Here is a 114,164-nt window from a genome sequence, read left to right as displayed (position 1 = left end):
GCGTTCGATTGGGATCGCTATCTGGCATCTCTGGAACAACGCGGCGCGCCCGCCGACGCTATGCTTGAGACAAGAAATAGGGAGAGGAATCGCTAATGACGCTGTTTACGCTGTTGCTGGTTTTGGCCTGGGAGCGCCTGTTTAAGCTGGGAGAACACTGGCAGCTGGATCACCGTCTCGAAGTGGTGTTTCAGCGGCTGCATCGGGTTTCGCTGGCGCAGACGCTGGCGATGACCGCCGCCTGGATGGTGGTCGTCTGGGGCGTTCTGTGGCTGTCGCACGGGTTGTTCTTCGGCGTGGTGACGCTGCTGCTGTGGATCGTCATCGATCTGCTGTGCGTCGGCGCCGGCATCAAGCGCAAACACTACCGCGCCTACCTGAAAGCGGCGCGGCAGGGCGATACCCACGCCAGCGATCAGATGGCGGAAGAGCTGGCGTTGATCCACGGTTTGCCGGTGGACTGCAGCGAAGAGCTGCGCCTGCGCGAGCTGCAAAACGCGCTGCTGTGGATCAACTTCCGTTATTATCTAGCGCCGCTGTTCTGGTTCGTGGTCTTTGGGCCTTACGGGCCGATCGCGTTGGCGGGGTATGCCTTCCTGCGCGCCTATCAAACCTGGCTGGCGCGCCACAATACGCCGCTGGAGCGTTCGCAATCGGGCATCGATCACCTGCTGAACTGGCTGGACTGGATCCCGGTGCGTTTGGCCGGGGTGGCCTACGCGCTGTTTGGCCACGGCGAGCGGGCGCTGCCGGCCTGGTTCGCCTCGCTGGGGGATCGGCATTCATCGTCGTATCAGGTGCTGACGCGGCTGGCGCAGTTCTCGCTGGCGCGCGATCCGCATATGGATCCGGTGCAAACGCCGCGGGCGGCGGTGACGCTGGCGCGCAAGGTGACGATGATCATCGTGGTGGTGGTGGCGCTGTTGACCATTTACGGCACGCTGTTTTAAGCGGCAGCGAAAAGCAAAACGGGCGCCGAGGCACCCGTTTTTTTGGCCATTCGGCCGGGATTACAGCTTGGCGAAGCAGCGACGCGCGGCGTCGATGGTGCGCTGAATGTCTTCCTTGCTGTGCGCCACGGACATGAAGCCCGCTTCGAAGGCGGACGGAGCCAGATACACCCCTTCTTCCAGCATCAGATGGAAGAAGCGCTTGAAGCGTTCCACGTCGCACTGCATCACGTCCTGGTAGCAGGTGACCGCCGGCGCGTCGGTGAAGAACAGGCCGAACATGCCGCCGACGTTGTTGACCACCAGCGGGATATTCTCTTCCTGCGCCGCGTGCAGCAGGCCAGCGGCCAGCATCTCGGTCAGTTCGGTCAGCGTCTGGTGCACGCCCACCTGCGACACTTCGGTCAGGCAGGCATAGCCCGCCGCCATGGCGATCGGGTTGCCGGACAGGGTGCCCGCCTGGTAGACCGGGCCGGTCGGCGCCAGCGAGTCCATCACGTCGCGGCGGCCGCCGAAGGCGCCCACCGGCATGCCGCCGCCGATGATTTTGCCGAGGCAGGTCAGATCCGGCTCGACGCCGTAATAGGACTGTGCGCCGGCCAGCGCCACGCGGAAGCCGGTCATCACTTCATCGATGATCAAGAGCGCGCCGTACTTGTCGCACAGCGCGCGCAGGCCCGGCAGGAATTCCGGCAGCGGCGGCACGCAGTTCATGTTGCCGGCGACCGGCTCGACGATGATACAGGCGATCTCGGACGGGTACTGCTCGAAGGCGGCCCGCACCGAATCCAGGTCGTTATAGGTGCAGGTCAGGGTGTGCTTGGCGAAATCGGCCGGCACGCCCGGTGAGTTCGGCTGGCCGAGGGTCAGCGCGCCGGAACCGGCTTTCACCAGCAGGCAGTCGGCGTGGCCGTGGTAGCAGCCTTCGAACTTGATGATTTTATCGCGGTTGGTGTAGCCGCGCGCCAGGCGGATGGCGCTCATGGTGGCTTCGGTGCCCGAGTTCACCATGCGCACCATATCCATCGTCGGCACCAGCTCAGTGACCAGCTGCGCCATTTTGACTTCCATCTCGGTTGGCGCGCCGAAGCTCAGGCCGCGCTGCGCCGCTTCGATCACCGCGTCGCGGATCGCCGGGTGGTTATGCCCCAGCACCATCGGCCCCCAGGAACCGACATAGTCGATATAGGCCTTGCCGTCGGCATCGAACAGGTAAGCCCCGTCTGCCCGCTCGATAAACAGCGGCACACCGCCTACGCCGGTGAATGCACGCACCGGAGAGTTCACCCCGCCGGGGATCAACTGTTGCGCCTGGGCGTACAGACTTTCGGACTTGCTGTGTAGGCTCATAAATCGGCTCCTGGATTCTCTTTTGAATGATTTGACCGCGCTATTCTAGAGGAGAGCGCCGCGTTATGAAACGATCACAGTCAGATACCATTAACGGCAGCGCCCGCCGCCGGGTTGGGGTAGAATAACCGCCTTGCCTATTTGTATTACAAATTACCTAACGAATTACTCGCGATGACGGAATCACAATCACAGCCAGTCGGGACGTTGAGCCCGCGTCTTAGCCGCAGCGATGCGGTGCGTCAGTTTATTCGCCGCGATAAAACGCCGGTGGCGATCCTGGTGATGGCCGCGCTGGTGGGGACGCTGGCCGGTTTGCTCGGCGTGGCCTTCGATAAGGCGGTGGAGTGGGTGCAGCAGCAGCGGCTGGCTTCGCTGGCGCAGGTCGCCGACTCCTGGAGCCTGGTGTGGCCACTGGCGTTTATCCTGTCCGCCGCGCTGGCGGCGCTGGGCTATTACCTGGTGCGGCGCTTTGCCCCTGAGGCGGGCGGCTCGGGCATTCCGGAGATCGAAGGCGCGCTGGAGGAGCTGCGGCCGGTGCGCTGGTGGCGCGTGATCCCGGTGAAATTCATCGGCGGCATGGGCACGCTGGGGGCGGGCATGGTGCTGGGGCGCGAAGGGCCCACGGTGCAAATGGGTGGCAACGTCGGGCGCATGGTATTGGACGTGCTGCGCATTCGCGGCGCCGAGGCGCGTCATACGCTGCTGGCGACCGGAGCCGCCGCGGGGCTGTCTGCCGCCTTCAATGCGCCGCTGGCCGGCATCTTGTTCATCATCGAAGAGATGCGGCCGCAGTTTCGCTACAACTTGATCTCGATTAAAGCAGTGTTTATCGGCGTTATCATGTCGAGCGTGGTGTTCCAGCTGTTTAACGGCCAGGGCTCGGTGATCGCGGTCGATAAACTTTCTTCGGCGCCCATTAATACCCTGTGGCTCTATCTGGTGCTGGGGGCGATATTCGGCGCGGTGGGCGTGGGATTCAACGCGCTGATCTTCCGCACTCAGGATATGTTTGCGCGCCTGCACGGCGGCAGAATGCGCAATGTCTTGCTGATGGGCGGGCTGCTCGGCGGCGTGTGCGGCATTCTGGGGCTGATCCAGCCGGAGGCGGCGGGTGGCGGCTTTGGGCTGATCCCGATCGCCGCGGCGGGCAATTACAGCGTCGGCATGTTGATGTTCATCTTTATTACCCGCATCTTCACTACGCTGCTGTGCTTCGGCTCCGGCGCGCCGGGCGGCATCTTCGCGCCTATGCTGGCGCTGGGCACGCTGTTCGGCACCGCCTTCGGGCTGGCGGGGGCGCATCTGTTCCCGCAGTACGGCATCGAGGCGGGCACCTTCGCCATCGCCGGCATGGGGGCGCTGTTCGCCGCTACGGTGCGCGCCCCGCTGACCGGCATCGTGCTGGTGCTGGAAATGACCGACAACTACCAACTCATTTTACCGATGATCATCACCTGCCTCGGCGCCACGGTGGTGGCGCAGCTGCTCGGCGGCAAGCCGCTGTATTCGTCGATCCTGGCCCGCATGCTGCAAAGGCAGGAGGCGCAGCTGGCGCGGGAAGCGGCGGAGAAAACAGGTAAGGAAAATACAACAAATGCGGTGAATACTTGAACGCAACACTCAGGTATCGGATAATCGTTAATATTAATCAGGCAGCCATAGTAGCGATCTGATGCTGAACAATGTTGGGAGTAAAGAGTATGAGTGATCAAACGGCACTGCCCCTGCAATTTACCGAGGCAGCAGCAAACAAGGTTAAGTTCCTGATTGCTGACGAAGAAAACCCGAACCTTAAGCTGCGGGTTTACATTACCGGCGGCGGCTGCAGCGGATTCCAGTACGGCTTCACTTTTGACGACAAGGTCAACGATGGCGACATGACCATCGAGAAGCAGGGCGTGGCGCTGGTGGTCGATCCGATGAGCCTGCAGTATCTGGTCGGCGGTTCGGTGGACTACACCGAAGGGCTGGAAGGGTCGCGCTTCGTGGTGACCAACCCGAATGCCAAAACCACCTGCGGTTGCGGTTCGTCGTTCAGCATCTGAGTTTGCCTGTCAGAATATCAACCCGCTCGCCTTACGGCCGGCGGGTTTTTTTATGCCTACCATTCCACGAGGATCACTTCCGCCCCGTTCTCCAGCGCCGGTTGGCGGGTAATGTTCGGCTGCGCCGCCGCATGGCTGCATTCGGCCCGTGGGGCGGCGGCCTCGAGGCGCACGGCGCATTGCGGTTCAATGGTCAGAGTAACGCCGATCCGGCCGCTGACGGCATCGGCATGCGCGGCGCCACTCAGCAGGGCGCCACAGCAGGCAAGCAGGATTTTTTTCATCATTGCGGGAATAGCCATCCGTAAGCAATCTTGTGATGACTTATCGGCAAAAAGTTAAAAAGGTTTAACAGCGCGGGGAGGGGATTAACCTGCGGATAACAGAATTTTACATCGTCACTACGCTATTTATTGGGTGAAAATAATACCATCAAGCCCGTTTTTAGTCTAATAAATTACCCAATGCGGCGTTGCCAAGCGCCGCCCCACAAGGCGACGGCTCAGCGTTCGAGAATAAAGGCGGGCAATTTGAGGTGCCAGCGGATGGCCGCCAGCCGAATGGCCAGGGTGATGATCATGCCCAGCATCATGGCCTGTTGCAGCGGCATGCTGAAGGTGTAAAACGCCGTGGCGTGCACGATGCCGCCGATGATGCAGGCGGTGGCGTAAATCTCGGTGCGCAGGATCATCGGGATCTCGCGCGCCAGCACGTCGCGGATAATGCCGCCGCCGACGCCGGTGATCACCCCCATGCAGATTGCCACCAGCGGGCCGGTGCCGGCTGCGAAGGCCTTGTTGACGCCGATGCCGACGAACACCGCCAGTCCGACGGCGTCCAGCACCGGTAGCACCCACTGCGGCAGACGGCGCGGCTGGCGCACCAGCAGCAGCGTCAAGACGCAGGTGATCATCGCCACCACCAGATCGGTGGGATCCTTGACCCAGAACACCGGGCCGTTGGCCAGCGCCATGTCGCGGATGGTGCCGCCGCCGACCGCGGTGACCACGCCCAATACCAGCACGCCGAACGGATCCATGCGCAACTTGCCGGCCAGCAGTACGCCGGAGATGGCGAACACCGCCGTACCGAGAATATCCAACCAGAACACCAGCATCAGCGGATCTCCGCCAGCTGGCGGCACAGCTGCTGCGCCGCCAACAGGATGCGCGGCCCGCTGCGGTTGAACCAGTCTTCGTTCAGCGCGATCACCGGCACCTGCAGCTGCGGCGCCCAGAAGGCTTTCACATTGGCGGCTTCTTTCGCGCCGCCGGTGATGACGATGGCCTGCGGCTGACGCGCCAGCACCTGCTCGCGGCTGATTTGCGGCCAAGGGGTGCGGCTGTCGGCGAAGACGTTCTGCCCGCCGCACAGCGCCAGCACCTGGCTTTGCAATGTGGCGCCGGCGCTGGTGAACAGCGGCTGGGTGCCGAACTGCAGCAGCACGCGCCGCGCTGGGTTAGCGGCATACTGTTGTTTGAGAGCGGCGAACTGGCGGCGAAGGCCTTCCGCCGCCTGATGCGCCTGCTCCGGGTGCGGGCTGTATTGCGCCAGCTTATCCAGCAAGCCGGCGATCCCTTCGAGATTGTCGGCGTCCGCATAAAAGATCGGGATGCCGAACGCGGCGAGCTGATCCAGCACGCGCTGCGGATTGCCGCCGCGCCAGGCGAGGATCAGGTCCGGCTTGAGCGCCAGCACCCGCTCCAGATTGATGCCCTGCCAGGAGGCCACCTGCTCCAGCCTGGCGGCCTGCGGCGGATAATCGGAATAGGCGCTCGCCGCCACCAGCACATCGCCCATGCCGGCGGCATAGGCGAGTTCGGTGGCGTTGGGCGCCAGGCTGATCACCCGCTGGGCGCCGCCGGCCGGCATGGCCAGCCAGAGCGCCAACAAACAGAGCATCGAGGTGAAGCGCAGCCTCACATTAACCGCGCTTGGCCAGGGTTTGCAGCATGGCGTTGACCATCAGCGTGGACTGTTTGGCCGCTACCACCAGGAACTCGTCAAAGCTCATGTGCGACTCGCTGTCGGCGACGTCGGAAATGGCGCGCACCACCACGAACGGCGTGCCGAACAGATGGCAGACGTGGGCGATCGCCGCGGCTTCCATTTCCACGGCGGCGACGCGCGGGAAGGTGGCGCGAATGCGCGCCAGCGGCTCGGCGCCGTTGATGAAGGCGTCACCGCTGCAGATCAGGCCGCGCACCGCGTGCAGATCCAGCTGTTTGATGCAGCCTTCCGCCAGCGCGATCAGCGCGTCGTCGGCGACGAACGCCGCCGGGCAGCCGGCCATCTGGCCCGGCTCGTAGCCGAAAGCGGTGACGTCGGCGTCGTGGTAGCGCACTTCTTCCGACACCACGATATCGCCCACGCGCAGGGTGCTGGCCAGGCCGCCGGCGGAACCGGTGTTGATCACCAGATCCGGGCTGCAGTGTTCCAGCAGCAGGGTGGTGCCCATGGCCGCAGAAACTTTGCCGATGCCGGATTTCAGCAGGGCCACCTCAACGCCGCCGATCTGGCCGGTGTAGATTTCGCAGCCCGCGCGCTGGATGGTTTGACGGTTTTCGATTTGATCGCGCAGCAGGGTGACTTCCTGCTCCATTGCGCCGATGATGCCTACTTTCATAAATAACACTCGCTGATTGGCCGTGAGAATTGCGGCATAGTCTATCATGGCTGTGTGAGAGAGATAATGCGTTGCATCCGCCGCCGGGAATTGTTATCACGGGGGCAGGGCGCAACGGCGGAGAAACAGATGTCCGGGATCGACTTCAAGCAAAAAATCAGCTTCCAACGGCCTTTCAGCAAACCGATCGAGGCCGAGGAAGAGTACGACATCGTGCGGCAGTTTGAGAGCGATCGCGGGCGCATCGTCAACTCGGCCGCCATTCGCCGTCTGCAGCAAAAAACCCAGGTGTTTCCGCTGGAGCGCAACGCGGCGGTGCGCAGCCGCCTGACGCACTCGATGGAGGTGCAGCAGGTCGGGCGCCACATCGCCAAAGAGATCCTCAACCGCTTCAAACAGGCGGGGAGAATTGATGAGCTCGGCCTGACCCGGCTGCTCGATCCGTTTGAAAGCATCGTGGAAATGGCCTGCCTGATGCACGACATCGGCAACCCGCCGTTCGGTCACTTCGGCGAGTCGGCGATCAACGACTGGTTCGCCCAACGGCTCGATCCCGCCAGCTGCGGCAGCGAGCCGGGCAGCCACGATCGCTGCCAGGTGGCGACGCTGCGCCTGCATGAAGGGGAGAGCGATCTGAACCGGCTGCGCAGCCGGATCCGTCAGGATCTCAGCCACTTCGAGGGCAACGCCCAGGCGATCCGCATGGTGTACAGCCTGCTGAAGCTCAACCTGACCTACGCGCAGGTCGGCTGCATTTTGAAATACACCCGCCCGGCCTACTGGGCGAGCGACATCCCCGCCAGCCACAGCTATCTGATGAAAAAGCCCGGCTACTATCTGGCGGAAGAGGCCTTCGTCGATCGGCTGCGGCGCGAGCTGCACATGGGCGAGTTCGATCGTTTCCCGCTGACCTATATCATGGAGGCCGCCGACGATATCTCGTACTGCGTGGCCGATCTGGAAGACGCGGTGGAGAAGAGCATTTTCACCGTCGAGCAGCTGTATCAGCACCTGATTCAGGAGTGGGGCGAAGTGGCGCCGGGCGATCTGTTCGACAAGACCGTCGCCAGCGCGTTTCGCAAGATCGATCGCGGCGGCGCGCGGCGCAGCGCGGAAGATCAGTTCTTCATGTATCTGCGGGTGTTTACCGTGGCGCGGCTGGTGCCGCACGCGGCGCAGCGCTTTATCGACAATCTGGACGCGGTCTATCAGGGCAGTTTCAATCAGGCGCTGCTGGAGGATTCCAGCCCGGCGTACCGGCTGCTGAAAATATTTAAAAATGTGGCGTTCAAGCACGTGTTCAACCACCCGGAGGTCGAGCAGCTCGAGCTGCAAGGCTACCGGGTGATCAGCGGCCTGCTGGACATTTACAGCCCGCTGCTGGCGATGTCGCTGGCGGACTTCAGCCAGCTGGTGCGCGAGGACAGTCACCGCGCTTACCCGATCGAAACGCGCCTGTTCCACAAGCTGTCCACCAAGCATCGGCTGGCGTATGCGGAGGCGGTAGAGGGGCTGCAGCATTTATCGCCGGAGCAGCAAGCCATTCGGGAATATTATTTCCGCGCCCGTTTATTGCAGGACTATATCAGCGGAATGACCGACCTTTACGCCTATGATGAATATCGTCGATTAATGGCGGCGGAATAATTCAACTGAAGAATAATTGTCAGCAATTCCAACCGGTTGGCTGTCTCGACTTTTGTAAAGACGGACAATATTTGTTTACTATTGCCAATCATCTGTGCCGGAACTTCGGGCTATTAATTAACTCTGAATAAGCACGCAAGACGGCCATTCTTTTTGAACGACTTTATAAGAGACACACAGATGAAAAAAACCGCATTAGTTCTGAGCGCACTGGCATTCAGTATCGGTATGGCGATGGGCCCGGTCACGGCCAGCGCCGCTGAAACCGCCTCTTCCAACACCCAACAGCTGCCGAGCCTGGCGCCGATGCTGGAAAAGGTGATGCCTTCCGTGGTGAGCATTAACGTTGAGGGCAGCACCACGGTCAATACGCCGCGCATGCCGCAGCAGTTCCAACAGTTCTTCGGCGAAGATTCGCCGTTCTGCCAGGATGGTTCGCCATTCCAGGGCTCGCCGATGTGTCAGGGCGGCGAACAGCCAGGGCCGGATGGCCAGCCGCAGGGCACGCAGCAGAAATTCCAGGCGCTGGGCGCCGGGGTGGTCATCGATGCCGCCAAGGGCTATGTGGTGACCAATAACCACGTGGTGGACAACGCCAACAAGATCCAGGTGCAGCTGAGTGACGGCCGCCGTTTCGACGCCAAGGTGATCGGCAAGGATCCGCGTTCCGATATCGCGTTGATCCAGCTGAAAGACTTCAAGAATCTGACGGCGATCAAGATGGCGGATTCCGATCAGCTGCGCGTCGGCGATTACACCGTGGCGATCGGCAACCCGTATGGGCTGGGTGAAACCGCCACTTCGGGCATCGTATCCGCCCTGGGGCGCAGCGGCCTGAACATCGAAAACTACGAAAACTTCATCCAGACCGATGCGGCGATCAACCGCGGTAACTCCGGCGGCGCGCTGGTTAACCTGAACGGCGAGCTGATCGGCATCAACACCGCGATCCTGGCGCCGGACGGCGGCAACATCGGTATCGGCTTCGCCATTCCGAGCAACATGGTGAAAAACCTGACGGCGCAAATGGTCGAATATGGCCAGGTGAAACGCGGCGAGCTGGGCATCATGGGCACCGAGCTGAACTCTGAGCTGGCCAAGGCGATGAAGGTCGACGCGCAGCGCGGGGCCTTCGTCAGCCAGGTGATGCCGAAGTCTTCCGCCGCGAAGGCGGGCATCAAGGCCGGCGACGTGATCGTCACCATGAACGGCAAGGCCATCTCCAGCTTCGCCTCGTTCCGGGCGGAGATCGGCACGCTGCCGGTCGGCAGCAAGATGTCGCTGGGCATTATTCGCGACGGCAAACCGGTGACGATTGACGTCACGCTGGAGCAAAGCGCGCAGACTCAGGTGGCCTCGGGCAATATCTACACCGGCATCGAAGGCGCCGAGCTGAGCAACACCCAGGTCGGCAATGTGAAGGGCGTCAAGGTCGATAGCGTGAAAGCCGGCAGCGCCGCGGCGCGCATCGGCCTGAAAAAGGGCGATGTGATCCTGGGCGTGAACCAGCAGCCAATCCAGAACCTGGGCGAGCTGCGTAAAATCCTCGACAGCAAGCCGTCGGTGCTGGCGTTGAATATCCAGCGCGGCGAAAGCCAGCTGTACCTGCTGGCGCAGTGATAGGCGTCTGGCGTTAAAAAGAAAGGCACGCTGCGGCGTGCCTTTTTGCGTTACGGCCTGAGGATTCAGGCCGGTTGCGTCAGATGCGCACGCGCCGCGTGGATCACCAGTTCAATCTCATCCAACAGCTCCAGCCACTCCGGCTCCAGCTCGTCGTTGGTGACGCCCTGGCGCAGCTGCCGCTCGAGGTAGAAACACAGTTGCTTGAGGCGCGGCACGCCGCTGTAGCTGCAGCTGCCGTGCAGCTTATGGACCAGATCGAGGATCTCGTCGTCATGCTGGCCGTCGAGCAGCGCTTGCACCCGCTCGCGCACCTGTGGCAGGAAATCGAGCAGCATTTGCAGCAGATCGCGCGCCAGATCCGGTTTGTTGGCCGCCTGACGCAGCGCCAGCGGCCAGTCGAGCGACAGCGGCGCGTCGTCGGCGACGGCGTTTTCCACGTCCCAGCTGTGGTAGCGCGACAGCACGCGGGTCAGCATTTTCTCGTCGATCGGTTTGGCCAGATAGTCGTCCATCCCGGCCTGCAGCAGATGCTCGCGCTCGCCGCTGGCGGCATGGGCGGTAACGGCGACGATCGGCGTGGAGTTGTGATGCGGCAGTTGGCGGATCAGCTCGCTGGCGTGAATGCCGTCCATCTTCGGCATCTGAATGTCCATCAGGATCAGATCCAGCACGTTGTCGCGCGCCAGCGCCAGCGCTTCCTCGCCGCTCTCGCACAGCAGGGTTTTTTCTACCTGTTCCCCCAGCAGCGTGCCGATCAGCTTCAGGTTGGCCGGGTTGTCGTCAACCGCCATCACCGTCAGCGGCAGGCGTTTACGCTCAGGCGGCGCGGTGAGGCGTGTCGGTGTCTCCATCCTGAGCAGCGGGAACAACCGGGTGCTGGTGATCGGCTTGATCAGGCAGCCGAGCGCGCCTTGTTGCTTGAGCAGCTCGGCGTCGATCTGCGCCTGGCACGGCAGCGCCAGAATCACCCGATCGGCCAGCTTCAGCGAGGCCAGCAATTTGTCCTCGTGCTGCGCCATATTGGCGCGGAACGGGATGGGCACGCCGGCCAGCAGGAAGTCATAGTGGCCTGGCGGCAGCTGGGCCAGCGTCGGCGAGTGGGTGATCACCAGCTGCGTGACGCTGAGCATGTTGAGCGTCGCCTGCGCCGCCGTCGGGTTGGACTCGATATAGGCCAGCGTTTTGCCGTTCAGATCCGGCAGGCTCGGCGCCAGCGACAGCATGCCCTCGTTCAGATCCAGCGTGATGTGGAACCAGAAGGTCGAGCCGCGGTTCAACTGGCTGTGGAAGCAGATATCGCCCCCCATCTCTTTCACCAGTTTTTGCGTGATCACCAGCCCCAGCCCGGTGCCGCCGTGGCGCCGAGAGATGCTGGCGTCTGCCTGACGGAATGCCTGGAACAGCTGCGACTGCTGGCGTTCGGAGATGCCGATGCCGGTATCGTGGATCTGCACTTCCACTTCCACCCGGCGATCCAGCCGTTTGCGCAGCTCGACGCGAATATCGATATTGCCGGTTTCGGTGAACTTGATGGCGTTGCCCAGCAGGTTGGTGATGATTTGCTGCAGGCGCAGCGAGTCGCCGATCACCTGCTCCGGCACGTCGTTGTGCACATCCAGCGTCAGCTCCAGCCCCTTATCGTGGGCGCTGGGCGCCAGCAGCACCACCACTTCGTCCAGCGTTTCACGCAGGGCGAACGGAATATGCTCCAGCACCAGCTTGCCGGCCTCCAGCTTGGAGAAGTCCAGCACGTCGTTGATGATGGTCAGCAGGTTGTTGGCCGAGCGTTCGATGGTCTGCAAATAGTCGGTCTGGGTCGCGCTCAAATCGGTTTTCAGCATCTGGCGGGTGAAGCCGATTACGCCGTTGAGCGGGGTGCGCAGCTCGTGCGACATGTTGGCCAGGAATTCGGACTTGATGCGCGCCGCTTCCTGCGCGCGTTTTTTCGCCAGATCCAGCTCGACGTTCTGAATTTCCATTTGCTCCAGCGTTTCACGCAGGTCGGAGGTGGCCTGATCGATGTTCTGCTGCATCTCTTCGTGATAGGCGGTGAGCGACATCGCCATCGAGTTGATGCCGTTCTTCAGCATGTGCAGCTCGCCGAGCATGTAGCCCTCCACGCGGCTGTCGAGCTGGCCGCGGCGGATGCGGTCGACGGTGTTCACCATGTTGCGGATCGGGCCGGTCACGTCGCGCATCAGCCGGTAAGCGAACAGGATGGCGATGCACATGCACAGCAACAGCAGCAGGGTGGAGACGAACACCTCTTTATATTGCTGCAGCCTCACCGACTGCAGATCCAGCTCGATCGCCACATAGCCCAGGTTGTTGTCGGGATGGCTGCCGCCGTCGGCGGTTTCATCCGGATACTGGCTTTCCGACAGGATCGGCGTGCGCAGGATCAGCGAATCGCCGCGTCGGGTGAGCATCAGCTCGGTGGGCAACGGCACGCCTTTCGGCAACTGCAGCTGAGCGAAGTTGTGGTGATAATTGGAGGTGACGAACAGATTGTTCTGCGCATCGAACACGGTGATCGAACGCACGATGTCCGAATGGCGGCGGTGCAACAGACTGACCAACTGCCTGACCGATTCGCGGCTGCGGAACGTCATGCCGTACTCGCTGGCCACCGCCAGCGGCTCGATGATGCTGGCGCCGGCGTCGACCAGTTGCTCCTGCAGCTCGTTATAGCGGTGCACCACGAAGAAGGTGCTGAGCAGCAAACCAATCAGCAAGGTCGGGGCCAGAATCAGGATCATCATGCGCGCACGCAGGCTGTATTTGGTCATGGGATTCCAATGTGGGAGAATTGACAGCTGACACTAGCTTAATGAACCAGCACACAATCGACAAATATGGCGCAATTCTACTCTCCCAAACGCCGCGTGACGACCCGGCAGAGCTCACAAATCTTCACCGTGACGGTGAGCGATCTCGATCCTTTCGGCCAGGGCGTGGCGCGCCACGACGGCAAAGCGGTGTTCGTGCCGGGCGTATTGCCGGGCGAGCAGGCGGAAATCCAGCTGACCGAAGACAAGCGCCAGTTCGCCAAAGGCAAGCTCAAGCGCCTGCTGAGCCGCAGCCCACAGCGGGTGGCGCCGCGCTGCCCGCATTTCGGCGTGTGCGGCGGCTGCCAGCAGCAGCATGCGGATGAGGCGCTGCAACAGCAGAGCAAGGCGGCGGCGCTGGTGCGTATGATCGCCCGCGAAACCGGGGTGACCCCGCAGCAGGAGCCGGTGATCGCCGGCCCGGAATACGGTTATCGCCGCCGTGCCCGCCTGAGCCTGGCGTGGCAGCCCAAGCCGCAGCGCCTGATGATGGGCTTTCGACAGGCGGCCTCCAGCGAGCTGGTGGCGGTGGAGCACTGCCCGGTGCTGCGGCCGGAGCTGGAACGGCTGCTGGCGCCGGTGCGCGCCTGCCTGAGCGGGCTGCAGGCGGTACGGCGGCTGGGGCATGTAGAGCTGGTGCTGGCGGATAACGGCCCGCTGCTGGTGCTGCGCCATCTCGACGCGCTGAAAGAGGCGGATCGGCAGGCGCTGTTGGCGTTTGGCGAACGGGAAAACCTCGCCGTTTACCTGGCGCCGGACAGCGATCGCGTGGAAAAACTGTGCGGTGACACGCCGTATTATCAGGTTGACGGGCTACGCTTAGACTTCAGTCCGCGCGACTTTATTCAGGTCAATGACGCCGTAAACCAACAAATGGTGGCGCAGGCCCTTGAATGGCTCGACATTCAACCCAATGATCGGGTGCTGGACCTGTTCTGCGGCATGGGCAATTTTACCCTGCCGCTGGCGCGCCGCGCCGCTGCGGTGGTGGGCATCGAAGGTGTTGCCACGCTGGTAGCGAATGGGCAATATAATGCACATAAGAATAAGCTGAATAATGCATCGTTCTTCCACGAGAATCTGGAGGACGACGTTGCGCGGCAACCTTGGGCAGCACAAGGGTTTGATAAGGTGATGCTGGATCCCGCCCGCGCCGGTGCGGCCGGGGTGATGTCACACATTGTAAAACTGGCGCCGGCGCGGGTGGTGTATGTTTCCTGTAACCCCACCACGCTGGCTCGCGACAGCAAAGTGCTGTTGAGCGCCGGTTATCGTCTTGCGCGCGTGCGGATGTTGGATATGTTTCCGCACACGGGGCATCTTGAATCAATGGCGCTGTTTATCAACGAGCGCGCGCCAGAGGTCGCTGCAAAGTAGGGAGAAGTTATGGTTGCGGTAAGAAGTGCACATCTGAATACGGCGGGTGAGTTCGCTCTCGATGAGTGGATAGCCGGCTTGGGGCTACCTAACCCGCAGTCATGTGAGCGATTGGCCGCAACCTGGCGTTATTGTGAGCAGCAGACCCAGAATCACCCCGACGCCTCGCTGCTGCTGTGGCGTGGTCTGGAGATGGTGGAAATCCTCTCGACGCTGAGCATGGACAACGACAGCATGCGCGCCGCGCTGCTGTTCCCGCTGGTGGACGCCGGCATCGTGCAGGAAGAGACCCTGACCGAAGCGTTCGGCAAGGGTATTGTCGCGCTGGTGCACGGCGTGCGCGACATGGACGCCATCCGCCAACTGAAAGCTACCCAAAACGACTCGATGGCCTCCGAACAGGTCGACAACGTGCGCCGCATGCTGTTGGCGATGGTGGAGGATTTCCGCTGCGTGGTCATCAAGCTGGCGGAGCGCATCGCTCACCTGCGCGAGGTGAAAGACGCGCCGGAAGACGAGCGCGTGCTGGCGGCGAAAGAGTGTTCCAACATCTACGCCCCGCTGGCCAACCGGCTCGGCATCGGCCAGCTGAAGTGGGAACTGGAAGATTTCTGCTTCCGCTACCTGCATCCGGAAGAATACAAGCGCATCGCCAAGCTGTTGCATGAGCGCCGCATCGATCGCGAACAGTTCATCGACGATTTCGTCGCCGGGCTGCGCGCCGAAATGGCCAGCGAAGGTATTCGGGTGGAGATCTACGGCCGGCCAAAACACATCTACAGCATCTGGCGCAAGATGCAGAAAAAGCACCTGGCGTTCGACGAACTGTTCGACGTGCGCGCGGTGCGCATCGTGGCGGAGCGTCTGCAGGACTGCTATGCGGCGTTGGGCATCGTGCATACCCACTTCCGCCATCTGCCGGACGAGTTCGACGACTACGTCGCCAACCCGAAACCCAACGGCTACCAGTCTATCCACACCGTGGTGCTGGGGCCGCGCGGCAAAACCGTCGAGATTCAGATCCGCACCCGGCAAATGCATGAAGACGCCGAGCTGGGCGTGGCCGCGCACTGGAAGTACAAAGAGGGCGCGGGCGTGACCGTGCGCTCCGGCTACGAAGAACGCATCGCCTGGCTGCGCAAGCTCATCGCCTGGCAGGAAGAGATGGCGGACTCCGGCGAGATGCTCGACGAAGTGCGCAGCCAGGTGTTCGACGATCGGGTGTATGTGTTTACGCCGAAAGGCGACGTGGTGGATCTGCCGGCCGGCTCCACGCCGCTCGATTTCGCCTACCACATTCACAGCGACGTCGGCCACCGTTGCATCGGCGCCAAGATCGGCGGCCGCATCGTGCCGTTTACCTATCAGCTGAAGATGGGCGACCAGATTGAGATTATCACCCAGAAGCAGCCGAACCCGAGCCGCGACTGGCTGAACCCGAACCTGGGGTATGTCACCACCAGCCGCGGGCGCTCGAAGATCCACAACTGGTTCCGCAAGCAGGATCGCGACAAGAACATTCTCGCCGGCCGCCAGATGCTGGACAACGAACTGGAACACCTCGGCATCAGCCTGAAAGAGGCCGAGAAGCTGCTGATCCCGCGCTACAACATGAACTCGCTGGACGAGGTGTTGGCGGCGATCGGCGGCGGGGACATTCGCCTTAACCAGATGGTGAATTACCTGCAGGGCAAGTTCAACAAGCCGAGCGCCGAAGAGCAGGATCGCGAGGCGCTGCGCCAGCTGGTGCAGCAGAAAGCGCCGCCGCCGGCCCGCAACAAGGACAACGGCCGAGTGGTGGTGGAGGGCGTGGGCAACCTGATGCACCACATCGCCCGCTGCTGCCAGCCGATCCCGGGTGACGACATCGTCGGCTTTATCACCCAGGGGCGCGGTATTTCGATCCACCGGGCGGACTGCGATCAGCTGGTCGATCTGCAATCGCACGCGCCGGAGCGCATCGTCGACGCGGTATGGGGTGAAAGCTACTCCAGCGGTTATTCGCTGGTGGTGCGCGTGATGGCCAACGATCGCAGCGGGTTGCTGCGTGACATTACCACCATTCTGGCTAACGAAAAGGTCAACGTACTGGGCGTCGCCAGCCGCAGCGACACCAAGAAGCAGTTGGCCACCATCGACATGGATATCGAAATCTACAACCAGCAGGTGCTGAGCCGGGTGCTGGCGAAGCTGAACCAGCTGCCGGACGTGATAGACGCCAAGCGTCTGCACGGCAACTAAGCCCACATCGCCTTTCGGGCCGTATCAATAGTGGATGCGGCCCGAAATCCATGAATTCGGCGGGCGCTCCCCTGCGCCCCCATGCTTTCTCAGAGATTTTTTATGACCCAATCCACTCCGCTGCAGCGTCTGCTGAACATCATGAAAACGCTGCGCGACCCGCAGATCGGCTGCTCGTGGGACCGCAAGCAAACCTTCGCCACCATCGCGCCATACACCCTGGAAGAGACTTACGAAGTGCTGGACGCCATCGAGCGGCAGGACTATGCCGATCTGCGCGACGAGCTGGGCGACTTGCTGTTTCAGGTGGTGTTTTACGCCCAGATGGGGCAGGAGCAGGGGCTGTTCGATTTCGATGAGGTGTGCACCGCCATCAGCGACAAGCTGGAGCGCCGTCACCCGCACATCTTCGGCGACGCCGAGGGCGGAGACAGCGAAGCCGTGGCGGCGCGCTGGGAGCAACTGAAGGCCGGTGAGCGCGCTGAAAAAGCGCTGCACTCGGTGCTGGACGATATTCCGCAGGCGCTGCCGGCGTTGATGAAAGCGCACAAGATCCAGAAACGCTGCGCCTCGGTCGGCTTCGACTGGAATACCCTGGGCCCGGTGCTGGACAAAGTGTACGAAGAGATCGACGAAGTGATGCACGAAGCCCGCCAGGCGGTGGTCGACGAGAGCAAGCTGGAAGAGGAGATCGGCGATCTGCTGTTCGCCACGGTGAACCTGTCGCGCCATTTAGGCCACAAGGCGGAGAACGCATTGCAGGCGGCGAACCGCAAGTTCGAGCGCCGCTTCCGCCAGGTGGAGGCGATCGTCCAGCAGCGCGGGCTGCGGCTTGAAGACGCCACGCTGGAGCAGATGGAAGAGGCCTGGCAGCAGGTGAAACGTCAGGAAAGCTGAATCGCCGCGACAATGTTGATCGCCGACAAGGTTCGCTTAAGCTGAAACGGTTAAGCTTTCGGTCAGGTTAGAGGCGCATGGCTGCCGGCGGCAGCAAAAGGGCAACAAACTGAAATCTAAGGCGTTTTATCGCTCCTGAGGGGCGGTAAAAAGAAATTTTCTCTGCTAACTCTTTGTTTTACCTGGAGGGTTTATGCGGCGCCGGCGGAGTAAACCCTGATGAACACGGGAGGGCGGCCGAGATGATGGACAGCAAAACGATCGTTTGTAGGTCAGGAGAGGTTCGGGTATACTACTTTCCCGTCCTGGTTCTTCCATCGTCTTTAAACCTAAACTCTCAGGTTCAGCATGACAACTAATTATATTTTTGTGACCGGCGGGGTCGTATCCTCTCTGGGTAAAGGCATTGCCGCAGCCTCTCTGGCGGCTATTCTTGAAGCCCGTGGCCTCAACGTTACCATCATGAAACTGGACCCGTACATCAACGTGGATCCGGGCACCATGAGCCCGATTCAGCATGGGGAAGTTTTCGTCACCGAAGACGGCGCAGAAACCGATCTGGATTTGGGTCACTACGAGCGCTTCATCCGCACCAAAATGTCGCGTCGCAACAACTTCACCACCGGCCGCATCTACTCCGACGTGCTGCGTAAAGAACGCCGCGGCGACTATCTGGGTGCGACCGTGCAGGTCATTCCGCACATCACCAACGCGATCAAAGAGCGCATCATCGAAGGTGGCGAAGGCCACGATGTGGTGCTGGTGGAAATCGGCGGCACCGTCGGCGATATCGAATCGCTGCCGTTCCTCGAAGCTATCCGTCAGATGGCGGTGGAAGTGGGCCGCGAGCACACCCTGTACATGCACCTGACGCTGGTGCCGTACATGGCGGCGGCCGGCGAAGTGAAAACCAAGCCGACCCAGCATTCCGTAAAAGAGCTGCTTTCCATCGGTATTCAGCCTGATGTGCTGATTTGCCGTTCCGATCGCGCAGTTCCTGCTAACGAACGCGCTAAAATCGCGCTTTTCTGCAACGTGCCGGAAAAAGCGGTTATCTCTCTGAAAGACGTTGATTCTATTTATAAAATCCCAGGCCTATTGAAATCTCAGGGGCTGGACGATTATATTTGTAAACGATTCAGCTTGAACGCACCGGAAGCCAACCTGGCCGAATGGGAACAGGTGATCTACGAAGAAGCCAATCCGGGCGGCGAAGTGACCATCGGCATGGTCGGCAAATACGTTGAGCTGCCGGACGCCTACAAGTCGGTGATCGAAGCGCTGAAGCACGGCGGGCTGAAAAACCGTCTGACCGTGAACATCAAGCTGATCGACTCGCAGGACGTGGAAACCCGCGGCGTGGAAGTGCTGAAAGGGCTGGACGCGATCCTGATCCCGGGCGGCTTCGGTTACCGCGGCGTGGAAGGCAAAGTGATGACCGCACGCTATGCGCGCGAGAACAACATTCCTTACCTGGGCATTTGCCTGGGCATGCAGGTGGCGTTGATGGAGTTCGCTCGCAACGTGGCGGGCATGGAAAACGCCAACTCCACCGAGTTTATGCCAGACTGTAAGTACCCGGTGGTGGCGTTGATCACCGAATGGCGTGACGAAGACGGCAACGTCGAAGTGCGCAGCGAAGAAAGCGATTTGGGCGGCACGATGCGCGTAGGTGGCCAACAGTGCAACCTGATCGACAACAGCCTGGTGCGTCAGCTGTATGGCGAACCGACCATTGTCGAGCGTCACCGTCACCGTTACGAAGTTAACAACATGCTGTTGAAGCAGATCGAAGCCGCAGGGCTGCGTGTCGCCGGTCGCTCCGCCGACAACAAGCTGGTCGAGATCATTGAACTGCCGAATCACCCGTGGTTTGTAGCCTGTCAGTTCCACCCGGAATTTACGTCTACGCCGCGTGATGGGCATCCGCTGTTCGCCGGCTTCGTGAAAGCCGCAGGCGAGCATCAGAAGCGCCAGGTGAAATAAAATATTTGGTAGGCGGCGCGCGGTGAGAACCGCGCGCTGTTTGTCTGGAGTTTTAGTTTAACTTGTACTGAGGAAAACCTAATGTCCAAAATCGTTAAAGTCATCGGTCGTGAAATCATCGACTCCCGCGGTAACCCGACTGTTGAAGCCGAAGTTCATCTGGAAGGCGGTTTCGTCGGCCTGGCTGCTGCGCCGTCAGGTGCTTCTACCGGTTCCCGCGAAGCGCTGGAACTGCGTGACGGTGACAAGTCTCGTTTCCTGGGTAAAGGCGTACTGAAAGCCGTTGCTGCAGTAAACGGTCCGATTGCTCAGGCAGTACTGGGTAAAGATGCCAAAGACCAGGCGAACATCGACAAGATCATGATCGAGCTGGACGGCACCGAAAACAAATCCAACTTCGGCGCCAACGCCATTCTGGCGGTTTCCCTGGCAGCAGCGAAAGCGGCCGCAGCTTCTAAAGGCATGCCGCTGTACGAGCACATCGCTGAACTGAACGGCACCCCAGGCAAATTCTCCATGCCACTGCCGATGATGAACATCATCAACGGCGGCGAGCACGCTGACAACAACGTCGACATTCAGGAATTCATGATTCAGCCGGTTGGCGCGAAAACCCTGAAAGAAGCGGTGCGCATCGGTTCTGAAGTGTTCCACCACCTGGCGAAAGTTCTGAAAGCCAAAGGCATGAACACCGCCGTGGGCGACGAAGGCGGCTACGCGCCAAACCTGGGTTCCAACGCCGAAGCGCTGGCGGTTATCGCTGAAGCGGTAAAAGCGGCGGGCTACGAGCTGGGCAAAGACGTCACTCTGGCGATGGACTGCGCGGCTTCCGAATTCTACAAAGACGGTAAATACGTGCTGGCCGGCGAAGGCAACAAAGCCTTCACTTCCGAAGAGTTCACTCACTTCCTGGAAGATCTGACCAAACAGTACCCAATCGTGTCTATCGAAGACGGCCTGGATGAATCCGACTGGGCGGGCTTCGCTTACCAGACCAAAGTTCTGGGCGACAAAATCCAGCTGGTGGGCGACGATCTGTTCGTGACCAACACCAAGATCCTGAAAGAAGGCATCGAGAAAGGCATCGCTAACTCCATCCTGATCAAATTCAACCAGATCGGTTCTCTGACCGAAACTCTGGCTGCTATCAAGATGGCGAAAGACGCCGGCTACACCGCGGTGATCTCTCACCGTTCCGGTGAAACCGAAGACGCGACCATCGCCGACCTGGCGGTAGGGACTGCGGCTGGCCAGATCAAAACCGGTTCCATGAGCCGTTCTGACCGCGTTGCCAAGTACAACCAACTGATCCGTATCGAAGAAGCGCTGGGTGACCGTGCGCCGTTCAACGGCCTGAAAGAAGTTAAAGGCCAGTAAGTTCGACCGATTCGGTTGCTAAATAAAAACCCGCCGCGGCGGGTTTTTTTATGTTTTAAATTCGTGATGAATGTCAGTCTAATAATAAGTTTTTTATTGAAAATGTGGTCCTATTTAACCCGATAATTTTATTAAAGATAGTAACTGTGTTTATTTTATATTCCATTTTCATTTGCTTTATAATTATTCGTTACTAGACTGCCAATGAGGCAGTTTATTTCTCGCCGTTCTGCCGTAGATCTTCATCCTCACTATGCCTTAATACTGCCGGCTTGCTGGCCGGTTGAGCGAGGGCTTGATGCGACAGCGAATCGTCATTGTCGGCGGCGGAACCGGCGGCACCATCCTGGCCAATGTATTGGCCGAAAAATTGCACCGAGAAATTATTAATAATAAAGTCGAGTTATTAATGATATCGGATTCACCGCTGCATTATTACAAACCGGCGTTTATGTATGTGGCGTTCAATACTTTTTTCAAGCAGGAACTCACGCGCTCACAGCGGAGTTTATTGCGCCCTGAAATACAATTCATTGTTGATAAAGCGGAATCTTTCGATTTAACACAGCGAAATATAGCCACGCAAAGCGGTAAAATTTATTCCTATGACTTTCTGGTCTTTGCTACCGGCTGCGTCCCCTGGCCGGAGCGTATCGAAGGGCTGGCGCAGGCGGGCGATCATTTTTACCAGTATCAGGCCGCCAGGCGGTTGGCGCAAAAACTGGCGACTATCGAGAAAGGGCGTATCTTCATCACCGTTTCCTTCCCTGAAACCCCCAACGTGCCTCACCAGTGCGGCATCGCGCCGATCGAAACCACCTTGATGCTGGATGACTACCTGCGGCGGCGCGGCGTGCGTAAGGCGGTGGAGATCGTTTATACCTATCCGACCATTTCCCAATTGCTGCGCAACTGCCTGTTTTTGCAGCGCCCGACCGGCGAAGCGCTGCCCGCCATTTTTGCCGCGCGCGATATCCGTCACCAGCGCGGTTTTACCCTCAGCCGGGTGGACGCACAGCGCAACATCGCCTATTCCGCCGAGGGGGAGGAACAGCCGTTTGACATCCTGATGGCCACGCCGCCGATCCGGGCGGTGGAAGCGGTGCGCAACACCGGCCTGAGCGATATTCAAAACGGCGAGGGGTGGTTGCCGACCGATCACCAAACGCTGCAGGTGTACGGCCAGCAGGGCGTATACGTGATAGGCGACACCGTGGATCTGCCGGTCAGCAAGGCAGGCGGTTCTTGCCACAATCAGGCGCCGGTGATCGCCGACAACATCGTGGCGGAAATACGGCTGGGGCAAACGGTCAGCCATTACGACGGCAAGGTGCAGGCGGTCGCGCAAATGGGGCTGAATGCCGGCATGCCGCTGGTGTACGACTACCGTCACGACGTGCTGCCGACCCCGGCCACCAAGGTGGGCGGCATGCTGCGCAACGGTTTTAACCGCGGTCTGTATTGGGCCACGGTAAGGGGGCTGATATGACGGAAAGCACGGTGCATGGTGATGAACTCCAATCGCTGGCGGGCTTGCTGGAAAAACTGCGGCCGCTGCTGGCCGGCGGGCGGCTGGACAACGTGGTCGATCTGCTGTCGTTGCTGTCGGACGTAGTAGATATCGCCGACAACGCGCTGGTGGAAAAACTGGCCGGCGTGTTCGAAGGGCTGGTTACGGTCGGTTGGGAGGGAGGGACTGCGTTGAAGATGGCGCACAGCGAGCTGCAATTGAGCCCGCCGCCCGCCAATTTTCGTGCGGCTTACGCCTTGCTGAAGCAGCCGGACACCCTGCTGGGCGTCATGCTGCTGCTGCGCACTCTGCAAATTATCGGGCGGCGTACACGGGATGGCGCATTGCCGCCGGATGCTTCCGATGAATAATTGAATCGGCTTCGTTCACTCAGATAAGGAGTCGTTATGTCCGGCAAACTTGACCATGCCTTCGCTACCCGCGCTATTCATTATGGCTACGATCCTCAGCAGCATCAGGGGGCGCTGTGCCCGCCGGTGTTTATGAGCTCCACTTTTACCTTTCCCACGGCGGAATATGGCGGCGCTTGCTTTGCCGGCACCGAACCGGGGTATTTCTATTCACGTATCGCCAACCCGACGCTGAATCTGCTGGAGCAGCGCATCGCCAACCTCGAAGAGGGGGAAGCGGCGGTGGCGTTCTCTTCCGGCATGGGGGCGATCACCGCCTGTTGCTGGACGTTGCTCAGCCCGGGTGATGAGCTGATCGTCGATGAAACGGTGTATGGGTGCACCTTCAGCTATTTTCATCACGGTCTGGCGCGCTTTGGCGTCAAGATAACCCATGTTGATCTGACCCGGCCGGAGCGGCTGGCCGCCGCGATCGGTAGGCGCACCCGGCTGGTGTATTGCGAAACCCCGGCCAACCCCAACATGCGACTGATCGATATCGCCGCAGTGGCGGAGATTGCACACCGGCATCAGGCGTTGCTGCTGGTGGACAACACCTACTGTACGCCGTACCTACAGCGGCCGCTGACGCTGGGCGCCGACATCGTGGTGCACTCGGCCACCAAGTACCTCGGCGGCCACGGCGATCTGCTGGCCGGGCTGGCGGTGACGAGCGAGGCGCTGGCGCAGACGATCCGGCTTGAGGGGCTGAAGGACATGAACGGGGCAGTGCTGTCGGCGCAGGATGCTGCGCTGGTACTGCGTGGTTTGAAAACCTTGCCGCTGCGCATGGATCGTCATTGCGATAACGCGCAGCGTCTGGCGGAGATGTTGGCGGAGCATCCTGCGGTCGAGCGGGTGTATTATCCCGGCCTGACGAACTTCCCGCAGCATGCGTTGGCGCAGCGGCAAATGGCGCGCCCCGGCGGCATGCTGGCGTTTGAACTGCGAGGCGGCATGAGTGCAGGCATTCGCTTCCTCAATGCGCTGCAGCTCATCTTGCGCGCGGTCAGCCTGGGCGATTGCGAAAGCCTGGCGCAACACCCGGCCAGCATGACGCACTCGGCCTACAGCCCCGAAGAGCGGCGGCGCCATCATATCAGCGAGGGATTGGTGCGGTTGTCCGCCGGGCTGGAGGCGTTTGACGACTTGCAGGCGGATGTCCTGCAAGCATTGGCGCAGGCGCATTAAAAAACCCGCCGCAGCGGGTTTTATCAGAAGCGAGCGTTACATCTGTTGCGTTGCCGCGGTCACCGGTGAACCCCCGCCTTTCTTGCGCACCCACAGCCAGTAAGCCACGGTGAGTAAAGCGATCCACACCAGCCCGACGTACAGCGCGATGCGGCTCTCTTCGAAGTAGCCGAGCAGGCCGATGACGAATGCCATAAATGCGGTCGCCAATGCCGGCGCCACCGGCCACCACGGCACCGGGAAGCTCAACTGACGAGTTTCTTCCGGCGACAGCGTGCGGCGCATGACGATCTGCGACAGCAGGATCATCAGCCACACCCAGACGGTGGCAAAGGTGGCGATCGAGGCGATGATCATGAAGACCTTCTCCGGGATCAGGTAGTTGAGCACCACCGCCAGCAGCAGGGCGACCGACATCACCAGCACCGTCATCCACGGCACGCCGCTGGCGGTCAGTTTGGTGAAGCTGCGCGGCGCCTGGCCGTCCTGCGCCATGCCGTACATCATGCGGCCGGCGCCGAAGATGTCGCTGTTGATGGCCGAGATGGCGGCGGTGATCACCACCACGTTCAGCACGTTGGCGGCGGAGCTGATGCCGAGGTTGCTGAAGATCTCAACGAACGGGCTGCCGTTCTGGCCGATGCTGTTCCACGGGTAGATCGCCATCAGCACCGTCAGCGTCAGCACGTAAAACAGCAGGATGCGCACCGGCACGGCGTTGATCGCTTTCGGCAGCACTTTGGCGGGGTCTTTCGCCTCGCTGGCGGTAATGCCGATGATCTCGATGCCGCCGAAGGCGAACATCACCACCGCCAATGACGCGACCACGCCGCCGATGCCGTTGGGCATAAAGCCGCCGTGCTGCCACAGGTTACTGATACCGGTAGCGTGCTGGGCTTGGCCGAAGCCGAACAGCATCACCGCCGCGCCGCCGACGATCATCGCCACGATGGCGGCGACCTTGACCAGCGACAGCCAGAATTCCAGCTCGCCGAACACCTTGACGCTGCACAAATTGAGCGCGCCGATAAACAGAATGATGCTGAGCACCCAGACCCACTGGGCGACGTCCGGGAACCACAGCCCCATATAAATGCCGAAGGCGGTGACGTCCGCCAGGGCGACGATCACCATTTCGAAGGTGTAGGTCCAACCGGTGAGGAACCCGGCCAGCGGGCCGAGATAGTGGCTGGCGTAGTGGCCGAACGAGCCGGAAACCGGCTGGTGCACCGCCATTTCACCCAGCGCGCGCATCACCATGAACACCGCTGCGCCCCCCACCAGGTAGGCCAGCAGCACGGCCGGGCCGGCCAGCTGGATGGCGCCGGCGGAGCCGTAGAACAGGCCGGTGCCGATCGCCGAGCCGAGAGCCATGAAACGGATGTGCCGCGCGTTTAGTCCGCGTCTGAGTTGTGTTGTTTCGTTACGCATGTTGCTTCCCGTTAAGTGTTTGCCGAACAGGCACGCGCTGCCCGCGCCGGGTGGAACGCACCCGGCGGGGCAGAACAAACTGCGTGATTCAGTGTGTGATGATTATGCCTGGCTAGGCAGCAGCGCCGCAGGCAGCAGCGATGTCAGGTGACCGGCCGCCAAGAGTTGGCTGGCGGCTTCAATGTCGGGGGCGAAGAAACGATCCTTGTCGTAGAAACTGACATGCTCGCGCAGCAGACGGCGCGCCTGCTCCAGACCTTCCGAGGTCTTCAGGCCGTTGCGAAAATCCAGGCCCTGGCAGGCGGCCAGCCATTCGACCGCCAGAATGCCGCGCACGTTGTCCGCCATGATCCACAGGCGGCGACCGGCGGCCGGCGCCATGGAAACGTGGTCTTCCTGGTTGGCGGAGGTCGGAATGCTGTCGACGCTCGACGGGTGCGCCAGCGCTTTGTTTTCGCTGGCCAGCGCCGCGGCGGTCACCTGGGCGATCATGAAGCCGGAGTTCACGCCGCCGTTTTCCACCAGGAACGGTGGCAGTTGCGACATGTGTTTGTCCATCATCAGCGAGATGCGGCGCTCGGACAGCGAACCGATTTCGGCGAACGCCAGCGCCAGGTTATCGGCGGCCATCGCCACCGGCTCGGCGTGGAAGTTGCCGCCGGACAGCACGTCGCCCTGTTCGGCGAACACCAGCGGGTTATCCGAGACGGCGTTGGCTTCAATTTCCAGCACCTCGGCGGCCTGGCGGATCTGCGTCAGGCAGGCGCCCATCACCTGCGGCTGGCAGCGCAGGGAGTAAGGATCCTGCACTTTTTCGCAGTTGCGATGCGAGTCGGAGACTTCGCTGCGCGCGCCGAGCAGGTGGCGGTAGGCGAGGGCGGCGTCGATCTGGCCGCGCTGGCCGCGCACCTCGTGGATACGCGCATCGAACGGGCTGCGAGAGCCCAGCGCCGCTTCCACCGTCAGGCTGCCCGCCACGGTCGCGGCGGCGAACAGGTCTTCGGCATCGAACAGGCCGCGCAGCGCGAAGGCGGCGGAGACCTGGGTGCCGTTCAGCAGCGCCAGGCCCTCTTTCGCCGCCAGCGTCAGCGGTTTCAGGCCGGCCTTGGCCAGCGCTTCGGTCGCCGGCAGCCATTGGCCCTGATGGCGCGCCTGGCCTTCGCCCAGCAGCACCAGGCTCATGTGCGCCAGCGGCGCCAGGTCACCGGAGGCGCCGACCGAGCCCTTCAGCGGAATATGCGGATAAACTTCGGCGTTGACCAGCGCGATCAGCGCCTGGATGACTTCCAGACGAATGCCGGAGAAGCCGCGCGACAGGCTGTTGATCTTCAGCACCATGATCAGGCGCACCAGATTGTCGTCGGTCGGTTCGCCCACGCCGGCGGCGTGCGACAGCACGATCGAACGCTGCAGGTTTTCCAGATCGTCGCGGGCGATGCGCGTCGAAGCCAGCAGGCCAAACCCGGTATTGATGCCGTAAGTGGTGCGGTTTTCTTCAACGATGCGTTCCACGCAGGCCACGCTCTGCTGGATTGGCGCGTAGGCGTTGTCGTCCAGCGTCAGCGTCACCGGGTGTTGATAGACGTCGCGTAGCTGGGCCAGCGTCAGTTTGCCTGGGCGAATAGTCAGCGCTTTCATGCTTTTTCTCCTTGGGTCGCGGCAACCATCGGCAGGTTCAGGCCTTGCTCACGGGCGCAGTCGATAGCGATATCGTAACCGGCGTCGGCGTGACGCATGACCCCGGTAGCCGGGTCATTGTGCAGGACGCGGGCGATGCGCTCGGCGGCTTCGTCGGTGCCGTCGCAGACGATCACCATGCCGGAGTGTTGGGAGAAGCCCATGCCGACGCCGCCGCCGTGGTGCAGGGAAACCCAGGTGGCGCCGCTGGCGGTGTTCAGCAGGGCGTTGAGCAACGGCCAGTCGGAAACCGCATCGGAACCGTCTTTCATCGCTTCGGTTTCACGGTTCGGGCTGGAAACGGAGCCGGAATCCAGGTGATCGCGGCCGATGACGATCGGGGCGGACAGTTCGCCCCGGCGCACCATTTCGTTGAACGCCAGGCCCAGCTTGGCGCGCTGGCCGAGGCCAACCCAGCAGATGCGCGCCGGCAGGCCCTGGAAGCTGATGCGCTCGCGCGCCATGTCCAGCCAGCGGTGCAGGTGTTCGTCATCCGGGATCAGCTCTTTCACCATGGCGTCGGTTTTGTAGATGTCCTGCGGATCGCCGGACAGCGCCGCCCAGCGGAATGGCCCGATGCCGCGGCAGAACAGCGGACGGATGTAGGCCGGCACGAAGCCCGGGAAGTCGAAGGCGTTGTCGACACCGGTTTCTTTCGCCATCTGGCGAATGTTGTTGCCGTAGTCGAAGGTCGGCACGCCCATCTGCTGGAAGGCCAGCATGGCTTTGACGTGATCGGCCATCGACTGCTTGGCGGCGGCGACCACTTTGGCCGGCTCGGTCTGGGCGCGCTGGCGATATTCTTCCCAGCTCCAGCCCTTCGGCAGGTAGCCGTTCAGCGGATCGTGGGCGCTGGTCTGATCGGTGACCATGTCCGGGCGCACACCGCGGCGAACCAGCTCAGGCAGGATTTCCGCCGCGTTGCCGCACAGGGCGATGGAGATGGCTTTGCCTTCCGAGGTGTATTTTTTGATGCGTGCCAGCGCGTCGTCCAAATCTTTAGCCTGCTCATCGACGTAGCGGGTTTTCAGGCGGAAATCGATGCGGCTCTGCTGACATTCGATGTTCAGCGAGCAGGCGCCCGCCAGCGTCGCGGCCAGCGGCTGCGCGCCGCCCATGCCGCCCAAACCGGCGGTCAGCACCCAGCGGCCCTGCAGGCTGCCGTCGTAATGCTGGCGGCCCGCTTCGACGAAGGTCTCATAGGTGCCCTGAACGATGCCCTGGCTGCCGATGTAGATCCAACTGCCGGCGGTCATCTGGCCGTACATGGCCAGGCCTTTGGCGTCCAGCTCGTTGAAGTGTTCCCAGGTCGCCCAGTGGGGCACCAGGTTGGAGTTGGCGATCAGCACGCGCGGCGCGTTGCTGTGGGTTTTGAAGACGCCGACCGGCTTGCCGGACTGCACCAGCAGGGTTTCGTCTTCCTCCAGCGTTTTCAGCGTTTCGACGATCTTGTCGTAGCAATCCCAGTCGCGCGCGGCGCGGCCGATGCCGCCGTACACCACCAGCTCGTGTGGGTTCTCCGCAACTTCAGGATCGAGGTTGTTCATCAGCATGCGTAACGGCGCTTCGGTCAGCCAGCTTTTTGCGTTTAATTGTGTGCCGCGTGGCGCGCGTACATCGACATTGCGAACTTTGTTATTTGTAGTCACAGCAGTTTCCTCAAACAGTATCGGTGCAGATTCCATGCCGCGGTGGGGGATGAGTACCACGGCATAACAATGCGTAGGGTTTATTAACATATACTTGTATGTACAAGCATATGCAACACTGACCAGTTGCCGCTGAAAAGTGGCATAAGAAAAAGTTATTTTCTTTTTATATCAGTTTGATATGCGATTTTTTATCGCCGGTTTCATGTATGGAAAGCCGGAGAAAAGTGAGCTGTTCGGCAAAAATGAATTAAAAATGACTCATTTTTGGGCGGCTAGTCACAATATTTTTACAGACTGATTACAGTTGCGGCCAGGGGATAAACAAACCCTATCGCCGCAGGGAAAAAGCCCGCCGTCGGTGGCGGGCTTGTCAGGGTCAGGCCGCCGGTTGCAGCGTCGGTTTGCGGCTCATTTTGCATACCGTGGCGATGGCGGCGATCAGCGCCGGCACGCACAGGAACATCAGGATGCTCTGCACCTCCCACTGCATCGCCAGCAGTTGGGCGCCCATCATGGTGCCGGCGACGCCGCCGAAGCGGCCGATGCCCTGCATCCAGGCGATGCCGGTGGCGCGGCTGTGGGTGGGGTAGAAGGTGGCCGCCAGCGTTTGCAGCCCGGACTGCGCGCCGTTCATGGTGACGCCCATCAGGAAGATGAAGGCGCCCAGCAGCACGATGTGTTTGTCCTCGGTCGCCATCGCCACGATCAGCAGGGCAGTGGCGACAAAGCCGCTCGAGACCACCTTATGCGCGTTCCAGCGATCCATCAGCCAGCCGGCCACCAGGATGCCAAGCGTGCCGCCGAAGGTGAACAGCGAGGTGAGCATCGCCGATTGCTCCAGCTGGTAACCCAGCCCCTGCATCAGGATCGGCATCCAGCTCAGCAACACGTAGTAGATTACCAGCCCCATAAAGTAGGTCAGCCACAGCATCAGCGTGCCGAGCAGGTAAGGGCGGCTGAACAGCAGGCCGACGCTGGTCTTGGTGTGCGTAAGCTTTTCTTCGTACAGGTAAAAACGCGTCACGCCGTCCAGGCTCTGGCTGACGAAGCGCTGTGCGATGCGCTTGATCTTCGCCGCATCCTGCCCGCGGTTGACCATGTATTTGACCGATTCCGGCAGCAGCAGGATCAGCAAAACCGTCAACGCCAGCGGCGCAATGGCGCCGAGCAGCAGCACGCTGTGCCAGCCGTAGCTCGGGATCAGCCACGATGAAATGGCGCCGCCGCCGGCCGCGCCCAGCGGGAAACCGCAGTACATGGTGTTGATCGCCAGCGAACGGCAGCGCTGCGGCGCGTATTCGGAGATCAGCGTGATGGCGTTGGGCATCGCCGCTCCCAGCCCGAGGCCGGTGAGAAAGCGCCACAGCGTCAGGCTGTTGAGCGAGCCGGCGTAGGCGGTGGCCAGGCTCGACAGGCCGAAGAACAGGCAGGAAAACACCAGCACGCGCTTGCGGCCGATGCGGTCGGAGATTGGCCCGGCGATCAGCGCGCCGAGCGACAGCCCCAGCAGCGCGGCGCTCAGCACCGGCCCCAGATCCTGTTTGACGATGCCCCAGTCTTTAGCGACCGAGGGGGCGATATAGCCCATGGCGGCGGTATCGAAACCGTCGATGGCGAGGATCAGGAATCCGAGAATGATCAGGGTCCAGTGAAACAGCGAAAACTTGCTGTCGTCGATGGCCTGCTGAATGTTCAACTCGCTGGTGGAATGAGTCATGGCACCCTCTAAACGCAGATGTAGTCGTGATGGATGGAACGTGGCCGAAACTGACGCTCGGCTTGTGTTTGCTTGTATATACATCTGCGCGTCGGCGCTTTATGTCAAATATATTTATCTTATGCGTTAAATAAATGTTGTTTTTGCGAAGCGGGTTACACCGTGAATGAAAGGCCAAAGCCCGACTCACAAATTAAATGAACGCCGTGGGTGGTGAGATATGCTGGCGGCGGCGCGGAGAATAAAATTTAATACAATGTTGGCCGTTTGGTCGCCGGGCCGGAATCTGCGATAATCGCTTTTTACTTTTCCAGATTGAGAAACCGATGCAGTACCCGATCAATGAGATGTTCCAAACCTTGCAGGGCGAAGGCTTCTTCACCGGCGTGCCGGCCATTTTTATCCGCTTGCAGGGCTGCCCGGTAGGGTGCAGTTGGTGCGACACCAAACATACCTGGGAAAAGGAAGCCAATCGGGAAGTCGACCTGCAACGGATCCTGGTCAAAACAGAGGAAAGCGACGCCTGGGGCAACGCCAGCGCCGAGCAGCTGTTGGCGGTGATGCGCCAACAAGGTTACACCGCGCGCCATGTGGTGATCACCGGCGGCGAACCCTGCATCTACGATCTGGCGCCGCTGACCGAGCTGTTCGAACAGCATGGCTACGGCTGCCAGATTGAGACTAGCGGCACCCACGACATTCGCTGTTCCGCCAAAACCTGGGTGACGGTTTCGCCGAAGGTGAATATGCGCGGCGGCATGAAGGTGCTGGTTCAGGCGCTGCGGCGCGCCGACGAGGTGAAGCATCCGGTGGCGCGCGAGCGCGACATCGAGGCGCTGGACGCGCTGCTGGCGACGCTGCAGGACGACAAGGCGCGCATTATCGCGCTGCAGCCGATCAGCCAGAAAGAAGAGGCGACCCGCCTGTGCATCGAAACCTGCATCGCGCGCAACTGGCGGCTGTCGATGCAGACCCACAAGTATCTGAACATCGCCTAAAATCAGGGCGCCCTTGGGCGCCCTTTCTTTTAACCTTTATATACGCATCCCGCAGTACAGGTCTCTTTCACCATCACCGCAGTCAGTTCCGGCAACTGGGGCTTGAGCTGCTGCCAAATCCAGGCGGCGAGCACTTCGCTGGTGGGATTTTCCAATCCTGGAATATCGTTCAGATAATGGTGATCCAGCCGCTCCCAGATCGGGGAAAACACAGCCTTGAGCTCGGCGAAATCCATCACCCAACCGGTGTGGGGATCCACTTCACCGGTCACTTCCAGACGCACCATAAACGAATGCCCATGCAGACGGCCGCATTTATGGCCCTCCGGCACGTGGGGCAAACGGTGTGCGGCTTCAAACTGAAAATCTTTAAACAGCGTGGTTGCCATTATTACGGCCTCATTGACTCAAAAACCGCCGCATAGTACCGGAAAGCGCGTCTGCTTGCCATTTATACCGTTATGGTCTACCGCCACGGCAAACGCATCCGGTTAACACTTTTTTTGTTTGGTGTTTGCGGCACCTATCGGCTGGGGTAATGAGCCGAAATGTTGAACGGTGAAAAAACGATGAAAAAAAGCGCTTTAATTTCATCTGGATAAAAAACTTTGTTTAACGGTTTAAGCGTTATCCATTACCGGAAAAACAGCTTAGTCATTTTGGTTATGATTTATTGCTATCCCTTATTTAATCGTTGCTATTCTGCTCGGTAACCTTACAAACTCTCCTGATCTTTTCCGCACACCCGACGCAGCGAAGAGACAGCGACTGACACTGGCGCGCGCCTGGCAGGAAAGGCGCTAAGTATAGGAAATAAGTACAGCAATGACGACTCAGGCTCCTCCAACATCTTTGCTCCCGCTGACGCCCGAACAGCTGGCGCGCTTGCAGGCGACGATCGGCGACTATTCGCCGACGCAGCTGGCGTGGCTGTCCGGCTATTTTTGGGGCATGGTCAATCAACAGCCCGGAGCCGTGGCCATTGCGCCTGTCGCCCCTGCGGCTGCCGCCGGCATCACCATCATTTCCGCTTCGCAGACCGGCAATGCGCGCCGCCTGGCGGAGCAGCTGCGCGACGATCTGCTGGCCGCCAATCTGAGCGCCACGCTGATCAGCGCCGGCGACTACAAGTTCAAGCAGATAGCTCAAGAGCGCCTGCTGGTGATCGTCGCCTCTACGCAGGGGGAAGGCGAGCCGGCGGAAGAAGCGGTGGCGCTGCATAAATTCCTGTTCTCGAAGAAGGCGCCGAAGCTGAATGACACCGCTTTTGCGGTGTTCGGGCTGGGCGACACCTCTTATGAGAATTTCTGCCAGTCTGGTAAGGATTTCGACGGCAAGCTGGCCGAGCTGGGCGCCGAGCGCCTGGTGGAGCGCGTGGACGCCGACGTGGAGTACCAGGAACTGGCCGCCGCCTGGCGCAAACAGGTGGTGTCGGTGCTGAAGGCGCGCGCGCCGGCGGAAAGCGCCGCACCGGGCGTGTTGGCCAGCGGCGCGGTCGATCTGATCGACAGCAGCCCGTACAGCAAGGAACAACCGCTTACCGCCCAGCTTGCGGTCAATCAGAAAATTACCGGCCGCGCGTCGGATAAAGACGTGCGCCATATCGAAATCGATCTGGGCGACTCCGGCCTGCGCTATCAGCCGGGCGATGCGCTCGGCGTATGGTTCGACAACGATCCGGCGCTGGTGGACGAACTGGTGCAGCTGTTGTGGCTGAAAGGCGACGAGCCGGTCGAGGTGGAAGGGCAAACCCTGCCGCTGGCGCAGGCGCTGCGCAGCCATTTCGAGCTGACGCAGAACACCACGCCGATCGTCGATAAATACGCCGCGCTGTCGCGCGACGAAACGCTGATCGGCCTGTTGGCGGATAAAGCTGCGCTGCAGCAGTACGCGCACAACACGCCGATCGTCGACATGGTGCGTCAGGCGCCGGCGGATCTGAGCGCCGAACAGCTGGTCGGCCTGCTGCGCCCGCTGACGCCGCGTCTGTACTCCATCGCCTCTTCGCAGGCGGAGAACGAAAGCGAAGTCCACATCACCGTGGGCGTGGTGCGTTACGACATCGACGGGCGCGCCCGCAGCGGCGGCGCCTCCGGCTTCCTGGCGGATCGCCTGGAGGAAGACGGCGACGTGCGGGTGTTTATCGAACACAACGACAACTTCCGCCTGCCGGCCAACCCGGAAACGCCGGTGATCATGATTGGCCCGGGCACCGGCATCGCGCCGTTCCGCGCCTTTATGCAGCAGCGCGACGCCGACGGCGCCAGCGGCAAAAACTGGCTGTTCTTCGGCAACCCGCACTTCACCGAAGATTTCCTGTATCAGGTCGAATGGCAGCGCTACGTGAAAGACGGCCTGCTGACCCGCATCGATCTGGCCTGGTCCCGCGACCAGCAACATAAAATATACGTACAAGACAAACTGCGCGAACAGGGCGCGGAAGTGTGGCGCTGGATTCAGGAAGGCGCGCACATTTACGTCTGCGGCGATGCCAATCGCATGGCGAAAGACGTGGAAAACACATTACTGGAACTGGTGGCCGAGCACGGTGGCATGGATACCGAGCAGGCGGATGAATTTTTAAGTGAGCTGCGCCTTGAGCGCCGTTATCAGCGAGATGTTTACTGATGAGTGATAAACACCCCGGGCCTTTGGTAGTCGAAGGCAAACTGGCCGATGCGGAGCGCATGAAGAAGGAGAGCAACTTCCTGCGCGGCACCATCGCCGAAGATTTGAACGACGGCCTGACCGGCGGCTTCAACGGCGACAACTTCCTGCTGATCCGTTTTCACGGCATGTACCAGCAGGATGACCGCGATATTCGCGCCGAACGCGCCGAGCAGAAGCTGGAGCCGCGCCACGCCATGATGCTGCGCTGCCGCCTGCCGGGCGGCATCATCAGCCCGCAGCAGTGGCTGGGCATCGACAAGTTCGCGCAGGAGAGCACGCTGTACGGCAGCATTCGCATCACCAACCGCCAGACGTTCCAGTTTCACGGCATTCTGAAAGGCAACGTCAAACCGGTGCACCAGCTGCTGAACCGTCTGGGGCTGGACGCGTTGGCGACCGCCAACGACGTTAACCGCAACGTGCTGTGCACCTCCAACCCGGTGGAATCCGAGCTGCATCAGGAAGCCTACGAGTGGGCGAAGAAGATCTCCGAACACCTGCTGCCGCGCACCCGCGCCTACGCTGAGGTGTGGCTGGATCAGGAGAAGGTGGCCACCACCGACGAAGAGCCGATTCTGGGGCCGACCTACCTGCCGCGCAAATTCAAAACCACGGTGGTGATCCCGCCGCAGAACGACGTCGATCTGCACGCCAACGACATGAACTTCGTGGCGATCGCCGAAAACGGCAAGCTGGTAGGCTTCAACCTGCTGGTGGGCGGCGGGCTGTCCATCGAACACGGCAACAAGAAGACCTACGCGCGGCAGGCCAGCGAATTCGGCTACATTCCGCTCGAGCATACGCTGGCGGTGGCGGAAGCGGTGGTGACCACGCAGCGCGACTGGGGCAACCGCACCGATCGCAAGAACGCCAAAACCAAATACACGCTGGAGCGCGTCGGGGTGGACGTTTTCCGCGCCGAAGTGGAAAAGCGCGCCGGTATCACCTTCGCGCCGGTCCGGCCGTATGAATTCACCGGCCGCGGCGATCGCATCGGTTGGGTGAAGGGCATCGACGATCAATGGCACCTGACGCTGTTTATCGAGAACGGCCGCCTACTGGACTATCCGGGGCGTCCGCTGAAGACCGGCATGGCGGAGATCGCCAAGATCCATAAAGGCGACTTCCGTCTGACGGCGAACCAAAACGTGATCATCGCCGGCGTGCCGGCAAGCGAGAAGGCGAAGATCGAAGCCCTGGCGCGCGATCATGGCCTGATCGACGACGAGATCAGCGAGCAACGCAAGAACTCGATGGCCTGCGTATCGTTCCCGACCTGCCCGTTGGCGATGGCGGAGGCCGAGCGCTTCCTGCCGCAGTTCGTCACCAAGGTGGAAGGGATCATGCATCGGCACGGGGTGGGCGACGAGCATATCGTGCTGCGCATCACCGGCTGCCCGAACGGCTGCGGCCGCGCGCTGCTGGCGGAGCTGGGGCTGGTGGGCAAGGCGGTCGGCCGCTATAACCTGCATTTGGGCGGCAACCGCGAAGGCACGCGCATTCCGCGCATGTACCGCGAGAACATCAGCGAAGACGAGATCCTGAACGAGATCGACCTGCTGGTGGGGCGCTGGGCGAAGGAGCGCAACGCCGGCGAAGGCTTCGGCGACTTCACCGTTCGCGCGGGCATCGTCAAACCGGTGCTGGATCCGGCGCGAGATTTCTGGGAGTGAGGCCGGGCGGCCCCTGGGCAGAGGGGCCGCACAGGTAATTTCAAGTAGCAGGAGAGACAACATGGCTGAATTCGATCTGGCGGCGCTGAACGCGTTGCCCAAATCCGGGCAGGCGCTGGCATTGGCGGTGGTCAACGGCCAACTGGAGACCCTCAGCGCCGAACAGCGCGTTGCATGGGCGCTGGAGCATCTGCCCGGCGAGTTCGTACTCTCGTCCAGTTTCGGCATTCAGGCGGCGGTATGCCTGCACCTGGTGACGCGCATCCGGCCGGATATCCCGGTGATCCTGACCGACACCGGTTACCTGTTCCCGGAAACCTACCGCTTTATCGATCAACTGACCGACCAGCTGAAGCTGAATCTGCAGGTGTTCCGCGCCGAACAGTCTCCCGCCTGGCAAGAGGCGCGCTACGGCAAACTGTGGGAGCAGGGCGTGGAAGGGATTGAGAAGTACAACCAGATCAACAAGGTCGAGCCGATGAACCGCGCGCTGGAGACGCTGGGGGCGCAGAGCTGGTTCGCCGGCCTGCGGCGCGAGCAGTCCGGCAGCCGCGCCAATCTGCCGGTGCTGGCGGTGCAGCGCGGGGTGTTCAAGATCCTGCCGATCATCGACTGGGACAACCGCAAGATTTACCAGTACCTGACCGAACATGGGCTGAGCTATCACCCGCTGTGGGAGCAGGGCTACCTGTCGGTAGGCGATACCCACACCACCCAGAAGTGGGAGCCGGGCATGAGCGAGGAAGAGACGCGTTTCTTCGGCCTGAAGCGCGAGTGCGGCCTGCACGAAGGCTAAACGGCGCGATCAACATGACGGGGCTCAGCAATGCTGGGCCCTGTTTTTTTGCGGGCTACTTTTTCTTCTGTGCTTTCGGTGGGTGCGCCTGCGCCAGCTCTTTGATCAGCGGTAGCAGGATCTGCACGCTTTCGCGGCTGCGTTTGTCGATCCGCCCCGGCAGATAGCGATCCAGATACTGCAGGTTGTCGTACTGCGGGCGGTGCCAGGTGATGCCCTGCGGGAAGTGCGGGCTGACGGCGCGCTGCTGGTAGCCGTCCTTGTCGCCCAGCGACCAGTTGGTGGCCTCCACCGACAGCACCGGGATGCCTGCGGCGTCGAACACCTCTTGATCGGAGCAGCAGCCGGTGCCCTTCGGATGCTGGGCGCTGCCCGGATTGCTGGCGGCGGCGATGCCGTAGCGGTGGGCGATATCCAGCGCGCGATCGCGGGAGCGTTTCGCCATTTGCGGCGGCGTGTTGCGCCCGGCGTTGAAGTACAGACGATCGCCGGTGATCAGGCTGTCGAGGTTGATCACCAGCACGGTGTTGCTTTTCTCTTCCGCGCTCATGCGTTGCAGGTAGTTCTGTGCGCCCAGCGAGCCGAGCTCTTCGGCACTGGTGGCGACGAAGCGCAGGCCGTAGGCGGTGGGGATGCTTTTCAGGCGCTCCGCCAGTTCCAGCATCACGCCGATGCCGGAGGCGTTGTCGTCGACGCCCTGCAGCGTCAGGCCGCCGAGATTGTTATCCAGGTCTTCGTCGCTCTGCGGCGTGTAGGTGTCGAAGTGGGCGACAATCACTATTTGTTTCGGGCTGTCGCCGTTGCGGGCGGCGATCACCGAGCTGGCGGTGACGTTGTTCCAATTCTTCTTGCCGTCTTTGCTGGTGTAGAGATAGCGCGTGTTGACGCTGCGAATATCGCTTTGATAACCCATCTTGCTGAACTGCTGCTTCAGGTAGTCGGCGGTGAGCAATTCGGCCGGGCTGCCCGCCATGCGGCCGGGGAAGTAAGTGGCGATGTGGCGGGTCTGTTCGGCGGCGAAACGGCCCATTGGCGCGTCTTTTGCGGGCTGTGCGGCACAAACGCTGAAGACGCCGCCGAGTGCGAGGGCCAGCAGGCTGGTCTTCAGGTAAAAACGGGAAAACATACCGAAAAATCCTTCTTTGCTATCGGCGCTGCCGATCATTTTTCTTCGGCACCCAGTATGAGACGCCGGGCGGCATTACACAATTTCCCCGTCTCTTAATTTTCGCGCGAATGCGCAAACCGTCGCCGCAGTTATCACCGTTTGCCTCTGGCGTTGCGGCCTATATTCCATAAAGGAACTAATCATTCCTTTTCGTCATTTCAGAGGCTAAATCTCAGCCCGTATAGTCACACTATCTTTCTGTTATATGAAAAGGCTGTTGTGGACTATCTACCAATATTCGCCGATCTGAAACAACGTCCGGTGCTGGTCGTTGGCGGCGGTGACGTGGCTGCGCGCAAAGTCGATCTGCTTCAGCGCGCCGGGGCTGAAATACGGATAGTTGCGCAGTCGCTCTCACCGGAACTGGAACAACAACGTCAGCAAGGGCAACTGCTCTGGCTGGGGAAAACCTTTGACCCGCAACAGCTGGACGAGGTGTTTCTGGCGATCGCCGCCACGGACGACAACGCGCTGAACGCCGCGGTGTTCGCCGAGGCGGATAAACGCCGGGTGTTGGCCAACGTGGTGGACGATCAGCCGCGCTGTTCGTTCATTTTCCCGTCGATCATCGATCGCTCGCCGCTGGTGGTGGCGGTGTCGTCCAGCGGCCAGGCTCCGGTGCTGGCGCGGTTGCTGCGCGAAAAGCTGGAGGCGTTGCTGCCCGCCAGTTTGGGGCAGATGGCGCAGGTGGCGGGCCGCTGGCGCGGCCAGGCCAAACAGCGGCTGGCCTCGATCGGCGAACGTCGTCGTTTCTGGGAGAAAACCTTCGGCGGCCGTTTCGCCACGCTGGTGGCCAACGGCCAGACGGCGCAGGCGGAGCGGCAGCTGGAGCAGGATTTGCAAAGCTTCGCCGCAGGCGATGAAGGCGTGCAGGGCGAGATAGCCCTGGTGGGCGCCGGGCCGGGCGACGTGGGGCTGTTGACCCTGCGCGGGCTGCAGGTGATGCAGCAGGCGGACGTGGTGCTGTATGACCACCTGGTCAGCGGCGAGATCCTCGATCTGGTGCGCCGCGACGCCGAGCGCATCTGCGTGGGCAAGCGCGCCGGCGCGCACTCGGTGATCCAGGAAGAGACCAACCGGCTGCTGGTGGAGCTGGCGCAGCAGGGCAAACGCGTGGTGCGCCTGAAGGGCGGGGATCCGTTCATCTTTGGCCGCGGCGGCGAAGAGCTGCAGGTGGCCGCCGCCGCCGGCATTCCGTTTCAGGTGGTGCCGGGCGTCACGGCCGCCGCGGGGGCGACCGCCTACGCCGGCATTCCGCTGACGCACCGCGACCACGCGCAGAGCGTGACCTTTATCACCGGCCACTGCCGCCCCGACGGCGATGGCCTGGACTGGGCCGATCTGGCTCGGGCGCGGCAGACGCTGGCTATCTACATGGGCACCATGAAGGCGGCGGACATCAGCCAACGCCTGATCGCCCACGGCCGCGCTGCCGATACGCCGGTGGCGGTGATCAGCCGCGGCACGCGCGCCGATCAGCAGGTGCAGATTGGCACGCTGGATCAACTGGAACATCTGGCCCAACGGGCGCCGCTGCCGGCGCTGCTGGTGATTGGCGAAGTGGTGGAACTGCACCATCAAATCGCCTGGTTCGGGCATCAATCGCAGACGGAAGGGGCCGCGCGCCCGGCCGTCGTGAATTTGGCATAGGCAAGGCTTTTAAGGATCTGTTATGGACGAAAAACGACTCACTCATTTGCGGCAATTGGAGGCGGAGAGTATCCATATCATCCGTGAAGTCGCCGCTGAATTCGCCAACCCGGTGATGCTGTATTCCATCGGTAAAGACTCTTCCGTGATGCTGCATCTGGCGCGCAAGGCGTTCTTCCCCGGCACGCTGCCGTTCCCGCTGCTGCACGTCGATACCGGCTGGAAGTTCCGCGAAATGTACGAATTCCGCGATCGCACCGCGAAGGAGTACGGCTTCGAGCTGCTGGTGCATAAAAACCCGGAAGGGGTGGCGATGGGCATCAACCCGTTCGTGCACGGCAGCGCCAAGCATACCGACATCATGAAGACCGAGGGCCTGAAGCAGGCGTTGAACAAGTATGGTTTCGACGCCGCCTTCGGCGGTGCGCGGCGCGACGAGGAGAAATCGCGCGCCAAAGAGCGTATCTATTCGTTCCGCGATCGCTTCCACCGCTGGGATCCGAAAAACCAGCGGCCGGAGCTGTGGCACAACTACAACGGCCAGATCAACAAAGGGGAGAGCATCCGCGTCTTCCCGCTGTCGAACTGGACCGAGCTGGACATCTGGCAGTACATCTTCTTGGAAAAGATCGACATCGTGCCGCTGTACCTGGCGAAACCTCGCCCGGTGGTGGAGCGCGACGGCATGCTGATGATGGTGGACGACGATCGCATCGATCTGCAGCCGGGTGAAGTGATCAGCCAGCGCATGGTGCGTTTCCGCACCCTGGGGTGCTGGCCGCTGACCGGCGCGGTGGACTCGCAGGCGCAAACCCTGCCGGAGATCATCGAAGAGATGCTGGTCTCCACCACCAGTGAACGCCAGGGGCGGATGATCGATCGCGATCAGTCCGGCTCGATGGAGCTGAAAAAGCGTCAAGGGTATTTCTAAGGAGCCGCCGGATGAACAACGCAATCGCACAACAAATCGCCGAGCAGGGCGGCGTCGAATCCTATCTGCACGCGCAGCAGCACAAGAGCCTGCTGCGCTTTCTGACCTGCGGCAGCGTCGATGACGGCAAAAGCACCCTGATTGGCCGCCTGCTGCACGATACCCGCCAGATCTACGAGGATCAGCTGTCGACGCTGCACAGCGACAGCAAACGCATCGGCACCCAGGGCGAGAAGCTCGATCTGGCGCTGCTGGTGGACGGCCTGCAAGCCGAGCGCGAGCAGGGCATCACCATCGACGTGGCCTATCGCTATTTCTCGACCGAAAAACGCAAATTTATCATCGCCGATACCCCGGGGCATGAGCAGTACACCCGCAACATGGCCACCGGTGCCTCCACCTGCGATCTGGCGATCCTGTTGATCGACGCGCGCAAAGGGGTATTGGACCAGACTCGCCGCCACAGCTTTATCGCGACCCTGCTGGGCATTCGCCACCTAGTGGTGGCGGTGAACAAGATGGATCTGGTGGACTACCAGGAAGCGGTGTTCGAGCAGTTCAAACAGGATTACCTGACCTTCGCCCAGCAGCTGCCAGGCGATCTGGACATCAAATTCGTGCCGCTGTCGGCGCTGGACGGCGACAACGTGGCGAGCGAAAGCGCCCATATGCCGTGGTACAGCGGCCCGACGCTGCTGGAAGTGCTGGAGAGCGTGGACGTGGTCAGCGAGCGAGAAAACCAGCCGCTGCGCTTCCCGGTGCAGTACGTCAACCGCCCGAACCTCGATTTTCGCGGCTATGCCGGCACGCTGTCCGCCGGCGTGGTGCGGGTGGGGCAACGGGTCAAGGTGCTGCCTTCCGGCGTGGAGTCCAGCGTGGCGCGCATCGTGACCTTCGACGGCGATCTGCAAGAGGCGGTGCCGGGCGAGGCGATTACGCTGGTGCTGAAGGATGAGGTGGACATCAGCCGCGGCGATCTGCTGGTCGACGCCGGCGAAAGCCTGCAGGCGGCGCAGAGCGCGCTGGTGGACGTGGTATGGATGGCCGAGCAGCCGCTGGTGCCGGGCCAGAGCTACGACATCAAGATCGCCGGTAAAAAGACCCGCGCCCGCGTGGAGAGTATCCGCCATCAGGTGGAGATCAATACGCTGGCGCAGCACTCGGCAGACACGTTGCCGCTTAACGGCATCGGCCTGGTGGAGCTGACCTTCGACGAGCCGTTGATGCTGGACAGCTATCAGAGCAATCACGACACCGGCGGGCTGATCTTTATCGATCGCATGAGCAACGTCACGGTGGGTGCCGGTCTGGTACGCGAAACGCTGCAGGCCGCATCGGCGGCGCGCGGCGAGTTCAGCACTTTCGAGCTGGAGTTGAATGCGCTGGTGCGCAAGCACTTCCCGCACTGGGGCGCACGCGATCTGCTCGGTGGCCGATAAGGTGGCCGCTGAACTGAGGGCGACCGGGCCGGACAATGAGAACGTGGTTTGGCATCCGCACGCGGTGACGCGCGCGGATCGCGAAGCGCGCAACGGCCACCGCGGCGCGGTGCTGTGGTTTACCGGGCTGTCCGGCTCGGGCAAATCCACCGTCGCCGGCGCGCTGGAGCAGGCGCTGCATGGGCTCGGCGTCAGCACCTATCTGTTGGACGGCGATAACGTGCGCCACGGCCTGTGCCGCGATCTCGGCTTCTCGGACGAAGATCGGCGCGAGAACATCCGCCGGGTGGGGGAAGTGGCCAAACTGATGGTGGATGCCGGGCTGGTGGTGCTGACCGCGTTCATTTCGCCGCACCGCGCCGAGCGGCAGATGGTGCGCGAAATGCTCGGCGACGATCGCTTTATCGAAGTGTTCGTCGACACGCCGCTGGCGATCTGCGAGGCGCGCGATCCGAAGGGATTGTATAAAAAAGCGCGCGCCGGCGAGCTGCGCAACTTCACCGGCATCGACGCGGTTTACGAGGCGCCGCAGCAGCCGGAAATCCACCTCGATGGCCAACAATTGGTAACAAATTTGATTGCGCAATTGTTAGACGTGTTGCGTGGTCAGGCTATTATCAAACCCTGAATTCAAAAAAAGCGTGTGGCGTTTTTCGCCATGCGCTTTTTACTCTAAGCCGCCGCAGAGCGAGCCGAATAACCAGGGATCACTATGCAAAATGTCACGCCTATCTTGATCGACTCCAAGCAGTCAAAACAGGAGAGAGAGGAGCCTTCTTATTCTTTCCTGGGCGGCGTCAGCGGCTTTGTTTTCTACTGGCTGGCGTTCGCGTTGCCGTTTCTGGTTTACGGTTCCAACACGCTGTTTTTCCTGCTTTATACCTGGCCGTTCTTCCTGGCGCTGATGCCGCTGTCGGTGCTGATCGGCATCACCCTCAGCATGCTGTTGCGCGGTCGTCTGATCCTGACGCTGCTGCTGACCGGCGCCATCGTGCTGTGCCTGTTCTGGCTGGTGTTCAGCTTCCTGACCGGGTGGTAAGAGAGCGGGCGCCGATGCCGGCGCCCGAAGGATTGCAAAGCGGTGCCGAAGGTTACAAAACTTTGCTCAGAAACGCCTGAGTGCGCGGATTGGCCGGATGGCTGAAGATCTGCTGCGGCGTACCTTCCTCCTGAATGATCCCCTGATCGATAAACAGCACCCGATCGGCCACCTCGCGGGCAAAGCCCATTTCATGCGTGACCACCACCATGGTCATGCCCTCGTGGGCCAGGGACTTCATCACCGCCAACACTTCGCCCACCAGCTCCGGATCGAGCGCGGAGGTGGGTTCGTCGAACAGCATGATCTTCGGCTCCATCGCCAGCGCGCGGGCGATGGCCACCCGCTGCTGTTGGCCGCCGGACAGGCTGTTGGGGTAGGCGTCGATCTTGTCGAGCAGGCCGACCTTGCGCAGCAGCTGTTCGGCTTGCGCGATGGCTTCGGCGCGCGGCCGTTTCTTCACGCTCACCGGCGCCATGATGATGTTTTCCAACACCGTCATGTGCGGGAACAGGTTGAAGCGCTGGAACACCATGCCCACGCTTTCACGCATCTTGTTCAGGTCGGTTTTCTGATCGTGGACGGCGAAGCCGTTGACCTCGATCTCGCCGCCGGAGAGCGTTTCCAGCGCGTTGATGCAGCGCAGGAAGGTGCTCTTCCCGGAGCCGGAAGGGCCGATGACGCACACCACTTCGTTGGCGGCGATCCGGCAGGAAATGCCGCGCAGCACGTGGCTCTCGCCGAACTGTTTTTGCAGGTTATGTACGCGAATCACTTTTACCGAACCTCTTTTCCATGTGTTGCACCAGCAGCGAGAGCAGGAAGGTGATGACCCAATAGACCAGCGAAATGGTCAGGTAGGGCTCCCAGTAGGTGGCGTAGGCGCCGGAGACGGTGCGGGCGGCATAGGCCAGATCCGCCAGGCCGATGGCGGAGGCCAGCGACGAATCCTTGACGATGGCGATGGCGTTGTTGCCCAGCGGCGGCAGCATGCGGCGGAAGGCCTGCGGCAGGATCACCTGGCGCATGGTCTTGCCGTAGCTCATGCCCAGCGAACGCGAAGCTTCCATTTGGCCGCGGTCGATAGACTGGATCCCGGCGCGGAAGATCTCCGACACATAGGCGCCGGCATTGAGCGTGATCGCCACCACGCAGGAGAGAAAGGCGCCGTAGTCGGCGCGCAGCGCGCGGGCAAAATCGACGCTCATCAGGCCGCTGGTGACCAGCAGGCCGTCGCGCGGGTTGATGAACAGCGGCACCAGCGCGAAGTGCACCACCATGATTTGTACGAACAACGGCGTGCCGCGAAAGGCGCTGATGTAGATGCGCACCGGCCACTGAACGCCGTAATGCAGTATGGGTTTCCAGATGCCGTGCGGCGCCTGCGCCAAACGACCCAGCCCGAGGATCAATCCCCAGGTGGTGCCCAGCAGCACGCAGATAATGGTGCATTTGATGGTCATCCAGGCGCCTTCCATAAACAGCGGCGCGTATTCCTGGATAATCTCCCAGCGGAAGTTCAAGATCAGATCCTTATTTAAGCGTGTTAAGGCTACTGCGCGTTGTCATCTTGGGATTGGGCAGTGCTCGCCATCCTCATGGATTGCGTGTCCACTCCGGTGGCTGTGCGCTGGCCGCACCCAATCTGACTTAGCTCGCTACGCCTGTTTATTTACTGGCCTACTGCGCTGAGGCGCGCCAGTTGATTATTCCGCCGGCAGCGTCGGTACGTTGCTGTCGAACCAGGTTTGGTAGATCTTGGCGTAGGTGCCGTCGGCGACGATCTTCTTCAGGCCGGCGTTAATCTTGTTACGCAGTTCGTCGTTGCCTTTGGCGACGGCGATGCCGAAATACTGGCGCTCGAACTTGGCGTCGGGCACCAGCTTGAAGGCCTTCTCAGGGTGGGTTTTGATATAGAACTTGGCCACGCCGACGTCGCCGACCGCCGCGCCGATGCCGTCTTCATACAGCTCCTGCAGCATCAGCGGCGTATTGTCGAAGCGCTTGATGGCGGTGCTGTTTTTGCCCAGCACATCGGACACCACGATGTCGCCGGTGCTGGAGTTCACCACGCCGACCTTCAGCGCTTTCAACGCGGCGATGGAATCGACCGTCGAGTCTTGCGGCACGACGATGGCCTGTTCGGCCGGGAAATAAGGCGCAGAGAAATCAACCATTTGCTTGCGTTTGTCGGTGATGGTGATGCCGGAAATGATGATATCGCGATCGCCGGAATTCAGCGTGGCGAAGATCCCTTCCCACGGCGTATTGATCAGTTTGATTTGGAAGCCTTCGGCCTTGGCCACCGCTTTGATGATGTCGATGTCGAACCCTTCCAGCTGTTTTTGGCTGTTTTCAAATTCGAACGGCCGATAGGTGCCGCCGGAGCCGACGACGTAGGTAGGTTCAGCCGCCAACGCGGCGGTGGAGAAGGTGGCGACCAGGCAGGCGCCGATCAGAACTAAACGTTTTAACATCGCGATCCCCGATAATGAAAGGTTATACATTGGAATTATTTATGCACTAGTAGTGCATAAAAATAAGCTTCAATGAATGAAAGTGCAACCGCTGCATGAGGATTATTCTTTCTATGGTGGTAAATATTCATTTTTTGCATTGCTGTGGCGTAAGCGATGGGCCGGTAAGCGGCGGTGCAGTGATTCTTGCTGCATAATGGAGGAAGGGCAGTGTGTCTCTCATCGGAAAACGCGCCGCGCGCGTCGGGTAAAAGGGGCTTTTTTTGCCGCTTTCGCCGCGGATTTGGGTTATAAACTCGGGAACCCTTCATCCGTATTCTGAATTTGGCGCTGAAATGCCGCTCTCAGTGTGGAGTCCAACGAGAAGTTGTGGGATGATTGGTCGGTTTTTCAGGGGGCGGAGATGGGAAAACTTACGCTGCTATTGCTGGCATTGCTCGGTTGGTTACAGTATTCACTGTGGCTGGGCAAAAATGGTATTCACGATTACGTGCGGGTCAATGAAGACGTTGCGGTCCAGCAGGGCAACAACGCCAAGTTGAAAGCGCGTAACGATCAGCTGTTTGCCGAAATCGACGATTTGAACGGCGGACAGGAAGCGATCGAAGAGCGTGCGCGTAATGAGCTGGGCATGATCAAGCCCGGTGAGACTTTCTATCGTCTGGTTCCTGACCAATCCAGACGCAACGCGGCGTCTTCCTCGCAAAACAACGCACAAAAATAACGCATGAATCACTCCGCAGGCACCTTTCCCTCGGTGATTGCCGTCCTGCCCGCTGCCGGTATCGGCAGCCGCATGCAGGCGGAATGCCCGAAGCAATATTTAACTATCGGCCGGCATAGCATCGTCGAACACGCCATCCATGCCCTGTTGCGCCACCCGCGCATCGAGCGGGTGATCGTGGCGATCGGCCCCGAAGATCGCCAGTTCGAACAGTTGCCGATCGCCCAGGATTCGCGGGTGATCGTCACCGAGGGCGGCAAGCAGCGCGCGGATTCGGTGATGGCCGGGCTGAATCTGGCGGGCGATGCGGACTGGGTGTTGGTGCACGACGCCGCGCGCCCCTGCCTGCACGCCGACGATCTCGAGCGCCTGCTGGCGATTACCGCACACAGTAAGGTCGGCGGCATTCTCGCCGCGCCGGTGCGCGACACCATGAAACGCGCCGAACCCGGCCGCGAAACCATCGCCCATACCGTCGATCGGCAGGATCTGTGGCACGCGCTGACGCCGCAGCTGTTTCCGCTGCCGTTGCTCAAGCAGTGCCTGCAGCGCGCGCTGGATGAAGGCGCGAACGTCACCGACGAAGCCTCGGCGCTGGAGCATTGCGGTTACCATCCGCTGCTGATCGCCGGCCGGGCGGACAACATTAAAGTAACGCGGCCGGAGGATTTGGCGCTGGCGGCGTTCTATTTGACTCAGTTAGACAATTAAGGAGCGCACCATGCGTATCGGTCACGGTTTTGACGTACATAAATTCGGCGGCGAAGGCCCGTTGGTGATCGGCGGTGTTCGCATCCCTTACGACAAAGGTTTGCTGGCCCACTCCGACGGTGACGTCGCGCTGCACGCCGCGACCGATGCCCTGCTGGGCGCGGCGGCGCTGGGCGATATCGGCAAGCTGTTCCCCGATACCGATCCGGCGTTCAAAGGCGCCGACAGCCGCGAACTGCTGCGCGAAGCCTGGAAACGCATTCGCGCCAAAGGGTATCGCCTCGGCAACCTCGATATCACCATTATCGCCCAGGCGCCGAAAATGGCGCCGCACATCCCGCAGATGCGCGTTTTCCTGGCGGAAGATCTGCAGTGCCATATGGATGACGTCAACGTGAAGGCCACCACCACCGAGCAGCTCGGCTTCACCGGGCGCGGTGAGGGCATCGCCTGCGAAGCGGTTGCCTTGCTGATCAAGGAATAACCGCATGGATATGGCGAATCTGACCTGGCTGCATGGCCGGCCGCAGAGCACCGGGGTGTTGAAAGCCAATCCGGAAGATTTCGTGGTGGTGGAAGATCTGGGTTTTGCACCGGACGGTGAAGGCGAGCACGTGCTGGTGAACATCCGCAAAAACGGCTGCAATACCCAGTTCGTGGCCGACTATCTGGCGCGCTTCGCCGGTATTCACGCCCGTTCCGTCAGCTATGCCGGCTTGAAGGATCGCCACGCGGTGACCGAACAGTGGTTCTGCCTGCATATGCCGGGCAAGGACACGCCGGATTTCTCCCGGTTTGCGCTGGAAGGCTGCGAGGTGCTCTCGTATGCCCGCCACCTGCGTAAAATGCGCATCGGCAACCTGAAGGGCAACCACTTTACGCTGGTGTTGCGCCAGATTTCAGATCGTCAGGACGTTGAGCGCCGTCTGCAGGCCATCGCCGCGCAGGGCGTGCCGAACTACTTCGGCAGCCAGCGTTTCGGCCGTGGCGGCAACAACCTGGTGATGGCGCGCCGCTGGGCGAATGATGAAATTCGCGTCAAAGAGCGTAGCAAGCGCAGTTTTTACCTCTCTGCCAGCCGCAGCGCGCTGTTTAATCTGGTCGCGAGCAGGCGCCTGGCGGACGGCCTGCAGCGCACCGTGCTGGAAGGTGACGCCCTGCAGCTGATCGGCCGCGGCAGCTGGTTTGTCGCCAAAGCCGATGAGCTGGAGACGTTGCAACAGCGCTTGGATGCCGGTGAGCTGGTTGTCACCGCGACGTTGCCGGGCGACGGCGAGCCGGGCACCGCCGGCAGCGCGTTGGCATTTGAACAACAATGCTTGGCGGAGCAGCCGGAATTGCTTACGCTTTTAAAGCGCGAGCGTGTCGACCCCGCTCGTCGGGCCCTGCTGCTGCAGCCGCAAAATATGCGGTGGAGCTGGTGGGATGACGTTACCGTGGAACTGCGCTTCTGGCTGCCGGCAGGCAGCTTCGCCACCAGCGTGGTTCGCGAGATCATGCAGCAGGATGACAGCGATGCGGATATTGCTGAGTAACGATGACGGCGTTAGCGCCCCGGGCATTCAGGTGCTGGCGGCGGCGCTGCGGGAATTTGCCGAGGTGCAGGTCGTGGCGCCGGATCGTAACCGCAGCGGCTCTTCCAATGCCCTGACGCTGGAGTCGCCGCTGCGCACGCAGACGCTGGCCAACGGTGATATTGCGGTGCTGCAGGGGACGCCGACCGACTGCGTTTACCTTGGCGTCAACGCCTTGATGCGCCCGGCGCCCGATATTGTGGTCTCCGGTATCAACGCCGGGCCGAATTTAGGCGACGACGTCATCTATTCCGGCACCGTCGCGGCGGCGATGGAGGGCCGGCATCTGGGGCTGCCCGCGTTGGCGGTGTCGCTGAACGGCCACCGGTACTACGCGACCGCCGCCGCCATTACCTGCCGCATCCTGCGCGCGCTGCAGCGCGAACCGTTGCGAACCGGAAAAATCCTGAATATCAACGTACCGGATCTGCCGCTGGCGGAGATCAAAGGCCTGCGCGTGACCCGCTGCGGCAGCCGCCATCCAGCCGACAAGGTCTTCTGCCAGCAGGATCCGCGCGGACAAAATATCTACTGGATCGGGCCGCCTGGTGATAAATTTGATGCCGGGCCGGATACCGACTTTGCGGCGGTGGAACAAGGCTATGTGGCGATAACGCCGCTGCAGGTGGATTTAACCGCCTACGCGGCGCAAGAAGTCGTGAAAACATGGTTAACCAAAGCAGAGGTTAGCGGGGAATGGTGAACAAGCGCATGCAAACATTGCTGACGCAGCTGCGGCAGCAGGGAATCCGGGACGAAAAGCTGCTGCGGGCGATCGAGGCGGTGCCGCGCGAGCGTTTTGTCGACGAAGCGCTGGATCATAAGGCCTACGAAAACACCGCATTGCCGATCGGCTCCGGCCAGACCATTTCCCAGCCTTATATGGTGGCGCGGATGACCGAACTGCTGAATCTGAAGCCCACCTCGCGGGTGCTGGAGATCGGCACCGGCTCCGGCTATCAGACCGCCATCCTGGCGCATCTGGTGCAACACGTTTGTTCCGTCGAACGTATTAAGGGGTTGCAGTGGCAGGCCAAGCGCCGCCTGAAGCAGCTCGATCTCCACAATGTTTCCACCCGCCACGGCGATGGCTGGCAGGGCTGGGCGTCGCGCGGCCCGTTCGATGCGATCATCGTCACTGCCGCGCCGCCGGAGATCCCGCAGGCGCTGGTGGAGCAGTTGGACGATGGCGGTATTCTGGTGTTGCCGGTGGGGGAGCAGGCTCAAACTCTCAAACGCATTCAGCGTCATGGCAACGAGTTCGTTGTCGATGCGGTAGAAGCGGTGCGCTTTGTGCCGCTGGTGAAAGGCGAATTGGCCTAGCGATCGTCTGATTTTTCGACCGTCGGCAAAATCTGTTGCACTTTCATCATGCCCGGATAAGGTTTTCTCGTTCCAATCAGGTTAATTTTCACTAGAATTGGCCTTTCTACGTAGTTGTCTTATGGTGCGGCAACGCCAATCTGGTTAGCATTGGCGCGCGTTTTGATGCTCCGGCGCGAGATGACCTGGCATTCAGGGATCGGCCGGCGGCGCCTTTACATCGCAGAAACTGGGAAGTGGCAAAAGCTCGGCTACGATGTAAAGGGTATTTTGGATATATCACTGATATTGCTGTCATGGGGGAAGCATGAGCACGGGAAGCCCAATGATTACGTTACGCCGGGTTGCGGTGTGTACGATGGTAAGTTTGTGGTTGGCGGGTTGTACGAACAATGCCTCAACGTCGGCCCCTATCAGCAGCGTGGGGGGCGGCGGCGCCGTTCCATCCGGCAATAATAATGGCGGGGCGCAGCAGGCCAGCCCAGAGGGCCGCATTGTCTATAACCGCAGTTATAACGCCATTCCTAAAGGGAGTTACAGCGGCGGCGAAACTTATACGGTCAAGCGCGGCGACACGCTGTTTTATATTGCCTGGATCACCGGCAACGATTTCCGCGACCTGGCGCAGCGCAACAATATTCCCGAGCCATACAGCCTGAATGTTGGCCAAACCATTCAGCTTGGTAATGGTTCCGCCAACGGCGGCGGCGGTATGTTGGCGACGACTGACGCGACCCAAGGCGGCGTTCCGAAGCCACCTTCCACCTCCCAGATCCAGACGGCAACGGTTGATTCTCAATCAACTAACGCGTATTCTGAAAACTCGGGTAAACAGAATGTAGGTAAGATGTTACCTGCAGCAGGGGTCGCAGCGGTTGGGACCGCGGCTGCGCCTGTTACCGCGCCGGAAGCCGCTCCACCAGTGAGCAGCACCGTCAGCAACAGCGCTCCGGTCAGTACCTGGAGATGGCCGACTGACGGTAAGGTTATTGATAACTTTTCCTCATCAGAAGGTGGGAATAAGGGTGTCGATATCGCCGGCTCCCGTGGGCAGCCGATCTTCGCTACCGCCGATGGCCGCGTAGTGTATGCAGGCAACGCTTTACGGGGTTACGGTAATCTAATCATCATCAAACATAATGATGATTACCTGAGCGCCTACGCTCATAACGACACAATGCTGGTCCGGGAACAACAAGAAGTGAAGGCGGGTCAAAAAATAGCCACCATGGGTAGCACCGGTACCAGTTCAGTACGTTTGCATTTTGAAATTCGTTACAAGGGGAAATCCGTAAACCCGCTGCGTTATCTTCCGCAGCGATAGATTGGGCAGAATACGCTGAGATTCTGCTCGCGGTATCACGGGTAGGAGCAGCATATGAGCCAAAATACGCTGAAAGTTAACGAGTTACATGATGATGCGGATTTCGACGAGAATGGAGCTGAGGCCGAGTCGTTTGATGAAAAAGCGCTGGTAGAAGAAGAGACCAGCGAGAACGATTTAGCGGAAGAAGAGCTGTTGTCTCAAGGCGTTACGCAACGCGTATTGGATGCGACGCAGCTCTATCTGGGTGAGATCGGTTATTCACCTCTGCTGACCGCAGAGGAAGAAGTCTATTTTGCGCGGCGTGCTCTGCGCGGTGACGTGCCGTCCCGCCGCCGCATGATTGAAAGCAACCTGCGGCTGGTGGTAAAAATCGCCCGCCGCTACAGCAACCGCGGTCTGGCGCTGCTGGATCTGATCGAAGAGGGTAACCTCGGTCTGATTCGCGCAGTGGAAAAATTCGACCCGGAACGCGGTTTCCGCTTCTCCACTTACGCAACCTGGTGGATCCGTCAGACGATTGAACGGGCGATCATGAATCAAACCCGTACCATTCGTTTGCCTATCCATATCGTCAAAGAACTGAATGTCTATCTGCGCACCGCGCGCGAGCTTTCCCACAAGCTGGATCATGAACCGAGCGCTGAAGAGATTGCCGAGCAACTCGACAAGCCGGTGGATGACGTCAGCCGCATGCTGCGTCTGAATGAGCGCATCACCTCGGTGGATACGCCGCTGGGCGGGGATTCGGAGAAAGCGCTGCTGGACATTCTGGCCGACGAGAAGGACAACGGGCCTGAAGACACCACGCAAGACGACGATATGAAGCAAAGCATCGTCAAATGGCTGTTCGAACTGAACGCCAAACAGCGTGAAGTGTTGGCGCGTCGTTTCGGCCTGCTGGGCTATGAAGCGGCGACGCTGGAAGACGTAGGCCGGGAGATTGGCCTGACGCGCGAGCGCGTCCGTCAGATTCAGGTTGAAGGTCTGCGCCGTCTGCGTGAGATTCTGCAGATGCAGGGCCTGAGCATTGAGGCGCTGTTCCGCGAATAACGCCGGTTGTTGAACCGCATCAAATAAAAACGGTGAGCGTCAGGCTCACCGTTTTTTTATGCCCGCGTTTGGCGCCAGACTACACCATATTTTTCAGCCGGTAGATCCATTCCAGCGCCTGGCGCGGCGACAGGGAATCCGGATCCAGCGCTTCCAGGGCTTCAACCGCCGGCGAGGTTTCTTCCTGCAGCAGCGTCATCTGGGTGGCATCGACGCTGCCCGAGGCAGTGTGGCTGGAGATAGACTCCAGCTCGCGCAGCTTCTGGCGGGCGCGCTTGATGACGTCGCGCGGCACGCCGGCCAATGCGGCGACCGCCAGGCCATAGCTTTTGCTGGCGGCACCGTCCTGCACGCTGTGCATGAAGGCGATGGTGTCGCCATGTTCGAGCGCGTCCAGATGCACGTTGACCACGCCTTCCATTTTCTCCGGCAGGGTCGTCAGCTCGAAGTAGTGGGTGGCGAACAGCGTCATCGCCTTGATGCGGTTGGCCAGGTTCTCGGCGCAGGCCCAGGCCAGCGACAGGCCGTCGTAGGTGGAGGTGCCGCGGCCGATTTCATCCATCAACACCAGGCTGTGCTCGGTGGCGTTGTGCAGGATGTTGGCGGTTTCGGTCATCTCCACCATGAAGGTGGAGCGGCCGGAAGCCAGATCGTCCGCCGCGCCGACGCGGGTGAAGATGCGATCCACCGGGCCGATGGTGGCCTTGGTGGCCGGCACGTAACTGCCGATGTGCGCCATCAGCACGATCAGCGCCGTTTGCCGCATATAGGTACTTTTACCGCCCATGTTCGGGCCGGTAATGATCAGCATACGGCGCTGTGGCGACAGGGTGAGCGGGTTGGAGATAAACGGCTCGCTCAGCACCTGCTCCACCACCGGGTGACGGCCTTCGGTAATGCGGATCCCCGGCTGCTCGCTCATGGTCGGGCAAGCGTAGTTCAGGGTATCGGCGCGCTCGGCCAGGTTGGCCAGCACGTCCAGCTCGGCCAGTGCGGCGGCGCTTTGCTGCAGCTCCGCCAGGTGCGGCAGCAGCAGATCGAACAACTCGTCGTACAGGCTTTTCTCGATCGCCAGCGCCTTGCCCTTGGAGGTGAGCACTTTGTCTTCGTACTCTTTCAATTCCGGGATGATGTAGCGCTCGGCGTTTTTCAGCGTCTGACGGCGCACATAGTGGATCGGCACCAGGTGGCTTTGGCCGCGGCTGACCTGAATGTAGTAGCCGTGTACGCCGTTGAAGCCGACCTTGAGCGTATCCAGCCCCAGCTTTTCACGCTCGCGGATCTCCAGCCGATCGAGGTAATCGCTGGCGCCGTCGGCCAGTGCGCGCCACTCGTCCAGCTCGCTGTTGTAACCGGGGGCGATCACGCCGCCGTCGCGCACCAGCACCGGCGGGGATTCAATGACCGCGCGTTCCAGCAGCTCGCGCAGCTCGTCGAACTGCCCTACCTGCGACAGCAGCTGCTGCACGTGCGGCGTTTCCACATCTTGCAGCAGCGCGCGGATGTCCGGCAGTTGCTGGAAAGCATGGCGCATGCGCGCCAGATCGCGCGGCCGGGCGGTGCGCAGCGCCAGACGCGCCAAAATTCGCTCCTGATCGCCCACCTGACGCAGCGAAGGCTGCAGATCGGTGAACAGCTCCTGCAATGCGCCGATCGCCTGTTGGCGGGCAGTGAGAACCTTGATATCGCGGGTCGGCATGTGCAGCCAGCGTTTCAGCATGCGGCTGCCCATCGGCGTGACCGTGCGATCGAGGATCGCCGCTAGCGTGTTGTCGCTTCCGCCGGACAGGCTCTGCGTCAGTTCCAGGTTGCGGCGGGTGGCGGCGTCCATGATGATGCCGTCCTGCTGGCGCTCCATGGTGATGCCGCGAATGTGCGGCAGCGAAGTGCGCTGAGTATCTTTGACGTACTGCAGCAGGCAGCCGGCGGCGCGCAGCGCCTGGTGCGCTTGCTCGACGCCGAAACCGGTCAAATCGCGGGTGCCGAACTGCAGGTTGAGCTGCTGACGCGCGGTCTCAAGCTCGAATTCCCACAGCGGGCGGCGGCGCAGGCCGTGGCGCTGTTCGATCAGCGTCATTTGTTCGAAGGTTTCCGGGTAGAGCAGCTCGGCCGGATTGGTGCGCTGCAGCTCGGCGGCCATGGTTTCCAGCTCCTGCGGCTCGGCGACGCGAAAGCGGCCGGAGCTCACGTCCAGCGTGGCGTAGCCGAAGCCGCGCGCGTCCTGCCAGATCGCCGCCAGCAGGTTGTCCTGGCGCTCTTGCAGCAGCGCTTCGTCGGTGATGGTGCCGGGCGTGACGATACGCACCACTTTGCGCTCGACCGGCCCTTTACTGGTGGCCGGATCGCCGATCTGCTCGCAGATGGCGACGGACTCGCCGAGCTGCACCAGCTTGGCCAGGTAGTTCTCTACCGCGTGGTGCGGCACGCCGGCCATCGGGATCGGTTCACCCGCCGAGGCGCCGCGTTTGGTCAGCGAGATATCCAGCAGCTGGGAAGCGCGCTTGGCGTCGTCGTAAAACAGCTCGTAGAAGTCGCCCATGCGGTAGAACAGCAGGATTTCAGGATGCTGGGCCTTGAGGCGCAGGTACTGCTGCATCATCGGCGTATGCGAATCGAGTTTATCGGTGCTATTCATGCGATTATTTTTCCAATCCATTGAATGTAAAGGGAACTGTGATTTTCATTGTCGTCATTCGCTATCACATTGTTTCAGCAGGCGCCGCCCCATTCAGCGCTTGGCGGGCGGCGCAAATCAAATCATCAAAACGCCAAACGGCGCGCTCAAACCCGAGGTTTGCACAGACGCTTATACTAGCCCAGCGGGCAATCGGCTGTCACAGGTAAAAATGGGAAGCGCTGCGCAAGGAGGAGTTGTAACGAAGCGAGATTGTCGTTCGCCTGCGGGCAACAACGCAAGTCGCCGCCCGCTGAGGCGGCGTGGAGTTTATTGCGCGGCGGTGAGGGGCATGAAGTTATGTACAATCCTTGATATAATCTCATCAATGAATTTTCTGATCGGGGGGCGTCATGAGTAATACTAAAAAAGTGCCGGTGGGTTATGTTAAGCCATCTCGTACGGACATTGCCCGCTCAGTGGCGACATCAACGGCGGTTGAAACAGGTCAACCTTCAGCCAGAATTGAAGCTTCTTTAGAAGAAGTGCGTAAAAAATTCGCTCATCTGCGCCTTGCCTAATACTTTCTTAGTGCTTGGTTGACCCAGTGTTTCATCGGCTCGTAGTTCATGTTCATACCCGAGTGAATAGCCGAGATATATTGGGCTCTGTTTTGTTCCCAGCTTTGATAATCCAACGGTTTATGCCCACCCTGAACCGCCATCACATCGGCCAGCAGCCGTGACAAACGGCCATTCCCTTCTCTAAAAGGGTGTATGAGTATCAGTTCAACATGGATTATCGCGATCGCTTCTATCAGCTGTTCTTCGCTCATGTCTGAGCAAGGTGTGTAACTTGCCAGGTATTTCACTTCGAAATCGTCCAGTAGTTTGGGCAATCGCGTCGAAGGGGCAAACATGAAGCCTCCTTTGCTGATATTGACGGTTCTTGCTTGTCCAGCCCACGCATAAATATTGCCTAACCAGCGGTGATGCCATCCCTTAAGCATCTCGACGGTGATTCTTCCTAATGGAAAGTGCTGTTCGAAAACGGAACGGTAGAGCTGCTCCAGCAACACCAACTCGGCGCCGTCGAGTTCGTCGCTATCGGTGATGCCCAGCTTATTGGCTAGAACTTGCTCGCCGGATTCTTTCTCATATTGACCTTCGCTGCTGGAAACATGGTATCGGCTCATGAATACGCTCGATGATAATGAGGTGGGGGATAAGGCAAGTATAATCAGCGATGTGTAGTGGAACAATTTAATTAAAATCAGTTTGTTAAGTTAGAGTTAATCATAGTTCTGATTAATACCATCGAAATAAAGATTTTCAATTCATTGGATGTTAACGGTACAACGCAAGTCGCCGCCCGCAGAGGCGGCGTGGAGTTTATTGCGCGGCGGAGAGGGGCAGTTGATAGAGACGGAAGCTGTCGGGCACTTCGGATTCATGGCCGGGCAGCAGGCGGTGGCGAATGCGCGATTCGCTGACGAAGGCGCAGCCTTGTGGTGTGATAGTCAGATTGACCGGCGATTCCATGCCTTCGCGCAAGACCTCAATCCGGTGCATGCCTGCCGCCTTGGGAGACGGGATCCGCAGGATCCGCCCCTGGCCGCTCTGGATCCCGTTTTCAAGCACGATCAGCGCGCCGTCCGGTGCCAACCCCATCCCGTCCGGGTTTTCAATCAGGCGCGGCAGCTGCATTTCCGTCAGCTGCGGCTTTGGATCGTTATAGCTGAGGGTGTAGAGCTTACCGGTGCCGAAATTGGCGACAGCCAGCAGCCGGTCGTCGAGCAGCACGATCCCGGCGGCGCCCAGCCCGCTGGGCGCCGCTAAGCGTGGATCCTGATACAGCGTACTGAATGCCGCTTCGCCCGGCCGCAGGCGCAGGATGCCGCCGCCGCGGGTTTCCGTCACGTACACCGTGCCGTCTGCGCCGAGCACGATATCGTTGCCCATTTCTCCCGCCGGCAGCGCCAGGCTGCGGTTGAGCGTGCCATCCGCGACGTTCAGCGCGTAGATGCGGTTGGCGCGCGTTTTGCCGCCGGAGAGGAAGTCCGGCGAATTGCCCCACAGCAGCCCGCGCCGTTCGTCCAGCCGCAGCGCGTTTGAGGCGAACACCGTGTCAGCGCCGGGGAAAAAGGTTTCCCACGCTTTACCCGGCCGTTTGCGCAGCACGTTGCCGCTGGTGATCAGGCCGACATACAGCGTGCCGTCCGCCGCGTGGGCGATGCCGTTGGGGTAAAGCGCGCCGGGCGGCAGCGTCATACTGCTTTCCGTACAGTGTGCATCGACGGCGGCCTGCGCCGGCGCGCTAAGGGTGAGTGCAGTAGCGAGGGTGAATAACGCCGCTCGCGCGGTCACAGCGTATGCCATGTTTCTCTCCTGGAATGAAGGAAAAGGGGGCTACCAACGTTCGGGGCGGGCAGCGTGCGCCATTGGCGCCTCCAGCGCGGCCACGTCTTCTTGCGATAGCCTGAGGTCTAGCGCCGCCAGTGCATCCTGCAGATGGTGTGGCTTGGACATGCCCACCAGCGGCGATGCCACGCCGGGTTTGGCCAACAGCCAGGCCAGCGCAATCTGCGCCGGGGGAACGCCGCGCGCGGCCGCCACCTCCGCTACCGCAGCGACGGTGCATTCGACCTCGTTTCTGCCGCCGTACCAACGGGGGGCCTGCTCGTCGGTGGCGGCGCGCAGCGTGCCGCCACTGCCGGAGCCGGCCAGCACGCCGCGAGCCAGCGGCGACCAGGGCGTCAGGCCAAGACCTTCCTCCAGGCACAGCGGGATCAGCTCTTCTTCGTCTTCACGCGTCACCAGGTTGTATTGGCTTTGCAACGAAATAAACGGCGCCAGGCGGTGCTGACGTTGAAAGGCCAGCATTTTCATCAGGCGCCAGGCGTGCAGTGAAGACGCGCCGAGATAGCGGATCTTGCCCGCCCGCACCAGGCCGTCGAGAGTGTCGGCAGTTTCTTCGATCGGCGTTTCGGTGTCGAAGCGGTGCAGCACGAACAGATCGAGGTAATCCGTTCCCAACCGCTGCAAGGAGGCGTCAATGCTGTGCAGCAGGTGCTTGCGCGACAGCCCCCGGCTGTTCGGCTGCGCGTCCATCGGAAAGTAAGCCTTGGTGGCGATCACCACGTCATCTCGACGGGCGAACGCCTTCAGCGCACGGCCGAGAATGCGTTCGCTTTCTCCGCCGGAGTAAATGTTGGCGGTATCGAAAAAGTTGATGCCCGCTTCCAGCGCCTCGCGGATAAAGGGGCGTGCATCCTCCTCCTTCAGCACCCAGGGGCGCCAGGCCGGATCGCCGTAGGTCATGCCGCCCAAGCAGAGGCGGGACACCATCAGGCCGCTGTCGCCAAGCCGAACGTAGTTCATGGCATCGTCTCCTCAGCGCATGCCGGCGATGGTGTAACCGCCGTCCACCAGCAGGCTTTGGCCGGTGATGAAGCGGGCTTCGTCCGTCGCCAGCCACAGCGCCACATCGCCGATGTCTTCCGATTCGCCCAGGCGGCCGGCGGGCGTGTGGGCGATAAAGGGCGCGAACGCCGCGCTGTCGGCCACGCTGCCGCGCGCCATCGGCGTGTCGATGATGCCGGGGTTGATGTTGTTGACGCGGATGCCCTGGCCGCTGTATTCGAGCGCCACCGCGCGGATCATCGCATCGAGCGCGCCTTTGCTGGCGGAGTAGCTGGATGAACCGGCCAGCGCGCCGTGGGTCAGCCAGGAGGAAGTGTTAACGATCACGCCGCCCGAGCGCTGAGCCAGGAAGGTTTCAATCTCGTATTTCATCGCCAGCCAGACGCCTCTGAGGTTAATGGCGATCACCCGGTCAAAATCTTCGCTGGTCTGTTCGGTGATGGGGGCGAAGTTGCCGATGATGCCGGCGTTGTTGAAGGCGATGTCGAGCCGGCCGTAGTGGGCGGTCACCGTGGCGAGCAGCCTGCGGATGTCGTCTTCCTGGGAGACGTCGGCCACGATGGGCAGGGCGTCGCCGCCGGCGAGCGCGATGTCGCGCGCCGTGGCTTCGATTTCCGCCGCGCGTCGGCCGGCCAGCGCCACTTTGGCGCCTTCGCGGGCATAGGCCAGCGCGGCGGCGCGGCCGATGCCTGTGCCGCCGCCGCTCACCAGCACGACTTTGTCCGCCAGACGGCGCGGCGTTTCATGAGTTGGAGCTGTAGCATTAATCATCGCATCGATACCTGGTAATGGGTTCGATCGTAATGCTATGTTGTTAGATAACGGATAACTATCCGCTAAAAATTCATCTCACTATTAGATAATTTATATTAATAGCATGAAGAAACCCGAATTGTCCGGCCTGGCGGCCTTCGTGGCTATCGCCAGTGAACGCAGCTTCCGCCGCGCCGCCGCCCGATTGGGCGTGACGCCGCCGACGCTGACCCACACCCTGCGCGAACTGGAAGCGCAGGTGGGCATTCGCCTGCTGAACCGCACCACCCGCAACGTTTCGCCGACGGAGGCCGGTGAGCATCTGTTGGCACAGCTGGTGCCGGCCTTTACCGACATCGACGCCGCGCTGGAGAGCCTGAATGCGTTTCGCGAAGGGCCGCGCGGCCTGGTGCGCATCAACGCGCCGCGTTCGGCGATCGATCTCGCCATCGTGCCGCATCTGGGGCGGTTGGCCAGCGAATATCCCGGCATTACGCTGGAGGTGGTGGCGGACGAAGGGTTCGCCAACATCGTCGAGCAAGGCTTTGACGCCGGTATTCGGCTCGGCGAGGATCTGCACAACGATATGCGCGCGGTGCGCCTGACGCCGGATCTGCGTTTTGCCATCGTCGCCACGCCGGACTATTTTCAACGGCACGGCGAACCGACGCACCCGCAGGATTTGCTGCAGCACCGCTGCATCGGTTGGCGCAAGGCCTCTTCGGGCGAGCGCTACAAATGGGCATTTCAGCAGGGCGAGCAGCGATTTTCCGTGGCGGTCAACAGCCCGCTGATCGTGGATGACGCCAGGCTGCTGCTGCAGGCGGCGCTGGCGCACGTCGGCATCGCCTTCGCCATCGAGCAGGAGGTGGAAGATCATCTTGCGAGCGGGCGGCTGCGGCGAGTGTTGGCCGACTGGTGCGCGCCGTTTCCCGGTTTTTACCTCTATTACCCCAACCGCAGGAACCATTCCGTGGCGCTGGCCACGGTGATCGAGTTGCTGCGTCTGCCCACTTAATCCTCTTCGCCTGCCATCGCGTTCGGAGAGCAGCAGGCGAATCAAGCTTGAACTATTTTTATTCTCTTTTCGTTTGTTCAGGCGCAAATAAACCCTTAAATTCTCGGCGTGTTTATAACTGTCTGTTTATAATTGTTATTTGAGTATTTATTGCGAATATTCTGAGTTTATATCGGTTATTTGGGAGCCCGGTCACACTATTTTTTTATGCGAAATGTGAAGGGGGTCAAGCCATCAGGTCAAGGAGAGACGGTTATTCTCTCCCCTGGCTTACCGATCCGTTTTTCATGCTCCGTATACTGTCTGCAACCAGGGCAACGTGACGGAAATTTTCATAAGGAATGTGCGTGAAGCAATCGTGATTGCATCTGGCATACAAATAACACGGGGTTTTTTTGATTATCTGAGGTGCTTGGAATGGAAAAGAAAAAAATCTATCTGTTTTGTTCTGCCGGTATGTCCACTTCCCTGTTGGTTTCAAAAATGAAGGCGCAGGCCGAGAAATACGAAGTGCCGGTGATCATCGCCGCCTACCCGGAAGCGCTGGCTGCGGAGAAAGGCGTTGAAGCGGATCTGATCCTGCTGGGGCCGCAGATTGCCTACACCTTGCCGGAAGTGCAAAAACAGCTGCCCAACAAACCCGTTGAAGTCATCGATCCTCTGCTGTACGGCAAGGTCGATGGGCTGGGCGTGCTGAAGGCCGCGGTGGCCGCCATCAAGAAAGCCAACCAATAACAGGAGGCCGCCGTGAATACCCTCATTGCCTCGCTCGAGAAGGTTATCCTGCCTTTCGCCGTAAAAATCGGCAAGCAGCCCCACGTCAACGCCATCAAGAACGGCTTTATCCGCCTGATGCCGCTGACCTTGACCGGGGCGATGTTCGTGTTGATCAACAACGTGTTCCTGAGCTTCGGCGAAGGATCGTTCTTCTATTCGCTGGGCGTGCGCCTGGACGCCTCCACCATCGAGACGCTCAATAGCCTGAAGAGCATTGGCGGCAGCGTGTACAACGGCACGTTGGGGATCATGTCCCTGATGACGCCGTTCTTTATCAGCATGGCGTTGGCCGAAGAGCGCAAGGTCGATCCGCTCGCCTCGGCGCTGCTGGCGGTGGCGGCCTTTATGACCGTCACGCCGTTCAACGTCGGCGAGGCCTATGCGGTGGGCGCCAACTGGCTGGGCGGCGCCAACATCATTTCCGGTATGGTGATCGGGCTGGTGGTGGCCGAGATGTTTGCTTTCATCGTGCGGCGCAACTGGGTGATCAGCCTGCCGGACAGCGTGCCGGCTTCGGTGTCGCGCTCCTTCTCGGCGCTGATCCCCGGCTTCATCATCCTCTCCATCATGGGGCTGGTGGCGTTCGCGCTGGCGCATTGGGGCACCAACTTCCACCAGATCATCATGGACGGCATTTCGGCGCCGTTGGCCAAGATGGGCAGCGTGGTGGGCTGGGTGTACGTGCTGTTCTCCTCGCTGCTGTGGTTCTTTGGGGTGCACGGCTCCATGGCGCTGGCGGCGCTGGACAGCGGCATCATGACGCCGTTTGCACTCGAAAACGTGGAGCTGTACAACAAATACGGTTCGGTCGAAGCGGCGGTGGCAGCCGGGAAAGAGTTCCACATGTGGGCGAAGCCGTTCGTCGACTCCTACATCTACCTCGGCGGCACCGGCTCGACGCTGGGTCTGATCATCGCCATCTTCATCGCCTCGCGCCGCGAGGATTACCGCCAGGTCGCCAAGCTGGCGACGCCGTCCGGCATTTTTCAGATCAACGAACCGATTCTGTTCGGCCTGCCGGTGATCATGAACCCGGTGATGTTCATTCCGTTCATCCTGGTGCAGCCGGTGCTGACCATTATCACCTCGCTGGCTTATTACTCCGGGCTGATCCCGCCTATCACCAACATCGCGCCCTGGACCATGCCGGTCGGCCTGGGGGCGTTCTTCAACACCAACGGCAGCATCATGGCCATGTTGTTGAGCCTGTTTAACCTGGCGGTCGCCACCGTGATTTATCTGCCGTTCGTGGCGATCTCCAACAAGGCGCAGAGCCAGATCGACGCGGCGACGGAAAGCGAAGAAGACATCGCCAAGGCGCTGAAATTCTAACTGTGGAACGGGGCGGCGTGGCCGCCCTGCGAGGGACGCGAGTATGGAATATCAATTTGCCGACGGGTTCTGGTGGGGGAGCGCCACCTCCGCGCCGCAGTCTGAAGGGGCGGCCGCGCGCGACGGCAAGAGCCGCAACATCTTCGACTATTGGTTCGAGATCGCGCCCGAGCGCTTTCACGATCGGGTGGGGCCAGCCGAGGCCTCGACCTTTTACGACCATTTCCGCGCCGATATCGGGCTGCTCAAAACGCTGGGCCACAATACCTTCAGAACGTCTATCTCGTGGTCGCGGCTGATCCCGGACGGTGACGGCGAGGTGAACCCGCAGGCGGTGGCGTTCTATAACGCGATGATCGACGAGCTGCTGGCGCAGGGCATCACCCCGTTTATCAATCTCTACCACTTCGATATGCCGCTGTGCATGCAGCAGCGCGGCGGCTGGGAAAGCCGGGCGGTGGTCGAAGCCTATGCGCGTTACGCCGATATCTGCTTCGGCCTGTTTGGCGATCGGGTCACCCACTGGTTCACCTTCAACGAGCCGATCGTGCCGGTGGAGGCCGGTTACCTGAATGACCTGCATTACCCTTGCGTGGTGGACTTCAAACGGGCGGTCACCGTGGCGTATCACAGCGTACTGGCGCACGCCATGGCGGTGCAGCGTTTCAGAGCGCGGGAGCTGCCGGGGAGCATCGGCATCATTCTGAATCTGAGCCCGACCTATCCGCGTTCCGACGCGCCGGCGGATCGGCAGGCCGCGCACGACGCCGATCTGCTGCTCAACCGCAGTTTCCTCGATCCGGTCGCCAAAGGGCGTTATCCGGCGGCGTTGCTGCAGCTGCTGGAGCGGCATGGGCTGATGCCCCACTGCGAGCCGCAGGATGCGCAGCTGATTGAAGGCGGCGTGGTGGACATCCTCGGCGTCAACTATTACCAACCGCGCAGGGTGCAGGCGAAAGAGGGGCGTCGTGCCGAGGGGCCGATCGCATCGCCGGAGGATTTGTTCAGTTACTATGCAATGCCGGGCCGCAAAATCAATCCGCACCGCGGCTGGGAGATCTACGAAAAGGGGCTGTACGACATCCTGATGGATCTGAAAGAGAACTACGGCAACCTGCCTTGTTATATTTCGGAAAACGGCATGGGCGTTGAGGGCGAAGAGGCGTTTATCGGCGCCAATGGGCGGGTGGAGGACGATTACCGCATCGACTTTATTCGCGAGCACCTGAAGTGGCTGCACCGCGCGCTGGCGGAAGGCTCGCAGTGCAAAGGCTATCATCTGTGGACCTTTATCGACTGCTGGTCCTGGCTGAACGCCTACAAGAATCGTTATGGGCTGGTGCGGCTGGATCGGGCGGATCAGCGCCGCACCATCAAGAAAAGCGGCTACTGGTTTGCCGAGGCGGCCAGACGCAACGGATTTGACTAACGGGAGGCTGGCGCCGTGTCCGACAACCGAATTTCGCTGAGTGCCAACGACGTGAAGCTGATTCGCGAGCAGGATTTTTTTAACTGCAAAGATTTTCACCTGTTTATCTACAACAAGGTGGAAAGCGCCACTGGGCTGCATCAGCACGACTATTACGAGTTCACCATCGTGCTGAGCGGCAAATGCTATCAGGAGATCAACGGCAAGCGGGTGCTGCTGGAGCGCGGGGATTTCGTCTTTATCCCCATCGGCTCCTACCACCAGAGCTTTTACGAGTTCGGCGCGACGAAAATCTTCAACGTGGCGGTCAGCAAAGCGTTCTTTGAAGAGCACTATTTGCAGCAGCTGCCGCGCTGCTTCGTCGCCTCGCAGGCCTACAGCCTGAGAAACGAGTTTTTGGCCTATATCGAATCGGTGGTGAGCTCGCCGCAGTTTCGCGAGGACGACTTCGCCGAATTTCTCGAAACGCTGACCTTCTATGTGATCAGCCGTATTCGTCACCATAAAGAAGAAAACGATGGCGGCGATGATATCCCGCAGTGGCTGAAGAACACCCTGGCCGGCATGCATGACAAGGCGATGTTCGGCGAAAGGGCGTTGGCTAACATGGTGGCGCTGTCGGGGAAAACCCAGGAATATCTGACCCGGGCGATGCGGCGTTACTACCACAAGACGCCGATGCAGGTGATCAATGAGATCCGCATCAACTTCGCCAAGACGCAGCTGGAGGTCACCAACTATTCGGTTTCCGATATCGCCTTCGATTCCGGCTATGGCGATGTCAGCCTGTTCATTAAAAACTTCAAGCGGCTCACCGATGTGACCCCAGGCAACTACCGAAAAAAGTGCTACGGCCCTCTTTAGGGCCGCTCCCGATCAGTATCAACGCCGATATGCCGATGAGCTTCAGGCCGCCGGCCGGTTAATCATTCGATTTTTACCTTAGCGAAGGGGAATGCCGCGCCGGTCGGTCGGGCTTCCCTTGCCAAAAATTCATCCCGCGGGAGCCACTATGGAAAAACTACTGATCGTGAATGCCGATGACTTCGGCCTGAGCAAGGGACAAAACTACGGTGTTATCGAGGCGTATCAGCATGGCGTCGTTTCCTCTACCACGGCGATGGTGAACGGCGGCGGCGCACAGCACGCGGCGGCGCTCAGCCGGCAATATCCGGGGCTGCCGATCGGGCTGCATTTCGTTTTGACCCATGGCAGGCCGCTGGGCGCCATGCCTTCGCTGGTCAACGAGCATGGCGAATTGGGTAAATGGCTGTGGCGCCGCGCCGAGGCCGGCGAGCTGCAGCTGGACGAGATCCAGGAGGAGCTGCAGCGCCAGTTCACGCGGTTTGTGACGCTGTTCGGCAGGCCGCCGACGCACATCGACAGCCACCACCATGTACATATGCAGCCGCAGATTTACCCGCTGGTGGAGGCGTTTGCGCAGGCGCAGGGTCTGCCGCTGCGCCTCGATCGCGAAGAGGCGAAACGGCGCGATATTGCGTTGCAGACGCCCTGCAGCACCGACACGTTTGACGCGGGATTCTACGGCGAAACGATTTCCGAAGCCTTGTTCCTGCAGCGGTTGGCGCGCGCCGACGAGCAGGGCGCCGAGTCATTGGAAATGATGTGCCACCCGGCGTTCCTCGACGCGACGATCCTGCAGAGCAAATACTGCCACCCGCGCCTCGTCGAGCTGGATGTGTTGACCGCGCCGACGCTGAAAGCGGCGATCGCCGAACGCGGTTTTCTGCTGGGCTCTTTCCTGGATCTGTAGCTCCGCGCCGTTTACAGCATGGCGTGCGCCTTTTTCAGGCCGGTGTCCTCTTGCGGATCGGCGCCCTGAGGCAAGGGCTCCGCTTCCTGTTCTTCAGGCTGCGGCTCGTCGACATCGGGTGCCGCTTCCGGCGGCGGCATGGTGTCGTGAATGATCTGCTCATCGAAGGTCGGATTGAGCGCCGGCGACAGCGGCGAACTGGCGAGGCTGTCCGGCAGCGGAATGTGCGGCACCGGCGCGTCCTGCGCCAGCTGCGGCTCCTCCGCTTTCGCCGTGCGGCTGAGGGCCGCCAGCAGCACGCCGCACAGGGCGAAGAAGGCGTACAGGATATTGCCGCCAAGCGGCTCGATCAGCGCGCCGACCGCCAGCGGCCCGATGCTGGCGCCGACGCCGAACGCCATCAGCAGGCAGGCGGCCAGCGAGACGCGACGCTCCGGCTCGATCAGATCGTTGGCCAATGCCACCACCAGCGGGTAGAGCGTAAACTGCAGCATGCTGACGACGAACCCCACCGCCAGCAGCAGCGGGAAATCGATGTGCGGCTGCAGCGCCAGCGGCAGCGCCGCCACGATCAGAAAAATGGCGTTGAGGCGCATCAGCAAGGGGCGGTTATAGCGATCCGACAGCCAACTGAGCGGGAATTGCGCCACCAGCCCGGCGAAGATGGCCAGCGCCATGAACAGGCCGGTTTGCTGCGTGCTTAAGGATTGCAGGCTGGCGTAGACCGGCGCCAGGCCGTAAAACGAACCTACCACCATGCCGATCACCAGCGTGGTGGCCAGCACCTTGGGAATGGCGCCGACAAAGTAACGCAGTTCCATCGGCGCCGGCGACATGTGGCGCGCATTGGTGCGGGTGGTGAGAGCGATCGGCACCAGGCAGAGCGCGAAGCACAGTGCGATCACCAGCAGCGTGGCGATGCCCAGATTGCTTTGCAGCATCAGCACGATCTGGCCCAGCGACATGCCGAGATAGGTCGCCGCCATATAGAAACCGAACACCATGCCGCGCTGGTTGGATTCCGCCTGGTCGTTCAGCCAGCTTTCCAGCACCATGAACTGACACATCATGCACAGCCCGATCACCAGGCGCAGCGCAACCCAGGCGGGAATGAACGCCGTCAGGCCGTGCCCCAGCACCGCGGCGGTAATGATGCCGGCGCAGGCCACGTAGGCGCGGATATGCCCGACGCGGGCGATGAGAAAGTGGCCGACCTTACCGCCGATCACCAACCCGATGTAGTTGGCGGCGATGATGGCGCCGATCAGCGCGCTGCTGACGTGGATGGAGGCCAGCCGCAGCGAGACGTAGGTGGTGAGCAGGCCCGAGCCCAACAGCAGCAGCAGGGTGGTGGTGTACAACGGCAAGAATACGCCCAACGTTTTTTTCACGCTATCGTCCTAATCTCTTCTGGTGCGCCCTGAGGCCGCCGCCGCAGCGTGCCGCCTCCGTGATGTTCCTTGTGCTGGTGCGCCGCCGCTCGCTGGGGCGCTTCTTTTGATACTAGCAGCTTGGCCGGGCGCTTAAAACCGCACCTCCTGCGAGGCGCTGCGCATTTCTGCGCGCCAGACGTCGCGCCGCCTTGATAAATGCTACTATCGGGCGCATATACCTGAATTCGCGAGGGAGGGGTTATGAGTGAAAACCAACTGCGCCGGCTCAGCGTGCTGGCGGGGGAAAAACTGAAGGCTCAGGGCCGCTGGATCACCTGCGCGGAATCCTGCACCGGCGGCGGCATCGCCAAGGCCATTACCGATATCGCGGGGAGTTCCGCCTATTTCGATCGCGGTTTCGTCACCTACAGCAATGCGGCGAAGCACGACCTGCTGGGGGTGAGCGAAGCCACGTTGGCGGCGCACGGCGCGGTCAGCGAAGAGGTGGTGCGCGAGATGGCGATAGGGGCGCTGCGTGCGGCGCGGGCCGATCTGGCGCTCTCGGTAAGCGGCATCGCCGGCCCGGACGGCGGCAGCGCGGAAAAGCCGGTCGGCACCGTGTGGTTCGGCTTCGCCGGCAGCGATGGCCGGGGGCTGTCGCGCAAGATGCAATTCGAGGGCGATCGCGATGCGGTGCGGCTGCAGGCGACGATTTTCGCGCTGCAAACCGCCATCGACGAATTTTTGTAAATTAGGCTTGATACTGTATGACCATACAGTATAATTAGTGACATTTCCTGCACAACATACATTCAGTGGCAGTGTGGGGTAACACCGGCATTGCGAAACGAAGGAGCAAAAATGGCTATTGATGAGAACAAGCAAAAGGCGTTAGCTGCGGCACTGGGCCAGATTGAGAAACAGTTCGGCAAAGGCTCCATCATGCGCCTGGGTGAAGACCGCTCCATGGACGTGGAAACGATCTCCACCGGCTCACTGTCACTCGATATCGCTCTGGGCGCCGGCGGCCTGCCGATGGGCCGCATCGTCGAAATCTACGGCCCGGAATCCTCCGGTAAAACCACCCTGACGCTGCAGGTGATCGCCGCTGCGCAGCGCGAAGGCAAAACCTGTGCGTTCATCGACGCCGAGCACGCGCTGGATCCTATCTATGCGAAAAAGCTGGGCGTCGATATCGACAACCTGCTGTGCTCCCAGCCGGACACCGGCGAGCAGGCGCTGGAAATCTGTGACGCGCTGACCCGCTCCGGCGCGGTTGACGTCATCATCGTCGACTCCGTGGCGGCGCTGACGCCGAAGGCGGAAATCGAAGGTGAAATCGGCGATTCGCACATGGGTCTGGCGGCACGCATGATGAGCCAGGCGATGCGTAAGCTGGCCGGCAACTTGAAAAACGCCAATACCCTGCTGATCTTCATCAACCAGATCCGTATGAAAATTGGCGTGATGTTCGGCAACCCGGAAACCACGACCGGCGGTAACGCCCTGAAGTTCTACGCTTCGGTGCGTCTGGATATCCGCCGCATCGGCGCCATTAAAGAGGGCGACGAAGTGGTGGGCAGCGAAACCCGCGTGAAAGTGGTGAAGAACAAAATCGCTGCGCCGTTCAAACAGGCTGAATTCCAAATCATGTACGGCGAAGGCATCAACAGCCGTGGTGAGCTGGTCGATCTGGGCGTGAAGCACAAGATGATCGAAAAAGCCGGCGCCTGGTACAGCTATAACGGCGAGAAGATCGGTCAGGGCAAGGCGAATGCCTGTAACTTCCTGAAAGAAAACCCGGCTATCGCCGCCGAGCTGGATAAGAAGCTGCGCGATTTGCTGCTGCACAGCGGCGGTGAGCTGGTGGCCGCTTCCGGTGACGACTTCGAAGACGACGAAGCGGAAACCAGCGAGCAGTTCTAATCGCTGAAGATGTGCGCCGCCGTTCGTGTGGCGCATATCCCATAAATTCAGGCTTGAATGATGAATGACTTGCTAAGCCGCGCCATGCGCCTGCTGTCGCAACGCGATCATAGTGAAGCTGAACTGCGCCGCAAACTTGCGGCGCAGCCGTTTGTGGCGAAAGCCCGTTTTGGCAGCAAGGGGCCACATGCGCCGGCATCACCGCCGGTGGTTGAAGAGCCGGTGGATCCTGCGCTGATCGAGCAGGTTATCGCCTACTGTTACCAGCATAACTGGCTGGACGATAAGCGTTTCGCTCACAGCTACATCGGCAGCCGCAGCCGTAAAGGTTACGGTGCGCAGCGCATCCGCAGCGAACTGATGCAAAAGGGCGTCGACAAAGCGCTGGTGCAGGACGCGCTGGCGGATTGCGATATCGACTGGTGCGAACAGGCAAAACAGGTGGCGCAGCGAAAATTTGGCGATGCGTTGCCAACCGACTGGAAAGAGAAAGCCAAAGTGCAGCGTTATCTGCTCTATCGCGGCTTCTTCCAGGAAGAAATTCAGTCAATTTACCGTGATTTTGCGCAATGAGCGCATACGGGGTTTTACTTCCCTCTGAAGAAAATTTATCTTATCCCCACTTTTTGTTCGTGAGCTGGTTGTCATCGTCGGGATGACGCGTCACCGGCTCACGTGTCGTTATTCTAGCCTTTCCAGGAAAATTATGAGCAAGAGCACCGCTGAGATCCGTCAAGCGTTTCTCGATTTCTTTCATAGTAAGGGTCATCAGGTTGTAGCGAGCAGCTCCCTGGTGCCTAACAATGATCCGACATTGCTGTTTACCAATGCCGGCATGAACCAATTTAAGGATGTTTTCCTGGGGCTCGACAAACGCGCCTATTCCCGCGCCACCACCTCGCAGCGCTGCGTGCGCGCAGGCGGCAAGCATAACGACCTGGAAAACGTCGGTTATACCGCGCGTCACCACACCTTCTTTGAAATGCTGGGCAACTTCAGCTTCGGCGATTACTTCAAGCACGACGCGATCGGCTACGCATGGGAACTGCTGACCGGTGAAAACTGGTTCAACCTGCCGAAAGAGCGACTGTGGGTCACCGTGTATGAAACCGATGACGAAGCGTTCGACATCTGGCAGAAGCAAATCGGCGTACCGGCCGAGCGCATTATCCGCATCGGCGACAACAAGGGCGCGCCTTTCGCTTCCGACAACTTCTGGCAGATGGGCGACACTGGCCCATGCGGCCCGTGCACCGAGATTTTCTACGATCACGGCGATCACATCTGGGGCGGCCCTCCAGGCAGCCCGGAAGAAGACGGCGACCGCTACATCGAGATCTGGAACATCGTTTTCATGCAGTTCAACCGTCAGTCCGACGGCACCATGCTGCCGCTGCCGAAACCTTCTGTGGATACCGGTATGGGTCTGGAGCGCATTGCGGCGGTGTTGCAGCATGTGAACTCCAACTATGAAATCGATCTGTTCCGTACCCTGATCGCCGCCGTGGCTAAAGTGACCGGCGCAACCGATCTGGACAACAAATCCCTGCGCGTTATCGCCGACCACATTCGTTCCTGCGCCTTCCTGGTGTCGGACGGCGTGATCCCGTCTAACGAAAACCGCGGCTATGTGCTGCGCCGAATCATTCGTCGCGCGATCCGCCATGGCAACATGCTGGGCGCGAAAGACACCTTCTTCTACAAACTGGTGGCGCCGTTGATCGAAGTGATGGGCCCGGCGGCCGACGAACTGAAACGCCAGCAATCGCTGGTGGAGCAGGTGCTGAAAACCGAAGAAGAGCAGTTTGCCCGCACGCTGGAGCGTGGCCTGGCGCTGTTGGACGAAGAGCTGGCCAAGCTGCAGGGCGATACCCTGGACGGCGAAACCGCTTTCCGTCTGTACGATACCTACGGTTTCCCGATCGATCTGACCGCTGACGTCTGCCGCGAGCGCGGTTTGAAAGTCGACGAAGCGGGCTTTGAAGAAGCGATGGAAGCGCAGCGCCGCCGTGCGCGCGAATCCAGCGGCTTTGGCGCCGACTATAACAGCCTGATCCGCGTGGACGGCAGCAGCCAGTTCAGCGGTTACGATCACGACGAGCAGCAGGCGACGGTCATCGCGCTGTTCCGCGACGGCCAGCCGGTCGATCAGATCAACGCCGGCGAAGAGGCGGTGGTGGTGCTGGATGAGACGCCGTTCTATGGCGAATCCGGCGGCCAGGTCGGCGATAAAGGCGTGCTGAAAGCCGCCGGCGCTGAGTTTACGGTCAACGATACCCAGAAATACGGTCAGGCTATCGGCCATCAGGGCAAACTGGCGCAGGGTTCGCTGAAGCTGAACGATCGCGTGGACGCGCAGATCGACGCTGAGCGCCGCAACAGCATTCGTCTGAACCACTCCGCAACTCACCTGCTGCACGCCGCGCTGCGCCAAACGTTGGGCGACCACGTCGCGCAGAAAGGCTCGCTGGTTAACGACAAATACCTGCGTTTCGACTTCTCGCACTTCGAAGCGATGAAGCCGGAGCAAATCCGCGCGGTGGAAGATCTGGTGAACCAGCAGGTGCGTCGTAACCTGCCGGTGCAGACCGAGCTGATGGCCTTGGAAGATGCCAAAGAGAAGGGCGCGATGGCGCTGTTTGGCGAGAAATACGATGACAACGTGCGCGTGCTGACCATGGGCGACTTCTCCACCGAACTGTGTGGCGGTACGCATGCCAGCCGCACCGGCGATATCGGCCTGTTCCGCATTCTGAGCGAGTCGGGCACCGCGGCGGGCATCCGCCGTATTGAAGCGGTGACCGGCGCTGGCGCTATCGCTACGCTGCATCAGCAAAGCGATTTGTTGCAAGACGTTGCTCAGTTGGTGAAGGGCGACAGCAACACCCTGACCGATAAGGTGCGCTCGGTGCTCGATCGCACGCGCGCGCTGGAAAAAGAACTGCAGCAGTTGAAAGATCAGCAGGCGGCGCAGGAGAGTGCTTCGTTGTCCAGCCAGGCAAAAGTGGTTAACGGCGTGAAGCTGTTGGTCAGCCAGTTGGACAATGTCGAAGCCAAAATGCTGCGCACCATGGTAGATGACCTGAAAAATCAATTGGGTTCTGCCATCATCGTGTTGGCAACGACGGCTGATGACAAAGTCAGCCTGGTTGCTGGTGTGACCAAGGATCTGACTGACCGCGTGAAAGCCGGCGAGTTGATCGGCAACGTGGCGCAGCAGGTTGGCGGCAAGGGCGGTGGTCGCCCGGATATGGCGATGGCGGGGGGGACGGATATCAACGCCCTGCCAGCGGCGTTAAACAGCGTAGAAGCCTGGGTGGCCTCGAAGCTGTGAATATAAATAAATAGCACGCACAAACGCCATAATACTTTGTTGATTATGGCGTTTTCATACTGTGCTAACACAATTTAGTTACAATTGCGGGAACAAAGTTTTTCAGGTCGGCTAAACTTACCATTATCTGAGGTGGGACCAAGTCTGCTTACACTTATTGTGGGTTGCGCGGCTTACGTTTTCACCACATATGATGGATAATGACGGGGAAACTGAGAGACCCGACTCTTTTAATCTTTCAAGGAGCAAAGAATGTTAATTCTGACTCGTCGAGTTGGTGAAACCCTCATGATTGGCGATGAGGTTACGGTTACTGTGCTAGGGGTAAAAGGCAACCAGGTGCGTATTGGTGTGAACGCCCCCAAAGAGGTTTCGGTTCACCGTGAAGAAATCTATCAGCGCATTCAGGCAGAGAAGTCTCAGCAGACGACTTACTGATTCCGAAGCAGCGTCTCGTTGCCAGACGAGACGCTACTGCATCGTTTTACCCACTTCCTTCACCCTCCCTCTTCTTTTTCGTGATTATTTTCCCGGTTAGTTTCCTGCTTTGTTGCTACAGACGCTGCGGTTGCCTGTTGATAAAACGCCCTTTTTGCCGTGAAATCGCCCATGTTGGGTGCGAATTGTGCAAACGCGCATGAGTTGGGAAAAATTGTTTGACTTAAAAGTCGGAGAAAGTAATATGTGCGCCACGCAGTGCCGATGAGCTTCTCTAAAGCAAGTTAGGCACAATTCGAAAGAAGCGTTTGGTGAGGTGGCCGAGAGGCTGAAGGCGCTCCCCTGCTAAGGGAGTATGCGGTCAAAAGCTGCATCCGGGGTTCGAATCCCCGCCTCACCGCCATTTGCATCCGTAGCTCAGCTGGATAGAGTACTCGGCTACGAACCGAGCGGTCGGAGGTTCGAATCCTCCCGGATGCACCATATTAGCCGTATGGTAGAGTTGGGAACAAAGTACCATAGGGTATCAAAGAATTACTGTGCATCCGTAGCTCAGCTGGATAGAGTACTCGGCTACGAACCGAGCGGTCGGAGGTTCGAATCCTCCCGGATGCACCATTCTTCACTTCCCGTACAGCGAAGAGAAATCTTCAGGCGGGCAGTAAAAAAGAAAGTGTCCCTTAGGGAGGATAACGTTGCTTCAGCAACGGCCCGCAGGGTGAGGCGCAAACGCCGAATCATCCTCCCGGATGCACCATTCTTTAAGTCTGGCTTCATTAGCGAAGCAGGCAAGCAGTAAAAACAGTAATGCATCCGTAGCTCAGCTGGATAGAGTACTCGGCTACGAACCGAGCGGTCGGAGGTTCGAATCCTCCCGGATGCACCATCTAAGAGAAACCCGCTTCGGCGGGTTTTTCGCTTTTCAGCATTTAACCATTCTCTCTTCACCCCTGTCCTCCTTTGCGCCCGATAGGGCACAGCACATTCCGTTATGACGCAGTCAGCGACAACCCAACGGCTTTACGCTAAAGTAGTTTTCTTTCCTCAACGATCATGGAGTAACGATGTACGACCGCTATCAGGGTCTTATTTTCGACATGGACGGCACGATTCTGGACACCGAGCCAACGCACCGTAAAGCGTGGCGTGAAGTGCTGTCCCGTTATGGCATGACGTTTGATGAAACGGCCATGGTGGCGCTGAGCGGTTCGCCGACCTGGCGCATCGCGCAGGCGATTATCGCCAGCCATCAGGCCGATCTCGATCCTCATCACCTGGCCGCGGAGAAAACCCGCGCGGTGGAAGCGATGCTGCTGGACAGCGTGCGTCCATTGCCGCTGATCGAGGTGGTGAAGTCCTATCATGGCCGCCGTCCGATGGCGGTCGGCACCGGCAGCGAGCACCGCATGGCGGAAATGCTGCTGCGTCATCTCGGCCTGTTCAACTGCTTCGACGCGATCGTCGGTGCGGACGACGTGCAGCGCCACAAACCGGAGCCGGACACCTTCCTGCGCTGCGCCGAACTGATCGGCGTGCAGCCGGAAAAATGCGTGGTGTTTGAAGACGCTGATTTCGGCATTCAGGCGGCGAAAAGCGCCGGTATGGCGGTGGTAGACGTCCGTACGCTGTGAGTAGTACGCTAGCCGTAATATCGTTATTTGGCAGTAGCTTCCTCAGTGCGACGCTGCTGCCGGGAAATTCAGAAATCGTTCTGGTCGCCTTGCTGACCCAGAGTCGCGTCTCGCCGGAGTTGCTGGTGCTGGCCGCGACCCTGGGCAACACGCTGGGTGGCTTGACCAATGTCATTATCGGGCGCCTGTTACCGGCGTTGAAACCACAGCGGGGGCTGGCAACGGCGCTCGGGTGGCTGCAACGCTTCGGCCCGGCTGCGCTGTTGCTCAGCTGGGTGCCGGTGGTGGGCGATTTGTTGTGCGTGTTGGCAGGTTGGCTGCGCATGCCCTGGGGCTCTGTCGCGCTGTTTCTGTGTATCGGAAAGGCGCTGCGTTACATCGTTTTGGCTATGATAACGGTACAGGGCATCGCCTGGTGGCAGTAACCAAGTGAATATAACTCAATATTCTCTCGGGTGCGGATTCAGTATGCTTACGAGTTATTGTTTTTAGAAGCGGGAGGTCAATTTGATCCCGGACGTATCACAGGCGCTTTCTTGGTTGGAAGCCCATCCCCAGGCATTAAAAGGCATTCGTCGCGGCATCGAGCGTGAAACGCTGCGGGTCACGCCGAACGGCACCTTGGCGACCACCGGGCATCCGGAAAAGCTGGGCGCGGCATTGACGCACCACTGGATCACCACGGATTTCGCCGAAGCGCTGTTAGAGTTCATTACGCCGGTTGATGACAATATCGATCACCTGCTGACGTTCCTGCGCGATATTCATCGCTACGTGGCGCGCAATATCGGCGAAGAGCGCATGTGGCCGCTCAGCATGCCGTGCTTTATCGAAGCCGAGCAGGATATCGAGCTGGCGCAGTTCGGCTCGTCGAACATCGGCCGCATGAAGACGCTGTACCGCGAAGGGTTGAAGAATCGCTACGGCGCGCTGATGCAGACCATTTCCGGCGTGCACTACAACTTCTCGCTGCCGCTGGAGTTTTGGCAGGCCTGGGCCGGCGTGCAGGACGCAGAAAGCGGTAAAGAGCAGATCTCGGCGGGCTATTTCCGCCTGATCCGCAACTATTATCGTTTCGGCTGGGTGATCCCGTATCTGTTCGGCGCATCGCCGGCCATTTGTTCTTCGTTCCTCAAGGGGCGCGAGACCAATCTGCCGTTCGAGCGCACCGAGCAGGGGATGTGCTACCTGCCGTACGCCACTTCGCTGCGCCTGAGCGACCTGGGTTATACCAACAAGTCGCAGAGCAATCTGGGCATCACCTTTAACGATCTGCACAGCTATGTGGCCGGTCTGAAGCGGGCGATCGCGACGCCTTCCGAAGAGTTCGCCAAGCTGGGCGTGAAAGAGGGTGACCGTTACCTGCAGCTGAACAGCAACGTGCTGCAAATCGAGAACGAGCTGTATGCGCCGATCCGGCCGAAGCGCGTGACCAAAAGCGGCGAGACGCCGTCGGACGCGCTGCTGCGCGGTGGTATCGAATACATCGAAGTGCGTTCGCTGGACATCAACCCGTTCTCGCCGATTGGCGTGGATGCGGTGCAGGCGCGTTTCCTGGATCTGTTCCTGGTGTGGTGCGCGCTGGCCGATGCGCCGGAGATGAGCAGCGATGAACTGCTGTGCACGCGCAAGAACTGGAACCGGGTGATCCTGGAGGGCCGCAAGCCGGGCCAGACCATCGGCATCGGCTGTGGCGCCAGCCATGAACCGCTCGAAAAAGTGGGCAAGGCGTTGTTCGCCGATCTGCGTCGAGTGGCGGAAGTGTTGGACGGCGAAGCCGGCGATCGCCAATACCAGCAGGTGTGCGATGAGCTGGTCGCCGCGTTCGACGACCCTGAGCTGACCTTCTCCGCGCGCATCCTGAAAGCGATGCAAGCGGAAGGCACCGGGCGCGTCGGCCTGCAATTGGCGGAGCAATATCGCAAGATGCTGCTGGAAGAGCCGTTGGAAATCCTGAACGAGGCCGAGCTGGATAAAGAGCGGGAAGCCTCGTGGCAACGCCAACGCGACATAGAAGCCAATGATACGCTAAGCTTTGAAGCGTTCCTGAAGCAAAACGGCGGAAGCTGAAAAAGAAAAAGGCCACATCAATGTGGCCAAATATGCATCTCTGATGACAGGGATGATGATAACAAATGCGCGTCTTTCAGATACTGAGACTCGCAGGGTTGGAAAAGGTTTCCCGGTTAGGAAAAAAAGTTTCGAAATAAATGCTCTTTTACGAGGAGGTAGCGAAATGCCATTGCTGGATAGCTTTACCGTCGATCATACCCGTATGGCAGCCCCGGCTGTCCGCGTTGCGAAAACCATGAAGACGCCTCACGGCGATACCATCACGGTGTTTGATCTGCGCTTTTGCCGCCCGAACCTGGAAGTGATGCCCGAGCGCGGCATTCACACGCTGGAGCACCTGTTCGCCGGCTTTATGCGTGACCACCTGAACGGCCAGGGCGTGGAGATTATCGACATCTCCCCGATGGGCTGTCGTACCGGTTTCTACATGAGCCTGATCGGCGTGCCGGAAGAGCAGCGCGTAGCCGATGCGTGGAAAGCGGCGATGGCCGACGTGCTGAAAGTGACCGACCAGCGCAAAATCCCTGAGCTGAACGAATACCAGTGCGGCACTTACCATATGCACTCGCTGGAAGAAGCGCAGGAGATCGCCAAGCACATCCTGGATAACGACGTGGTGGTGAACCACAACGACGAGCTGGCGCTGCCGAAAGAGAAGCTGCAGGAACTGCATATCTAGCCGCGAGTTCCCGCAGAGAAAAAAAGACGCGATTTCGCGTCTTTTTTACGTTCTGGCCAGCGGTCAGTGATGGCCGACGCTGGACTGCAGCGAGGTGATCGGCGTGACCCGCACCTGTTTTATCATGTTGCCCTGCACGTCGAGAATGTCGATATCGTAATGGCCGATACGCAACCGGGTGCCGATTTCGGGGATCTCTTCCAGCTCTTCGAGCAGCATGCCGTTGACGGTGCGCGCCTCGTTGGCCGGCAAGGTCCAGTTGAAGGCCTTGTTCAGCTCGCGCACGTTGGCGGTGCCGTCGATCAAGACCGAGCCGTCGCTCTGCGGCGTGACCTCTTCCGCCAGCGTGGGTGACATCGAGGTGGTGAAGTCGCCGACGATCTCTTCGAGAATGTCCTCTACCGTGACCAGGCCCTGAATGTCACCGTACTCGTCGACCACGATGCCGACCTTCTCTTTGTTGCGCTGGAACTTCACCAGCTGCACGTTGAGCGGCGTGCCTTCCGGCACGAAGTAAATCTCGTCGGCGGCGCGCAGCAGGTTCTCTTTGTTGAACTCTTTTTTCTCGGTCATCAGGCGGTAGGCTTCGCGCACGCGCAGCATGCCGATGGCGTCGTCCAGCGAACTGCGGTACAGCACGATGCGGCCGTGCGGCGAGTGGGTCAACTGGCGCATGATCGACTTCCAGTCGTCGTTGACGTCGATGCCGACAATCTCGGTGCGCGGCACCATGATGTCGTTAACCGTCACCTTTTCCAGATCCAGCACCGAGATCAGCATGTCCTGATTGCGCCGGGAGATTTGCGACTGGGATTCGCGCACGATGGTGCGCAGCTCATCCTTGCTGACGGCATCGCTGATGCGCACGTTGGTGCGAATGCCGAACAGGCGCAGCGTCATACTGGTAATGCCGTTGAGCAGCCAGACCAGCGGGAACATCACTTTTTGCAGCGGCGCCAGCAGGAAGCTGCTGGGGAAGGCGATGCGTTCCGGGTAGAGCGCGGCGAAGGTTTTCGGCAGCACTTCGGCGAACAGCAGCACGGCGAAGGTCAGTATGCCGGTGGCGATCGCCACGCCGAGGTCGCCATACAGCCGCATGCCGACGATGGTCGCCAGCGCCGAGGCGAGGATGTTGACCAGGTTGTTGCCGATCAGCACCAGGCCGATCAGCCGATCCGGTTTTTGCAGCAGCTTCTCCACACGGCGCGCCGAGCGATTGCCCTGTTTGGACAGGTGACGCAGGCGATAACGGTTGAGCGTCATCATGCCGGTTTCGGAGGCGGAGAAGTAAGCGGAGACCACGATCATGATCACCAGGATAATGATGAGGGTCCCCGTCGACACATGCTCCAATGCAGTATTCCTTATAGAGAGGGAAAGTTGAGGCGGCCGGCTTAGCGCACCATCACTTGCTGAATCAGACGGCTGCCGAAGTAGGCGAGCGTCAGCAGGAAGGCGCCGGCGAAGCTGAACCAGACGACGCGGCGGCCGCGCCAGCCTTCATGGTAATGGCCCCACAACAGCACGATATACACGAACCAGGCCATGATCGACAGCACCGCTTTATGCACGTTTTCTTTGCTGAACAGGTTATCCATGTACAGCAGGCCGGTGCACAGAGTGAGCGTCAGCAGCACCACGCCGATCTGGGTGATATGGAACATCTTGCGCTCGATGCTCATCAGCGGCGGCATGTCGGCGCTAAAGGTCAACTTCTTGTTTTTCAGAAGGTAGTCGAGCCAGGCAAGCTGCAAGGCGTAGAGCGCGGCGATGATCAGGGTGGCGTAAGAGAACAGCGCCAGGCCGATATGCACCATCAATTCCGGGCTGGACTCCAGGTGAGTGATGAACTCGCCGGGCATGAAGCTGGCGAAGGCCAGATTGATCATCGCGAAGCTGTAGACGATCGGCATCAGGAACCAGCCGCGGTCGCGCGAGGCGACGAAGGTCATGACCGAACAGATGATCAGGCTGACGATCGAGCCAATGTTCAGCAGGCTGAGATTCTGCCCGGCGCTGACGTCGAAGATGCGCTGCTGCAGCGCGATAGCGTGGCAAATCAGCGCCACCACCGCCGAGACGAGGGCAAGCCGACGGTATGCGCTGTTCTTCCGCAACAAGCTGGGAATGATCAGTCCAAGGCTGAGCAGGTAGGCCATCAAAGCCACAATGGAGAAAACTGGCATAGCGTTTAATTTTGCTTCGGCGTGGTTAATTGGAGTGTCAGTATAACGTTGCGCGCGTTTCACTCCAACCTATCTCCAACGCTGAGGCAGAGATCCGGCGCGCTTCGTGTTATCATCGGCGCAATTGTGTCGCCGGAGCGGCCTGTCATCACACGTTGAGCATGAGACGATGTTTGAAAATTTAACCGATCGATTGTCGCGCACGTTGCGCAATATCAGCGGCCGCGGGCGGCTGACCGAAGAGAATATCAAGGAAACCCTGCGTGAAGTGCGTATGGCGTTGCTGGAAGCGGACGTCGCGCTGCCGGTGGTGCGCGACTTCATCAACCGCGTCAAAGAGAGCGCGGTCGGCCATGAAGTCAACAAGAGCCTGACGCCGGGGCAGGAGTTCGTCAAGATCGTCAAGGGCGAGCTGATCGCCGCGATGGGCGAAGTCAACACCGAGCTGAATCTGGCGGCTCAACCGCCGGCGGTGGTGCTGATGGCGGGCCTGCAGGGCGCCGGTAAAACCACCAGCGTCGGTAAGCTCGGCAAATTCCTGAAAGAAAAACAGAAGAAGAAAGTGTTGGTGGTTTCCGCGGACGTTTATCGCCCGGCGGCGATCAAACAGCTGGAAACGCTGGCGGAAGGCGTCGGCATCGACTTCTTCCCGTCTGACGTCAAAGAAAAACCGATCGACATCGTCAATCGCGCGCTGCAACAGGCCAAGCTGAAATTCTACGACGTACTGATCGTCGATACCGCCGGCCGTTTGCACGTTGACGAAGCGATGATGGACGAGATCAAACAGGTGCACGCGGCGATCAAGCCGGTGGAAACCCTGTTCGTGGTCGACGCCATGACCGGCCAGGACGCCGCCAATACCGCCAAGGCGTTTAACGAAGCGCTGCCGCTGACCGGTGTGGTGCTGACCAAGGTCGACGGCGACGCGCGCGGCGGTGCCGCGCTGTCCATCCGCCACATTACCGGCAAGCCGATCAAGTTCCTCGGCGTAGGCGAGAAGACCGAAGCGCTGGAGCCGTTCTACCCGGATCGCGTGGCATCGCGCATCCTGGGCATGGGCGACGTGCTGTCGCTGATCGAAGATATCGAAAGCAAGGTCGACCGCGAGCAGGCGGAGAAGTTGGCCAACAAGCTGAAGAAGGGCGACGGTTTCGATCTGACCGATTTCCTGGAGCAGCTCAAGCAGATGCGCAACATGGGCGGCATGGCCAACATGCTGAGCAAGCTGCCGGGTGCCGGCCAGCTGCCGGACAACGTCAAGTCGCAGATGGACGATAAAGTGCTGGTACGCATGGAGGCGATCATCAACTCGATGACGCTGAAAGAGCGCGCCAAACCGGAAATCATCAAGGGCTCGCGCAAGCGCCGCATCGCGATGGGGGCCGGCATGCAGGTGCAGGACGTCAACCGCTTGCTGAAGCAGTTCGACGAAATGCAGCGTATGATGAAGAAGATGAAGAAAGGCGGCATGGCGAAGATGATGCGCGGCATGAAAGGTATGATGCCGCCGGGCTTCCCAGGCCGCTGATAGGCCTCCGCACGCCGAGTGCGGGCGCTTTCAGCATTCGCCGTTCGCGGTGAAAATCGCCCGAAATTTGACAGGCTGCAAAAGTTGTCCCCTGCGATCGACGCTTTAGATTGCTTTTTGCGCCAAAATGAGTAAAATTTTCGGGCTTTTTATATTGCAACCGGGCCCCGTCCCTCAATGGGGCCCGGCTGTTTTATTAACTAAAGAGGATGTTATGGTAACAATTCGTTTGGCACGTGGCGGCGCTAAAAAGCGTCCGTTCTATCAAGTAGTAGTGACCGACAGCCGCAACGCTCGTGATGGTCGTTTCATCGAGCGCGTAGGCTTCTTCAACCCGATCGCTTCCGGTCAGGCTGAAGCACTGCGTCTGGACCTGGACCGCATCGAGCACTGGGTCGGTCTGGGTGCAACCGTTTCTGATCGCGTTCACGCGCTGATCAAAGACGCTAAGAAAGCAGCTTAATCTGTCGCGGTGGTGGCAATGAGCAAGCAACTCAAACCGATAGCGCCGATCGCGCCGATTGTACTCGGTAAAATGGGGTCCGCTTACGGCATTCGTGGTTGGCTCAGAGTGTTTTCATCCACCGAGAACGCCGAAAGCATTTTTGACTATCAGCCGTGGTTTATCCAGCAGGCGGGTCAGTGGCAGCATATCGAGTTGGAAGACTGGAAGCGCCACAGTCAGGATCTGATCATCAAGGTCAAAGGCATTGACGATCGGGACGCGGCGAATCTGCTGACTAATCGCGAGATTATGGTGGATTCCGATCAACTTCCTCCGCTGGAGGGTGATGATTACTACTGGAAAGACCTGATGGGCTGCCAGGTAGTCACCACCGCCGGCTACGAGCTGGGTAAAGTCATCGATATGATGGAAACCGGCTCGAACGATGTGATGGTTGTGAAAGCGAACCTGAAAGATGCGTTCGGCATGAAGGAGCGGTTGATTCCGTTTCTTCATGGGCAGGTTATCAAGAAAGTCGATCTCACTGCCCGCGTGATTGAGGCAGATTGGGATCCTGGTTTTTGACCCCCGGATCAAACGGTCGAAGCAAGTGGAATAACGGTAAGGGGATTGGCTTGTGTTCATCGGTATTGTAAGCCTGTTTCCTGAGATGTTCCGCGCTATCACCGATTACGGGGTGACTGGCCGGGCAGTAAAAAATGGCCTGCTGAGCGTGCAGTGTTGGAGTCCTCGCGACTTCACCTACGACCGGCATCGCACCGTGGACGATCGCCCTTACGGCGGCGGCCCGGGAATGCTGATGATGGTGCAACCTTTACGGGAAGCCATTCATGCGGCGAAAGCAGCGGCAGGCGAGGGAGCAAAGGTGATTTATCTGTCACCTCAGGGGCGCAAGCTGGATCAAACCGGCGTGTGCGAACTGGCGGCCAATCAGAAGATGATTCTGGTGTGCGGCCGCTACGAAGGGATAGACGAGCGCGTAATCCAAACCGAAATTGACGAAGAATGGTCAATCGGCGATTACGTTCTCAGCGGCGGGGAACTGCCGGCGATGACCCTGATTGATTCAGTCGCCCGTTTCATACCGGGTGTGCTGGGCCATCAGGCCTCAGCGGAGGAAGACTCCTTCGCCGACGGATTGCTGGACTGCCCGCACTATACCCGCCCCGAGGTGTTGGAAGGGATGGAAGTGCCGCCGGTTCTGCTGTCGGGCAACCATGCCGAGATACGTCGCTGGCGCTTAAAGCAGTCGCTGGGCCGAACCTGGCTTAGAAGACCTGAACTTCTAGAAAGCCTAGCTCTGACTGACGAGCAAGCGGTGTTGCTGGCTGATTTCCAACGGGAACATCAGGCCAGGCAACAGGACTATGAAGGAAACGTCTGACATCAGACGGGACCGATATATCAGTTTACCTAGGGTAAGAGACATATTATGAGCAACATTATTAAGCAACTTGAACAAGAGCAGATGAAACAAGACGTACCTGCATTCCGTCCGGGTGATTCCGTGGAAGTGAAGGTATGGGTCGTTGAAGGTAGCAAAAAACGTCTGCAGGCATTCGAGGGCGTGGTTATCGCTATCCGTAACCGCGGTCTGCACTCTGCATTCACTGTTCGTAAGATTTCCAACGGCGAAGGTGTTGAGCGCGTATTCCAGACTCACTCCCCAGTAATCGACAGCATTGCTGTGAAACGTCGTGGTGCCGTTCGTAAAGCTAAACTGTACTACCTGCGTGAGCGTACTGGTAAGGCTGCTCGTATCAAAGAGCGTCTGAACCGCGTTGGCTAACGCTGCATCCAAAAGTTAATAGTTATCAGGGGTTGGCATTATGCCAACCCCTTTTTTTATCTGGAAAATCTATCACCTCGCATTTGCGAGACCTGGCCGCCTGGCAGCGACATTAAAAAGCCTGCATCAGCAGGCTTTTTGCATTACAGCGCGGCGGCGCTTTGTTTATGCTGACTCTCCGGCGGGTGCGGCTGCGCCGGGACAATGTCATCGCCAGGTTTGACGATCACCCGCGCGACGGACTCGTGCGTGGCGAACGTGCAGCTGCAATTGATGTTGCGGCATTGATGGTAACGCTCTTTGGTCGACTCGCTCAGATAGCGGCTGGAGCGAGTGTGGGCCACGTGACCGCATAATGGACAGTGCATCATAGTTGAATCCCTCGTTCTGCTACATCAGGTTATGTGACTTATAATAGCCCATTGACTCGCAAAAGCAAGATTAAGATGCAAATGAATTATCACCCCTCCGTGATTGCAAACTCCATGCGTTGAGTCAGTACATCCAATGCGAGGCTGGTGGAGAAACCTCGATCATTAAGCGTGTGAACGACTTGACTTATGATCCACGCTTGTCTGTCGATAACCTCTTTGAATCCACTCAGGTGAATCGGCGTTTCTGGACCGAGCTCAGGGCGGCCAACGGCGAGGTTTATGGATAATTGCACATTCCCTTGTTGAATGTTTGCCCACCTCGCTTTTGCCGCACGCATTGCGCTTTCTTTATTCGCGTAGAGCGTCGGCAGGGTAAAAACGTTATTGCTTTCACCTGCCAGATAGTTTGAAGCCGCATTTTCATCTGTGGTATTCCCTTCCTCACGTTGTACTGTCATCTGCTGTTGCCTGGCATGCTGAGTATCTTGCCATTTGGCAATAACGCCGGTGTAAGCGTTCCGATCGGCCACATTGAAGTAGTGCTGGTCGCCATCGCTGCGTTCCAAAGTCAGTGACGGCAGCGGTTTGCCCGAGATGCTTAGACCAGAACCTGGGACCAGAAACAGCAGGCGTTCATTTTTAATGGCGGCGACTGCACCATTCATGGTCGCCAGCCGGGTAAGAAAGGCGACATCCGTTTCCTGAGACTGATCGATATGCGTGATTTTGATCTCTGCCAGTCCTGCCGCCAGCGTATGCCCCATCCGGTTACGGTTGGCCACTTCGTTGACGATGTCACCAAGGGTGCGATCGTGATAGGAATGATCTCGCGCCACGTTCATCGAGTTTCGAAAGTCGACGCTGCGGGCCCGAATGACGAGTTTATCCGGTGCGCCACGATGTTCGATTTCATCAACGATAAACTTGCCTTTGTCGATCAAGGCGTGTCCTTTCCAGCCGAGCTTCACAGTGAGCGTTTGGCCGCGTTTGGGCATGGCGATTTGCCCATCCGCATCGTCGAGCTCAAGATCCAATCGATCCGCGGTAAAACCGCGATTATCGGTTAACGTCAATGAGAGCAGACGGTGGCGGAAAGCCTCCGTGATGTCTGCTTGCTGCAAAAACAAGGCGTAGTCTGGCGCAATGAGCGCGCCAATAGGGACGGGGGTTTGCGTGATCACGGCAGCATCTCCCTGAGCCGCGCCGCAGCCTGACCTGCTTTATCGGCAAGGTCAGAGGCTTGTTGGCGCAGATCGCCGAACATGGCGATCAGCGATTCATCAACGCGCATCAGATTGATCGTAAATTCTATCTGTCGCGCGCTGCCGTTCGAAAAAAGCTGGGTTTTCGTGTCGACTATGCTTTCAATGACATACATCCCATGAATAGTTCCATTGCCCTCGATCAGTGGCCAGGCTCTGCCTTGGGTAGCCATGAGCTGAAGCGCCATCAATGACAATGTCCCTCCGGTCACTTCCGGTACCAAGACTCCCGTCAGCGTTATTTTCTCATTGTCTACTCCCAGAAACTGCGCGGCAGGGCGCTGGCCGATGCGCGGCAGAGTCGGCCAGCGGTAATTGGCGCTGCGTTGCATGCTTTGATAAGGCACGGTTTTCAACATAAAAACGAACATGCCGAGGGTCAGCATCATCATATTTCTCCTATTCGCATGATTAACTCATCCGGCTGCGAGCATTTGCCGCCTGGCGATGAGCAAGTAATTCAAATTGCCGCGCGACTTCGCGGCCGATGTCTTGTTCATTCTGACCGGCGCCGGCAGTGATGTTGATAGTGACCGACGGAACCTGGATTTGGGTTACCGGCGAATCTGCTACCGGCGAGGCCGGCATTACAGGCGCGCTGAGCGACAGTAAAGCCGCCGACATGGCGGCCGTATGGCGGCGGCCGGTCACCTGAACGGGGCCGCTGACCAACTCAGGACCGTTTTCGCCTACAATGCCGAATTGTCCGGCAGGAATGTCTCCCCCGCGATCGAACTTGCCGGCAAACCAGGCGCTGCCGTTTTCGGCATTGCCAGAGGTGCCGCTCTTATCGCCAAATTGCATCCAGTCGGGAAGATATTCGGTCAATGACGTCAGTTGTTTTATCCAGCCATCAATGGTGTCTGAAATGTAATTCTTCAGCGCCTCACACCCTGCCGATATCTGCTCCCAGAGATGGCTAAAGAAGGGGCCGACCTTGTCCCAGTTTTCAATCAGGGTAAAAGCGGCAAGCGCAACCAGGCCGACAATGGCCAGCAGCGGGTTGGCCATCGCTATCCGCCCTAGCCACATCATGGCTTGCCCTGCCTTTAGGATCGCGCCGCTGATAATAGAGAACCCTGAGAGTACCTGGGTGGCGACCAGGCTGACGCCGCTAAGGCCGCCGAGCAATAACGTGAGCCCACCGGCGACCTGCAGCAAGGTGCCGGCCAACGCCGGATTATTGGTTATCCACATATTCAGTTTCACCAGCCACTCTGTCGCCGTTTGGGTCAGTTCCCGCAGGGCAGCGTTTTGGCCGCTAAACAGGTTGATTCTCAGGCTATCCCATGAGGCAAAAAGCTTTTGGATATCACCATCCATATTGTCGCCTTTGACGGTGACCAAGTGCTGCGCTGAGCCGGCAACCTGGTTGGCCTGGAGCTTCTCTCTGCCCGAAGGCGCAATCTGTTGCGCCGCACTGACGATATCGACACCTGTTGTGGCTTTGCTTTTCATGGCCGCACCAACGGCTCGAATATCCATGCCATATTGATTGCTGGCCAGCGCCAATACATCGGCAATGCGGTCGAATTGATCGGTGCCCATATTGAAGCTGTGCAGCATTTCCGTCATCGTTGCGGTGGTTTCGTTGACGCTGCTGCCCGTCGCGGCGGAGAGTGTCAGTGCGGCGGGCGAAGCCGTTAAAATTTCCTTGGCATTCAACCCTTGTTTTGCCAGCGCTGTTTGCGCTTGTAGGGCTTGATCCGGGGTATAACCGGATTGGCTCATACCGCGAGCCTGCTGCTCGAGAGCCGTGAGCTGCGGATCAGATTTGCCCAGATTCAGCTGCGCCCGCAGTTGAGAAAGCTGTTTTTCAAATTCGATTCCCGGCGCCAGCAGGTTAGCTCCCCCTATGGTGGCACTTTTGGCGACAGAAAAGCCTGCGCTGCTGGTGTTGCGTAATTTTTCCAGCTTGTCGAGGCGCGCTTGATTGCCTGCCTGTGCGGATCGATAGCGCTCCTGCGCTATCGATTGCCGTTGTTCTTTTAGGGTAACGATAGCGGCGCCGGCATTAATTCTGCCGTCACGCAGATTTTTGCGCTCATTGCCGAGCGATTTTAGATTAATCCCTTGCTGGGTAAGATGATGGCGCTGGCTTTTATCGATTGCGGCGAGGAGATCACGTTTCTTTTCCAGGGCATTTATCGTCTCCGCGACCTGCGCAATCTCTTTGTTCATAAATCGGGAACGCTGGCTTGGCTCGCGATCTTTCGTCAGCATTGCCAGCGCGGCGGATTTTTTGCGCGACGCTGCCAGCAACTTATTGGTCTCAGCCAGCGACTGGTTCGTCTTTTGGAAAGCGTCGATGTCATTTTCCTGCTGGCGCAGATGTTTGACTTTTTTCTCTGCTCGTTGGATATCCTGTCCCAGACTGTTGTACAGGTTTTTATCCCCGGTGGGCCTGCGCAACTGCCTCATCAGTTCTTTGCTCTGCTTGGCTATCGCTTGAAGCCCGATGACAATCTCGTTTTGTGACTCCAGCTCCTGTCTGCTGTTACTCATCTATTTTTACTCCACTACGTTGCAGCGCTCTGTGGCGCCAGCCGATCAGCTCCGCCAACGTCATGCCGTTCATTTCTGACGGCGGCCAGTGGAAAATCACCGCGATATCCGCCATCAGGTCATCTACTGTCAGAGTAGGCTCGACCGTTACTCGGCCGATGTCGGCGACAAAAAACCGATCACCTGGCCGGCCAGCGCAATCAGGTCAGGCAGTTCCAAACGGGTACACTCTTCCTTGGTCAGGTTCGGGTAGGTGACCCGAGGCAGAATAGTGATCAACGCGTCGACATCGGCGTTGGCCAGCGCGGCCAGACCGATGCCGCGCAGGCTGCCGGCATTCGGCTTGGTCACTTGCACGCGAGTGATTTCACTGTCGCCACGTTTAATCGGAGTATTCAGGACGACGGTGTTCTCCGGGGATGCATTCAGTTCCATGGGGTATCCAGTTTTCAGTCGGAAAAAGAGGGCCAGCGCGGGGCTGGCCGTTTGAGGTGAAAAATTACAGGCCGATGGCGCGGCGGTGCGCAGCCAGCAGATCTACGCCGTCGACTTTTTCGATCATGTTGACGGTATCGATCTCGATCAGCTCTTTGCCGTCGATGCTCAACTTGAAGTAGGTGCAGTCGGTGGAAACTTTGGTTTCGGTATCTTCACCCTGCTTGAAGTCGCCGCTGTCGATCTCTTTATGACGGCCGCGCATCACCACTTCGAGCGCAGAGACGTCGCCGGTATCGTCGCGTTGGAAAGAGCCGGTAAAGCGCAGCGGTACCGCATCGACGCGGCCCCATTGCTTGAGCACCAGTTCGTCAATGCCGCCCATGGTCCATTCCACCACCAGCGCATCGTCATCCAGGCCGAAGTCCACCGAGGCTGCGCCGCTCATGCCGCCGCCGCGGAATTTTTCCAGCTTGCGTGTCAGTTTCGGCAGCGTCATTGAGGAAACCACGCCCATGTAGTTGAAGCCGTCGTTAAACAGGTTCAGGTATTTCAGTTTTTTTGGCAGTGCCATGCTTCAGTCTCCTTAGCTGTTCACGGATGCGGCGAAGTTCGCCAGGTAGCGATCGGTAATGCGCTGACGCAGAGTCAGATCCTCCAGAGGAGGTACCGGGGTGTAGTCGTAATCGATAAACAGCTTGCCGGCCTTCAGGGTCTCTTTGTCGTTGGCGCTTTCGTCATACCAGCAGTCACCGTCGATGATCAGACCTGCGGATTTAAGTTCGCGGAACTTGGCCTTGATGCCGTCGATCATGTCGCGGATCAGCGTCGGGGTGAGCGGACGATCAATCGCCCACAAATGAGCTTCGGCCAAGGTGTCGGCCAATACCTGCGCGGTGCGGGTATAGTTTTCAAACTGGAACAGCGGCTCGTCGGAGCAGGTGCGAGATCCCCAGAACTTGAAGCCATCTTTGCGGATCAGGGTGGTGACGCAACCTTCATTCAGCAGATCGGCGTCGGTGCCTGCGGTTTGCAGATCCCAAAATACGCTGGACGAGATGCCGCTCACGCCGTTGACGCCGACGTTGGATAAGGTTTTATGCCAGCCGGTCTCCTGGTCGATCTTGGCACGCAGCCCCAGTGCACGAGCGGTGGCGAAGGCGATGTCGCTGCTGTTGGTGGTGGTATTCCAGTTGATGAAGTCCGGCCAAATCAGCATCAGTTCGCGCTGGCTGAAGTTGGCGCGAAATTTGATGGCGTCGGACACGGTTTTACAGCCGTAAGCGCTGATATAGCCGAAAGCGCGCAGCTGCTGGCAGATGCCGGCCAACGCGGTCGCCACTTCCTGATTATCATGGCCCGGTACGCCCAGAATGCGCGGTTTCACGCCCAGCTCGGCCTGAGCGGCCAGCAGCGCTTTCATGCCGGTGTACTTACCGTTTTCATCGGCGCCACCGATGATATTGGACGTGGTTTCGGCCTCGTCTTTCCCTTCCGCCACGCGTACCACGACGGTTACCGGCTTAGTCTGCTCGGCGATCGCCAGCAGCGAACGCGCCAGCGTCCCTTTTTTACCTGCTTTGCCGCTGGCGGCCAGGACGTCGGTAATCAGCACCGGGGTGTTGAGAGGAAACAGGGTTGCATCGGCATCTTCTGCGGTACAAACCATGCCGACAATGGCCGTCGAGACGGTGGAAATTACGCGGGTGCCTTCGTTGATTTCGAGGACACGCACGCCGTGGTGATAGTCACCCATAGCATTACTCCGTTTGTGGTTGGTGATGACAGCATGCCTGTTGGCAGGCGGTGCCGCATCTCATTCGGGGTGTGGGATAACTGGTACAACAGCAGGAAAAATAAAGGAAAAAAACGCCCCAAGCGGGGCGTTGAACGACGTTATTGCGGCGGTTGCGGCCAATCGATATCAGGGGCCGCTTCGGGATCGACCCGATTAAGCAATACGCGGTAGGTTTTCCAGCGGGTCAGCAGCAGCAGTTCCTCTTCGCTCGCCATTCCCAGGTCAGAAGCGTCGTTAAGCGTTTCTATCTGCAGCGAACTTTGCTTAATCAACTCTTGTTTTTTATTAGCAGCCTGTTGCCGTAGCTCTTGAGTTGAATACGATCTTGGTATGATTTTTTCTCCATCAAAAATCCAGCGGCCGTTAATATCAGTGCCTTCCGGCAAGTTTCCGACCTCTGCCACGCTCATATTTTCCGGGAAAAATCCGGAAACGTCATAATGGCCTTCGGCATTCGGTTTCGTGGTGATTGAACGAATGATCCCGTCCTTGTCATACATCAGTTTTACCGTTTCAGGACGGAAGCTTTTTTGACATTCATACCAGTCTTCCCCAGCATCGGATTTTAAAAACAAAACACCGTGCGAGGCGGCCAGCTGTTTCTGCTCTACCGTTTCCGGCGCGGCGAGGGTAAAGTTCTTCATGTTATTCATCACTAAACGCTCCAGACGGTAACCCAATTGCCACCAATGTGTTTTTGCAGCGGACGACGGAAAATTACGTCGATGTATTCATCCACGTTGTTATTTGCTGCGCCGGTCAGGACATAACCCGCACTATCCGAATAGCCGGGGCCTCGCCAGGTAGCGATACTTTCCACATTACCCAGGCGAACATCGCGCACAAAGTTTTGATTGAGATAGTTGCTTAAATAGCCACCCCAAATGCTGCCGTTGATATTGCCGTCATTAAAGTAGGTTGCTTCACCTAACATCAGGCGCGGCCATGGGCCATTGCTGCGAATATCGCCTTGATGACCAAATTGGAACCAGCCATCAGAGCCGCCAGATGAAACATGCATTGCGCCAAATGCACGCTTACCTATCTCCTCATAAAAGTAATGATCAACATACTGATTACCTGCACCTTGTATGTGCAGCCCTTGAGTATTGCGATTACCACTGGTTTCGGTTATTACCCCTTTTTTAGTAATAAAATCTTGGCCATTGATATAAAGAGTTCTATCAACGTGGGCGTCTAAGCCAACGGTAAGGTTTTCATTGGCCCGAACGTTTTTTGCACCCAGACTTAATTGACCCTGGCTATCATTAATGATGCGAACATCATAATCCGCGTTCGTATTGCCATAATGGAAATCTATATAGGGCGAGGTTCCGAATAATTCGACGCCGCCTTTGGTGGTTAACGACCCCATCACTGTGGCGTAAGGTGTGGTCAATCCCGATTTCGTTTCAATTGAGCCGTTGACCGTCAAGCTGCCGGTAATGGTATCGCCGCTCTGTTTGACGAATTTGCCGTCGGCTTCCGCCTTGCTGTAAGCACCGACGTCCGCAGCAGTCGGTTTAAAACCGGTGGTGTAAATTCGGTACCAGTTCAGCGGTTTGTCAGGGGTGGTGGATGTGCCGACGTAAGATGATCCATTAGTCTGAACCGCCAGATAGCCACTGGAAGGGCCGCCGTCGATTGGCAGGTTCAGCACGCCGTAGACGCCGCCGCCCGGCGCGTTTTTCGATGCGCTGGTGACACGGTAGATCTCGCCAAGATTGCTGATGGTCTCCTCGCGATGTTTCGGGCCAGAGCCTAGACCAAAGGCGCCCACCTCCATCAATTGGCTGGCTTGCGTACCGACGTTACACGTGGCGGCAGTACCCAATTCCAAGTTGCGGCGCGCGATGGACTTGTTTGGCAGATCTTTCAGGTTAGCGGCAATTTTCAGAGAGGCGTCGCTGACCGTTTTCACCGCTTTTGGGGTGGCGGCCTGCGTTTCGCTGGCGCTATTGCTGTCGTTGCTCAATTGAGTGAAACCCTTTGCCAGCAAGGTGGCGTCAGGATGATTGCGCGAGCGGGCATGTTCGTCGATAGCGGCATTCAGCATATCGCGCGAGACCAGTAAGGCGGTTTTGTCTGCGACGATCGTCGCATTGGCGTCGCCTTTTACCAGAAGCACCATGCGCACGACCTGGGTGCGGCCGGCACCTTCGGTCAACTGCGGCTTGTAGGTGTCGGGCGTATTGGCGATCGCCACCAGCACGCCGTTTTTGTCATACAGCCCCAGCTCGCGGATCCACCAACCACCAACGTCCTCCGGGATCACTTGTTCGGCGATCACTTGGTTGCTGTTGCCGGTATCTATCTGCAGTGAATTCAATGCTGCGCGGCGTTTTTCGTTCACCAGCTTGGTCTGGCTTTCATCGGGCTGCGTTGGCGAACCGCCGCCGTCGCCGACCGCCATATGCGTAATTTCCAGCTTTTGGCCGGTTGCTGCAGCGTTAGCCAGCAGCGTTTTGCCCTGTTCGGTGAGCAGGGCGCGGTATTTTGCTGTCATGGTGTGGTTCTCTTCTGTTTGCCGGCCGGGTAGGTAAGGCCGTTTTTATACATCACATACAGGCTCAATCCGCGCAGGATCTCGCCTGACCAAAAGCCGAAGAACATGCCGTTATCGGTGCCGAGACGCGGCGCGGGCGACCAGCCGCCGTCCATCACGTCACCGGTGGAGAGGTAATGCCTTTGTAATTCCGTAACGCATTGTTCGATAAAGTGTTCGAGGCCCTCAATTTCACTGCCGGCCATTTTTGCCAGCACCGCGCCAGCCAGCCACAGGCCGCACATGTGGCCGGTAAAATCCTGTGCATCGGGCTGCGGCAGGCTGGCCATCGGGAAATCGGTTGGCGTGACACCGTCGGCGTCATTGGTAAAATCAATCAGCCAGCGCAGCCAGTTTTCGACATATTCCACCAGCTTGAGCGGTGGCGTTTTGCCCGCCTGCTGTAACTCGAGCCAGGCGCGCGCGGCACCGAAGAAGGCGCGTGGCTGATAGCCGGACCAGGCCGTGCCGTCACCCCAGTGATACATGGTCCAGGTATCCGCCGGACCGTAACTCCGATTGTCCCAACGGTTCCAGATATAGGCCGATGCGCCGGGGCCCAGCACGCCGAATTGCTGCTGATACCACTGCTGCGACTGCCACAGAAACTCGACCATGTTGTTGAGCATCACCCCGTCGGGATCGGCGGCGGCGTGCACGAAAATGAACGGGTACTGGTAGCCCGGATAAGGCATGCCGTGCCAACCATCGAACTGTTGGCCGTCCGCCTGATAAATGTTGGAGAACGGCATGACGCCCGGCGTACAGAACAGGCCGTCGTGGCGGTGATTCAGGAGGGTGCAGTCTCCCAACAGCGCGGTGTAGGGGTGTGCCGCCTGGAACGTGATGCGATAGCGGATCGTGTAGCCGTCATCGGCGTTGAGCGTCGGTGGAATGTCGTTCAGTACGTAGTAGCTGAATGTGGCGTCCGGTACATTGCCGTCTTGCAGAATGGTTACTTGCTTGACGCGGCTGAAACGAGGTGCGGCCGGTTTAGGCTCGACATCCTGATGATCCGGCTGATAGCCGCTCAGCGTAGCCGCTTGCGGGGCGAAATTTGCGATTTGCCATTTGCCGCCGGTGGCGGGCAGCATCCAATACCAGCGCCATTTGTCATCATCTTCGAGCCGCAGGTTGAAGTCGGCGTCCGCGCGATAGACCAACTGCGTAACGGGGAAACTTTCCTCCGCGGTCAACCAGGCGCCGATCACCATGCCAGCGTCATCATTGGGGAAACGGGCTTGGATCACCGTCGCGCTGCGGCTGTCGTAAACCTGTTCCTCAAACTGGCTGGCGATCGCGCAACCGCCGTAGTCGGTCACTGCGCGCAGATCGGCCAGCAGATAGTCGCTGCCGTCTTCTTTCGTCAGCGCCGCCAGGCTGCTGAGCGCGATGTCGTATGTTTTTACCTGAGGTTGGAACGACTGCGGCAGAGCGACGCCCCATTCCGTGGTGCTCGCCGCGTTTTTTTCCGGTGCTATAGACAGCTGTATTTTGCAGGAGATCGGCTGATTCTGATCGTCGACGCCACCAAAGCAAGTGCGGATTTTTGACTGGCGATTAATGCGGAACCAGATTGCCTGTTGTTCCAGCGATTGTTGCGATGCTATCTCTTTGCGAATGGTGATCATGCCTTCGGCGCTACGGCCGTAGCTTACCGGCTCACCGGAAGGGTATGACCAATCGTAGGAGATGCCGTCGGTAAACGGCGTATTGGCGCTGCGGCTCTGGCGAAAGAACTTATCCTGCGCATCAATATCGGTATATTCCATCGCGGTGAATTCAACGCTTTTCCAGGCGTTGAAATAGCGCTGATCGCCGGTGATGCTGTGCAGCAGATAGCAGGCGTCGGCAAACCACAGCTCGGCATCGGCCGCGTTACCCATGGCGTTGTGCGGGACCGGCACATGCAGCGGACGGTTATGCTGTACCTGATTACGCTTGATTAACACGCCGCCGTGTTCGACTGGTTGGCGATTGGCGAAATTCAGCTTGTGATTGCCGCCGAGCGTGACGTCTTTTAACTGCACCGTACCGATTTGTTCAGCGGGCAGTCCTTTGACCAGGATCTCGCCGTCGGCATCGATCTGGTAACCCTGCCAATTGATGATCCAGTCCACGTCATAGCGTTTACCGTCGTTATTCCAGTCGATTTCACCGGCGGCATTGACCGCGCGCACCTGGGCGTTGACGGCATTCCAGGCCAGCGAGCCGTCGAAGGCGAAAGTAGCGATGTCGAGATATTCACCCCAGTAGGGGGCGCCGTGAGGGATCAGAGTACGGCCCTTGTTGAAAGTTAGAGGAATACCTTTGAAGCCGCTATGCGTCGGTTCCCTCGTATCGACCGGCCAATTGGCGGGCACCGGCTCTTTGGCGTTGACGATCCAGTTGGCGATCCAGCGTTGAGGGCTGTCAGGGATCGGCGCACCGTCGTAAAAGTAGGTCACATAGGCGTCAAAACAGGCGATGGCCTGTTCCAAATATTTTTGTTCTCCGGTCGCCAGATACGCATGGGCATAGCCAAGGATCTGCAGAGCCTGTCCTTCGGTGGTGGCGTCATTCGGCAGCCCCGCCATGCGCGACAACTCGCGTTCATGGCGCGAATCGGCCAAGACATGCTCGTCGTTAAGCACGAAGTGTTGTTGAGTCGAGTCCAGCGTGATGCCGGTATTGCGTTGCAAGAATTGGTAATGTCCCTCCAGCATTTGCAGGGCGAGACTGGCATAGTCGGGGTACACGGTAGTAAGCTCTCCATCATATTGACCGCTGGCGACGTCGATTGCGCCAGCGGCTTCGAGGTTCAGCGCCAGGCCTGTCAGATGGCGGCTGACCGGCTTGGCATCGGCGATCATCCGCTCCATTTCCAGATACATCTCTTCGGTGATACCGTTCTCCAACACGCCGATATCCAACGTGAAGGTGCCGGGCTCACCGTTGGTTTCCCACCACTCGCGCAGTTTGATCAGGTAACCCAACGGTTCCACCACGCGGCGAATAGCGCCGATGGTGCCCTTGTGACGGTGGATGAAGAAAGCGGCGGCTACGACGCTGCGTTTGGCATCTTCCGTCCAGGTTTCATCCCAATGATCGACCGAGAAGGCCCAGGCCAGGTACGGCAGCAGATTGACCGGACAGGTGGCTGGATCCCACAGATCGCGCAGCGGCACCGGCATGGCGGCCAGTTCGGCACAGGCGGCCGCAGCCGCGACCTCCAGCGGGGAAGAGCCGACCGGCAGCAGACGGTTACTCATCGGAGCCTCCCACCGTCAGACGATAAGAAGCACAATGCGACGCCTGGGTTTTATCCAATACGATGTCGGCCTGCGGGGTCTTCAATTCAACGCGTTGCACCCCTTCGGCATGCAGTGCGGCGTAGATTGCCGACAAGCGAATGTCACGGCCTAAACGGTGCTGGGCGCTGATGTAATTTTTCAGTTTGGCTTCGGCAGCGCGACGCACCGGTTCTGCTTCAGGGCCAGGGTAGAGGTACAGTACGGCATCGATGTTGTAGCTGATGATGTTGGCAGAGCGGACGGTGACGCGATCGGCCACCGGGCGCACATCTTCATCGTTCAACGCTTTATCGACGATCGCCACCAGTTCGGCGCTGGCGGTGCCGTCTCCTTCGCGTGACAGTACGGAAATCAGCACGTTGGCCGGACTGGGACTGATCGCGGAAACGTCGGCGACCCGACCATCGGCGGAACGGCCGTGATACTCGTAAGAGCCACTGGATCCAGCCACGCTTAAACCTTCGAATGCCTGCTGGATGCGCACACGGAAATCGCTATCCGATTCCATGACCGCCGGCAACGGCGGGATGACGCTGTCATCCGGCTGTTGCACCACCAGGCGTAGCACCTGGAAGTTTGCTCCCAGTTGGTCGAGGTCGCTGCCGCTGGCATAACCCAGCATCACTGCCTGTGCGGCTTCATTCACACGCTGGCGTAACAGCAGTTCGCGGTAAGCATTTTCTTGCAGCAGTTTGACGATTGGCTCCGATTCCAGCGTCAATGTACGGGCGATGGCTTCACGCTGCTCTTCCGGGTAAAGGGAAATCAGCGTGGCCTTGCGATCCGCCAGCAGCGATTCGTAATCGAGAGGATCCACCACCGTCGGGGCGGGTAATAAACTAAGGTCAATGGTTGCCATGGTGTCAGCTCACTGAAATAGAAAGAGAAAAGGCATCCGGCGTATCTGTGCGGTTGCCGGTAATGTCGACCACCATTTTTCCGTCAAAGGTGGTGTTGCAACTGATGCCCGTCAGCCGAATGCGTGGTTCCCACTGCAGCATTGCGCTGTAGCAGGCCGCCATCATTTGCAATCGCAGTACGTCGTTTTGCGGCTGATCCAGCAACTCGGATAGCAACGAACCGTAGCTGCGGCGCATGACGCGTGAGCCGATAGGCGTAATCAGGATGTCGCTCACCGACTGGCGAATGTGCTCGAGATCGGCGATTGCGCGGCCGTTGCCGCGATTCATGCCAAGAAATTTCGCGTTGTTCATGCTGGTTTGTCCGTTTGGCCTCTGCCGTTTTGCACTCCACCGTGAGTGTGGGTATGCACCACAATGCCGTTAGAGCTGATGCTGCCACCGGTGTGATTGAGATCGCCGGTCATCGAGCCGCCCTGATGGATGGCGATGGTGCCGGTAGTGAGTTGCTGGGTACACTCCACTTCGGGAGCGTCCAGCGTAATTTTTCCGCTGGCGATACAGGTGATATTTGGCGCCGTCAGTGTGATCCGCTCGGCGGCTTCAATGGTGGCGCTTTTTATGCCGACGGCCTTAAGCGCCCCGGTAGCCGGCTCGTATTCGAGCACTGCACCGTCAGGAAAAGCGATATGCGCCGCCTGTGCTGAGGCCGACGGTGCGGGGTGAGCATCGGAAAATACGCCGGGCAACACGAAAGCGGTTTCAAGTTCCCCGCCAAGTGACAGCACCAAGACCTGTTCACCAATGCTGGGCGCCCACCAGCTGCGTGCGTCGCCGGCCCGTCCGGTCAGCCAGTTGAGCCAGTCGGTAAGATTGCCGCCGGTGGCTATGCGACAGCGCCCGCGTTCCAGGTCGAGCTCGCTGACGGTCCCGATCCGTATCAGGTTGCGCACTAGGCGCTGAATATCGAAGTTGTCTGTGTTCATGTCTCAAGAATGCCGCTGGATGAAAAGGGGGACAACGCGACGGCGTTTGGCTGCCGCCGGCACAACCGAAGCTGCCTGTAGGGCGCTACGGCTGACTAAATTCGCTGAGTAACTCTCCGTGCAGATAAATCTGGGTGAAGCGAACGACGTTCTCTGGTTCGGGAGGTTCAGCCAGCGGGGTGATATGCAATGCGCCGTCGCGCGGTTCCACCCGGATTCGTTCGGTAAGTTGCAGCTGCAATATCAACTGGTTGGGAGTGTCTATATCTCTTTGAAACGAAAAATCATTTTTACGCTTATCCGGATTGGCAAGAAGGTCTGGTTGGTGGCTGCGCAGCCAGGCCAGTACGGTGACCATGACCCGGTCATCGTCAGCTGACGGCCCATCCAGCGCCAGATTGAGCTGATAGCGATATTCGAAGGATAGCGAGGGGGCGAGCGTTGAGACCACGCGGCCGTTAACAATGCCAAGGCGCAACCGTTCGGGGTTTTGCTGCAACAAGGGAATGGCATTGAGCAGTGCTGCACGTAGCTGTTCGGGTTTTAACATGGTGTATCTCCTGAAAAGGAAGCGGTTTGAGTGGGCGTTTGTTGAAAACGGTCAGTGTGAGATGCCGTTCAGACATAGCGCACGTTCGGCCGTGCGGCGGCGCTCCAATCCTTTATTTTTGACGCCGTTGACATAAATCCAACGAGACAGTTGATCGCAAGCCGCCTGCCACTGACGGCGTTTGACAAAGGTGGCCAGCGTTGAATTGCAGGTGGCGTTGACGCCGACGTTGAAAGCGAAAGCGCTGACGGCGTCGTAAACCGGCTGTGGCATCTTGACGTCCATACAGCGCGCGATGCCGCGCTCTACGGAGCGCACATCGTCGACCAAATGGGTAGCCGCCTGGCGTTCGTTGATGACTGCACCCGGCTTCACGCCGGCGGTGTGGCCGATGCCGTTGGTCCAGACGCCGGCGCTGCATTGGTAGGGGGACAGCCGACAGCCTTCGAAATCGGCGATCAGGCGCAAACCTTGCTCAGAGGTTTTCAGCGTATTGAACTGAGGCAGCAGGGCGGCGAGCGTTAAAATAGCCGCCACGCTGCAGCGTTTAGCGAGTGAGCTCATCGTAGACTCCGCGTTTCAGGCCGTTTTTTTTTAGCGATTTCAGCAGCTGGTAGCTTTTACGCCGGTAGTACCAATTCACTGCAAAGGTACCGACGCCGACTGCGGCGCCGACCAGGATGGCAATGTCCTGTGCAGAGTGGCTCCCTAACCAGGCCAGGCAAGCCGCGACGAAATAGGCAAGGGTTGAAGTGAGTTTCTCCATCGCTTAATCCCACAATTTGACGGTTTCGCGTTGGGCCGCCGCAGGCAGGTCCGGCAATTCAACCGGTTGACCGTGCGGCAGCAGGGGCCCCAGATCGGCCAGGCCACGGTTAGCCAGATAGACTTGTTCCACCTGGCGTTGCGTGCTGCCGTAGTAGCGCCAGCAAATCGCATCAATGGTGTCACCTTGTTGTGCATAAATTTTCATCATTACCATCCTGCGATAGCGTTGGGAGAGAGGGCTGTGGCCCCGGATATCTTCAGTTTCGCGCGCGTGGGAGGGAGGGGCAACGCGAGGGGGTTGTGGATGAGATGGCACAACTGAGGAGCAAAAGTGCCGTCGGCAGAAATAAAAACCCCGCCGGCGGCGGGGGGATGAAAAACGTTTGGCTGGAGGGATTAGCAGGGGGGGGGGTCGTCAGCGGGATAAAATATTTCTTGATAATCATTGTTCGGCAGCACCTGACTGGCCAAATCGGAGATCAGCGACATGGCGATCAGAAACTCGGAGGCACTGCATTGCGCAGCCTGTGAAACATCGGCGATGAATTGGATTCGGGACAGTGTTACTTGTTGTTTATCCATAATTTCCACTGTTTTTGCCCTCTCTTGACTATACTGTGTATTTATACAGTATTAAGCAAAACGCTAAAGGCGTCAATGGTTGGGCTTATCATTTGTGCAGTAAAAATACGGCCAATCATTGATTAGCGGAAATTGTACAAGGAGGCCGTCAAAATGAATTTTGCCGCCGCGTGCGAGAACCTCCAACTGCCAGCATTGCGGTTCTATGCCAATACCTCGAAGTTTGCGGGCAATATTCAGACAATGCTGCCGCTGTGGCGGCGTCAAACGAGCCGACGGCGCGGGTGCCGGCGGCAGGTGAAGAGCGCGCGTTCCACAGTTATTGCCAGAACTCCAAGGCGTCGCGGCGGCGAGTGTTTTAGCGACGATCCGCCATTGCACGGTGCGCGTTCGGTATACCCGTTCAATTCCCAAATGCGGTGCATAAATGCCGACAACTTTTGTGACGGGCTCGTCATAAGCGTTCCGGGTTTCTGAGGCTTCGCGCGCGACCCGCACCCATTGGTGGCTGCGTGGCACATTGGCGCCGCCTTGCGCCTGTATGTAACCGGCAAAGTCGCCGGCGTCGGCAGCGGCGCGCACGGCTTCGGTGCCGGCGTCAAACTGCGGCGTCAGGTTTTGGCCGCGAATACGTCGACATTCGCGGTAGACCCCGAGACCGGGCAGGCCGAAGGGATGAAACTGAGGGATGCGCCAGGTGGCGGCCCAGGCGCTGACCGCGCGGGCGGTATCGCTCAGCGGGGCGCCGGTTTCGCGATCGAGCTCTTCCTCCAATGCATACCCATCGAGGTTTTTTGCTACATATTTGGCCAGATAGGCGGTTGCGCCACCCCGGTTGAGGTGTTTGCTCTGGAAACGATGTTGTTGGGCACCGGGTTCTGCTGCATCCTGTTGCAGCGCATAACGCTGTATGATGTCAAGCACTGCCTGACGTTGCATTTGTGGAGTGAACATCATCAGATGCCAGTGCGGCGTGCCGTCATGATGAGGCTCAACCACTCGCATACCGTAGACCTGCAGACGGCGATCCTTGAAGGCGGTTCGCATTTTCCCCCACTGGGCAACCAGATAACGTTGGCCATCCTTCGGTGTTAGGGCTTGTCCTTGCCAGCGTGTATTGAAGCGCATTTTGCCTCGTGCGCCGACATGCTGGATAGGGTGAAAGCGTGCCGGCGTCGTCAACGTGATAAACAACCCGCAGTGGCCGTTGCGAGTGGCGTAGGTTTCTATACCGGCGAGGGTATTCATCAACTCCATACGACGAATGGCGGGATTGGCGATGCTGCCGAGCACTTTATCCATAAGATCGGCGCGCTCGCCCGTGGCGACGTTTTCCAGCTCGCAACGGTGAAGATAATCGAGGTTCGATTGACGCCGAGCCTTGACATCGTGAAGGGCCTGTCTGCTGGCATAAGGTGACGTGTTGTTGCGGACGTTGCCTATCGCGATTTGTAGCGCCTCGCGCCACTGCATGCGCTGCATTTTGAGACGCCGCAGCCACCAGCGATCGTCGGTCAGGCGCGACAGCGCCGCAATCGCCCGCTCGCTGTCCAACTTGCCTTTACGATAACAGCGCCAGTGCATAGGCTGGATATTGAAGGCGCGGGCCATCGTGGCGATTTGGCGATAGAGGCGGCACTGTATATCCGCGTGTAGCAGGATCTCGGCATTATTGCCATGCTTCGCCAGCAAGGCGTCACATTCACTCTGGTAGAGCGCAGAAAGTTGGCCCCCGATACGCCGCGCCAACTGCTCCAGCGCTTTATCGCCCAGCGCGGGCAGTGCGCTATAGCTGTCCGCTTCGCTGCCAAAGTGCAGTGATTTGCGTTGATCCAAACCGAAATTATTATTTACCTGCTGAATGCGTGGCCATATCCGCCGATGGAAAACTCGCACCAGATAATGCCAGGCTGCGTGGGCTCCCTTCTGGCTGAGCAGTTGGCGGTGGCGCTCAAGGAACGGCGTGCGCAGATAATAAGGCAGGTCATGAATGCACTGCAGTATCGCTTGCCATTGGCGTAGTTGGTCGCGATTCAGCGCCGCTTCGCGCCCTATCGCACGGCGTGGGGCATTCCATGGATAGGCGTAATCACCGTACGCTGCGTGTTGTATGGCAGAGGCGTTGACCGGCAGATGTTCCGCCGGCCTATTTTTAACGGCGAGCGACATGACGTTGCTTGGCTTCTGATAGCTGCTGGCAGGTCACGCAGCGGCTGACGCCGGGAATCGCGATGCGTCTCGCCACAGGAATCGCCGCGTCACAATCGGCACAGCAGAACGCCGAGGGCGCAGTGGCAACCGGCCTGGCGTACGCAATTTGTTTCTCGAGCATCAATGCCTGGCGCTCTTGCGCCATATCAATAGTATCAGCCATAACATTTTCCAGTATTTAATAGGGTGAATTTGGGCCGAGCGATGCCCGGCGGGTTGCACGCCAGCTTTATTCGAAAGGTTATTTTTTTGGGGTTAACAGACAGTCTGTTTCGCTGATATAGCGCGGCAACGATTGACTGAGCGAGATGAGTTCATTGAGTGCCGCGACGATTTTCCGCCGTTCGGCATAACCCATTTCGTGAAACTTTAACCACACATAGCGTTCAGTCAGCCCGGCGTGGAAGCAAAACGTATGGCGCAGGTGCAGCGGCGCCGTGTCGTAAATCTCTTCGGCATGGTTGGTTTGCCGGGCAAACAGTGTGCGGCGGATTTCAGCAATACGCTGCAGGCCGATAGCCCGTTGCTCCTCGCTGGCTAGAAGCATGACAATCTCCTTATCTGAATCTGATGATGGATGAATACTCGCAAAAGCAAGGTTCAGTTATCCGTCGATCAAGGTCGAAAATTTGAGTAAACACGGTGTAAACAAAGTGCTTACGCAAGATCGTCGTCGCCTTACGGTATTTGCATTTTCATCAACCATGTCGCATCATCTTAACTAAAGCGATCGATATGCCGAGTGACGGCGAATTGATGTTACTTTAAATCGCATAATGCGACTTGTAAATACAAATTTTATTTTAATCGGTGATGATATGCGTGAAGAAGCAACAAACAACAACACCTCCGTGGGGGCGGTGATTGAAAGAGTTCTTTCATCTTATGGCGTTGGCACGCAGAAGGAATTGAGTGAAATCCTCGGGATAGCGCCGAATAACATCAGTAGTTGGCAACAACGGGGGAGTGTTCCCGGATACGTCATCATCAACTGCGCGTTAACCACGGGGGCAGACTTGGCCTGGCTGATGACCGGCGAACTTGTAAAATCAAAAAGTAATCGCAAGCCTGCGTCATCTGCGCAAGGTAAAGCGCTTTACGATCGCGTTTTGGCTTCCGGCGGGAAAGGGGTATTGCGCCGCATTTTGGATGCTTACGGTTTCAATCTGCAAAAAGAGTTGGGCGACCTGCTGGGTATATCTTCAGGCACGATGAGCACCTGGGTCCGCCGCAACTACTTCCCCGGCGATATCGTGGTGACCTGTGCTCTGGATACAGGCGTCTCGCTGCTGTGGTTGGCGACGGGACAGGGGGACATGTGGGGTGATGCCGCACCGGCGGTACCGGTTCCCGGAGGGCGCACGATACCGAAATATCGCCTGCTCGCCGGGCAGTTGAAAGAGGTGGGGCAGTGGTCGGCAGACTGTTCTTTGATTCCTGACGGCGTGGCTCAGCCGGCTTATGTTGATGGCGGGCGCGTATCCTGGCTGGTGGATCTGGCCGTTACGCATATCGCCAATGGCCGCTGGCTGGTGGACATAGACGGTAACCTGGACGTTTACGATATAGCGCGTTTACCGGGTAACCAAGTGCGGGTCAGCGGCGGCAACGTCGACTTTCAATGTTCTCCGGATGCGTTGAAAGCGCTTGGTATGGTCTGGTTAACGTTGACGCCGCAGGCATAAAAAAGCCCATCGATGATGGGCTTCGAGAGATTCTGGAAGGGAGATTACAGGCCGTAGACCAGCGTGACCGAGGTGGTGGTGTCGGTGTTTTTCGGTGCCGAGGCCGGCGGTTTGCTGTTGTAGGTCACGGTGTAGGCTACGCGCAGTGAGAAGCGATCGTTGATCGCCACGTTCAACGCGCTTTCCGAGTTCAGCGTGGTTTCCTCGTTCGCCAGCGCGGAAACGCCCTGAATGAACTTGGTGTTGTCGGTCAGCTGATAGGAATAGTTGGCCGCACCGTAGGCCAGCCCTTTGGTCGAGCGGCCGCCGCCGTGGTATTCGTCATGGCGCACGCCGGGACCGAACTCCACCCGCAGGTCGCTGAGCGGCCCGTTGAGGAGTTGACGGCCGTAGCCGCCGGTCAGCGTGGAGCGTGAATCGTAACCGTTGAAACGGTCGCTCAGCCAGCTGGCTTGGCCGAACAGGTAGTTGCGGTCGGTCAGGTTATAGCGCGTACGGCCACCGGCCTGGTATTTTTCGGAGGAGCGCACGTTGGAGGAGGTGGTGTTGTTGGCCGCCCCCCACAGGCTGTACGCCGCGTCGCTGTTGAACCAGGTCATGTTGGTGTTGGCCAGCAGGGTGGAACTCTGCGAGTTGCCTGACTGGGCGTTGTAGCCCGCCTGCACGTTGCCTTCAAACGGTTTCTTGGCGGTGGCCGGATCGTCCATCGCGGTGAAAAGCGTATTGTCGGCGAGAGCTGAAACACTGGTGAAAGTCGTTAAGCAGCAAATATACAGCGGAAAAGCGCGACGAGCGCGAGAAGAGAGCATTTTGGATCCAGTTGTTAAGGGTGGTTATTGTTGATGACGGTCACATTATATCGGTTCATTTCGGCGACAAAAATAGCCGCCATTAGCTTAAGTTTTTAATTTTTATTCCTTATTTATTCGCTTTTCTTCTACTGAAATTCATCGCTTTCAGCAGCGCTTCGTGCTGAGTCTGGCGGATGCCTGTCTCAGCCCATTCGTTGGCGCTGAGGTGGGGGGCGCGTCTTCCTTGTAAAATCAAATGTACATTTATGTTTACGACCCCCATCTATTGCCAGGCAAGCGAGTAGAGAGGCGTCGGCAATCTTTTTGTTTGTATATCTTATTAAATTTATTGCGTTTATTTTATTTATTGAAGTGCCTTTCCCAATGGTTTTTCTTAGGGGTAATTACGGTAATTTTTTATTTACGGAAATTGGATTGAAAACTTTACATTGCGTGATAAGGTAGAGCCCTGAAACGCTCAAGGTTCCACTTCAACGCATAACGCCAAACGACAGGAATAGCATCATGCAAAAAGACGCGCTCAATAACGTACACATCAGTGCAGAACAGGTTCTCATCACGCCGGAGGAGCTGAAGAACCAGTTCCCGCTCAGCGCCGACGACGAAAATGAAATCGCCACCGCGCGCAACACCATCGCCAACATTTTGCAGGGGCGCGATCATCGCCTGTTGGTAGTGTGCGGGCCTTGTTCGATCCACGATCCGGATGCGGCGCTGGACTACGCCCGTCGTTTGAAAACCCTGGCGGCTGACTTGAGCGATCAGCTGTATATCGTTATGCGCGTCTATTTTGAAAAACCCAGAACCACTGTCGGCTGGAAAGGTTTGATCAACGATCCGTACATGGACGGTTCGTTTGACGTTGAAGCAGGCTTGCATATCGCGCGTCGCCTGTTGCTGGATCTGGTGGGCATGGGCTTGCCGTTGGCTACCGAAGCATTAGATCCGAACAGCCCGCAGTACCTGGGGGACTTGTTCAGCTGGTCGGCGATCGGTGCGCGCACCACCGAGTCGCAGACCCACCGCGAAATGGCTTCCGGCCTGTCGATGCCGGTCGGCTTCAAAAACGGCACCGACGGCAGTCTGGGCACCGCCATCAACGCCATGCGCGCCGCCGCCATGCCGCACCGTTTCGTCGGCATCAACCAGGCGGGCCAGGTTTGCCTGCTGCAGACCCAGGGCAACCCGGACGGGCATGTGATCCTGCGCGGCGGTAAAACCCCGAACTACAGCGCCGAGCACGTTGCGGCCTGTGAAAAACAGATGCTCGAGGCGGGACTCCATCCGTCCTTGATGATAGATTGCAGCCATGGCAACTCGAATAAAGACTATCGCCGTCAGCCGGCGGTGGCCGAGTCCGTGGTGGAGCAGATTAAGGCGGGCAACCGTTCGATCACCGGCATCATGCTGGAGAGCCATCTGCATGAGGGCAACCAGTCTTCCGAGCAGCCGCGTGCAGACATGCGTTACGGTGTGTCCGTCACCGACGCCTGCATCAACTGGGAAAGCACGGAAACGCTGCTGCGTCATATGCATCAGGAACTCGGCGCTGCGCTGACGGCACGCACGGGAGAAAAGTAAGTTATGGTGGCAGAACTGACCGCGTTGCGCGATCAAATTGACGAGGTGGACAAAGCGCTGCTGGATCTGCTGGCGAAACGCCTGCATCTGGTAGCGGAAGTCGGCGAGGTGAAAAGCCGCCACGGTTTACCGGTTTATGTGCCGGAGCGCGAAGCGGCGATGCTGGCCTCGCGCCGTCAAGAGGCGGAAAACCTCGGCGTGCCGCCGGATTTGATCGAGGATGTCTTGCGCCGCGTGATGCGCGAATCGTACGTCAGCGAGAACGATAAAGGTTTTAAAACCCTGTGCCCGCAGCTGCGGCCGATCGTCATCATTGGCGGCAACGGCCAGATGGGCCGGCTGTTCAACCGTCTGCTGACGTTGTCGGGTTATCAGGTCAGGGTATTGGATCAGGAAGATTGGCCGCAGGCGGAACAGCTGTTGGCAGACGCCGGCATGGTGATCGTCAGCGTGCCGATCCATGTGACCGAACAGGTGATAAGCCGCCTGCCGCCGTTGCCCGACGACTGTATTTTGGTGGATTTGGCGTCGGTGAAGAACCGTCCGCTGCATGCGATGCTGGCGGTGCACAGTGGCCCGGTGGTGGGGTTGCACCCGATGTTCGGCCCGGACGTGGGCAGCGTGGCGAAGCAGGTCGTGGTCTATTGCGACGGGCGCCGGCCAGAGGCTTACCAGTGGTTGCTTGAACAGCTGCAGGTGTGGGGGGCGCGGCTGCACCGCATCAGTGCGGTCGAACACGATCAGAACATGGCGTTTATTCAGGCGCTGCGGCACTTTGCCACCTTCGCCTACGGGTTGCATCTGGCGGAAGAGAACGTGCAACTGGAGCAGTTGCTGGCGCTCTCTTCGCCGATCTACCGGCTGGAGCTGGCGATGGTTGGCCGCCTGTTTGCGCAGGATCCGCAGCTGTACGCCGACATTATCATGTCGTCGGAGGAAAACGTGGCGTTGATCAAACGCTACTACCAGCGCTTCGGCGAGGCGATCAAGCTGTTGGAGCACGGCGACAAACAGGCGTTTATCGATAGCTTCCGCAAGGTGGAGCACTGGTTTGGCGATTACGCCCAGCGCTTCCTGGTGGAAAGCCGCACGCTGTTGCGGCAGGCTAACGACAGCCGGCAGTAAAATACCGGCGGTAAATAAAAATGAAGGGTTCGGCTTGGCCGAACCTTTTTTTATCGCGTCAGGATGGGTTGACCGGCACCACGGTGTCGCTGGGATAACAGCCCAGCACCTTCAGCGAGCGGGTGATGGGCGCCAGATCGCGCAGCGCTTTTTGCATTGCGTCGGCACGCAGGTTGGCCTGCACATCGATGTAAAACATCTCTTCCCACGGATTGCCGTTGATCGGGCGTGACTCCAGTTTGGTCATGATGATGCCGTTGTCGCGCAATACCAGCAGCGCTTCGACCAGCGCGCCGGATTGCTGGCCGGTCGCCATGATCAGCGTGGTTTTGGCCGGCACCTGTTCGGAGACGTCGATCGCTTTACGCGCCAGGACGATAAAGCGGGTGATGTTCTGCTGTTGATTGGCGAGGTTGTGTTCCAGCACTTGCAGCCCGTACAGCGCGCCGCCGGCCTCGCTGCCCAGCGCCGCCACCTTCGGCGAATTCAACTTGGCGACTTTCTCCATTGCGGCGGCCGTGCTTTCAGTGTATTCGATTTTCCAGTGCGGGAATCGATTCAGGAACTGGCTGCACTGCTGGAACGGCTGCGGGTGGCTGTAGACGGTTTCAATCTGGCTCAAATCGCTGTCGCCGGCCACCAGAACACAGTGGTTGATAGGGTTGGTCAGTTCGCCGACGATCGACAGACTGGTGTGTTGCAGCAGGTCGTACACCTCATTAATCGAGCCGGAGCTGGTGTTCTCGATCGGCAGAATGGCGTAGTCCGCCTGGCCGGTTTCCACCTGGGCGAAGATATCCTGAAACTTCTGGCAGCCACATTCGATCAACCGATCGAAATGGCGGGCGGCGTATTGGCGCGCCGCCAGATGTGAATAAGAGCCTTTTGGGCCGAGAAAGGCGATGCGGGCGGAGTGTTGGCTGACGGGATTGAGCTGGTGCTGCAGCAGCGCCTGCTGGGTCAGGACGGAGTCTTCAATGATCAGTTGGAACAGGCGGGTGACGTAGAAACCGTCCAGGTCGTAAGGCTTGGCGGCGGCGATCAGCGCATCCAGCAGATCGCGCTCGCGCTCTTTGTCGCGGATCGGACGGTGAGAGTGCAGTTTGGTCTTGCCGACTTCGATCGCCAGTTCACGGCGTTCCGCCAGCAGGGCCAACAGTTTCAAATCCAGTGCGCTGATGCGCTCGCGCAGCACCAATAACGGGTTGTCAGTCATAATCAGCTTCCGCCTTCAGTTCTTATTCGTTGTATAACAGCCATAAAAAAAGCCTCCTGTTTCCAGGAGGCCTTGTTGTTCGTCTTCGCATTCTTTCTCACACGACGAAACGCCTCCCAGTCAGGGGAAGGTAAAAAAGAATGCGAAGAAAAACGGTGTGCGTGGCATGGTCTACCTAAGGTTAATGCGAACAGGTTTTAAAGTAACCGCTGGCTTTTACCCCGTCAACAAAAATACCCGACAAAAAACGCGCCCTCGGGCGCGTTTGATGCGGCAACCGCAGTCGGACGGTTATTCCTGTTCCTGCGTCACTTCCGGCACGATGTCTTTCACGCTGGCATTGCAGCGGCGCGCTTCGCCTTTGTGCTGCACCTTGTTCAGCTGGCGCTCCAGCTTGGCGATCAGCTCGTTAACGGCGGTATACATGTCATCATGTTTGGCGCTGGCGACCAGCGGGCCGTTCGGCGTGGTAATGGTAGCGTCGGCGACAAACCCCTGCGGTTCTTTGGATAAGACGATATGCGGGTTTATCAGCTGGGTCTGCCATTTTTCCAGTTTGGTGAGACGGTCTTCGACGTGATTGCGGATTGCGGGAGTGATATCCATTTGTTTGCTGGTAATGTTCAATGTCATATAACTTACCTCTCTGTCTTTCCGTCTTGGTGAACCCAGCATACCCCGCTTTTTGTTTAAATGCGTGATGTAAATCACGATTTTTTGTCACTTTTTGCAAAGTTAGTTCAATCTGTGATTCAGCATTTGAATTGGTTATCTAATGCTTGAGAGTTGCCGCCGGATGGCGCATTATCGATGAGTTGACCGGTGAGGAGCGCTAGCTAACACCGTGTTTTTACTTGTGTATTCTTCCAGTGAAAACCAGGTCCACGCCAATGAAAACGGCAGCCGAGGCTGCCGTTTTGTTTTTTTGCCGTTGCCGACGCCCGCTTATTGCGGGTTGGCGGCGATCACTTTGGCCACTTTGTCAGCCTGGCCGTTCAACTGCAGTTGCTTGTAGGCATTTTCCATCAGCGGCAACACGTCGTGCGTCGCTTTGGTATCCGGGAATTCACGCAACATCTGCTCGGCGCGATTAACGACCGCGACGTAAGCACCGCGTTTAGTGTAGTATTCCGCCACCGAAAGCTCATACTTGGCCAAGCGGTCTTTCAGATACACCAAACGCTTGTTGGCGTCGGTCGCGTATTGGCTGTTCGGGTATTGCTGAATCAACTGGCTGAAGTCGCGGAACGCAGCGCGAGCGTGCTGAGGATCGCGGTCCGAACGGTCAACCCCGAAGAAGCCCTGCAGCGCGCTGTCATCGAGCGCCATGTCGGTCAGACCGCGCATGTACATCACGTAATCGATGTTCGGGTGCGTCGGGTTCAGGCGCATGAAGCGATCGATGGATGCCTGCGCCATCGGCAAGTCGGCGGCCTTATAGTAGGCGTAAATCAAATCCAGCTGGACCTGCTGGGAATACGGCCCGAAAGGATAGCGGTTATCTAACGCTTCGAGTTGCGTAATCGCGCCCTTGAAGTTACCGTCCTGCAGCTTTTGCTGCGCGGTGGCATAGATTTCCGAAGGTGGGTTGTCGGGAACCGCATCCTTGGATGTGGAGCAACCTGCCAGCGCCAGGCTCAACGTGGCTGCCGCCACCAGATATTTCATACGCGTCATGACGTTTTGATTATCCTCAGGGTGTTATTCCGGGAGACTGTCCGTTAAGCTCCCGACAAAGACCAGGTACAATAGCACATTATATTAAACGGCATCGCCGTGAAAACCCAACGTTAACGAAGAAGCTGCATATGGCACAACAAGTACAACTCACCGCAACGGTGGCCGAATCTCAACTCGGACAACGTTTAGATCAGGCTTTGGCCGAATTGTTCCCTGATTATTCACGATCTCGCATAAAAGAGTGGATCCTGGGCGATCGGGTGAAGGTCAATGGCAAAACGTCAAACAAACCGAAAGAGAAGGTGCTGGGCGGAGAGACGGTCGCCATCGATGCACAGATAGAAGAAGAGGCGCGTTGGGAGCCGCAGGATATCGCGTTGGATATCGTCTATGAAGACAGCGACATCCTGGTGATCAACAAGCCGCGCGATTTGGTGGTGCACCCTGGCGCCGGTAACCCGGACGGCACGGTGCTCAATGCGCTGCTGCATCACTACCCGGAAATCGCCGACGTGCCGCGCGCCGGCATCGTGCACCGTCTGGATAAAGACACCACCGGCCTGATGGTGGTGGCGAAAACCGTGCCGGCGCAAACCCGGCTGGTGGAAGCGCTGCAGGCGCGTGAAATCACCCGCGAATACGAAGCGGTGGCGATTGGCACCATGACCGCCGGCGGCACGGTAGAAGAGCCCATAGCGCGCCATTCCACCAAGCGTACCCACATGGCGGTGCACCCGATGGGTAAACCGGCGGTGACGCACTACCGCATCATGGAACACTTCCGCGCGCACACCCGTCTGCGTCTGCGCCTGGAAACCGGCCGTACTCACCAGATCCGCGTGCACATGGCTTACATCAGCCATCCGCTGGTGGGCGATCCGCTGTACGGCGGCCGTCCACGTCCGCCGAAGGGGGCTTCGGAAGCCTTCATCAACACGCTGCGCGGTTTTGACCGCCAGGCGCTGCACGCCACCATGCTGCGTTTGTACCATCCGATCAGCGGCATCCAGATGGAGTGGCATGCGCCGCTGCCGCAGGACATGGTCGATCTGATTAACGCGCTGAAGGCGGATACCGAAGAATTCAAAGATCAGATGGACTGGTAATGAACTCGCTCATTCTGCCCGACTGGCCATTGCCTCCCGGCGTTAAGGCCTGCAGCACCACGCGCGGCGGCGGCGTCAGCCTGCCGCCTTATGACTCGCTGAACCTCGGCGCCCACGTCGGTGACGAGGAGCAAGCGGTGAAGCGCAATCGGGAACGGTTGGTTACCGTCGCCGGCTTGCCGCAGATGCCGGTGTGGCTCGAGCAGATACATGGCACCCGTGTGGTGACGTTGGCGGGGCAAGCGCCCGCCGATCTGCGGGCGGATGCGGTTTACAGCAACGTGCCGGGGCAGGTGTGTGCCGTGATGACGGCGGATTGTCTGCCGGTGCTGTTCTGTTCGCAGCACGGCGATGAAGTGGCCGCCGCTCACGCCGGCTGGCGTGGGTTATGCCATGGCGTGCTGGAGCAAACCGTGGCGGCGTTCAGCGCCGCGCCGAGCCAGATCAGCGCCTGGCTGGGGCCGGCGATCGGCCCGCAGCAGTTTGAGGTCGGGCCGGAGGTGCGCGCTGCCTTTATCGCGGAAGACGCCGAAGCCGCGGCGGCGTTTACGCCGCACGGCGATAAGTTTTTGGCTAATATCTACTTGCTGGCTCGCCAACGTTTGTTGCGGGCAGGCGTGCAGGCCATCTACGGCGGCGACCGCTGCACGGTTAACGAAAAGAGTCATTTTTTCTCCTATCGACGCGATGGAATAACCGGACGTATGGCAAGTTTAATCTGGCTGATATAACCTATTGAATTAGGACGATCCAACGACGCATGGCGTTGTACCGAAAATTTAGCGTCGAGATAACCTTGAAAATTTGAGGGATGACCTCATTTAATCTCCAGTAGCAATTTCGACCCATCTTGGAGGTGTTATGCGTCTGGATCGTCTTACCAACAAATTCCAGCTTGCCCTCGCCGATGCCCAGTCACTAGCCCTTGGGCACGACAACCAGTTTATTGAACCGCTACATCTGATGAGCGCCCTGCTCAATCAGGAAGGGGGCACGGTTCGTCCACTATTAACTTCCGCAGGTATCGATGCCGGGCGCGTGCGCACCGAGATCGAACAGGCGCTGTCCCGTTTGCCGCAGGTAGAAGGTACCGGTGGCGACGTTCAACCGTCCCACGAGTTGGTGCGCGTCCTGAACCTGTGCGACAAGCTGGCACAGAAGCGTGCGGACAAATTCATTTCTTCCGAGCTGTTTGTGCTGGCGGTGCTGGAAGACCGCGGCTCGTTGACCGACTTGTTGAAAGCGGCCGGCGCAACGGCCGACAAAATCAGCAAAGCCATTGAACAAATGAGAGGCGGTGACAGCGTGGAAGATCAAGGCGCCGAAGACCAACGGCAAGCATTGAAGAAATACACGATCGATCTGACCGAACGCGCCGAGCAGGGCAAACTTGACCCGGTGATCGGCCGTGACGAAGAGATCCGCCGCACCATTCAGGTGCTGCAACGCCGTACCAAAAACAACCCGGTGCTGATCGGCGAACCTGGCGTGGGTAAAACCGCCATCGTCGAAGGCCTGGCGCAGCGCATCATCAACGGCGAAGTGCCGGAAGGGCTGAAGCACAAGCGCGTATTGTCCCTCGATATGGGCGCTTTGATCGCCGGCGCCAAATACCGCGGCGAGTTTGAAGAGCGTCTGAAAGGTGTGCTCAACGATCTGGCCAAGCAGGAAGGCAGCGTTATCCTGTTTATCGACGAACTGCACACCATGGTCGGCGCCGGTAAGGCGGATGGCGCGATGGATGCGGGCAACATGCTTAAGCCGGCGCTGGCGCGCGGCGAACTGCACTGCGTCGGTGCTACAACGCTGGATGAGTACCGCCAATATATAGAGAAAGACGCGGCGCTCGAACGTCGTTTCCAGAAAGTGTATGTGGCGGAGCCGAGTGTGGAAGACACCATCGCTATCCTGCGCGGCCTGAAAGAGCGTTACGAATTGCACCACCACGTGCAGATCACCGACCCGGCCATCGTGGCGGCGGCGACGCTTTCTCACCGTTATATCGCCGATCGTCAATTGCCGGACAAGGCTATCGACCTGATCGACGAAGCGGCATCCAGCATTCGCATGCAGATGGATTCCAAGCCGGAGTCGCTCGATAGGCTTGAACGCCGCATCATTCAGTTGAAGCTGGAACAGCAGGCGCTGAATAAAGAGTCTGACGACGCCAGCAAGAAACGCCTGGACATGCTCAGCGATGAGCTGGGGCAGAAAGAGCGCGAATATTCGGAGCTGGAAGAAGAGTGGAAAGCGGAAAAAGCCTCGCTCTCCGGCACCCAGAACATCAAGGCTGAACTCGAGCAGGCCAAAATCACCCTGGAGCAGGCGCGCCGCGTCGGCGATCTGGGGCGGATGTCGGAACTGCAATACGGCAAAATCCCTGAGCTGGAGAAACAGCTCGCCGCCGCCACGCAGGCCGAAGGCAAAAGCATGAAACTGCTGCGCAATCGGGTGACCGATGCGGAGATTGCCGAGGTGCTGGCGCGTGCCACCGGCATCCCGGTGGCCAGAATGCTGGAAGGTGAACGCGACAAACTGCTGCGCCTGGAGCAAGAGCTGCATTCGCGGGTGATCGGCCAGGACGAAGCGGTCAGCGCGGTCTCTAATGCTATCCGCCGCAGCCGCGCCGGGTTGTCCGATCCTAACCGGCCGATCGGTTCGTTCCTGTTCCTCGGCCCGACCGGGGTGGGGAAAACCGAGCTCTGCAAGGCGCTTGCTTCGTTCCTGTTCGACAGCGACGACGCCATGGTGCGTATCGACATGTCCGAGTTTATGGAGAAACACTCCGTTTCGCGTCTGGTCGGCGCGCCTCCGGGCTATGTGGGTTATGAAGAGGGCGGCTATCTGACGGAAGCCGTGCGCCGCCGGCCTTACTCGGTGATTCTGCTGGATGAAGTCGAGAAAGCGCACCCGGACGTATTCAACATTCTGCTGCAGGTGTTGGATGACGGCCGACTGACCGATGGCCAGGGCCGTACCGTCGATTTCCGCAATACCGTGGTGATCATGACTTCCAACCTGGGCTCCGATCTGATCCAGGAGCACTTCGGTCAGATGAACTACGCGCAGATGAAAGAGTCGGTGATGGAGATGGTGAGTCACCACTTCCGTCCTGAGTTCATCAACCGTATCGACGAAGTGGTGGTGTTCCATCCGCTGGGCGAGAAACACATTGCTGCAATCGCCAAAATTCAGCTGTCTCGCCTGTACAAGCGTTTGGAAGAGCGCGGTTACGAAGTGACCATGACCGAACCGGCCCTGGCTTTGTTGAGCAAAACCGGTTACGACCCTGTGTATGGTGCGCGTCCGTTGAAACGCGCGATTCAGCAGGAGATCGAGAACCCGCTGGCGCAGCAAATCCTGTCCGGCAAGCTGATTCCCGGCAAGCTGGTGACGCTGGATGTGGAAAACGACCATATCGTTGCACGCCAATAACGGCAACTAAGCGTCATGAAGATGAAAGGGAGCGGGTGACCGCTCCCTTTTCTTTATCTTCATTTGTCTCTATTTACAGGGTTTGCCGCTATTGCTGCGCTAAAACCGGTGTTTTTTGACTAATAAACATCCTAAAAAGGCATTTTGGGTGGTTATTTGAGCGCTTGAAAAGTTTTTTGCATTTAGGGGTTGCGGCCTGCCGAGAACTCCCTATAATGCGCCTCCACTGACCGGGAACAACGACTGACAAGCCGCCGGGTCAGCGAGAAGACAGCGAAATAAACGCTTGACTCTCCGGGCTAAAAGCGTAATATACGCAGCCCGCGCCGATGAGTTTCTCGGCACTGCTCTTTAACAATTTATCAGACAATCTGTGTGGGCACTCCACAAGACGATATCCAGCATCTTCGGATGCAAAAAAATATCAAGTCTTGAAGAGTGACTAACTGAAGTAAAATTCATGCAGTAAATCTTTGAGCATCGCTTCTCGAGTGGAAGCACATCAAGCTTTTAATTGAAGAGTTTGATCATGGCTCAGATTGAACGCTGGCGGCAGGCTTAACACATGCAAGTCGAGCGGTAGCACAAGAGAGCTTGCTCTCTGGGTGACGAGCGGCGGACGGGTGAGTAATGTCTGGGAAACTGCCTGATGGAGGGGGATAACTACTGGAAACGGTAGCTAATACCGCATAACGTCGCAAGACCAAAGAGGGGGACCTTCG

At 59.1% G+C, this 114,164-nt stretch carries 107 protein-coding genes, 4 tRNA genes, 1 rRNA gene, 1 pseudogene and 1 other annotated feature (1 of these 114 running past the window's edge); of the genes and pseudogenes, 63 read left to right on the top strand and 50 right to left on the bottom strand.

The genetic code is table 11. From position 1 onward, the window contains the following. A protein-coding gene (gene ampD / locus ACJ8IN_RS02875) for a 1,6-anhydro-N-acetylmuramyl-L-alanine amidase AmpD (RefSeq protein WP_033652921.1) crosses the window boundary here: on the top strand, nt 1-96 show its final stretch. 501 nt of this gene lie to the left of the window's left edge; 96 of the gene's 597 nt are visible here — the last part of the coding sequence; its start codon lies off the left edge, out of view; it ends in the stop codon at nt 94-96. Further along, nucleotides 96-950: a beta-lactamase regulator AmpE gene (ampE, locus tag ACJ8IN_RS02870; protein ID WP_308325427.1), complete on the top strand. Its 855-nt coding sequence runs from the start codon at nt 96-98 to the stop codon at nt 948-950. The genes ampD and ampE overlap by 1 nt, the downstream gene beginning before the upstream one ends. Before the next feature lie 60 nt (nt 951-1,010). On the opposite strand, the gene hemL is transcribed toward ampE, so the two are convergent. Continuing rightward, nucleotides 1,011-2,300 (bottom strand): glutamate-1-semialdehyde 2,1-aminomutase, encoded by a 1,290-nt coding sequence (gene hemL / locus ACJ8IN_RS02865; RefSeq protein ID WP_033652922.1) that lies wholly within the window; start codon nt 2,298-2,300, stop codon nt 1,011-1,013. Between the two features lie 174 nt (nt 2,301-2,474). On the opposite strand from hemL, the gene clcA reads away from it, so the two are divergent. Together clcA and erpA are read left to right on the top strand one after the other, a co-directional pair. Beyond that, a complete protein-coding gene (gene clcA, locus ACJ8IN_RS02860; RefSeq protein ID WP_442519480.1) occupies nt 2,475-3,914 on the top strand; it encodes a H(+)/Cl(-) exchange transporter ClcA in 1,440 nt (479 codons plus the stop codon). An 89-nt stretch (nt 3,915-4,003) separates the two neighbouring features. Then, nucleotides 4,004-4,348, top strand: a complete 345-nt coding sequence (erpA, locus tag ACJ8IN_RS02855; RefSeq protein ID WP_004932708.1) for an iron-sulfur cluster insertion protein ErpA — start codon at nt 4,004-4,006, stop codon at nt 4,346-4,348. A 56-nt stretch (nt 4,349-4,404) separates the two neighbouring features. Here the strand turns inward: erpA and ACJ8IN_RS02850 are convergent, their stop codons facing one another. The 4 genes from ACJ8IN_RS02850 to mtnN form a co-directional block, all read right to left on the bottom strand. Further along, nucleotides 4,405-4,650, bottom strand: coding sequence for a hypothetical protein (locus tag ACJ8IN_RS02850; protein ID WP_033652924.1), 246 nt, complete (start codon nt 4,648-4,650; stop codon nt 4,405-4,407). Between the two features lie 200 nt (nt 4,651-4,850). After that, complete coding sequence (locus ACJ8IN_RS02845; RefSeq protein ID WP_033637131.1) at nt 4,851-5,465, bottom strand: TRIC cation channel family protein; 615 nt, start codon at nt 5,463-5,465, stop codon at nt 4,851-4,853. Beyond that, complete coding sequence (btuF, locus tag ACJ8IN_RS02840; RefSeq protein ID WP_047571690.1) at nt 5,465-6,250, bottom strand: vitamin B12 ABC transporter substrate-binding protein BtuF; 786 nt, start codon at nt 6,248-6,250, stop codon at nt 5,465-5,467. Before btuF ends, ACJ8IN_RS02845 begins: the two co-directional genes overlap by 1 nt. A 22-nt stretch (nt 6,251-6,272) precedes the next feature. Then, a complete protein-coding gene (gene mtnN, locus ACJ8IN_RS02835) occupies nt 6,273-6,974 on the bottom strand; it encodes a 5'-methylthioadenosine/S-adenosylhomocysteine nucleosidase (RefSeq protein WP_033637132.1) in 702 nt (233 codons plus the stop codon). A gap of 129 nt (nt 6,975-7,103) precedes the next feature. Between mtnN and dgt the strand changes: the two genes are divergently transcribed. Both dgt and degP read left to right on the top strand, forming a co-directional pair. After that, a complete protein-coding gene (dgt, locus tag ACJ8IN_RS02830; RefSeq protein WP_033649226.1) occupies nt 7,104-8,621 on the top strand; it encodes a dGTPase in 1,518 nt (505 codons plus the stop codon). Between the two features lie 180 nt (nt 8,622-8,801). Further along, the gene (degP, locus tag ACJ8IN_RS02825) at nt 8,802-10,241 is read left to right on the top strand and encodes a serine endoprotease DegP (protein ID WP_033649228.1); all 1,440 of its coding nucleotides are present in this window, start codon (nt 8,802-8,804) and stop codon (nt 10,239-10,241) included. Between the two features lie 65 nt (nt 10,242-10,306). On the opposite strand, the gene barA is transcribed toward degP, so the two are convergent. Then, nucleotides 10,307-13,033, bottom strand: a complete 2,727-nt coding sequence (gene barA / locus ACJ8IN_RS02820) for a two-component sensor histidine kinase BarA (RefSeq protein ID WP_308325429.1) — start codon at nt 13,031-13,033, stop codon at nt 10,307-10,309. Between the two features lie 66 nt (nt 13,034-13,099). Between barA and rlmD the strand changes: the two genes are divergently transcribed. The 8 genes from rlmD to ACJ8IN_RS02780 all read left to right on the top strand — a co-directional run bounded on the left by rlmD (nt 13,100) and on the right by ACJ8IN_RS02780 (nt 24,061). Next, a complete protein-coding gene (rlmD, locus tag ACJ8IN_RS02815) occupies nt 13,100-14,449 on the top strand; it encodes a 23S rRNA (uracil(1939)-C(5))-methyltransferase RlmD (protein WP_033652930.1) in 1,350 nt (449 codons plus the stop codon). Nucleotides 14,450-14,458: 9 nt separating this feature from the next. Continuing rightward, nucleotides 14,459-16,690: a GTP diphosphokinase gene (gene relA / locus ACJ8IN_RS02810; RefSeq protein ID WP_033637137.1), complete on the top strand. Its 2,232-nt coding sequence runs from the start codon at nt 14,459-14,461 to the stop codon at nt 16,688-16,690. Between the two features lie 102 nt (nt 16,691-16,792). Next, on the top strand, nt 16,793-17,587 hold the full coding sequence (gene mazG, locus ACJ8IN_RS02805; protein WP_049196048.1) for a nucleoside triphosphate pyrophosphohydrolase: 795 nt from the start codon (nt 16,793-16,795) through the stop codon (nt 17,585-17,587). A gap of 348 nt (nt 17,588-17,935) precedes the next feature. Then, the gene (gene pyrG / locus ACJ8IN_RS02800; RefSeq protein ID WP_033637139.1) at nt 17,936-19,573 is read left to right on the top strand and encodes a glutamine hydrolyzing CTP synthase; all 1,638 of its coding nucleotides are present in this window, start codon (nt 17,936-17,938) and stop codon (nt 19,571-19,573) included. 81 nt (nt 19,574-19,654) lie between these two features. Then, nucleotides 19,655-20,950: a phosphopyruvate hydratase gene (eno, locus tag ACJ8IN_RS02795; RefSeq protein WP_033637140.1), complete on the top strand. Its 1,296-nt coding sequence runs from the start codon at nt 19,655-19,657 to the stop codon at nt 20,948-20,950. A 298-nt stretch (nt 20,951-21,248) separates the two neighbouring features. After that, complete coding sequence (locus tag ACJ8IN_RS02790) at nt 21,249-22,439, top strand: NAD(P)/FAD-dependent oxidoreductase (RefSeq protein WP_039568868.1); 1,191 nt, start codon at nt 21,249-21,251, stop codon at nt 22,437-22,439. After that, complete coding sequence (locus tag ACJ8IN_RS02785; RefSeq protein WP_080437600.1) at nt 22,436-22,831, top strand: hypothetical protein; 396 nt, start codon at nt 22,436-22,438, stop codon at nt 22,829-22,831. The genes ACJ8IN_RS02790 and ACJ8IN_RS02785 overlap by 4 nt, the downstream gene beginning before the upstream one ends. A gap of 36 nt (nt 22,832-22,867) precedes the next feature. Next, nucleotides 22,868-24,061, top strand: coding sequence for a methionine gamma-lyase (locus ACJ8IN_RS02780; protein ID WP_049234092.1), 1,194 nt, complete (start codon nt 22,868-22,870; stop codon nt 24,059-24,061). Between the two features lie 36 nt (nt 24,062-24,097). On the opposite strand, the gene ACJ8IN_RS02775 is transcribed toward ACJ8IN_RS02780, so the two are convergent. The 4 genes from ACJ8IN_RS02775 to ACJ8IN_RS02760 all read right to left on the bottom strand — a co-directional run bounded on the left by ACJ8IN_RS02775 (nt 24,098) and on the right by ACJ8IN_RS02760 (nt 30,538). Further along, nucleotides 24,098-25,492 carry an amino acid permease gene (locus ACJ8IN_RS02775; protein WP_033652933.1) on the bottom strand — a complete coding sequence of 465 codons (1,395 nt, stop codon included), beginning with the start codon at nt 25,490-25,492 and terminating at the stop codon, nt 24,098-24,100. Nucleotides 25,493-25,594: 102 nt separating this feature from the next. After that, on the bottom strand, nt 25,595-27,130 hold the full coding sequence (hutH, locus tag ACJ8IN_RS02770; protein WP_033637148.1) for a histidine ammonia-lyase: 1,536 nt from the start codon (nt 27,128-27,130) through the stop codon (nt 25,595-25,597). Further along, nucleotides 27,127-28,818, bottom strand: coding sequence for a urocanate hydratase (gene hutU / locus ACJ8IN_RS02765; protein WP_025159649.1), 1,692 nt, complete (start codon nt 28,816-28,818; stop codon nt 27,127-27,129). The genes hutH and hutU overlap by 4 nt, the downstream gene beginning before the upstream one ends. 379 nt (nt 28,819-29,197) lie before the next feature. Then, nucleotides 29,198-30,538, bottom strand: coding sequence for an MFS transporter (locus ACJ8IN_RS02760; protein ID WP_033637149.1), 1,341 nt, complete (start codon nt 30,536-30,538; stop codon nt 29,198-29,200). A 326-nt stretch (nt 30,539-30,864) separates the two neighbouring features. Between ACJ8IN_RS02760 and queE the strand changes: the two genes are divergently transcribed. Next, nucleotides 30,865-31,536 carry a 7-carboxy-7-deazaguanine synthase QueE gene (gene queE, locus ACJ8IN_RS02755; protein WP_103772785.1) on the top strand — a complete coding sequence of 224 codons (672 nt, stop codon included), beginning with the start codon at nt 30,865-30,867 and terminating at the stop codon, nt 31,534-31,536. Between the two features lie 29 nt (nt 31,537-31,565). Here the strand turns inward: queE and queD are convergent, their stop codons facing one another. Further along, nucleotides 31,566-31,925: a 6-carboxytetrahydropterin synthase QueD gene (gene queD, locus ACJ8IN_RS02750; RefSeq protein WP_004932638.1), complete on the bottom strand. Its 360-nt coding sequence runs from the start codon at nt 31,923-31,925 to the stop codon at nt 31,566-31,568. Nucleotides 31,926-32,361: 436 nt separating this feature from the next. On the opposite strand from queD, the gene cysJ reads away from it, so the two are divergent. The 3 genes from cysJ (at nt 32,362) to ACJ8IN_RS02735 (ending at nt 36,675) form a co-directional block, all read left to right on the top strand. Then, the gene (gene cysJ, locus ACJ8IN_RS02745; RefSeq protein ID WP_033652936.1) at nt 32,362-34,164 is read left to right on the top strand and encodes an NADPH-dependent assimilatory sulfite reductase flavoprotein subunit; all 1,803 of its coding nucleotides are present in this window, start codon (nt 32,362-32,364) and stop codon (nt 34,162-34,164) included. Continuing rightward, on the top strand, nt 34,164-35,879 hold the full coding sequence (cysI, locus tag ACJ8IN_RS02740) for an assimilatory sulfite reductase (NADPH) hemoprotein subunit (protein ID WP_308325430.1): 1,716 nt from the start codon (nt 34,164-34,166) through the stop codon (nt 35,877-35,879). Before cysJ ends, cysI begins: the two co-directional genes overlap by 1 nt. A gap of 61 nt (nt 35,880-35,940) precedes the next feature. After that, complete coding sequence (locus tag ACJ8IN_RS02735; protein WP_016929052.1) at nt 35,941-36,675, top strand: phosphoadenylyl-sulfate reductase; 735 nt, start codon at nt 35,941-35,943, stop codon at nt 36,673-36,675. A 55-nt stretch (nt 36,676-36,730) separates the two neighbouring features. Here ACJ8IN_RS02735 and ACJ8IN_RS02730 read toward each other — a convergent pair whose 3' ends face one another. Beyond that, nucleotides 36,731-37,801 carry an aminopeptidase gene (locus tag ACJ8IN_RS02730; RefSeq protein ID WP_049196060.1) on the bottom strand — a complete coding sequence of 357 codons (1,071 nt, stop codon included), beginning with the start codon at nt 37,799-37,801 and terminating at the stop codon, nt 36,731-36,733. 261 nt (nt 37,802-38,062) lie between these two features. Here ACJ8IN_RS02730 and cysG point away from each other — a divergent pair, with 261 nt between their 5' ends. The 5 genes from cysG (at nt 38,063) to ACJ8IN_RS02705 (ending at nt 42,902) form a co-directional block, all read left to right on the top strand. Beyond that, nucleotides 38,063-39,493, top strand: a complete 1,431-nt coding sequence (gene cysG / locus ACJ8IN_RS02725; RefSeq protein ID WP_060423378.1) for a siroheme synthase CysG — start codon at nt 38,063-38,065, stop codon at nt 39,491-39,493. Nucleotides 39,494-39,515: 22 nt separating this feature from the next. Next, nucleotides 39,516-40,424, top strand: coding sequence for a sulfate adenylyltransferase subunit CysD (gene cysD, locus ACJ8IN_RS02720; protein WP_004932620.1), 909 nt, complete (start codon nt 39,516-39,518; stop codon nt 40,422-40,424). An 11-nt stretch (nt 40,425-40,435) separates the two neighbouring features. After that, nucleotides 40,436-41,863, top strand: coding sequence for a sulfate adenylyltransferase subunit CysN (gene cysN / locus ACJ8IN_RS02715; protein ID WP_308325431.1), 1,428 nt, complete (start codon nt 40,436-40,438; stop codon nt 41,861-41,863). Then, nucleotides 41,802-42,491: an adenylyl-sulfate kinase gene (gene cysC / locus ACJ8IN_RS02710; protein WP_308325432.1), complete on the top strand. Its 690-nt coding sequence runs from the start codon at nt 41,802-41,804 to the stop codon at nt 42,489-42,491. Before cysN ends, cysC begins: the two co-directional genes overlap by 62 nt. 84 nt (nt 42,492-42,575) lie before the next feature. Further along, nucleotides 42,576-42,902 carry a DUF3561 family protein gene (locus tag ACJ8IN_RS02705; RefSeq protein ID WP_004932611.1) on the top strand — a complete coding sequence of 109 codons (327 nt, stop codon included), beginning with the start codon at nt 42,576-42,578 and terminating at the stop codon, nt 42,900-42,902. Nucleotides 42,903-42,954: 52 nt separating this feature from the next. Here ACJ8IN_RS02705 and ACJ8IN_RS02700 read toward each other — a convergent pair whose 3' ends face one another. The 3 genes from ACJ8IN_RS02700 to ACJ8IN_RS02690 form a co-directional block, all read right to left on the bottom strand. Further along, a complete protein-coding gene (locus ACJ8IN_RS02700; RefSeq protein ID WP_033637159.1) occupies nt 42,955-43,677 on the bottom strand; it encodes an amino acid ABC transporter ATP-binding protein in 723 nt (240 codons plus the stop codon). Beyond that, nucleotides 43,661-44,428: an amino acid ABC transporter permease gene (locus ACJ8IN_RS02695; RefSeq protein ID WP_086556831.1), complete on the bottom strand. Its 768-nt coding sequence runs from the start codon at nt 44,426-44,428 to the stop codon at nt 43,661-43,663. Before ACJ8IN_RS02695 ends, ACJ8IN_RS02700 begins: the two co-directional genes overlap by 17 nt. A 180-nt stretch (nt 44,429-44,608) precedes the next feature. Further along, nucleotides 44,609-45,379, bottom strand: a complete 771-nt coding sequence (locus ACJ8IN_RS02690) for a basic amino acid ABC transporter substrate-binding protein (RefSeq protein ID WP_060423381.1) — start codon at nt 45,377-45,379, stop codon at nt 44,609-44,611. Nucleotides 45,380-45,782: 403 nt separating this feature from the next. Between ACJ8IN_RS02690 and ftsB the strand changes: the two genes are divergently transcribed. The 8 genes from ftsB (at nt 45,783) to rpoS (ending at nt 52,088) form a co-directional block, all read left to right on the top strand. After that, entirely contained in the window at nt 45,783-46,103 is a 321-nt protein-coding gene (gene ftsB, locus ACJ8IN_RS02685) for a cell division protein FtsB (RefSeq protein ID WP_016929043.1), read from the top strand. 3 nt (nt 46,104-46,106) lie between these two features. Next, nucleotides 46,107-46,814: a 2-C-methyl-D-erythritol 4-phosphate cytidylyltransferase gene (ispD, locus tag ACJ8IN_RS02680; RefSeq protein ID WP_060423383.1), complete on the top strand. Its 708-nt coding sequence runs from the start codon at nt 46,107-46,109 to the stop codon at nt 46,812-46,814. Nucleotides 46,815-46,824: 10 nt separating this feature from the next. Continuing rightward, complete coding sequence (ispF, locus tag ACJ8IN_RS02675; protein ID WP_004932594.1) at nt 46,825-47,298, top strand: 2-C-methyl-D-erythritol 2,4-cyclodiphosphate synthase; 474 nt, start codon at nt 46,825-46,827, stop codon at nt 47,296-47,298. A gap of 4 nt (nt 47,299-47,302) precedes the next feature. Beyond that, entirely contained in the window at nt 47,303-48,349 is a 1,047-nt protein-coding gene (gene truD, locus ACJ8IN_RS02670) for a tRNA pseudouridine(13) synthase TruD (RefSeq protein ID WP_060423386.1), read from the top strand. Then, nucleotides 48,330-49,091 carry a 5'/3'-nucleotidase SurE gene (gene surE / locus ACJ8IN_RS02665; RefSeq protein ID WP_060423388.1) on the top strand — a complete coding sequence of 254 codons (762 nt, stop codon included), beginning with the start codon at nt 48,330-48,332 and terminating at the stop codon, nt 49,089-49,091. Before truD ends, surE begins: the two co-directional genes overlap by 20 nt. Next, on the top strand, nt 49,085-49,711 hold the full coding sequence (locus ACJ8IN_RS02660; protein WP_047728898.1) for a protein-L-isoaspartate(D-aspartate) O-methyltransferase: 627 nt from the start codon (nt 49,085-49,087) through the stop codon (nt 49,709-49,711). Before surE ends, ACJ8IN_RS02660 begins: the two co-directional genes overlap by 7 nt. A gap of 325 nt (nt 49,712-50,036) precedes the next feature. After that, the gene (gene nlpD, locus ACJ8IN_RS02655; protein WP_060423391.1) at nt 50,037-51,035 is read left to right on the top strand and encodes a murein hydrolase activator NlpD; all 999 of its coding nucleotides are present in this window, start codon (nt 50,037-50,039) and stop codon (nt 51,033-51,035) included. 54 nt (nt 51,036-51,089) lie between these two features. Then, entirely contained in the window at nt 51,090-52,088 is a 999-nt protein-coding gene (gene rpoS, locus ACJ8IN_RS02650) for an RNA polymerase sigma factor RpoS (protein ID WP_004932578.1), read from the top strand. Nucleotides 52,089-52,167: 79 nt separating this feature from the next. Here rpoS and mutS read toward each other — a convergent pair whose 3' ends face one another. Further along, nucleotides 52,168-54,723 carry a DNA mismatch repair protein MutS gene (gene mutS / locus ACJ8IN_RS02645; RefSeq protein WP_308325433.1) on the bottom strand — a complete coding sequence of 852 codons (2,556 nt, stop codon included), beginning with the start codon at nt 54,721-54,723 and terminating at the stop codon, nt 52,168-52,170. 392 nt (nt 54,724-55,115) lie between these two features. Between mutS and ACJ8IN_RS02640 the strand changes: the two genes are divergently transcribed. Next, on the top strand, nt 55,116-55,283 hold the full coding sequence (locus ACJ8IN_RS02640; protein WP_162846236.1) for a hypothetical protein: 168 nt from the start codon (nt 55,116-55,118) through the stop codon (nt 55,281-55,283). On the opposite strand, the gene ACJ8IN_RS02635 is transcribed toward ACJ8IN_RS02640, so the two are convergent. From ACJ8IN_RS02635 to ACJ8IN_RS02620, 4 genes are all read right to left on the bottom strand, one after another. After that, the gene (locus ACJ8IN_RS02635) at nt 55,280-55,897 is read right to left on the bottom strand and encodes a Fic/DOC family protein (protein WP_047569276.1); all 618 of its coding nucleotides are present in this window, start codon (nt 55,895-55,897) and stop codon (nt 55,280-55,282) included. The genes ACJ8IN_RS02640 and ACJ8IN_RS02635 overlap by 4 nt on opposite strands. Nucleotides 55,898-56,093: 196 nt before the next feature. Then, a complete protein-coding gene (locus ACJ8IN_RS02630) occupies nt 56,094-57,080 on the bottom strand; it encodes a Vgb family protein (RefSeq protein WP_308325434.1) in 987 nt (328 codons plus the stop codon). Nucleotides 57,081-57,110: 30 nt separating this feature from the next. Beyond that, nucleotides 57,111-58,082: an aldo/keto reductase gene (locus ACJ8IN_RS02625; RefSeq protein ID WP_308325435.1), complete on the bottom strand. Its 972-nt coding sequence runs from the start codon at nt 58,080-58,082 to the stop codon at nt 57,111-57,113. Between the two features lie 12 nt (nt 58,083-58,094). Further along, nucleotides 58,095-58,895, bottom strand: a complete 801-nt coding sequence (locus ACJ8IN_RS02620) for an SDR family NAD(P)-dependent oxidoreductase (protein WP_060423396.1) — start codon at nt 58,893-58,895, stop codon at nt 58,095-58,097. A 106-nt stretch (nt 58,896-59,001) separates the two neighbouring features. Between ACJ8IN_RS02620 and ACJ8IN_RS02615 the strand changes: the two genes are divergently transcribed. From ACJ8IN_RS02615 to chbG, 6 genes are all read left to right on the top strand, one after another. Then, nucleotides 59,002-59,895: a LysR family transcriptional regulator gene (locus ACJ8IN_RS02615; RefSeq protein WP_197823696.1), complete on the top strand. Its 894-nt coding sequence runs from the start codon at nt 59,002-59,004 to the stop codon at nt 59,893-59,895. Nucleotides 59,896-60,312: 417 nt separating this feature from the next. Beyond that, nucleotides 60,313-60,630, top strand: a complete 318-nt coding sequence (locus ACJ8IN_RS02610) for a PTS sugar transporter subunit IIB (RefSeq protein ID WP_004932561.1) — start codon at nt 60,313-60,315, stop codon at nt 60,628-60,630. 12 nt (nt 60,631-60,642) lie between these two features. Next, the gene (gene chbC, locus ACJ8IN_RS02605) at nt 60,643-62,004 is read left to right on the top strand and encodes a PTS N,N'-diacetylchitobiose transporter subunit IIC (protein WP_004932557.1); all 1,362 of its coding nucleotides are present in this window, start codon (nt 60,643-60,645) and stop codon (nt 62,002-62,004) included. 43 nt (nt 62,005-62,047) lie between these two features. Further along, nucleotides 62,048-63,433, top strand: a complete 1,386-nt coding sequence (locus tag ACJ8IN_RS02600) for a glycoside hydrolase family 1 protein (RefSeq protein ID WP_049233625.1) — start codon at nt 62,048-62,050, stop codon at nt 63,431-63,433. A gap of 15 nt (nt 63,434-63,448) precedes the next feature. Further along, a complete protein-coding gene (gene chbR / locus ACJ8IN_RS02595) occupies nt 63,449-64,297 on the top strand; it encodes a transcriptional regulator ChbR (protein WP_033637170.1) in 849 nt (282 codons plus the stop codon). A gap of 148 nt (nt 64,298-64,445) precedes the next feature. Beyond that, complete coding sequence (gene chbG, locus ACJ8IN_RS02590) at nt 64,446-65,207, top strand: chitin disaccharide deacetylase (RefSeq protein WP_308325436.1); 762 nt, start codon at nt 64,446-64,448, stop codon at nt 65,205-65,207. A gap of 11 nt (nt 65,208-65,218) precedes the next feature. Here the strand turns inward: chbG and ACJ8IN_RS02585 are convergent, their stop codons facing one another. After that, nucleotides 65,219-66,598, bottom strand: coding sequence for an MFS transporter (locus tag ACJ8IN_RS02585; RefSeq protein WP_308325437.1), 1,380 nt, complete (start codon nt 66,596-66,598; stop codon nt 65,219-65,221). A gap of 243 nt (nt 66,599-66,841) precedes the next feature. Here ACJ8IN_RS02585 and pncC point away from each other — a divergent pair, with 243 nt between their 5' ends. The 13 genes from pncC (at nt 66,842) to luxS (ending at nt 76,661) form a co-directional block, all read left to right on the top strand. Then, nucleotides 66,842-67,330 (top strand): nicotinamide-nucleotide amidase, encoded by a 489-nt coding sequence (gene pncC, locus ACJ8IN_RS02580; protein ID WP_033649270.1) that lies wholly within the window; start codon nt 66,842-66,844, stop codon nt 67,328-67,330. 111 nt (nt 67,331-67,441) lie between these two features. After that, the gene (gene recA / locus ACJ8IN_RS02575; RefSeq protein ID WP_004932541.1) at nt 67,442-68,506 is read left to right on the top strand and encodes a recombinase RecA; all 1,065 of its coding nucleotides are present in this window, start codon (nt 67,442-67,444) and stop codon (nt 68,504-68,506) included. 60 nt (nt 68,507-68,566) lie between these two features. Continuing rightward, nucleotides 68,567-69,079 carry a recombination regulator RecX gene (gene recX / locus ACJ8IN_RS02570; protein WP_033649272.1) on the top strand — a complete coding sequence of 171 codons (513 nt, stop codon included), beginning with the start codon at nt 68,567-68,569 and terminating at the stop codon, nt 69,077-69,079. Nucleotides 69,080-69,212: 133 nt separating this feature from the next. Further along, nucleotides 69,213-71,840 (top strand): alanine--tRNA ligase, encoded by a 2,628-nt coding sequence (gene alaS, locus ACJ8IN_RS02565; protein ID WP_033637175.1) that lies wholly within the window; start codon nt 69,213-69,215, stop codon nt 71,838-71,840. 252 nt (nt 71,841-72,092) lie between these two features. Continuing rightward, nucleotides 72,093-72,278: a carbon storage regulator CsrA gene (gene csrA / locus ACJ8IN_RS02560; protein ID WP_004091602.1), complete on the top strand. Its 186-nt coding sequence runs from the start codon at nt 72,093-72,095 to the stop codon at nt 72,276-72,278. A 310-nt stretch (nt 72,279-72,588) separates the two neighbouring features. Continuing rightward, nucleotides 72,589-72,681: transfer RNA gene (locus ACJ8IN_RS02555), tRNA-Ser, on the top strand. Between the two features lie 3 nt (nt 72,682-72,684). Next, nucleotides 72,685-72,761 (top strand) — tRNA-Arg (locus tag ACJ8IN_RS02550). Nucleotides 72,762-72,819: 58 nt separating this feature from the next. Beyond that, nucleotides 72,820-72,896: transfer RNA gene (locus ACJ8IN_RS02545), tRNA-Arg, on the top strand. 191 nt (nt 72,897-73,087) lie between these two features. Continuing rightward, nucleotides 73,088-73,164: transfer RNA gene (locus ACJ8IN_RS02540), tRNA-Arg, on the top strand. A 178-nt stretch (nt 73,165-73,342) separates the two neighbouring features. Next, nucleotides 73,343-73,909, top strand: coding sequence for a fructose-1-phosphate/6-phosphogluconate phosphatase (yqaB, locus tag ACJ8IN_RS02535; RefSeq protein WP_308325438.1), 567 nt, complete (start codon nt 73,343-73,345; stop codon nt 73,907-73,909). Then, a complete protein-coding gene (locus ACJ8IN_RS02530) occupies nt 73,906-74,334 on the top strand; it encodes a YqaA family protein (RefSeq protein WP_004932520.1) in 429 nt (142 codons plus the stop codon). The genes yqaB and ACJ8IN_RS02530 overlap by 4 nt, the downstream gene beginning before the upstream one ends. An 82-nt stretch (nt 74,335-74,416) precedes the next feature. After that, a complete protein-coding gene (gene gshA, locus ACJ8IN_RS02525; RefSeq protein ID WP_047569248.1) occupies nt 74,417-75,979 on the top strand; it encodes a glutamate--cysteine ligase in 1,563 nt (520 codons plus the stop codon). Between the two features lie 166 nt (nt 75,980-76,145). Next, entirely contained in the window at nt 76,146-76,661 is a 516-nt protein-coding gene (luxS, locus tag ACJ8IN_RS02520) for an S-ribosylhomocysteine lyase (RefSeq protein WP_019455133.1), read from the top strand. Between the two features lie 63 nt (nt 76,662-76,724). Here luxS and ACJ8IN_RS02515 read toward each other — a convergent pair whose 3' ends face one another. Together ACJ8IN_RS02515 and ACJ8IN_RS02510 are read right to left on the bottom strand one after the other, a co-directional pair. Continuing rightward, a complete protein-coding gene (locus ACJ8IN_RS02515; RefSeq protein WP_033637180.1) occupies nt 76,725-78,014 on the bottom strand; it encodes an HlyC/CorC family transporter in 1,290 nt (429 codons plus the stop codon). A 41-nt stretch (nt 78,015-78,055) separates the two neighbouring features. Beyond that, nucleotides 78,056-78,847, bottom strand: coding sequence for a cytochrome C assembly family protein (locus ACJ8IN_RS02510; RefSeq protein WP_308325439.1), 792 nt, complete (start codon nt 78,845-78,847; stop codon nt 78,056-78,058). Nucleotides 78,848-79,016: 169 nt separating this feature from the next. Here ACJ8IN_RS02510 and ffh point away from each other — a divergent pair, with 169 nt between their 5' ends. The 5 genes from ffh (at nt 79,017) to rplS (ending at nt 82,633) form a co-directional block, all read left to right on the top strand. Further along, a complete protein-coding gene (ffh, locus tag ACJ8IN_RS02505) occupies nt 79,017-80,378 on the top strand; it encodes a signal recognition particle protein (RefSeq protein WP_004932504.1) in 1,362 nt (453 codons plus the stop codon). Between the two features lie 214 nt (nt 80,379-80,592). Continuing rightward, a complete protein-coding gene (gene rpsP / locus ACJ8IN_RS02500; RefSeq protein WP_004932501.1) occupies nt 80,593-80,841 on the top strand; it encodes a 30S ribosomal protein S16 in 249 nt (82 codons plus the stop codon). 18 nt (nt 80,842-80,859) lie between these two features. After that, nucleotides 80,860-81,408 (top strand): ribosome maturation factor RimM, encoded by a 549-nt coding sequence (gene rimM / locus ACJ8IN_RS02495; protein ID WP_047569240.1) that lies wholly within the window; start codon nt 80,860-80,862, stop codon nt 81,406-81,408. Between the two features lie 52 nt (nt 81,409-81,460). After that, nucleotides 81,461-82,228: a tRNA (guanosine(37)-N1)-methyltransferase TrmD gene (gene trmD, locus ACJ8IN_RS02490; protein ID WP_047569238.1), complete on the top strand. Its 768-nt coding sequence runs from the start codon at nt 81,461-81,463 to the stop codon at nt 82,226-82,228. 48 nt (nt 82,229-82,276) lie between these two features. Beyond that, entirely contained in the window at nt 82,277-82,633 is a 357-nt protein-coding gene (gene rplS / locus ACJ8IN_RS02485; protein WP_025301638.1) for a 50S ribosomal protein L19, read from the top strand. A gap of 143 nt (nt 82,634-82,776) precedes the next feature. Here the strand turns inward: rplS and ACJ8IN_RS02480 are convergent, their stop codons facing one another. The 22 genes and pseudogenes from ACJ8IN_RS02480 to ACJ8IN_RS02375 form a co-directional block, all read right to left on the bottom strand. Next, the gene (locus tag ACJ8IN_RS02480) at nt 82,777-83,004 is read right to left on the bottom strand and encodes an ogr/Delta-like zinc finger family protein (protein WP_033637183.1); all 228 of its coding nucleotides are present in this window, start codon (nt 83,002-83,004) and stop codon (nt 82,777-82,779) included. Between the two features lie 89 nt (nt 83,005-83,093). Next, entirely contained in the window at nt 83,094-84,188 is a 1,095-nt protein-coding gene (locus ACJ8IN_RS02475; RefSeq protein WP_442519479.1) for a phage late control D family protein, read from the bottom strand. Further along, nucleotides 84,185-84,658, bottom strand: a complete 474-nt coding sequence (locus tag ACJ8IN_RS02470; protein WP_033652990.1) for a phage tail protein — start codon at nt 84,656-84,658, stop codon at nt 84,185-84,187. Before ACJ8IN_RS02470 ends, ACJ8IN_RS02475 begins: the two co-directional genes overlap by 4 nt. A gap of 22 nt (nt 84,659-84,680) precedes the next feature. Continuing rightward, nucleotides 84,681-86,774, bottom strand: coding sequence for a phage tail tape measure protein (locus tag ACJ8IN_RS02465; RefSeq protein WP_308325440.1), 2,094 nt, complete (start codon nt 86,772-86,774; stop codon nt 84,681-84,683). Beyond that, a complete protein-coding gene (locus ACJ8IN_RS02460; protein WP_072021583.1) occupies nt 86,767-86,889 on the bottom strand; it encodes a GpE family phage tail protein in 123 nt (40 codons plus the stop codon). The genes ACJ8IN_RS02465 and ACJ8IN_RS02460 overlap by 8 nt, the downstream gene beginning before the upstream one ends. A gap of 32 nt (nt 86,890-86,921) precedes the next feature. Then, the gene (locus ACJ8IN_RS02455) at nt 86,922-87,209 is read right to left on the bottom strand and encodes a phage tail assembly protein (protein ID WP_033652960.1); all 288 of its coding nucleotides are present in this window, start codon (nt 87,207-87,209) and stop codon (nt 86,922-86,924) included. Between the two features lie 64 nt (nt 87,210-87,273). Then, a complete protein-coding gene (locus ACJ8IN_RS02450; protein WP_033641919.1) occupies nt 87,274-87,783 on the bottom strand; it encodes a phage major tail tube protein in 510 nt (169 codons plus the stop codon). A gap of 12 nt (nt 87,784-87,795) precedes the next feature. After that, nucleotides 87,796-88,965: a phage tail sheath protein gene (locus tag ACJ8IN_RS02445; RefSeq protein WP_060423414.1), complete on the bottom strand. Its 1,170-nt coding sequence runs from the start codon at nt 88,963-88,965 to the stop codon at nt 87,796-87,798. Nucleotides 88,966-89,105: 140 nt separating this feature from the next. Further along, nucleotides 89,106-89,660 (bottom strand): tail fiber assembly protein, encoded by a 555-nt coding sequence (locus ACJ8IN_RS02440; RefSeq protein ID WP_060423417.1) that lies wholly within the window; start codon nt 89,658-89,660, stop codon nt 89,106-89,108. Nucleotides 89,661-89,662: 2 nt separating this feature from the next. Further along, a complete protein-coding gene (locus ACJ8IN_RS02435; RefSeq protein ID WP_060427199.1) occupies nt 89,663-91,513 on the bottom strand; it encodes a phage tail protein in 1,851 nt (616 codons plus the stop codon). A 2,768-nt stretch (nt 91,514-94,281) separates the two neighbouring features. Beyond that, nucleotides 94,282-94,803 (bottom strand): annotated as a pseudogene (locus ACJ8IN_RS02430) (phage tail protein I); the annotation flags it as partial. Further along, nucleotides 94,796-95,704, bottom strand: a complete 909-nt coding sequence (locus tag ACJ8IN_RS02425) for a baseplate assembly protein (RefSeq protein ID WP_033652967.1) — start codon at nt 95,702-95,704, stop codon at nt 94,796-94,798. The gene ACJ8IN_RS02425 and the pseudogene ACJ8IN_RS02430, both read right to left, overlap by 8 nt. 4 nt (nt 95,705-95,708) lie before the next feature. Next, nucleotides 95,709-96,059: a GPW/gp25 family protein gene (locus ACJ8IN_RS02420; protein WP_033652968.1), complete on the bottom strand. Its 351-nt coding sequence runs from the start codon at nt 96,057-96,059 to the stop codon at nt 95,709-95,711. Then, complete coding sequence (locus ACJ8IN_RS02415) at nt 96,056-96,691, bottom strand: phage baseplate assembly protein V (protein ID WP_033652969.1); 636 nt, start codon at nt 96,689-96,691, stop codon at nt 96,056-96,058. The genes ACJ8IN_RS02420 and ACJ8IN_RS02415 overlap by 4 nt, the downstream gene beginning before the upstream one ends. An 85-nt stretch (nt 96,692-96,776) precedes the next feature. Continuing rightward, nucleotides 96,777-97,241, bottom strand: a complete 465-nt coding sequence (locus ACJ8IN_RS02410) for a phage tail protein (RefSeq protein WP_060423425.1) — start codon at nt 97,239-97,241, stop codon at nt 96,777-96,779. Nucleotides 97,242-97,292: 51 nt separating this feature from the next. Beyond that, nucleotides 97,293-97,805, bottom strand: a complete 513-nt coding sequence (locus ACJ8IN_RS02405) for a lysozyme (protein WP_033652971.1) — start codon at nt 97,803-97,805, stop codon at nt 97,293-97,295. Beyond that, nucleotides 97,789-98,007, bottom strand: coding sequence for an HP1 family phage holin (locus tag ACJ8IN_RS02400; RefSeq protein WP_033641928.1), 219 nt, complete (start codon nt 98,005-98,007; stop codon nt 97,789-97,791). Before ACJ8IN_RS02400 ends, ACJ8IN_RS02405 begins: the two co-directional genes overlap by 17 nt. Nucleotides 98,008-98,010: 3 nt before the next feature. Next, entirely contained in the window at nt 98,011-98,214 is a 204-nt protein-coding gene (locus ACJ8IN_RS02395; protein WP_033641929.1) for a tail protein X, read from the bottom strand. Nucleotides 98,215-98,405: 191 nt separating this feature from the next. Further along, nucleotides 98,406-98,600: a hypothetical protein gene (locus ACJ8IN_RS02390; RefSeq protein ID WP_308325441.1), complete on the bottom strand. Its 195-nt coding sequence runs from the start codon at nt 98,598-98,600 to the stop codon at nt 98,406-98,408. A 63-nt stretch (nt 98,601-98,663) separates the two neighbouring features. Then, the gene (locus tag ACJ8IN_RS02385; protein WP_308325442.1) at nt 98,664-100,760 is read right to left on the bottom strand and encodes a replication endonuclease; all 2,097 of its coding nucleotides are present in this window, start codon (nt 100,758-100,760) and stop codon (nt 98,664-98,666) included. Beyond that, nucleotides 100,744-100,965 (bottom strand): TraR/DksA C4-type zinc finger protein, encoded by a 222-nt coding sequence (locus tag ACJ8IN_RS02380; RefSeq protein ID WP_033641931.1) that lies wholly within the window; start codon nt 100,963-100,965, stop codon nt 100,744-100,746. Before ACJ8IN_RS02380 ends, ACJ8IN_RS02385 begins: the two co-directional genes overlap by 17 nt. Before the next feature lie 78 nt (nt 100,966-101,043). After that, nucleotides 101,044-101,349, bottom strand: a complete 306-nt coding sequence (locus tag ACJ8IN_RS02375) for a hypothetical protein (RefSeq protein WP_060427198.1) — start codon at nt 101,347-101,349, stop codon at nt 101,044-101,046. Nucleotides 101,350-101,620: 271 nt separating this feature from the next. Between ACJ8IN_RS02375 and ACJ8IN_RS02370 the strand changes: the two genes are divergently transcribed. Beyond that, complete coding sequence (locus tag ACJ8IN_RS02370; protein ID WP_373275757.1) at nt 101,621-102,487, top strand: helix-turn-helix domain-containing protein; 867 nt, start codon at nt 101,621-101,623, stop codon at nt 102,485-102,487. Nucleotides 102,488-102,531: 44 nt separating this feature from the next. Here the strand turns inward: ACJ8IN_RS02370 and ACJ8IN_RS02365 are convergent, their stop codons facing one another. Next, on the bottom strand, nt 102,532-103,296 hold the full coding sequence (locus ACJ8IN_RS02365) for a DUF481 domain-containing protein (RefSeq protein ID WP_004932469.1): 765 nt from the start codon (nt 103,294-103,296) through the stop codon (nt 102,532-102,534). Between the two features lie 507 nt (nt 103,297-103,803). Between ACJ8IN_RS02365 and ACJ8IN_RS02360 the strand changes: the two genes are divergently transcribed. Both ACJ8IN_RS02360 and tyrA read left to right on the top strand, forming a co-directional pair. Then, complete coding sequence (locus ACJ8IN_RS02360; protein ID WP_016929016.1) at nt 103,804-104,880, top strand: 3-deoxy-7-phosphoheptulonate synthase; 1,077 nt, start codon at nt 103,804-103,806, stop codon at nt 104,878-104,880. Nucleotides 104,881-104,883: 3 nt separating this feature from the next. Further along, the gene (gene tyrA, locus ACJ8IN_RS02355; RefSeq protein WP_033637185.1) at nt 104,884-106,005 is read left to right on the top strand and encodes a bifunctional chorismate mutase/prephenate dehydrogenase; all 1,122 of its coding nucleotides are present in this window, start codon (nt 104,884-104,886) and stop codon (nt 106,003-106,005) included. A 58-nt stretch (nt 106,006-106,063) separates the two neighbouring features. Here the strand turns inward: tyrA and pheA are convergent, their stop codons facing one another. The 4 genes from pheA to bamD all read right to left on the bottom strand — a co-directional run bounded on the left by pheA (nt 106,064) and on the right by bamD (nt 108,898). Then, nucleotides 106,064-107,221, bottom strand: coding sequence for a bifunctional chorismate mutase/prephenate dehydratase (gene pheA / locus ACJ8IN_RS02350; protein WP_033637186.1), 1,158 nt, complete (start codon nt 107,219-107,221; stop codon nt 106,064-106,066). 42 nt (nt 107,222-107,263) lie between these two features. Further along, nucleotides 107,264-107,390, bottom strand: a sequence feature (Phe leader region). Continuing rightward, nucleotides 107,342-107,389 (bottom strand): hypothetical protein, encoded by a 48-nt coding sequence (locus ACJ8IN_RS02345; RefSeq protein ID WP_101428074.1) that lies wholly within the window; start codon nt 107,387-107,389, stop codon nt 107,342-107,344. (Overlaps the previous feature by 48 nt.) A gap of 122 nt (nt 107,391-107,512) precedes the next feature. After that, complete coding sequence (gene raiA, locus ACJ8IN_RS02340; protein WP_004932457.1) at nt 107,513-107,854, bottom strand: ribosome-associated translation inhibitor RaiA; 342 nt, start codon at nt 107,852-107,854, stop codon at nt 107,513-107,515. Between the two features lie 312 nt (nt 107,855-108,166). Further along, complete coding sequence (bamD, locus tag ACJ8IN_RS02335) at nt 108,167-108,898, bottom strand: outer membrane protein assembly factor BamD (protein ID WP_004932456.1); 732 nt, start codon at nt 108,896-108,898, stop codon at nt 108,167-108,169. Nucleotides 108,899-109,029: 131 nt separating this feature from the next. On the opposite strand from bamD, the gene rluD reads away from it, so the two are divergent. From rluD to ACJ8IN_RS02315, 4 genes are all read left to right on the top strand, one after another. Further along, nucleotides 109,030-110,007: a 23S rRNA pseudouridine(1911/1915/1917) synthase RluD gene (gene rluD / locus ACJ8IN_RS02330; RefSeq protein ID WP_004932452.1), complete on the top strand. Its 978-nt coding sequence runs from the start codon at nt 109,030-109,032 to the stop codon at nt 110,005-110,007. Beyond that, nucleotides 110,007-110,738: a purine nucleoside phosphorylase YfiH gene (yfiH, locus tag ACJ8IN_RS02325; RefSeq protein ID WP_041033370.1), complete on the top strand. Its 732-nt coding sequence runs from the start codon at nt 110,007-110,009 to the stop codon at nt 110,736-110,738. Before rluD ends, yfiH begins: the two co-directional genes overlap by 1 nt. Before the next feature lie 130 nt (nt 110,739-110,868). Further along, a complete protein-coding gene (gene clpB / locus ACJ8IN_RS02320; RefSeq protein WP_025301647.1) occupies nt 110,869-113,442 on the top strand; it encodes an ATP-dependent chaperone ClpB in 2,574 nt (857 codons plus the stop codon). Between the two features lie 511 nt (nt 113,443-113,953). Next, nucleotides 113,954-114,164: ribosomal RNA gene (locus ACJ8IN_RS02315) — 16S ribosomal RNA — on the top strand; the annotation flags it as partial.

It is taken from the genome of Serratia sp. CY31944 (assembly GCF_052169175.1).
Classification (GTDB): domain Bacteria; phylum Pseudomonadota; class Gammaproteobacteria; order Enterobacterales; family Enterobacteriaceae; genus Serratia; species Serratia sarumanii.
This window is presented reverse-complemented; position numbering and strand designations above follow the sequence as displayed.

Coding starts and splice junctions, on each gene's coding strand:
- ampE (WP_308325427.1), top strand. CDS start 96: ATGACGCTGTTTACGCTGTTGCTGGTTTTGGCCTGGGAGCGCCTGTTT.
- hemL (WP_033652922.1), bottom strand. CDS start 2,300: ATGAGCCTACACAGCAAGTCCGAAAGTCTGTACGCCCAGGCGCAACAG.
- clcA (WP_442519480.1), top strand. CDS start 2,475: ATGACGGAATCACAATCACAGCCAGTCGGGACGTTGAGCCCGCGTCTT.
- erpA (WP_004932708.1), top strand. CDS start 4,004: ATGAGTGATCAAACGGCACTGCCCCTGCAATTTACCGAGGCAGCAGCA.
- ACJ8IN_RS02850 (WP_033652924.1), bottom strand. CDS start 4,650: ATGGCTATTCCCGCAATGATGAAAAAAATCCTGCTTGCCTGCTGTGGC.
- ACJ8IN_RS02845 (WP_033637131.1), bottom strand. CDS start 5,465: ATGCTGGTGTTCTGGTTGGATATTCTCGGTACGGCGGTGTTCGCCATC.
- btuF (WP_047571690.1), bottom strand. CDS start 6,250: ATGCTCTGTTTGTTGGCGCTCTGGCTGGCCATGCCGGCCGGCGGCGCC.
- mtnN (WP_033637132.1), bottom strand. CDS start 6,974: ATGAAAGTAGGCATCATCGGCGCAATGGAGCAGGAAGTCACCCTGCTG.
- dgt (WP_033649226.1), top strand. CDS start 7,104: ATGTCCGGGATCGACTTCAAGCAAAAAATCAGCTTCCAACGGCCTTTC.
- degP (WP_033649228.1), top strand. CDS start 8,802: ATGAAAAAAACCGCATTAGTTCTGAGCGCACTGGCATTCAGTATCGGT.
- barA (WP_308325429.1), bottom strand. CDS start 13,033: ATGACCAAATACAGCCTGCGTGCGCGCATGATGATCCTGATTCTGGCC.
- rlmD (WP_033652930.1), top strand. CDS start 13,100: ATGGCGCAATTCTACTCTCCCAAACGCCGCGTGACGACCCGGCAGAGC.
- relA (WP_033637137.1), top strand. CDS start 14,459: ATGGTTGCGGTAAGAAGTGCACATCTGAATACGGCGGGTGAGTTCGCT.
- mazG (WP_049196048.1), top strand. CDS start 16,793: ATGACCCAATCCACTCCGCTGCAGCGTCTGCTGAACATCATGAAAACG.
- pyrG (WP_033637139.1), top strand. CDS start 17,936: ATGACAACTAATTATATTTTTGTGACCGGCGGGGTCGTATCCTCTCTG.
- eno (WP_033637140.1), top strand. CDS start 19,655: ATGTCCAAAATCGTTAAAGTCATCGGTCGTGAAATCATCGACTCCCGC.
- ACJ8IN_RS02790 (WP_039568868.1), top strand. CDS start 21,249: ATGCGACAGCGAATCGTCATTGTCGGCGGCGGAACCGGCGGCACCATC.
- ACJ8IN_RS02785 (WP_080437600.1), top strand. CDS start 22,436: ATGACGGAAAGCACGGTGCATGGTGATGAACTCCAATCGCTGGCGGGC.
- ACJ8IN_RS02780 (WP_049234092.1), top strand. CDS start 22,868: ATGTCCGGCAAACTTGACCATGCCTTCGCTACCCGCGCTATTCATTAT.
- ACJ8IN_RS02775 (WP_033652933.1), bottom strand. CDS start 25,492: ATGCGTAACGAAACAACACAACTCAGACGCGGACTAAACGCGCGGCAC.
- hutH (WP_033637148.1), bottom strand. CDS start 27,130: ATGAAAGCGCTGACTATTCGCCCAGGCAAACTGACGCTGGCCCAGCTA.
- ACJ8IN_RS02760 (WP_033637149.1), bottom strand. CDS start 30,538: ATGACTCATTCCACCAGCGAGTTGAACATTCAGCAGGCCATCGACGAC.
- queE (WP_103772785.1), top strand. CDS start 30,865: ATGCAGTACCCGATCAATGAGATGTTCCAAACCTTGCAGGGCGAAGGC.
- queD (WP_004932638.1), bottom strand. CDS start 31,925: ATGGCAACCACGCTGTTTAAAGATTTTCAGTTTGAAGCCGCACACCGT.
- cysJ (WP_033652936.1), top strand. CDS start 32,362: ATGACGACTCAGGCTCCTCCAACATCTTTGCTCCCGCTGACGCCCGAA.
- cysI (WP_308325430.1), top strand. CDS start 34,164: ATGAGTGATAAACACCCCGGGCCTTTGGTAGTCGAAGGCAAACTGGCC.
- ACJ8IN_RS02735 (WP_016929052.1), top strand. CDS start 35,941: ATGGCTGAATTCGATCTGGCGGCGCTGAACGCGTTGCCCAAATCCGGG.
- ACJ8IN_RS02730 (WP_049196060.1), bottom strand. CDS start 37,801: ATGTTTTCCCGTTTTTACCTGAAGACCAGCCTGCTGGCCCTCGCACTC.
- cysD (WP_004932620.1), top strand. CDS start 39,516: ATGGACGAAAAACGACTCACTCATTTGCGGCAATTGGAGGCGGAGAGT.
- cysN (WP_308325431.1), top strand. CDS start 40,436: ATGAACAACGCAATCGCACAACAAATCGCCGAGCAGGGCGGCGTCGAA.
- cysC (WP_308325432.1), top strand. CDS start 41,802: ATGCGCTGGTGCGCAAGCACTTCCCGCACTGGGGCGCACGCGATCTGC.
- ACJ8IN_RS02705 (WP_004932611.1), top strand. CDS start 42,576: ATGCAAAATGTCACGCCTATCTTGATCGACTCCAAGCAGTCAAAACAG.
- ACJ8IN_RS02690 (WP_060423381.1), bottom strand. CDS start 45,379: ATGTTAAAACGTTTAGTTCTGATCGGCGCCTGCCTGGTCGCCACCTTC.
- ftsB (WP_016929043.1), top strand. CDS start 45,783: ATGGGAAAACTTACGCTGCTATTGCTGGCATTGCTCGGTTGGTTACAG.
- ispD (WP_060423383.1), top strand. CDS start 46,107: ATGAATCACTCCGCAGGCACCTTTCCCTCGGTGATTGCCGTCCTGCCC.
- ispF (WP_004932594.1), top strand. CDS start 46,825: ATGCGTATCGGTCACGGTTTTGACGTACATAAATTCGGCGGCGAAGGC.
- truD (WP_060423386.1), top strand. CDS start 47,303: ATGGATATGGCGAATCTGACCTGGCTGCATGGCCGGCCGCAGAGCACC.
- surE (WP_060423388.1), top strand. CDS start 48,330: ATGCGGATATTGCTGAGTAACGATGACGGCGTTAGCGCCCCGGGCATT.
- ACJ8IN_RS02660 (WP_047728898.1), top strand. CDS start 49,085: ATGGTGAACAAGCGCATGCAAACATTGCTGACGCAGCTGCGGCAGCAG.
- nlpD (WP_060423391.1), top strand. CDS start 50,037: ATGATTACGTTACGCCGGGTTGCGGTGTGTACGATGGTAAGTTTGTGG.
- rpoS (WP_004932578.1), top strand. CDS start 51,090: ATGAGCCAAAATACGCTGAAAGTTAACGAGTTACATGATGATGCGGAT.
- mutS (WP_308325433.1), bottom strand. CDS start 54,723: ATGAATAGCACCGATAAACTCGATTCGCATACGCCGATGATGCAGCAG.
- ACJ8IN_RS02640 (WP_162846236.1), top strand. CDS start 55,116: ATGAGTAATACTAAAAAAGTGCCGGTGGGTTATGTTAAGCCATCTCGT.
- ACJ8IN_RS02635 (WP_047569276.1), bottom strand. CDS start 55,897: ATGAGCCGATACCATGTTTCCAGCAGCGAAGGTCAATATGAGAAAGAA.
- ACJ8IN_RS02630 (WP_308325434.1), bottom strand. CDS start 57,080: ATGGCATACGCTGTGACCGCGCGAGCGGCGTTATTCACCCTCGCTACT.
- ACJ8IN_RS02625 (WP_308325435.1), bottom strand. CDS start 58,082: ATGAACTACGTTCGGCTTGGCGACAGCGGCCTGATGGTGTCCCGCCTC.
- ACJ8IN_RS02620 (WP_060423396.1), bottom strand. CDS start 58,895: ATGATTAATGCTACAGCTCCAACTCATGAAACGCCGCGCCGTCTGGCG.
- ACJ8IN_RS02615 (WP_197823696.1), top strand. CDS start 59,002: ATGAAGAAACCCGAATTGTCCGGCCTGGCGGCCTTCGTGGCTATCGCC.
- ACJ8IN_RS02610 (WP_004932561.1), top strand. CDS start 60,313: ATGGAAAAGAAAAAAATCTATCTGTTTTGTTCTGCCGGTATGTCCACT.
- ACJ8IN_RS02600 (WP_049233625.1), top strand. CDS start 62,048: ATGGAATATCAATTTGCCGACGGGTTCTGGTGGGGGAGCGCCACCTCC.
- chbG (WP_308325436.1), top strand. CDS start 64,446: ATGGAAAAACTACTGATCGTGAATGCCGATGACTTCGGCCTGAGCAAG.
- pncC (WP_033649270.1), top strand. CDS start 66,842: ATGAGTGAAAACCAACTGCGCCGGCTCAGCGTGCTGGCGGGGGAAAAA.
- recA (WP_004932541.1), top strand. CDS start 67,442: ATGGCTATTGATGAGAACAAGCAAAAGGCGTTAGCTGCGGCACTGGGC.
- recX (WP_033649272.1), top strand. CDS start 68,567: ATGAATGACTTGCTAAGCCGCGCCATGCGCCTGCTGTCGCAACGCGAT.
- alaS (WP_033637175.1), top strand. CDS start 69,213: ATGAGCAAGAGCACCGCTGAGATCCGTCAAGCGTTTCTCGATTTCTTT.
- csrA (WP_004091602.1), top strand. CDS start 72,093: ATGTTAATTCTGACTCGTCGAGTTGGTGAAACCCTCATGATTGGCGAT.
- yqaB (WP_308325438.1), top strand. CDS start 73,343: ATGTACGACCGCTATCAGGGTCTTATTTTCGACATGGACGGCACGATT.
- luxS (WP_019455133.1), top strand. CDS start 76,146: ATGCCATTGCTGGATAGCTTTACCGTCGATCATACCCGTATGGCAGCC.
- ACJ8IN_RS02510 (WP_308325439.1), bottom strand. CDS start 78,847: ATGCCAGTTTTCTCCATTGTGGCTTTGATGGCCTACCTGCTCAGCCTT.
- ffh (WP_004932504.1), top strand. CDS start 79,017: ATGTTTGAAAATTTAACCGATCGATTGTCGCGCACGTTGCGCAATATC.
- rpsP (WP_004932501.1), top strand. CDS start 80,593: ATGGTAACAATTCGTTTGGCACGTGGCGGCGCTAAAAAGCGTCCGTTC.
- rimM (WP_047569240.1), top strand. CDS start 80,860: ATGAGCAAGCAACTCAAACCGATAGCGCCGATCGCGCCGATTGTACTC.
- rplS (WP_025301638.1), top strand. CDS start 82,277: ATGAGCAACATTATTAAGCAACTTGAACAAGAGCAGATGAAACAAGAC.
- ACJ8IN_RS02480 (WP_033637183.1), bottom strand. CDS start 83,004: ATGATGCACTGTCCATTATGCGGTCACGTGGCCCACACTCGCTCCAGC.
- ACJ8IN_RS02470 (WP_033652990.1), bottom strand. CDS start 84,658: ATGATGCTGACCCTCGGCATGTTCGTTTTTATGTTGAAAACCGTGCCT.
- ACJ8IN_RS02465 (WP_308325440.1), bottom strand. CDS start 86,774: ATGAGTAACAGCAGACAGGAGCTGGAGTCACAAAACGAGATTGTCATC.
- ACJ8IN_RS02460 (WP_072021583.1), bottom strand. CDS start 86,889: ATGGCGGATATCGCGGTGATTTTCCACTGGCCGCCGTCAGAAATGAAC.
- ACJ8IN_RS02455 (WP_033652960.1), bottom strand. CDS start 87,209: ATGGAACTGAATGCATCCCCGGAGAACACCGTCGTCCTGAATACTCCG.
- ACJ8IN_RS02450 (WP_033641919.1), bottom strand. CDS start 87,783: ATGGCACTGCCAAAAAAACTGAAATACCTGAACCTGTTTAACGACGGC.
- ACJ8IN_RS02445 (WP_060423414.1), bottom strand. CDS start 88,965: ATGGGTGACTATCACCACGGCGTGCGTGTCCTCGAAATCAACGAAGGC.
- ACJ8IN_RS02440 (WP_060423417.1), bottom strand. CDS start 89,660: ATGAATAACATGAAGAACTTTACCCTCGCCGCGCCGGAAACGGTAGAG.
- ACJ8IN_RS02435 (WP_060427199.1), bottom strand. CDS start 91,513: ATGACAGCAAAATACCGCGCCCTGCTCACCGAACAGGGCAAAACGCTG.
- ACJ8IN_RS02425 (WP_033652967.1), bottom strand. CDS start 95,704: ATGGCAACCATTGACCTTAGTTTATTACCCGCCCCGACGGTGGTGGAT.
- ACJ8IN_RS02420 (WP_033652968.1), bottom strand. CDS start 96,059: ATGAACAACGCGAAATTTCTTGGCATGAATCGCGGCAACGGCCGCGCA.
- ACJ8IN_RS02415 (WP_033652969.1), bottom strand. CDS start 96,691: ATGAACACAGACAACTTCGATATTCAGCGCCTAGTGCGCAACCTGATA.
- ACJ8IN_RS02410 (WP_060423425.1), bottom strand. CDS start 97,241: ATGTTAAAACCCGAACAGCTACGTGCAGCACTGCTCAATGCCATTCCC.
- ACJ8IN_RS02405 (WP_033652971.1), bottom strand. CDS start 97,805: ATGAGCTCACTCGCTAAACGCTGCAGCGTGGCGGCTATTTTAACGCTC.
- ACJ8IN_RS02400 (WP_033641928.1), bottom strand. CDS start 98,007: ATGGAGAAACTCACTTCAACCCTTGCCTATTTCGTCGCGGCTTGCCTG.
- ACJ8IN_RS02395 (WP_033641929.1), bottom strand. CDS start 98,214: ATGAAAATTTATGCACAACAAGGTGACACCATTGATGCGATTTGCTGG.
- ACJ8IN_RS02385 (WP_308325442.1), bottom strand. CDS start 100,760: ATGTCGCTCGCCGTTAAAAATAGGCCGGCGGAACATCTGCCGGTCAAC.
- ACJ8IN_RS02380 (WP_033641931.1), bottom strand. CDS start 100,965: ATGGCTGATACTATTGATATGGCGCAAGAGCGCCAGGCATTGATGCTC.
- ACJ8IN_RS02375 (WP_060427198.1), bottom strand. CDS start 101,349: ATGCTTCTAGCCAGCGAGGAGCAACGGGCTATCGGCCTGCAGCGTATT.
- ACJ8IN_RS02370 (WP_373275757.1), top strand. CDS start 101,621: ATGCGTGAAGAAGCAACAAACAACAACACCTCCGTGGGGGCGGTGATT.
- ACJ8IN_RS02365 (WP_004932469.1), bottom strand. CDS start 103,296: ATGCTCTCTTCTCGCGCTCGTCGCGCTTTTCCGCTGTATATTTGCTGC.
- ACJ8IN_RS02360 (WP_016929016.1), top strand. CDS start 103,804: ATGCAAAAAGACGCGCTCAATAACGTACACATCAGTGCAGAACAGGTT.
- tyrA (WP_033637185.1), top strand. CDS start 104,884: ATGGTGGCAGAACTGACCGCGTTGCGCGATCAAATTGACGAGGTGGAC.
- pheA (WP_033637186.1), bottom strand. CDS start 107,221: ATGACTGACAACCCGTTATTGGTGCTGCGCGAGCGCATCAGCGCACTG.
- raiA (WP_004932457.1), bottom strand. CDS start 107,854: ATGACATTGAACATTACCAGCAAACAAATGGATATCACTCCCGCAATC.
- bamD (WP_004932456.1), bottom strand. CDS start 108,898: ATGACGCGTATGAAATATCTGGTGGCGGCAGCCACGTTGAGCCTGGCG.
- rluD (WP_004932452.1), top strand. CDS start 109,030: ATGGCACAACAAGTACAACTCACCGCAACGGTGGCCGAATCTCAACTC.
- yfiH (WP_041033370.1), top strand. CDS start 110,007: ATGAACTCGCTCATTCTGCCCGACTGGCCATTGCCTCCCGGCGTTAAG.
- clpB (WP_025301647.1), top strand. CDS start 110,869: ATGCGTCTGGATCGTCTTACCAACAAATTCCAGCTTGCCCTCGCCGAT.